The 113,153-nt window shown below is 57.5% G+C and carries 113 protein-coding genes and 1 tRNA gene (1 of these 114 cut by a window edge); 49 read left to right on the forward strand and 65 right to left on the reverse strand.

Going from position 1 to position 113,153, the window contains the following annotated elements; all coding sequences use genetic code 11:
- Window positions 1–17 precede the first annotated feature (17 nt).
- From SB725_RS17295 to SB725_RS17305, 3 genes are read right to left on the reverse strand one after another with little or no spacing between them, the layout of a single operon-like run.
- Window positions 18–1,346, reverse strand: coding sequence for a serine hydrolase domain-containing protein (locus tag SB725_RS17295; protein WP_410922334.1), 1,329 nt, complete (start codon window positions 1,344–1,346; stop codon window positions 18–20).
- A gap of 51 nt (window positions 1,347–1,397) precedes the next feature.
- Window positions 1,398–2,336, reverse strand: a complete 939-nt coding sequence (locus tag SB725_RS17300; RefSeq protein ID WP_027922525.1) for an AraC family transcriptional regulator — start codon at window positions 2,334–2,336, stop codon at window positions 1,398–1,400.
- A gap of 22 nt (window positions 2,337–2,358) precedes the next feature.
- Window positions 2,359–3,192, reverse strand: a complete 834-nt coding sequence (locus SB725_RS17305; RefSeq protein WP_027922524.1) for an oxidoreductase — start codon at window positions 3,190–3,192, stop codon at window positions 2,359–2,361.
- Between the two features lie 376 nt (window positions 3,193–3,568).
- On the opposite strand from SB725_RS17305, the gene SB725_RS17310 reads away from it, so the two are divergent.
- From SB725_RS17310 to SB725_RS17320, 3 genes are all read left to right on the forward strand, one after another.
- Window positions 3,569–5,047: a tyrosine-type recombinase/integrase gene (locus tag SB725_RS17310; protein ID WP_410922337.1), complete on the forward strand. Its 1,479-nt coding sequence runs from the start codon at window positions 3,569–3,571 to the stop codon at window positions 5,045–5,047.
- 253 nt (window positions 5,048–5,300) lie between these two features.
- Window positions 5,301–6,362 carry a hypothetical protein gene (locus SB725_RS17315; protein WP_410922339.1) on the forward strand — a complete coding sequence of 354 codons (1,062 nt, stop codon included), beginning with the start codon at window positions 5,301–5,303 and terminating at the stop codon, window positions 6,360–6,362.
- 59 nt (window positions 6,363–6,421) lie between these two features.
- Window positions 6,422–6,805 carry a Rap1a/Tai family immunity protein gene (locus SB725_RS17320; protein WP_410922341.1) on the forward strand — a complete coding sequence of 128 codons (384 nt, stop codon included), beginning with the start codon at window positions 6,422–6,424 and terminating at the stop codon, window positions 6,803–6,805.
- A 374-nt stretch (window positions 6,806–7,179) separates the two neighbouring features.
- Here the strand turns inward: SB725_RS17320 and SB725_RS17325 are convergent, their stop codons facing one another.
- The 4 genes from SB725_RS17325 to SB725_RS17340 form a co-directional block, all read right to left on the reverse strand.
- Window positions 7,180–7,758 carry a recombinase family protein gene (locus SB725_RS17325; protein WP_410922343.1) on the reverse strand — a complete coding sequence of 193 codons (579 nt, stop codon included), beginning with the start codon at window positions 7,756–7,758 and terminating at the stop codon, window positions 7,180–7,182.
- A gap of 177 nt (window positions 7,759–7,935) precedes the next feature.
- Window positions 7,936–8,103 (reverse strand): hypothetical protein, encoded by a 168-nt coding sequence (locus SB725_RS17330; protein ID WP_410922345.1) that lies wholly within the window; start codon window positions 8,101–8,103, stop codon window positions 7,936–7,938.
- 283 nt (window positions 8,104–8,386) lie between these two features.
- Entirely contained in the window at window positions 8,387–9,835 is a 1,449-nt protein-coding gene (locus SB725_RS17335; RefSeq protein ID WP_410922347.1) for a hypothetical protein, read from the reverse strand.
- A 146-nt stretch (window positions 9,836–9,981) separates the two neighbouring features.
- Window positions 9,982–10,578, reverse strand: a complete 597-nt coding sequence (locus SB725_RS17340; protein ID WP_410922349.1) for a hypothetical protein — start codon at window positions 10,576–10,578, stop codon at window positions 9,982–9,984.
- A 541-nt stretch (window positions 10,579–11,119) separates the two neighbouring features.
- Here SB725_RS17340 and SB725_RS17345 point away from each other — a divergent pair.
- Window positions 11,120–11,965: an AbiJ-NTD4 domain-containing protein gene (locus SB725_RS17345; protein WP_410922351.1), complete on the forward strand. Its 846-nt coding sequence runs from the start codon at window positions 11,120–11,122 to the stop codon at window positions 11,963–11,965.
- Between the two features lie 51 nt (window positions 11,966–12,016).
- Here SB725_RS17345 and SB725_RS17350 read toward each other — a convergent pair whose 3' ends face one another.
- Entirely contained in the window at window positions 12,017–12,655 is a 639-nt protein-coding gene (locus SB725_RS17350) for a helix-turn-helix domain-containing protein (protein ID WP_410922353.1), read from the reverse strand.
- A gap of 20 nt (window positions 12,656–12,675) precedes the next feature.
- Window positions 12,676–12,843 (reverse strand): hypothetical protein, encoded by a 168-nt coding sequence (locus SB725_RS17355; RefSeq protein WP_410922355.1) that lies wholly within the window; start codon window positions 12,841–12,843, stop codon window positions 12,676–12,678.
- An 807-nt stretch (window positions 12,844–13,650) separates the two neighbouring features.
- Here SB725_RS17355 and SB725_RS17360 point away from each other — a divergent pair.
- Both SB725_RS17360 and SB725_RS17365 read left to right on the forward strand, forming a co-directional pair.
- On the forward strand, window positions 13,651–14,025 hold the full coding sequence (locus SB725_RS17360; RefSeq protein WP_410922357.1) for a hypothetical protein: 375 nt from the start codon (window positions 13,651–13,653) through the stop codon (window positions 14,023–14,025).
- Between the two features lie 173 nt (window positions 14,026–14,198).
- Entirely contained in the window at window positions 14,199–14,825 is a 627-nt protein-coding gene (locus SB725_RS17365) for a hypothetical protein (RefSeq protein ID WP_410922359.1), read from the forward strand.
- Between the two features lie 72 nt (window positions 14,826–14,897).
- On the opposite strand, the gene SB725_RS17370 is transcribed toward SB725_RS17365, so the two are convergent.
- On the reverse strand, window positions 14,898–15,200 hold the full coding sequence (locus SB725_RS17370; protein WP_410922361.1) for a hypothetical protein: 303 nt from the start codon (window positions 15,198–15,200) through the stop codon (window positions 14,898–14,900).
- Window positions 15,201–16,052: 852 nt separating this feature from the next.
- Window positions 16,053–16,142: transfer RNA gene (locus SB725_RS17375), tRNA-Ser, on the reverse strand.
- A gap of 1,113 nt (window positions 16,143–17,255) precedes the next feature.
- On the opposite strand from SB725_RS17375, the gene SB725_RS17380 reads away from it, so the two are divergent.
- Together SB725_RS17380 and SB725_RS17385 are read left to right on the forward strand one after the other, a co-directional pair.
- The gene (locus tag SB725_RS17380; RefSeq protein ID WP_410922363.1) at window positions 17,256–17,969 is read left to right on the forward strand and encodes a cyclic nucleotide-binding domain-containing protein; all 714 of its coding nucleotides are present in this window, start codon (window positions 17,256–17,258) and stop codon (window positions 17,967–17,969) included.
- Between the two features lie 615 nt (window positions 17,970–18,584).
- Window positions 18,585–19,037: a hypothetical protein gene (locus SB725_RS17385; protein WP_410922365.1), complete on the forward strand. Its 453-nt coding sequence runs from the start codon at window positions 18,585–18,587 to the stop codon at window positions 19,035–19,037.
- Between the two features lie 850 nt (window positions 19,038–19,887).
- Here the strand turns inward: SB725_RS17385 and SB725_RS17390 are convergent.
- From SB725_RS17390 to SB725_RS17505, 24 genes are all read right to left on the reverse strand, one after another.
- On the reverse strand, window positions 19,888–24,288 hold the full coding sequence (locus SB725_RS17390; protein ID WP_410922367.1) for a response regulator: 4,401 nt from the start codon (window positions 24,286–24,288) through the stop codon (window positions 19,888–19,890).
- 56 nt (window positions 24,289–24,344) lie between these two features.
- A complete protein-coding gene (locus tag SB725_RS17395; RefSeq protein WP_410922369.1) occupies window positions 24,345–25,502 on the reverse strand; it encodes an HD-GYP domain-containing protein in 1,158 nt (385 codons plus the stop codon).
- 295 nt (window positions 25,503–25,797) lie between these two features.
- Window positions 25,798–26,751 (reverse strand): hypothetical protein, encoded by a 954-nt coding sequence (locus SB725_RS17400; protein WP_410922371.1) that lies wholly within the window; start codon window positions 26,749–26,751, stop codon window positions 25,798–25,800.
- Window positions 26,739–27,428 carry a hypothetical protein gene (locus tag SB725_RS17405; protein WP_410922373.1) on the reverse strand — a complete coding sequence of 230 codons (690 nt, stop codon included), beginning with the start codon at window positions 27,426–27,428 and terminating at the stop codon, window positions 26,739–26,741. Before SB725_RS17405 ends, SB725_RS17400 begins: the two co-directional genes overlap by 13 nt.
- A complete protein-coding gene (locus tag SB725_RS17410) occupies window positions 27,425–27,970 on the reverse strand; it encodes a DNA-binding protein (protein ID WP_410922375.1) in 546 nt (181 codons plus the stop codon). The genes SB725_RS17405 and SB725_RS17410 overlap by 4 nt, the downstream gene beginning before the upstream one ends.
- On the reverse strand, window positions 27,967–28,881 hold the full coding sequence (locus tag SB725_RS17415) for a hypothetical protein (RefSeq protein WP_410922377.1): 915 nt from the start codon (window positions 28,879–28,881) through the stop codon (window positions 27,967–27,969). Before SB725_RS17415 ends, SB725_RS17410 begins: the two co-directional genes overlap by 4 nt.
- On the reverse strand, window positions 28,878–29,366 hold the full coding sequence (locus SB725_RS17420; RefSeq protein WP_410922379.1) for a phage tail assembly chaperone: 489 nt from the start codon (window positions 29,364–29,366) through the stop codon (window positions 28,878–28,880). The genes SB725_RS17415 and SB725_RS17420 overlap by 4 nt, the downstream gene beginning before the upstream one ends.
- Window positions 29,366–31,297: a phage tail protein gene (locus tag SB725_RS17425; RefSeq protein WP_410922381.1), complete on the reverse strand. Its 1,932-nt coding sequence runs from the start codon at window positions 31,295–31,297 to the stop codon at window positions 29,366–29,368. Before SB725_RS17425 ends, SB725_RS17420 begins: the two co-directional genes overlap by 1 nt.
- Window positions 31,285–31,833 carry a phage tail protein gene (locus SB725_RS17430; RefSeq protein WP_410922383.1) on the reverse strand — a complete coding sequence of 183 codons (549 nt, stop codon included), beginning with the start codon at window positions 31,831–31,833 and terminating at the stop codon, window positions 31,285–31,287. The genes SB725_RS17425 and SB725_RS17430 overlap by 13 nt, the downstream gene beginning before the upstream one ends.
- A complete protein-coding gene (locus SB725_RS17435; protein WP_410922385.1) occupies window positions 31,826–33,001 on the reverse strand; it encodes a baseplate J/gp47 family protein in 1,176 nt (391 codons plus the stop codon). Before SB725_RS17435 ends, SB725_RS17430 begins: the two co-directional genes overlap by 8 nt.
- Window positions 32,998–33,315, reverse strand: coding sequence for a DUF2590 family protein (locus SB725_RS17440; RefSeq protein WP_102701202.1), 318 nt, complete (start codon window positions 33,313–33,315; stop codon window positions 32,998–33,000). Before SB725_RS17440 ends, SB725_RS17435 begins: the two co-directional genes overlap by 4 nt.
- On the reverse strand, window positions 33,312–35,381 hold the full coding sequence (locus SB725_RS17445) for a phage tail tape measure protein (protein WP_410922387.1): 2,070 nt from the start codon (window positions 35,379–35,381) through the stop codon (window positions 33,312–33,314). The genes SB725_RS17440 and SB725_RS17445 overlap by 4 nt, the downstream gene beginning before the upstream one ends.
- A 30-nt stretch (window positions 35,382–35,411) precedes the next feature.
- Window positions 35,412–35,555, reverse strand: a complete 144-nt coding sequence (locus SB725_RS17450; protein WP_410922435.1) for a DUF6890 family protein — start codon at window positions 35,553–35,555, stop codon at window positions 35,412–35,414.
- A gap of 20 nt (window positions 35,556–35,575) precedes the next feature.
- A complete protein-coding gene (locus tag SB725_RS17455; protein WP_410922389.1) occupies window positions 35,576–35,863 on the reverse strand; it encodes a putative phage tail assembly chaperone in 288 nt (95 codons plus the stop codon).
- 3 nt (window positions 35,864–35,866) lie between these two features.
- Window positions 35,867–36,118 carry a hypothetical protein gene (locus tag SB725_RS17460; protein ID WP_008048496.1) on the reverse strand — a complete coding sequence of 84 codons (252 nt, stop codon included), beginning with the start codon at window positions 36,116–36,118 and terminating at the stop codon, window positions 35,867–35,869.
- 46 nt (window positions 36,119–36,164) lie between these two features.
- Window positions 36,165–36,296, reverse strand: a complete 132-nt coding sequence (locus SB725_RS17465) for a hypothetical protein (protein ID WP_410922391.1) — start codon at window positions 36,294–36,296, stop codon at window positions 36,165–36,167.
- Complete coding sequence (locus tag SB725_RS17470; RefSeq protein WP_410922393.1) at window positions 36,293–36,748, reverse strand: phage protein; 456 nt, start codon at window positions 36,746–36,748, stop codon at window positions 36,293–36,295. The genes SB725_RS17465 and SB725_RS17470 overlap by 4 nt, the downstream gene beginning before the upstream one ends.
- Window positions 36,749–36,751: 3 nt before the next feature.
- Complete coding sequence (locus SB725_RS17475) at window positions 36,752–37,993, reverse strand: DUF2586 domain-containing protein (RefSeq protein ID WP_410922395.1); 1,242 nt, start codon at window positions 37,991–37,993, stop codon at window positions 36,752–36,754.
- 12 nt (window positions 37,994–38,005) lie between these two features.
- Complete coding sequence (locus tag SB725_RS17480) at window positions 38,006–38,698, reverse strand: phage virion morphogenesis protein (protein WP_410922397.1); 693 nt, start codon at window positions 38,696–38,698, stop codon at window positions 38,006–38,008.
- Entirely contained in the window at window positions 38,688–39,134 is a 447-nt protein-coding gene (locus SB725_RS17485; protein WP_410922398.1) for a phage tail protein, read from the reverse strand. The genes SB725_RS17480 and SB725_RS17485 overlap by 11 nt, the downstream gene beginning before the upstream one ends.
- Window positions 39,134–39,586 carry a head completion/stabilization protein gene (locus SB725_RS17490; RefSeq protein ID WP_410922399.1) on the reverse strand — a complete coding sequence of 151 codons (453 nt, stop codon included), beginning with the start codon at window positions 39,584–39,586 and terminating at the stop codon, window positions 39,134–39,136. The genes SB725_RS17485 and SB725_RS17490 overlap by 1 nt, the downstream gene beginning before the upstream one ends.
- A gap of 110 nt (window positions 39,587–39,696) precedes the next feature.
- Window positions 39,697–40,467 (reverse strand): phage terminase small subunit, encoded by a 771-nt coding sequence (gene gpM / locus SB725_RS17495; RefSeq protein WP_410922400.1) that lies wholly within the window; start codon window positions 40,465–40,467, stop codon window positions 39,697–39,699.
- On the reverse strand, window positions 40,464–41,507 hold the full coding sequence (locus tag SB725_RS17500) for a phage major capsid protein, P2 family (RefSeq protein WP_410922401.1): 1,044 nt from the start codon (window positions 41,505–41,507) through the stop codon (window positions 40,464–40,466). Before SB725_RS17500 ends, gpM begins: the two co-directional genes overlap by 4 nt.
- The gene (locus SB725_RS17505; protein WP_410922402.1) at window positions 41,507–42,376 is read right to left on the reverse strand and encodes a GPO family capsid scaffolding protein; all 870 of its coding nucleotides are present in this window, start codon (window positions 42,374–42,376) and stop codon (window positions 41,507–41,509) included. The genes SB725_RS17500 and SB725_RS17505 overlap by 1 nt, the downstream gene beginning before the upstream one ends.
- A gap of 161 nt (window positions 42,377–42,537) precedes the next feature.
- Here SB725_RS17505 and SB725_RS17510 point away from each other — a divergent pair, with 161 nt between their 5' ends.
- From SB725_RS17510 to SB725_RS17520, 3 genes are all read left to right on the forward strand, one after another.
- Window positions 42,538–44,577 carry a terminase large subunit domain-containing protein gene (locus SB725_RS17510; protein ID WP_410922403.1) on the forward strand — a complete coding sequence of 680 codons (2,040 nt, stop codon included), beginning with the start codon at window positions 42,538–42,540 and terminating at the stop codon, window positions 44,575–44,577.
- Window positions 44,504–45,346 carry a phage portal protein gene (locus SB725_RS17515; protein ID WP_410922404.1) on the forward strand — a complete coding sequence of 281 codons (843 nt, stop codon included), beginning with the start codon at window positions 44,504–44,506 and terminating at the stop codon, window positions 45,344–45,346. The genes SB725_RS17510 and SB725_RS17515 overlap by 74 nt, the downstream gene beginning before the upstream one ends.
- An 87-nt stretch (window positions 45,347–45,433) precedes the next feature.
- On the forward strand, window positions 45,434–45,691 hold the full coding sequence (locus tag SB725_RS17520) for an ogr/Delta-like zinc finger family protein (protein ID WP_410922405.1): 258 nt from the start codon (window positions 45,434–45,436) through the stop codon (window positions 45,689–45,691).
- Here SB725_RS17520 and SB725_RS17525 read toward each other — a convergent pair.
- From SB725_RS17525 to SB725_RS17555, 7 genes are all read right to left on the reverse strand, one after another.
- The gene (locus tag SB725_RS17525; protein ID WP_410922437.1) at window positions 45,667–45,885 is read right to left on the reverse strand and encodes a hypothetical protein; all 219 of its coding nucleotides are present in this window, start codon (window positions 45,883–45,885) and stop codon (window positions 45,667–45,669) included. The genes SB725_RS17520 and SB725_RS17525 overlap by 25 nt on opposite strands.
- Before the next feature lie 306 nt (window positions 45,886–46,191).
- Window positions 46,192–46,431, reverse strand: a complete 240-nt coding sequence (locus SB725_RS17530) for a hypothetical protein (protein ID WP_410922406.1) — start codon at window positions 46,429–46,431, stop codon at window positions 46,192–46,194.
- 72 nt (window positions 46,432–46,503) lie between these two features.
- Window positions 46,504–46,791 (reverse strand): hypothetical protein, encoded by a 288-nt coding sequence (locus SB725_RS17535; RefSeq protein WP_410922407.1) that lies wholly within the window; start codon window positions 46,789–46,791, stop codon window positions 46,504–46,506.
- Window positions 46,792–46,853: 62 nt separating this feature from the next.
- Complete coding sequence (locus SB725_RS17540; protein WP_410922408.1) at window positions 46,854–47,105, reverse strand: hypothetical protein; 252 nt, start codon at window positions 47,103–47,105, stop codon at window positions 46,854–46,856.
- Between the two features lie 14 nt (window positions 47,106–47,119).
- Window positions 47,120–47,413: a hypothetical protein gene (locus tag SB725_RS17545; RefSeq protein WP_410922409.1), complete on the reverse strand. Its 294-nt coding sequence runs from the start codon at window positions 47,411–47,413 to the stop codon at window positions 47,120–47,122.
- A gap of 471 nt (window positions 47,414–47,884) precedes the next feature.
- A complete protein-coding gene (locus tag SB725_RS17550) occupies window positions 47,885–50,539 on the reverse strand; it encodes a toprim domain-containing protein (RefSeq protein ID WP_410922410.1) in 2,655 nt (884 codons plus the stop codon).
- Window positions 50,540–50,550: 11 nt separating this feature from the next.
- Window positions 50,551–50,781, reverse strand: coding sequence for a hypothetical protein (locus SB725_RS17555; protein ID WP_410922411.1), 231 nt, complete (start codon window positions 50,779–50,781; stop codon window positions 50,551–50,553).
- 91 nt (window positions 50,782–50,872) lie between these two features.
- Here SB725_RS17555 and SB725_RS17560 point away from each other — a divergent pair, with 91 nt between their 5' ends.
- The 5 genes from SB725_RS17560 (at window position 50,873) to SB725_RS17580 (ending at window position 55,016) form a co-directional block, all read left to right on the forward strand.
- Window positions 50,873–51,112, forward strand: coding sequence for a helix-turn-helix domain-containing protein (locus SB725_RS17560; RefSeq protein ID WP_410922412.1), 240 nt, complete (start codon window positions 50,873–50,875; stop codon window positions 51,110–51,112).
- Window positions 51,113–51,115: 3 nt separating this feature from the next.
- Window positions 51,116–52,228, forward strand: coding sequence for a tyrosine-type recombinase/integrase (locus SB725_RS17565; RefSeq protein ID WP_410922413.1), 1,113 nt, complete (start codon window positions 51,116–51,118; stop codon window positions 52,226–52,228).
- A gap of 41 nt (window positions 52,229–52,269) precedes the next feature.
- Window positions 52,270–52,959 (forward strand): crotonase/enoyl-CoA hydratase family protein, encoded by a 690-nt coding sequence (locus SB725_RS17570; protein ID WP_410922414.1) that lies wholly within the window; start codon window positions 52,270–52,272, stop codon window positions 52,957–52,959.
- A 214-nt stretch (window positions 52,960–53,173) separates the two neighbouring features.
- The gene (locus tag SB725_RS17575; RefSeq protein WP_027922522.1) at window positions 53,174–53,896 is read left to right on the forward strand and encodes a 1-acylglycerol-3-phosphate O-acyltransferase; all 723 of its coding nucleotides are present in this window, start codon (window positions 53,174–53,176) and stop codon (window positions 53,894–53,896) included.
- A gap of 148 nt (window positions 53,897–54,044) precedes the next feature.
- The gene (locus SB725_RS17580) at window positions 54,045–55,016 is read left to right on the forward strand and encodes a magnesium and cobalt transport protein CorA (protein ID WP_027922521.1); all 972 of its coding nucleotides are present in this window, start codon (window positions 54,045–54,047) and stop codon (window positions 55,014–55,016) included.
- Window positions 55,017–55,101: 85 nt separating this feature from the next.
- Here SB725_RS17580 and SB725_RS17585 read toward each other — a convergent pair whose 3' ends face one another.
- The 3 genes from SB725_RS17585 to SB725_RS17595 form a co-directional block, all read right to left on the reverse strand.
- Window positions 55,102–55,824 (reverse strand): amidotransferase, encoded by a 723-nt coding sequence (locus SB725_RS17585; protein WP_027922520.1) that lies wholly within the window; start codon window positions 55,822–55,824, stop codon window positions 55,102–55,104.
- Between the two features lie 95 nt (window positions 55,825–55,919).
- A complete protein-coding gene (locus tag SB725_RS17590; protein ID WP_027922519.1) occupies window positions 55,920–58,064 on the reverse strand; it encodes a 3-hydroxyacyl-CoA dehydrogenase NAD-binding domain-containing protein in 2,145 nt (714 codons plus the stop codon).
- A 27-nt stretch (window positions 58,065–58,091) separates the two neighbouring features.
- On the reverse strand, window positions 58,092–59,297 hold the full coding sequence (locus tag SB725_RS17595; RefSeq protein ID WP_027922518.1) for an acetyl-CoA C-acetyltransferase: 1,206 nt from the start codon (window positions 59,295–59,297) through the stop codon (window positions 58,092–58,094).
- 594 nt (window positions 59,298–59,891) lie between these two features.
- Here SB725_RS17595 and SB725_RS17600 point away from each other — a divergent pair.
- On the forward strand, window positions 59,892–60,713 hold the full coding sequence (locus SB725_RS17600; RefSeq protein WP_410922436.1) for a c-type cytochrome: 822 nt from the start codon (window positions 59,892–59,894) through the stop codon (window positions 60,711–60,713).
- Between the two features lie 122 nt (window positions 60,714–60,835).
- Here SB725_RS17600 and SB725_RS17605 read toward each other — a convergent pair whose 3' ends face one another.
- The 10 genes from SB725_RS17605 to SB725_RS17650 all read right to left on the reverse strand — a co-directional run bounded on the left by SB725_RS17605 (window position 60,836) and on the right by SB725_RS17650 (window position 69,927).
- Entirely contained in the window at window positions 60,836–61,645 is an 810-nt protein-coding gene (locus SB725_RS17605; protein ID WP_410922415.1) for a transglutaminase family protein, read from the reverse strand.
- Window positions 61,642–62,592: an alpha-E domain-containing protein gene (locus tag SB725_RS17610; RefSeq protein ID WP_027922515.1), complete on the reverse strand. Its 951-nt coding sequence runs from the start codon at window positions 62,590–62,592 to the stop codon at window positions 61,642–61,644. The genes SB725_RS17605 and SB725_RS17610 overlap by 4 nt, the downstream gene beginning before the upstream one ends.
- Window positions 62,593–62,604: 12 nt before the next feature.
- Complete coding sequence (locus tag SB725_RS17615) at window positions 62,605–64,014, reverse strand: circularly permuted type 2 ATP-grasp protein (RefSeq protein WP_027922514.1); 1,410 nt, start codon at window positions 64,012–64,014, stop codon at window positions 62,605–62,607.
- A gap of 397 nt (window positions 64,015–64,411) precedes the next feature.
- Window positions 64,412–64,753 carry a ribonuclease E inhibitor RraB gene (locus SB725_RS17620; RefSeq protein WP_410922416.1) on the reverse strand — a complete coding sequence of 114 codons (342 nt, stop codon included), beginning with the start codon at window positions 64,751–64,753 and terminating at the stop codon, window positions 64,412–64,414.
- A gap of 215 nt (window positions 64,754–64,968) precedes the next feature.
- Window positions 64,969–65,202, reverse strand: coding sequence for a hypothetical protein (locus tag SB725_RS17625; RefSeq protein ID WP_059181336.1), 234 nt, complete (start codon window positions 65,200–65,202; stop codon window positions 64,969–64,971).
- Window positions 65,203–65,421: 219 nt separating this feature from the next.
- Complete coding sequence (gene speE, locus SB725_RS17630; RefSeq protein WP_027922511.1) at window positions 65,422–66,297, reverse strand: polyamine aminopropyltransferase; 876 nt, start codon at window positions 66,295–66,297, stop codon at window positions 65,422–65,424.
- 275 nt (window positions 66,298–66,572) lie between these two features.
- Complete coding sequence (locus SB725_RS17635; protein WP_027922510.1) at window positions 66,573–66,764, reverse strand: PLDc N-terminal domain-containing protein; 192 nt, start codon at window positions 66,762–66,764, stop codon at window positions 66,573–66,575.
- A 64-nt stretch (window positions 66,765–66,828) separates the two neighbouring features.
- Window positions 66,829–67,359, reverse strand: coding sequence for a hypothetical protein (locus SB725_RS17640; protein WP_059181337.1), 531 nt, complete (start codon window positions 67,357–67,359; stop codon window positions 66,829–66,831).
- A gap of 114 nt (window positions 67,360–67,473) precedes the next feature.
- Complete coding sequence (locus SB725_RS17645; protein ID WP_027922508.1) at window positions 67,474–67,992, reverse strand: ankyrin repeat domain-containing protein; 519 nt, start codon at window positions 67,990–67,992, stop codon at window positions 67,474–67,476.
- Window positions 67,993–68,088: 96 nt separating this feature from the next.
- The gene (locus SB725_RS17650) at window positions 68,089–69,927 is read right to left on the reverse strand and encodes a long-chain-acyl-CoA synthetase (protein ID WP_410922417.1); all 1,839 of its coding nucleotides are present in this window, start codon (window positions 69,925–69,927) and stop codon (window positions 68,089–68,091) included.
- A 341-nt stretch (window positions 69,928–70,268) separates the two neighbouring features.
- Between SB725_RS17650 and SB725_RS17655 the strand changes: the two genes are divergently transcribed.
- Window positions 70,269–70,547, forward strand: coding sequence for a DUF3509 domain-containing protein (locus tag SB725_RS17655; protein ID WP_027922506.1), 279 nt, complete (start codon window positions 70,269–70,271; stop codon window positions 70,545–70,547).
- A gap of 71 nt (window positions 70,548–70,618) precedes the next feature.
- On the opposite strand, the gene mtnC is transcribed toward SB725_RS17655, so the two are convergent.
- From mtnC to aroC, 5 genes are read right to left on the reverse strand one after another with little or no spacing between them, the layout of a single operon-like run.
- A complete protein-coding gene (mtnC, locus tag SB725_RS17660; RefSeq protein WP_410922418.1) occupies window positions 70,619–71,302 on the reverse strand; it encodes an acireductone synthase in 684 nt (227 codons plus the stop codon).
- Between the two features lie 4 nt (window positions 71,303–71,306).
- Window positions 71,307–71,852 carry a 1,2-dihydroxy-3-keto-5-methylthiopentene dioxygenase gene (locus SB725_RS17665; protein WP_027922504.1) on the reverse strand — a complete coding sequence of 182 codons (546 nt, stop codon included), beginning with the start codon at window positions 71,850–71,852 and terminating at the stop codon, window positions 71,307–71,309.
- Between the two features lie 20 nt (window positions 71,853–71,872).
- Complete coding sequence (locus SB725_RS17670) at window positions 71,873–72,499, reverse strand: methylthioribulose 1-phosphate dehydratase (protein WP_410922419.1); 627 nt, start codon at window positions 72,497–72,499, stop codon at window positions 71,873–71,875.
- On the reverse strand, window positions 72,496–73,641 hold the full coding sequence (locus SB725_RS17675; protein ID WP_410922420.1) for an MFS transporter: 1,146 nt from the start codon (window positions 73,639–73,641) through the stop codon (window positions 72,496–72,498). Before SB725_RS17675 ends, SB725_RS17670 begins: the two co-directional genes overlap by 4 nt.
- Before the next feature lie 34 nt (window positions 73,642–73,675).
- Entirely contained in the window at window positions 73,676–74,767 is a 1,092-nt protein-coding gene (aroC, locus tag SB725_RS17680) for a chorismate synthase (protein WP_007914036.1), read from the reverse strand.
- Window positions 74,768–74,896: 129 nt separating this feature from the next.
- Between aroC and SB725_RS17685 the strand changes: the two genes are divergently transcribed.
- Window positions 74,897–75,850 (forward strand): alpha/beta hydrolase, encoded by a 954-nt coding sequence (locus SB725_RS17685; RefSeq protein ID WP_027922501.1) that lies wholly within the window; start codon window positions 74,897–74,899, stop codon window positions 75,848–75,850.
- Window positions 75,851–75,945: 95 nt separating this feature from the next.
- Complete coding sequence (locus tag SB725_RS17690) at window positions 75,946–76,737, forward strand: hypothetical protein (protein WP_059181341.1); 792 nt, start codon at window positions 75,946–75,948, stop codon at window positions 76,735–76,737.
- 126 nt (window positions 76,738–76,863) lie between these two features.
- On the opposite strand, the gene prmB is transcribed toward SB725_RS17690, so the two are convergent.
- Entirely contained in the window at window positions 76,864–77,772 is a 909-nt protein-coding gene (gene prmB, locus SB725_RS17695) for a 50S ribosomal protein L3 N(5)-glutamine methyltransferase (protein WP_027922499.1), read from the reverse strand.
- A gap of 239 nt (window positions 77,773–78,011) precedes the next feature.
- On the opposite strand from prmB, the gene SB725_RS17700 reads away from it, so the two are divergent.
- The 9 genes from SB725_RS17700 (at window position 78,012) to SB725_RS17740 (ending at window position 89,302) form a co-directional block, all read left to right on the forward strand.
- Window positions 78,012–78,602 (forward strand): cysteine hydrolase family protein, encoded by a 591-nt coding sequence (locus tag SB725_RS17700; protein WP_027922498.1) that lies wholly within the window; start codon window positions 78,012–78,014, stop codon window positions 78,600–78,602.
- A gap of 131 nt (window positions 78,603–78,733) precedes the next feature.
- Entirely contained in the window at window positions 78,734–79,054 is a 321-nt protein-coding gene (locus SB725_RS17705) for a hypothetical protein (RefSeq protein WP_027922497.1), read from the forward strand.
- A gap of 85 nt (window positions 79,055–79,139) precedes the next feature.
- Window positions 79,140–79,697: a Smr/MutS family protein gene (locus SB725_RS17710; RefSeq protein WP_027922496.1), complete on the forward strand. Its 558-nt coding sequence runs from the start codon at window positions 79,140–79,142 to the stop codon at window positions 79,695–79,697.
- A gap of 77 nt (window positions 79,698–79,774) precedes the next feature.
- Window positions 79,775–80,320: a GTP cyclohydrolase I FolE gene (gene folE / locus SB725_RS17715; protein ID WP_003204506.1), complete on the forward strand. Its 546-nt coding sequence runs from the start codon at window positions 79,775–79,777 to the stop codon at window positions 80,318–80,320.
- Window positions 80,321–80,423: 103 nt separating this feature from the next.
- Window positions 80,424–80,795, forward strand: coding sequence for a glutathione S-transferase N-terminal domain-containing protein (locus SB725_RS17720; protein WP_027922495.1), 372 nt, complete (start codon window positions 80,424–80,426; stop codon window positions 80,793–80,795).
- Between the two features lie 463 nt (window positions 80,796–81,258).
- Entirely contained in the window at window positions 81,259–82,608 is a 1,350-nt protein-coding gene (locus tag SB725_RS17725; protein ID WP_027922494.1) for an NCS2 family permease, read from the forward strand.
- 79 nt (window positions 82,609–82,687) lie between these two features.
- Complete coding sequence (locus tag SB725_RS17730) at window positions 82,688–83,317, forward strand: LysE family translocator (protein WP_027922493.1); 630 nt, start codon at window positions 82,688–82,690, stop codon at window positions 83,315–83,317.
- 206 nt (window positions 83,318–83,523) lie between these two features.
- Complete coding sequence (locus SB725_RS17735) at window positions 83,524–87,123, forward strand: calcium-binding protein (protein ID WP_410922421.1); 3,600 nt, start codon at window positions 83,524–83,526, stop codon at window positions 87,121–87,123.
- Window positions 87,124–87,685: 562 nt separating this feature from the next.
- Entirely contained in the window at window positions 87,686–89,302 is a 1,617-nt protein-coding gene (locus tag SB725_RS17740) for a hypothetical protein (RefSeq protein ID WP_410922422.1), read from the forward strand.
- Window positions 89,303–89,458: 156 nt separating this feature from the next.
- On the opposite strand, the gene uraH is transcribed toward SB725_RS17740, so the two are convergent.
- Window positions 89,459–89,812, reverse strand: a complete 354-nt coding sequence (uraH, locus tag SB725_RS17745) for a hydroxyisourate hydrolase (protein WP_007944445.1) — start codon at window positions 89,810–89,812, stop codon at window positions 89,459–89,461.
- A 418-nt stretch (window positions 89,813–90,230) separates the two neighbouring features.
- Between uraH and puuE the strand changes: the two genes are divergently transcribed.
- The 7 genes from puuE (at window position 90,231) to SB725_RS17780 (ending at window position 97,556) form a co-directional block, all read left to right on the forward strand.
- Window positions 90,231–91,157: an allantoinase PuuE gene (gene puuE / locus SB725_RS17750; RefSeq protein WP_008031461.1), complete on the forward strand. Its 927-nt coding sequence runs from the start codon at window positions 90,231–90,233 to the stop codon at window positions 91,155–91,157.
- On the forward strand, window positions 91,154–91,669 hold the full coding sequence (gene uraD / locus SB725_RS17755) for a 2-oxo-4-hydroxy-4-carboxy-5-ureidoimidazoline decarboxylase (protein WP_027922490.1): 516 nt from the start codon (window positions 91,154–91,156) through the stop codon (window positions 91,667–91,669). The genes puuE and uraD overlap by 4 nt, the downstream gene beginning before the upstream one ends.
- A 99-nt stretch (window positions 91,670–91,768) precedes the next feature.
- Complete coding sequence (alc, locus tag SB725_RS17760) at window positions 91,769–92,764, forward strand: allantoicase (RefSeq protein ID WP_027922489.1); 996 nt, start codon at window positions 91,769–91,771, stop codon at window positions 92,762–92,764.
- A gap of 124 nt (window positions 92,765–92,888) precedes the next feature.
- On the forward strand, window positions 92,889–93,392 hold the full coding sequence (locus SB725_RS17765; RefSeq protein WP_008146154.1) for an ureidoglycolate lyase: 504 nt from the start codon (window positions 92,889–92,891) through the stop codon (window positions 93,390–93,392).
- 50 nt (window positions 93,393–93,442) lie between these two features.
- Window positions 93,443–94,744 (forward strand): urate hydroxylase PuuD, encoded by a 1,302-nt coding sequence (locus SB725_RS17770; protein ID WP_027922488.1) that lies wholly within the window; start codon window positions 93,443–93,445, stop codon window positions 94,742–94,744.
- A 167-nt stretch (window positions 94,745–94,911) separates the two neighbouring features.
- On the forward strand, window positions 94,912–96,270 hold the full coding sequence (locus SB725_RS17775) for a nucleobase:cation symporter-2 family protein (protein WP_027922487.1): 1,359 nt from the start codon (window positions 94,912–94,914) through the stop codon (window positions 96,268–96,270).
- A 500-nt stretch (window positions 96,271–96,770) separates the two neighbouring features.
- A complete protein-coding gene (locus tag SB725_RS17780; RefSeq protein WP_027922486.1) occupies window positions 96,771–97,556 on the forward strand; it encodes an outer membrane protein OmpK in 786 nt (261 codons plus the stop codon).
- Between the two features lie 140 nt (window positions 97,557–97,696).
- Here SB725_RS17780 and SB725_RS17785 read toward each other — a convergent pair whose 3' ends face one another.
- A complete protein-coding gene (locus SB725_RS17785) occupies window positions 97,697–98,869 on the reverse strand; it encodes a patatin-like phospholipase family protein (RefSeq protein ID WP_027922485.1) in 1,173 nt (390 codons plus the stop codon).
- Window positions 98,870–98,896: 27 nt separating this feature from the next.
- On the reverse strand, window positions 98,897–99,829 hold the full coding sequence (locus tag SB725_RS17790; RefSeq protein ID WP_027922484.1) for a lipid A biosynthesis lauroyl acyltransferase: 933 nt from the start codon (window positions 99,827–99,829) through the stop codon (window positions 98,897–98,899).
- A gap of 118 nt (window positions 99,830–99,947) precedes the next feature.
- On the opposite strand from SB725_RS17790, the gene minC reads away from it, so the two are divergent.
- The 7 genes from minC (at window position 99,948) to SB725_RS17825 (ending at window position 106,689) form a co-directional block, all read left to right on the forward strand.
- The gene (gene minC, locus SB725_RS17795; RefSeq protein WP_027922483.1) at window positions 99,948–100,685 is read left to right on the forward strand and encodes a septum site-determining protein MinC; all 738 of its coding nucleotides are present in this window, start codon (window positions 99,948–99,950) and stop codon (window positions 100,683–100,685) included.
- Between the two features lie 201 nt (window positions 100,686–100,886).
- Window positions 100,887–101,699 carry a septum site-determining protein MinD gene (gene minD, locus SB725_RS17800; RefSeq protein ID WP_027922482.1) on the forward strand — a complete coding sequence of 271 codons (813 nt, stop codon included), beginning with the start codon at window positions 100,887–100,889 and terminating at the stop codon, window positions 101,697–101,699.
- Window positions 101,699–101,953 (forward strand): cell division topological specificity factor MinE, encoded by a 255-nt coding sequence (gene minE / locus SB725_RS17805; RefSeq protein WP_007944431.1) that lies wholly within the window; start codon window positions 101,699–101,701, stop codon window positions 101,951–101,953. The genes minD and minE overlap by 1 nt, the downstream gene beginning before the upstream one ends.
- Before the next feature lie 90 nt (window positions 101,954–102,043).
- A complete protein-coding gene (locus SB725_RS17810) occupies window positions 102,044–102,679 on the forward strand; it encodes an RluA family pseudouridine synthase (RefSeq protein ID WP_027922481.1) in 636 nt (211 codons plus the stop codon).
- A gap of 149 nt (window positions 102,680–102,828) precedes the next feature.
- Window positions 102,829–104,118 carry a M18 family aminopeptidase gene (locus tag SB725_RS17815; protein WP_410922423.1) on the forward strand — a complete coding sequence of 430 codons (1,290 nt, stop codon included), beginning with the start codon at window positions 102,829–102,831 and terminating at the stop codon, window positions 104,116–104,118.
- Between the two features lie 157 nt (window positions 104,119–104,275).
- Window positions 104,276–104,452 carry a hypothetical protein gene (locus SB725_RS17820; RefSeq protein WP_172825912.1) on the forward strand — a complete coding sequence of 59 codons (177 nt, stop codon included), beginning with the start codon at window positions 104,276–104,278 and terminating at the stop codon, window positions 104,450–104,452.
- Between the two features lie 77 nt (window positions 104,453–104,529).
- Window positions 104,530–106,689, forward strand: a complete 2,160-nt coding sequence (locus tag SB725_RS17825; RefSeq protein WP_194939811.1) for a mechanosensitive ion channel family protein — start codon at window positions 104,530–104,532, stop codon at window positions 106,687–106,689.
- A 119-nt stretch (window positions 106,690–106,808) separates the two neighbouring features.
- Here SB725_RS17825 and SB725_RS17830 read toward each other — a convergent pair whose 3' ends face one another.
- Window positions 106,809–107,522 carry a UTRA domain-containing protein gene (locus tag SB725_RS17830; RefSeq protein ID WP_027922478.1) on the reverse strand — a complete coding sequence of 238 codons (714 nt, stop codon included), beginning with the start codon at window positions 107,520–107,522 and terminating at the stop codon, window positions 106,809–106,811.
- Between the two features lie 361 nt (window positions 107,523–107,883).
- Between SB725_RS17830 and SB725_RS17835 the strand changes: the two genes are divergently transcribed.
- From SB725_RS17835 to SB725_RS17860, 6 genes are all read left to right on the forward strand, one after another.
- Window positions 107,884–108,948 carry an ABC transporter substrate-binding protein gene (locus SB725_RS17835; protein WP_027922477.1) on the forward strand — a complete coding sequence of 355 codons (1,065 nt, stop codon included), beginning with the start codon at window positions 107,884–107,886 and terminating at the stop codon, window positions 108,946–108,948.
- A gap of 182 nt (window positions 108,949–109,130) precedes the next feature.
- Window positions 109,131–109,937: an alkaline phosphatase family protein gene (locus tag SB725_RS17840; RefSeq protein WP_027922476.1), complete on the forward strand. Its 807-nt coding sequence runs from the start codon at window positions 109,131–109,133 to the stop codon at window positions 109,935–109,937.
- Window positions 109,934–110,779, forward strand: coding sequence for an ABC transporter permease (locus SB725_RS17845; protein WP_027922475.1), 846 nt, complete (start codon window positions 109,934–109,936; stop codon window positions 110,777–110,779). Before SB725_RS17840 ends, SB725_RS17845 begins: the two co-directional genes overlap by 4 nt.
- A complete protein-coding gene (locus SB725_RS17850) occupies window positions 110,766–111,566 on the forward strand; it encodes an ABC transporter permease (protein WP_194939813.1) in 801 nt (266 codons plus the stop codon). Before SB725_RS17845 ends, SB725_RS17850 begins: the two co-directional genes overlap by 14 nt.
- A complete protein-coding gene (locus SB725_RS17855; protein WP_027922473.1) occupies window positions 111,563–112,552 on the forward strand; it encodes an ABC transporter ATP-binding protein in 990 nt (329 codons plus the stop codon). Before SB725_RS17850 ends, SB725_RS17855 begins: the two co-directional genes overlap by 4 nt.
- Before the next feature lie 34 nt (window positions 112,553–112,586).
- Window positions 112,587–113,153, forward strand: the 5' portion of a protein-coding gene (locus SB725_RS17860; protein WP_027922472.1) for an HAD family hydrolase. The gene runs 87 nt beyond the window's last position; 567 of the gene's 654 nt are visible here — the first part of the coding sequence; its start codon is at window positions 112,587–112,589; its stop codon lies beyond the right edge, outside the window.

The following is a 113,153-nucleotide window of genomic DNA, read 5'->3' on the forward strand; positions in this document are numbered from 1 at the left end:
TCTTTATAAACAGCGAATCAAGGCAACTTGGACAAAAACGCGGCCAACGCATCAAACGCCGGCAGCGTCACCGGATCATTCGCCGAGTTACTGGCAACCGGGTGCGAGGCATAACGAACAATCACCATCTCGGCTTTCGGATCGACATAGATGCGCTGGCCATGAACGCCGCGCGCCATGAATGCCCCGTCCTCCTTGCCCGTCACCCACCACATCGAGCGGTAACTCCAGCCCTTCAACAAGTCATAACCGGCCTTGGCGAAAACCTGTTTGTCGCCACCACGACGAATGTCATCCACGACGGCTTTGGGCACGATCTGCTGGCCGTTGAACTGGCCGTCATTGCGCAGCATCTCGCCAAACCGGGCGAGGTCTCGCAAGCCGGTGTTCAAGCCACCGCCAGCAAACGGCGTACCGATGGCGTCCACGGTGAAATAGGCATCCTGCTCGGCGCCCAAACGACTCCAGATGCGCTCCGATAATAACTGCGCAACGTTGCGGCCGGTCGCTCGGGCGATGATCCAGCCGAGGGCGTCGGTGTTGACGGTCTTGTAGCCAAACGCGCTGCCGTGTTCGCCTTGCAGTTGAACGGTCTGCAAAAACTCGTAGTAACTCCGCGGCCCGGTGTAGTCCTTGGGCTTGGGCAATGGACTGCCAGCCTTTGCGTGCGCCCAGACTTCGGCGTTCGGGTCGGCATAGTCTTCGCTGTATTTGAGTGCGGTGGTCATGTCGAGGACCTGACGTACCGTGGCGCTGCCGAACGCGGAGGCCGCCAGTTCGGGAACGTAATCGGCGACAGGCTTGTTCGCATCGATTCGCCCCTCAGCCACCAACATTGCACCCAGCGTGCCGACCACGGATTTGGTCACTGACATCGCCGCGTGCTGACCTTCGGGTTTCAGCACACCGAAGTAGCGCTCATAGACCACCTTGCCCCTGTGCATCACCACAATTCCGTCGGTGTAAGTGGCGGCGAGGGATTGATTCCAGGTCATCGCCTGCGTTGCGCCAAGCGGCGTGAAGCTGATGGCGTCGATATCGTTGCGCAGCGCAGAAGTCAGCGGGACCGGGGCGCCGAGGCCTCGTGAAACGTTGATTGTCGGCATGAGCTGCCGGAAGTTCGAAACGCTCCAGCGCATAGCCGGGAACTGGAAGTAACTGCCGTCCTCGAAGCGCACGGTGCGATCGGCAGGAGGTGGCGAACCGACCATCCAGCCCAGTTTGGCGGGGTCACTGGCGTCGGCGTCAGGGAATGTGGTTGCGGTGACGAGTGGTGACAGGGCGCATGTCAACACCGCAGTGATGGACCTGACAGTGCGGCGGCGAACAGCGCGAAGGTGAGGCATTGTGTCGATTCCATTCGAGGGGTTCGGCAGTCTAGCAGGCCCGACTTATCACTAATGCGACGAAACATAAAAGGATGGCGTGGACGGCGCAGGCAACGCATAGGTCGCCTTCATCCACTCAATCTCAGCCTGGGGCGTTCGGCCGAAGAAGCGTTTGAACTCGCGACTGAATTGTGAGGCGCTTTCGTAGCCCACATTGAACGCCGCAGCCGAAGCGGTCATCGCGTTGTGCAACATCAGCAATCGAGCCTGATGCAAGCGTGTCGACTTGAGGTATTGCATCGGAGACGAGTCCGTCACGCTACGAAAATGCAGGTGAAAGCTGGGCACGCTCATGCTTGCTTCCTGGGCAAGGGACTCCACATCCAGGTGCTCGTGGTAGCAACTGTGGATCTTGCGGATGGCCCGAGTGACCTTGCCAAAGTGCCCCTGGCGATTAAGCGCAGCGCGCATTGAGCCACCCTGCTCGCCCGTCAGGATGCGGTAGTAGACTTCCCGCATCAGCGACGGGCCGAGTATGTGCGCATCACCCGGTCGACTCATGGCGTCAAGGAAACGCAGCGTCGAGGTACGTAACAAGTCGTCCATTGGCGACGCGTACATGCCTTTGGGCTGGGCATCACTGGGTCCTAGTGCTTCATCGACTTGCAGCAGCAACTCGCTGGCCAGCTGGAAGTTCAGGCGCATGTAAACCGCCAGCATCGGCTCCGCTTCGCTGGCATCGGTCTCCATGGTGAACGGAACGGGGACGGAGACCACGAGATAATGCTGGGCGTCGTAAAGGTAGACATCATCGCCCAGATACCCGCGCTTGCGTCCTTGGCACAGGATCACGATGCCGGGGTCGTACAAAACCGGAGTGCGGGTCAGCGGGCGGTTTGAACGCAAAAAGCGCACGTCCTCCAGCGCGCTCAGGTTGTAGCCTTCAACCGGAGCGAGCTTTTCCATCAACTGCACCATGCGCGAGGTGCGTGAGTCGACCTGAGTCATTAATGCTCCCTGTACTTGCCGATCAGCCATCGGTTGAACGGGTCACCGCTTCCCATTGATCTATTTCACTGGCAGCGCTGGCAAGCTTGTCACGCACCAGGCTCAATGCATCGCTACCCAACAACACGTGCGCAGGCGGCGTCGGACTGGCAATGACCTGCAACATCGCTTGTGCTGCTTTTCGCGGGTCGCCCAGCTGTTTACCGCTCTTCTCTTCGCGTGCCTTACGTACCGGGTCGAAACTGGCGTCATAGTCGGCAATGCTTCGCGGCGTGCGTTGCATCGAACGTCCTGCCCAGTCAGTGCGAAACGAGCCAGGTGCCACCGCCGTGACGAAGATATTGAAAGGCCGTAGCTCTTTGCTGAGTGTGTCCGAGATACCTTCGAGAGCAAACTTGCTGGCGCAATAGTAGGCGATACCCGGCATTGTGATGGTGCCGCCCATGGACGTGATATTGAGAATGTGACCGGCCCGACGCTTGCGGAAATAAGGCAGGAAGGCCTTGATCACCGCTACCGCGCCGAAGACATTGACGTCGAACTGATGACGCATCTCATCCAGCGGCGACTCCTCGAGGATGCCCTCATGTCCGTAGCCGGCATTGTTGACCAATACATCGACCGGGCCGTGGTTTGCTTCAACCTCCGCTATGACGCTGTCGATGCGATCAAAGTCTGTTACATCCAGGATGACCCCATGAACACTGTCCGGGGAAAGAGCCTGAAAAGCTTGCAACGCGCTTTCACTGCGAACGGTGCCGATGACGCGATGGCCCGCTGCAAGCGCTTCTTGCGCCAGGGCGTTGCCGAAGCCGCTGCTGACCCCGGTGATGAAGAGGGTTTTTCTGCTGATCATGGCCATCTCCGACAAGTAGGTGTGGTGCCATGGTAGCTATCGCAAACCAGGCGACCTATGCCGATTTGTCTTCGAGCATTGCCTATTCGTATCAGGGCCAAGAGTGAGGTGGGCGCAGTTAGCCATTCGGCAGTTGTTTGTCGTGCGCTTTCGATGGGTCACTGGCCAGACTCTTTTTCAGCCCCCGGAAACCACAAAACCCCTGATTTCTCTCGAAATCAGGGGTTCTGGTTACATCGAATTTGGCGGTGAAGGAGAGATTCGAACTATTGGCACCTCCAGCCCTTGTAGCCCGGTATTACGGGGCTTTTAGCTTGAATAGTAGTACAAGTGAGTAATACACTCGACCGTACTACTCCCCTTCTACGGCCCCACTATGGCAGACCATCTGATCCAGAAAGCAGGCGAAAGTATGTGGTATGTGCGGTTGGCCGTGCCCGCTGATGTCCGTGCAGCTATGGGCGGTAAAACTGTACTCACTCGCTCACTGAAAACAGGGCTACGCGGCGTAGCTATGGAGCGGCGACACGCGGTAATTGCCGAGTGGAAGGCAGCATTTGATGCAGCAAGGGGAAAACTGGCAAACCGTGGCGACGCTTGGAGAGATCCAGTAGTGGCAGCGGCTCAAGACCTTGCACAGAGAGTACGCGACATGAAAATTGCGGCGGCTTTAGGTGAAGAAGATCAAAGCAGGCCCGCGCCTTTAAAACTCAATAGCGAGTTCGAATCCTTCACCAACCTCCCAGAGCTGGAAGCACGCCAAAACGAAGCTAACAGGATTTACGCCTTGCCGGGTGAAGACAGCGAGCTGGCTAAAGTCAGGTTCGCAAACGAAGTGGCTTCGGCAATCTTGGTTAGACGATTCGGCAAACTGCATGAGCTTTCTCCGGCAGAACAGGCAGAAGCTCAACAGATACTCAATGACCCCAAGGCACACAAGCCGAAGTCGCCAATCACTACAGCTCGGCTCAAAACCTACCGGGAATTCAGGGAAAGCCGTGGTGGCGCCGCTAAACACGTCGATCAGCAAGTGGGCAAAATGGAACGGCTGTCGGTCTTCCTCAAGAAAGAAGGATTGCCCATCAACTTCGACACGATTGATGCATGGTTGAAGTCGTTGGACCGGGCGCCCGCAACGTTAAGCCAGTATCTCATGGCTGGTACTGCTTTCTGGAAGTGGGCGGCGAAGTATGACGCGGCTTGGCGTGAAGAATACAAAGACAAAGTGAACCCGTTCCTTGGTCATGATTTGCCACAGGGTGGTGGATCGGAGACAGCCGGACAGGATCGAGAAATCTACACAAGTGCTGACGCCAGCAAGCTACACAAGGCCGCACTCGATAACGACGATAAGCCGCTCGCTGACCTGATCACGTTGGGCTGGTACACAGGGGCCAGGATCGAGGAATTGTGCCAGCTCAGCAAAGACAGCGTGATTACTGTTGATGGCATCAAGTGCTTCGACTTCCCCAAGTCCAAAAGCAAAGCAAGCAAGCGTGTAGTGCCGATTCATCCAAGCTTGCTATCCACTGTTGACCGTCTCACCAAAGACACCACAGACACCTTCCTCATCCCTACCGCGTCACATGACCACTATGGCAAACGGTCGCATGCAATATCGAAGGCGTTTGGCAGACTGCGTACAGCGGCGGGATTCAGTAGGCTCCACGTCTTCCACAGTTTCAGGCACACGGTTGTGACTGAGCTAATCAGGGCAGACGTTCCAGACGCCTTGGCGAAAGAGTTGGTCGGGCACGAGACCGGATCAGTGACCCACGACATTTATTCAAAAGGCGCTTCGACAAAACAGAAGCTCAAAGCCATATCGAAGCTCCCCACCCTTCCGACTGTTTAAACGTCAGCTCCGCTGACAACGTGAAGGGCAAAATCAAAGTCTCGGCTTCGCCTGTATATATTGCTGCGCTATTAGACCAAAGCATAACAACAGGCTTTATCTGCACTTTTTGATATATGTAGCGAGCTCAACGTGGGACGATGGTACGGTGCTGGCGTAGCGATCAGCGACTACCAACGCTGGATTTGCCCACGAGGTTTCACGGATTACACTGAGTGGCGATAACAACCAAAAGAATCAGGGAGGGGGATTTATGGAATGGCTATCGGTACGCGAGGTTCATATCAGTGGAGGCATCAGAGTTCTGAGCTATCACAGGTCGTCTAATTTTCTCTATCCGGGCGATATGACCGGCGAGAAGAAAACTATTGAAGTACAAAAATACAGCTCGCTATTCTCAGACATTAGGCACCTCGGATTGGAGGTTGTAGGTTGCGATTTCTTTAGCGGATCACACTCAGAAGCACCACCCGAATGGCGTTCAAAATCGTCCTCAGGCTGGCTAACATGGGAGCAAGGTAGGGATTGGTCCTTTATTGCAAATGGCGCCTTCAAAAAGGGCGATAGCAAACTTTACGATATAGCATCACGTATATCTCATCAGCTCAGGAGCTGTGAGTGGCGCGTCCGGCAGCTATCAGAGTCTTATATGGACCAGTTGAACGCCAAATTAAAATCGGGAGACTTCAAATCGGACCAACGTTTCCTAGATGGATTCACAGAACTCTGTTATTTGGCAGCCCAGACTTTTCTTATCGATGCTTGCACTCTCCGGGATTACCTGATCGAATTTTACTGGCATGTTAAGCCTACAGACACAAAAAACATTACAAGCATTGGACCACTACTTAATCATTGGAAAAAGACTCCACCGCTTGACCCGCACGGAGTCAAAATTCAAGAGATATGTTCTCAGGGAAACTGGCTAGACATCCTTGGCACGTATCGGAATTTGATAATTCATGCAGCGCCATTAGCAACAGCTGGCGCAACGCTCTTTGCCATTACGGGAACCGTTCAACTATCTAACTCGGAATATTTACCCTTCGTCAAGCTACCCTTACCGTCTGATCCCGGAAAGTTAAAAGAGGACCGTAGATCAGGCAAGCATTTTGATGATCCTTTGCTCCGTCGGGCGAGATTTCATAACATCATCGAAAGCACCGAAGCAGCCTCAGCCCCAGACTCATTAACTTACGCTAATTCATGTCTAGAAAAATTAAGTATTTGGGCTGCATCGCTCGCCGAACTCTCTCCAGTGGTGGGCGAAGTTCCAGTCATTATCCCTATTGCAGGCTCACTCAAAACCATATAGATAAACAATTTGATAGTAGGGATGATTAATTTGCAAACTCACTCACAAGGACTTCACCAATGAACGCATGGATTGGGGTGGCAGCACTGGTAGCAACAGCTACATGTTGCGCTGCTACAGCAACAGATGCGGACAATGGGAGTACTCTACTTCGGCAATGCCAACTGATGCTGGACACAAAGGAGCTAGTTAACGCAGGGCGACTAGAAGTGCTAGGAGCTGGGCAGTGTTTTGGCAAGATCGTGGGCGTTCGAAATACTCTCGTGTATCTGGCTGACGCCAAAAGCGCCCCCAAACTGATGTGTGCAGGGGGCGCCTTCATTACCAACGATCAGTCGTTACGAGTCGTGGTTAAGTACCTCACCGATCACCCCAAGGATCTTCACATGGAGCCATCCGCCCTAATCATGATGGCGCTGATGGATGCGTTCCCCTGCGATTAGCCAAGGCAATATTTCCAGATTCCATTTTTCCCGCTGGAAATTTCGACCACTACAGCAGGCGTCTTGGATTCATAGCTGGAAATATAATCTGTGACCGGGACCGACCTCAGAGGTATCAAGCCGCGTTGGAGGTCGCCTCTGGCAGTCTGGCTTGATTATGAAATAAGAACGACTCTCACTTGTCAGGATCACCCACAGAGCCTCTCAAAACCTCTCTGAGAGCTTGCAGCTACCCATTGCCATATACAGGATAGAACTCCTGCATCAGCCTCTCGGGAGCTTACAGAAGCCATTGCACATATCATCTGATGTGCTTATCAATTAAAGTCGCAACAATGCCCGCATGAGGTACGAGCACTGCTGCATCCAAATTGTTAAAGAGCATTGGTCTTGTTCCAGTGACGCTTCACCGTGGCAATACCGATTCCAAGATCAGCAGCCACTTGAGCCTGGGTCTTGTTGTATGACTTCTGTATCTGCACGCTTGTAGTAGTAACCGTAGCCTCAGGCCGACCCAGCTTCTTACCCTCGGCCTTTGCACGCATCAAACCCTGCTGGGTGCGCTCGATCAGCAAGTCACGCTCAAACTCCGCTACAGCACCCAACACCTGCATGGTCATCTTGCCTGCTGGCGATGTCAGGTCTACCCCACCTAACGCCAGACAGTGGACGCGGATACCGTTAGCCGCCAAGTGTTCGACAGTCTGGCGTACATCCATCGCGTTACGCCCCAGACGGTCAAGCTTGGTGACAATCAGCACGTCTCCGCTCTCCATACGATCCAACAGCTTTTGAAAGCCGGGGCGTTCCTTGGCTGCAACGCTACCCGATATTGTTTCCTCGATTACCCGGCTGGCTTGCACATCGAAGCCAGCAGCTTTGACCTCTTGGGTCTGGTTCTCGGTGAACTGCCCCGAGGTCGAGACTCGGGCATATAGGAACGTGCGGGACATGGTGGCTTTTCCTTGGTATCGCTTAACGTGGGATCACTGTACGACAGGATCACCAAATCAACAAAGCTATTTTGATGATACCAACTGAAAGCCCGACAGACGGTATCGTTTAACGGTCGTTTGATGATCCTTACGACTGGCGTATATGCAAAATGGCGTCTGTGACGGCCTGAGCATTCAGTCCAGCACTTGTAATGCAGCCAGAGCATTGTCAGCAGCAACAACGCCTCCGTGACTGGAAACCCATCCGATGATTTCCTCTAGCGCAGCAGCGATGCCGTGCTGGCTGTACAGCATCAGTGTTAATGCGTCAGCCATGGCTACAGCTTGATTCTGGGTGGTCATGGGCAATCATCCGTGATGGGGCTCAGCGCTGACCGTAGATCATCGGGAGAGCTGGGTCTAAGTGGTACTACTTATAGATATTGGCTCACAGGGGGACACGGGGGCGCTTACAACGATGCGCCACCGTCCAGCCACCCCCCCTTTTCCGCTTGCTATCCCTCAGCAAGACTGATGCCTCTGGCCTGGTACTCGTACAAAAATTGGCGTTCCTTGGCCTAGATATAGCCACGCGGTTTGGAGAGCGTCCTTTAATGTACGAGTATTAGCTAGTTTCGACGAAGGGTTACTCCTTGGTTTTATCTTCAGCTTTTTTATCGAGAATTTTTGTAACAGCCTTGCTTAGAACATCATAGAGCGGGTGGGTCGCAGCTTCGACAGGCTGTCCTTTGGAGGGGCTAGTCCGAATCTCCATAAACACTTCGGCTGTGATCTCCTCCTCGTATCTTGGGGCTTGACGCTTAAAACCATCAACTGACATAGCGAGCGCGGCCTTATGAGCGTACTCCCGCTCTAAGTGGAAAAGATCCGCGTAAGACTTGGTGAAAAACGCTGTGCACCATGTTGCAGGTAAAAGCAGCATTATTTTGCCTATAACCACATACGGGTTACTAGATGCTGAAGCATCTACTCCTAGGACCCAGCTACCAAAAAGCCCTGGAAGAAGCTGAGCAGCGAGTGGTATTGAAGATAAAACCAGTAATACGACGGCTACGTAAAAACCTCTTCTGGCGGAGTTCAATCGAATCTCATAACGGGCACGGGCATCCTCCATGCTTTTCGCCAGCCCAGCGGTTGTTGCACCGGAAATCATAAAATCTGCCAAATCCGTGAGACGAGCGATTTCTGCGCCTCTATCTTTTAATACTTTCTCAGTCTCAATTTTCTCATGCTGAAACTTTTTGAACTCCAAGTTACGATCATCTAACTGCTTCTGGAAAGCATCAAACTTACTCTGATAGTCTGATATGACGTTTTCTAGAGTCGCGGCGTTCGTACCGGTAGTCTTGATTTGCTCTACTAGACTAGTGACAGTGCCTATATCAGCATTTGCTTGGGTTTGCAGAGCTCTAAGCGTCGTGATGATGGTGTCGGTTTCGGTTTCGACATCTCTCACTTTTTTTTCGCTTGCGGCGGCACGTTCGGCGTTTTCCTGTGCAGCAGTCGCGAAGGACTGAGCTTGCGCTCTAAATGCTTCTACTTCGCGAATTAGTAATCCTATAGCCTCTGCACGCTTGAGAAGATCACTTGTGCCTTCCGCCTTCGACAAAGGTAGCATCGATGAAGTCATTGCAAGCAAACCATTGACCAGCTCATCTATTCGCTTGAAATTAGATGAAAGATCGAAGTTCGTATATCGAACACCCTCATCTGTCAAATACCAAGAAAAGTCGTTATCCGCCATAGCAATAATTGTATTGTCGTGCCAGCTCTGCCTCAACTGAGCCGTCACTGCCTGAACTTGTCCAAAATACTCTAAAACAGTATTTCTGATATTGCGAAGGGAGCTACCCACTACCACTATAGCAACTTCGTCGCTTTCGTTATCGGGAAGCAATCCTAGTAAGACTTCGAAAGCCAAGCGAGTTCGACGTGAGAGCACTGTAAAAGTCTGATCACCTAGAGAGGGACGCGGCTGAGAAAAATCGTATTTACCCCGACCGAGAAAAACAACTAAGGCTTCCCATTCCGTTTGAGCTGCAAGCAGTTCAGTTTGAAGTTCTTTTAAGCTCATAACGTCCCTACAATGAGATATTTTATGACATTACGATACAAGACACAGTGGGATTTTGATACAGACTGACGTAGAAATTTATCTCCTCTCGAGAGGCATTGCGTCGACCCCAAACGAGAAAATCGAATACGTAGCAGTGGCTAATGTCAGCCGGGTTTATCTACAGCAACTCCACAGCGATGGAGCCAGTCATAAGCAGCAGGATTACCGGTAATCAAGCACAACATCCTGCGGCTTATGAAGCCCCCTTCATCCGCCCTCTCGCGCGCGAGATCTTCCATTCCGCCCGGATATCCGACCTTATAGTTAATAACCCCCAGTTCTTCGTGAAAGTCGGCCAAGCTTCCAGCTGGAAAGTGCATGGTTATCACCTGTGCCTTAGATACTCCCGTGGTGCTTATTTTTTCCGGTTCAGCCGTAGGCCAGCCCCACATACCATGGATCAGCGCGTTTCGGGAGTCTTGCAGGTGGGTGATTCTGGCGAACTGCTGCTGCAACACTGCCGCACGCTCGCCCTCTGCCACATCGGCAACCCGAGCTTTCCACAACTCCACTACCTTGATGAAGTTGAGGTTGTTCATTGTCTTTGGCAACTCCTTGACGTCTCGCACGTCGAAAGTAGACAGTGTTTGTGTAAACACTTCGTACTCAAGCGCTCCCCATAGAGCGATAATCCTGCCAATGAGTATTCCCTCCTTGTCGGATAGGGGGACGTCATATATGTGGATCAGTTCATTGCTCATGGGACGGGGCCTCCACTGACGCAGTCGGCGGTGAGCTTAGACTCAGAACACAACTGACGCCTGAAAAAAAAGAGTGAGAAGGTAGCAAATAGCAAACTGAATGCTTTCCCTGCTCACCCCTAGTTGCTTCCCCCGTCTGCGCCGGACTGCCTATAGTGCTTGGTCTCTTAAGCTCAGCCTCTATCGGGTGAAGTGAGGACAGTCCGTAGGAGGTTCTCGCTTCTGACGAAGGCGAGTGATTCCAGGTCAAAAATTCACGCTCCGATGAAGAAACCGCAAGCTGAAGCGTCCTCAACACCTCGAGCTTAGTCAAATCACCCTCAGACAACGGAAAGACTGGCTTATAGCCGGCTGATCCAACCAATAGTGTGGCCATAACCGTCGACAGGAGCATGGTTTACACCGGGTTTAAGGTGGGTTTTGAGAGGATACGGCGAACCTTTAAACTAAGTACCAATGGCGAGCCGCCACCATGTACAATTGAGCTATTAGGATGCGACCTGCATTGGCCATGACAAGCGCTCACACTAACGAGGTGGCAATGGATTTCTCACAACGTATGGGTTTACTGCCAGCTTCTAAAGTTATACAAAGTGACTCAATAGATATTGATCTGCGTAATACTCTCTGGAATATATTGTCAGAATGCTACTGGAGCACCTTCTATCCAGACTACAGCACGCATAAAATTCTTTCAGGATCGAACTTCGAGGAATTCTCAAAGGCCCTGTATTCAAGATTTTACAAGACAACACTTGACACCCTGCCATGGGGATGGGACACAATTCTTGAACAACTGAAAAAAGAGATCGTATCGGGTGTCTGGCATCGAACTTACAGCTTACTTGAATTCATTATAGAAAATGGCCCCGGTGCATCTGATACCTGTGAGCGCTGCATGCTTCTTTGTAATGAAGCATTTGCTAGAGAAAACTCAGCATATAGATTTGTTGCAAGAAAGCTGACAGAAATCACCTCGCCTGAAGAAATTCATGAGATCGAAGTTGCGATATCTGGCACGTCTAATTACGCCGGAGTTACTACGCACCTCCAAACATCGCTGACTCTGCTAACCGATAGACAGAATCCTGATTACCGTAACTCTATAAAAGAAAGTATCAGCGCTGTTGAATCTCTCGCGAGGAAGCTTGTAGGTGATGATAAGGCGACACTAGGGCAGGCGCTCAAGATCCTTGAAACCAAGCACAATCTTCATGGAAGCTTGAAGTCAGCATTCCTCACTCTCTACGGCTATACCAGTGATGCAAGTGGTATCAGGCATGCACTCATAGACAACGCTACTGCTCCTACTAAAGCTGATGCTCGGTTCATGCTCATCTGCTGTTCAGCCTTCATCAATTTCGCTATCGACAGCGTAGAAGACTGATACACAGTGTTGGCCCTACACTGTAGGGCCAGGAACTGAAACAACCGATTATCATCCCCATAGATCTGGCTCGCTTGAGTGTTCAGCAAACCCGTTAGGCAATACAGGAACATCGAACTTAATCTCTTCATCCAATGTGTCGGCGAACCCACGCAATGTATGATGTACGATTACAGGCGCCTTTGGTGCCTTGTCGATATATGCCTCTAGCGGAACATCTTCAAAGACTGGCACTGGCTGCACTGCGACCTCTTGTGATGCGATTACAGCCCCGTCACCCTCAGGGACTACCATGGCACCACTTGGAGCCCTAACATCGCTAGAAGGTTGCACGGGAGCGCTTACAGATACGTGTTTATTATGTAGTTGTAGGGAAGTAACGATCTTGTAACTATTCGAGTGCACAAAGCCGCGTAGCTTCTTACGTTCAACTAACAGGTAACCGTGATCCACTAGCAACTTGATGAATCCCTTCACCGTGCTAACGTCGCATCCTGTATCTTTGGCAATGTCTTCTTGATCATCAAACCATTCCTTGCCTAGCGAGCGGAAAAACTCGTAGCGACTGGTCATGTGCACCCAGACGATTTTCTGTGTACCAGTGAGTTTGAAGCGTTGGCCGGTAACTTTACTGACCCAGTGTGTAGCATGCATAATTTCGTGTGTAAGCTTGCAAAATGTTTCGGTCATCGTATTCCTCGTATTTACTGTTATAGATTTTTCATTTGTTCTAGGAACTTGGATTCTTCCATTGCCCCAGTTCGGTAGAGGGCAATCATTTCAATCATCTGTGCAACACGAGCTGCTGCACTGGGACCACCATTGCCGTTACCGGCCTTTAGCCTGTCACGGCTGTGTTGACGAAACTGAATATTCATTTCTCCTTGCACGGTAAAATCTCACAGGGGTCAGAATGACCTGTGTGAACTCAATCTAACTTCTCTAGGGTGTGTGCACCGCGAATTGATGATCCTTGCACGATCAATCACCATTCCTTACACAGAACAAAAGCTCTTCTGTTTTGTAGGTGCAAGAAAACCCAGAGGGTGCACTCGGTGCAGCGAACGCAGTAAGCGAATTCACACACCGCATTCAATCTTACTACTTTCATTCTTGTTGTTATCAATCTTACTAGTAGGGGAATTTCCCCCGTGTACATGGTGGATTTTCCACCCTGTACGTAGTGGAATTCTCCCCCTGTGAGATATCCAGTGCACACGCCAGGGTCAAATCCCAGACGAACGAAAACCGACGCCTGACACCACACTAGGTGGGATCGAGATACGTTCGGTGCGAGTTGCTTGAGAAGGTGCGAATATACGCCTATTTCACCCTATTTGTCAAGTGGTATTTCATATAGGCAGATGCGACCAATCAAACTACCCGTACAAGCTCCTGTCGTGCGATCTGAGCGTCTTTCTCTATAAAGGCACTCCGTATTTAGTTGGCCTCGTACAGCACCTCCTGGAAACTTTAGGGGCGCCGTTGTTATTTCGAGCTTTATCAGCTTTCTGGTTGAGGCAGGAGCGGGGCATTGAGTAGCACTGCGGATAACCCCGTTTTCAGAATGGACCACCCCCCTCTTCACGGACGTGCTCATAAAAAATTCGGAGGCTGGGTGGAGCGCGTGAAAACGACTAGCCTCCTATGCGATCAAGGTTCGGCAACCTTCGGGAGCTAGTGCAATGCATAAGTTTATAACCTGTCTATTCGTGGTAAGGGCGTGCATCTGTATCACAGCCTTCACGATGCTTTTCTACAGTGCTGATTGGGGTATTCATGAGCGCGTGTTTTTAGGGTGCGCTCTCACGATTGTCTTGATGTTCTTTGATGGTTGGTACTTCGTAGCTGGCGAAACCCACAGGAGCACCTTGGAAGTTCTTGCATTGTCATTCTCAAATGCGGGCAACCAAGAAGGATTAAATTCAGCCATGGTGTCTTATATAAGACGAAGGGAGTTTGAGAACTCGTCTGATCTCCCGCTTCTGGCGATTATGCCTCTTGGTCAATACATCGCCTATGGGCTGCTGGCATGGGGGCTGCACGCGTTACTCACCTAGCCGCTTTGCCATCTGCGACATCACGAGGCCGAGTTTATTTTCTAGCTAGAAATCCTGAAACGCACTCGTGGTGCTAAGTCTGAAAATCGCGGGCCGAGAGATAGACGCTCTCAGTGTCACTCTGACATCATGATCGTGGTGCAGGAGCACCGGGACTATCGACGGGGGCAATCTTGAAAAACCTTTTAGCTATAGCGTCAATGGCAATGCTGCTGTCTGCATGTGGTGAAACGACAGAGCAGATTTGCCAGAAAACTGATCAGTTATTGAGCCAAGCAACAGGACAAGGGTTCGCTGATGTGGGCCGGATTGGATGCCTCAAGCAAACTGCGAGCGAAGCGCGGATATCGTATGAGGCACTGAACGAGCAGTTGAAATCCAAGCTAGCCGCATCACCCGAATTGATGTCACGTGATGAAATGACCGCGCTGGTCAAATCACAAGCCCCATTTGATGTTATTCATAGACTGGGAAAGCCTGATAGCGTGACTTTCATACCTTTTGATCGCAATGGAAAGACTATTCCAGTCCTTGCCGATGACGGAGTGACTATAACCAACATTGTTCGCATTGAATACTTCGCACACAGCAAGCTTGCAGCGGACAAAGATCCGAAAGCATGGCAAGACATTCAAGGGAGCTTGGCAACTAAAAAAGATGGTATATACAGTATCGCTTATGACCGCCCCTTAACCCACTGGTTATTTGGATTGAAGGACGAAAATATGTATATAACCTTTACCGTAAATAATGGGCAGGCCACACCAAACATTGACTTCCCAAAACACTTTTGGCAGTAGTGGTTTAGTTAAGTCGAATCTATAGCTGTGTATGTTCTGTCAGGTGCCAGCCATATAAGCATTGGCTGGCCTTCACTTAGACTCACTTCCAATCTTGAAGCCATCAGCAATCCAGACAATCAGTCGGATAACCCAATGAACGATTATCACGTACGCCACCGCCCCGACAAACCACGCCACTGTAAAGCCAATAGCATCATCTAAGTTTGGTCGCCTAGTTACAGCCACATATACCGAGATAGATAGGAAAAATACGCTAGTCGCCAAGAATGCAAATGTTAGCCCCAGCCTTAAAACCTGAGCCAGACGCCAGTAGCCTTCGCGCTTAAACCAATCAGGACGCTTGAACAGAAACGATTTCAGCATCACTTGCACGCAATCACCATGCTTCTGCTCATGACTGACCCACCGTAAAGCCCAAACTGATTAGCTGCGACAGTGCTGCCTTGATCGCCTGACTTTTCGAGCAAGTCATATCCCCGAGCCCCACACAAATCTCCAGCCTTTTCGTAGCACTTACCCCAGCTCAGTGCATTCCCAGAGCAATCAATGCTGAAGCCCTCACGCCCATCAGGGGTGTAGGTTTTGGATGACGTAGCACAGCCACTCAGAACCACAGCGACAGCACAACTCAGGACAATAAGGCTCAGTTTCATTTGAACTTCCTTGGCGCTCGACGTGAGTTAATCCGCAGATTGTAGTTGGTTCTCCGTGAACACGAACAGATCCACCCCAACCCCACCAAGGAGTGATTTATGAAATTCCTGATTGCAGGATTCGTCCTGCTTCTGGCCTGTACAGCGAACGCTGACAGCTTGATTCAAAACGCTGGGTGAAGTCCCCAGTGAGTGACGTAGCACGCGCCACATTGCTAACGATTCGCCATTGCACAGAAGACTATGGCTGTGCAGATACCCGACTAGATCGCATCTTCAAGAGTCTGCAAGCGTGCGATTCAGCCGGGAGGGATTCCATCGTGCATTTCCTGCTGTCTGATGCAGGAAAAGGCATCAAAGGCCACACGGTTTCTTACAGTTGCTTGTAACCCTGTATTTCGGATTAGCGGTAGCTAACGCTAGAACTAGGACCGGGATGAAGAAAATGCGACCAAGAAGGGATTGAGCCCTGAGCGACTGAAGGCGAGATTCAATGAGTAGTACAATTGAGTAGTACAACCCAGAATGCAAAACGCCCGTAACTCGTTGAAGTTACAGGCGTTTTTAAATGTGGCGGTGAAGGAGAGATTCGAACTCTCGATACAATTTCTTGTATACACACTTTCCAGGCGTGCTCCTTAAGCCACTCGGACACTTCACCGTATCTCGTCAAACAAGTTCTGTCTGTCGAGGCGCGCTAATGTAGTCGAAACCATTTCCGATGGCAAACTTTTTTTGCAGAATTTTCATGCGCTTAGCGTTTTAGTCGTTCCACCGGGTTTGGCGTCATGGCAAACCTGCCAATCTCCGGCTTCGCGCCTGCTTCTATATAGAAGGGAACGCGCCGCGGATGTGGCGGGCTACGCTTGTGCGGCGGGGAAAGGGTGACTGGCGGGTCAGTCACGGCGCTTTACCTGGCCTGTCGCGGTGGGTAACGTCTGCCCCAACTTTCATACAAGGAATAGCGTCATGAGTGAGTTGATTTCCTATCAACCTACCCTATCAACGATCACTCATCGAGCCCGGTAAAACCTCGATACCCTGTGATATTTTCAGCATTATTCTGAATAAATTGCCCGGCACCGTGGACACTATGTGGACACTCGATGCCACCACCATTCGATGATGGATTGGCCGTACTTGCGCTGCGAAACTGCACTCCCCTTGATCACCCGCTCGCATTCGACGTGACCAGTCATTTGCATTCGTTCCGACCATCGACTGCATCGAATCTGACCCCATGATCGGCAGAGAACGGCCAAAAGCACTCACTCGATCGGAATTTGTTTTGCCGTAACTATTGGAAGCGACTCAGCCCAATCTGGTATCAGGCAAAAACTACGAACCTAACCTGGTTGAAAAAAGATCTGGCCTAGACAGCAAGAACGTTGCAAGCATCTTTATCGCCATTACGTTGTACGTGGCGTTCGGTTTATGTCATCAACACATCGGAAAAGAAGGAAAGAACGCAGGCCAGTGAAGCCTCGAACGATGCCGCGAGGAGGTCGACAGCTACTCAGGTCCCGACGTTGGGAAAAACATATTGGCGGACGTATGCCGAAAACCTGAGGACGACCTCCAAAAGGGTTTGAGCCACGTCCCCTAGAAGAGCCACTTACGAGGCCCGCCATTGAGCGGGCTTTTCGCGTTTTGCATCGGGTAGCAATCGGCAAAAAATCTCCAATCACAACCATCATCCAATTGAACTACGCTTCGTGAACGTATGGGGGGGGCGTATATGACACATATCCTAGGTTCAGCGTCCGAGAGCCAGATGTTCAGATCCTATGTGACTAACGACAACGTGGTTGAGCTGTGCTTGACATTGGGGCTTTGCAGCGAAGGGATAACGCAGCTGAATAGCCTAATGACGCCTCGGAAGGGGGTAAAAAAAGGCGAATCGCTATTTAACCAAGGGGAACGTTTGGAGTCGCTCTACGCCATTCGATCAGGTTTTTTCAAAACGACAATGACTACGAAAGAGGGGAAGGAGCAGGTTTCGGGTTTCCAGATGATGGGGGAAATGCTGGGGATGGACGCGATCAGTACTGAGCACCACACCTCCAGCGCGATCGCGCTTGTTGACAGTGTTGTATATGGGGTGGATTTCTCTCAACTGCAGCAGCTCGGCCGAGAATTTCCAGCGTTACAGCGCAACTTCATGAAACTGATGAGCGACGAAATCGTTCATAGCCGCACTGTTTTGTTAATGATGGGCACAATGAACTCTGATGAACGCCTAGCGGCTTTTTTGTTGAACCTTTCTGGTCGCTTCGCATTACGTGGCTATTCGCCCATTTCTTTCATCCTGCGTATGCGACGAGAAGACATTGCCTCATATCTCGGATTGCGGATGGAAACAATATGTCGGGCAGTGACACGGTTACGTGAGATGTCGCTGGCAAACCTCTCTGGACGAGACGTAGAGATAGTAAATCTACCAGGGCTCAAGGATCACGTCGCGGGGTTCAGCCGACAAAGAGTCTGACCTGACTTGAAATACTTAAGCCACTCGGGCCGCCCTTTATCTGCTTTTGGTCTTCCCCAAAGCACGTTCTCCATAGACGAGGCTTGTTCAGGTACGCCGTTTTCGCAGGCACCGTTGAAGTATCCAGATTGTAACCGGACGTCAGAATCACAGACGTTGAGTGCCATTTAGCCCCTTTGCCCGTATGGGCTGGTTGCGCTCGTTTGCACTACATCCGCATTCGCACAACAAAGGGCACGTAGCAGGTCAGAGGGGTGATCAGTGCTTTTCCAGAAGTGTTGGTTAGCGTTTTTTTGCAGCTCGCATTTGACCTGCTCCATGACGGGTGAGAACGTTCCATACCGCTCTGTCGTGAAAGTCAGAATCCGGCCAATAGCTGCCTCTAGCCCTTATCCGTGCATACGCCGCCCGCTGCGTGATGCCCCCCTGCAGAGCGTGATAACAATCAGAGTTGATGGAGACGGTCGCGGCGCACATTCCGCCAATGCATCGCGGATAAATCCGCTCCTGCAACAGCGCCTGCGATTGCCGATAAGGCAGAGCACCTGTCTTGCGACTAGCTTTACCTCGAACACTAAAGTGTCCGTCCACAGCTCAACCAGGTAAAGGTTCGTTATGACTAAAAAAATCGATCTGACTATCACCCACGATTACCTCAATCCGTTTGCCTCGCCGGACAACCCCAAGCTAAGCCCCGAGCTGGTGGACTACCTGTCAGATAGCGCCTGGTACCACCCCGAGCTGAGCCTGCAGATTCGCTGCCCAGAAGATGAGCGAGAACGCCTTCAGCAAGCCATCAGCAACACCTTTGCGGAAAAGAGCGAGCTACTCAGAGGGGATATTCGCACCCAACGGCTTCTAGCGCTGACACTCCTGGGCTTGGCACTAGCCTTGGTGCTGGCAGGCACGGCTCTGGGCATTGAAGGCACCATCCCCGTGGGAGTCGTTACCGTCACCGCGTGGATGCTGCTCTGGCGCAGCGGAGAGATATTTTTTCTGGATATTCGCAGCATGAATCGGCAGCTGCGTAAGTACCAGCGCATCGCCAGTGCATCAAAGCAGTTTTGACAGAATCAACCCATTGTTGCCCTACATGAAGGGCAGCAATGGGTCGTTTTCTGCCGGTCATGGCCACGCAGTGTGATGGTCAAATCCGATGCAAATAATTGCTCAGGTCGAATGCAAATGGGTGGGCAAGTCCGTGCAATTACCCACGTTCGCCATCCAGTTAACGCTGGGTATTGGTTAACATTCTCCCCGCACTCGGGGATAGCGAAGTAGGCAAAAGGCTGTTTCGCGGAATGAAATCCATCAAACCCGCCATAGCCATCGCCAGCCTTGGCTTTCAGGAAACTCAGCCTCTGCCCGTACACGACCAATCCCCGCCTTGAAAAGTACGGGCACGTTTTTGAAAACACTCTGAAACCCATGTTTTAAAAGTTTTCGCCCATTGAAAGCTGGGGTCCAACGCAGCCCCCTTACGTGACCTCCCCGCCCGTCGATGTGCAAACACGCTGCATTTCCACTCAAAACTATGCACTTGGTGCAATGGCCGATCACCTGCGGAGCCCCACGGCACGCCTGGGCTGTAGGTTCGTTTGCACTACATTCGGATTTGCACAAAAAAAGGACGAGAAGCCCGTCGGCGGGAGGGGGAAAAGTGCGTTTCTTGCCTACGCTTTCTTGGTGGAAGTATTTATCTGACAGAACCGCACGCGGTTACCTGTCCTTGCTCTAAGTACGGGCCGCAATCGACCCACAACGGACGGCCACCCTCACACATTCCAAACGTTGCTGTATTCACAAATAAACGTAGCCATTTGATCCTCCGGCATCGACTTGGCAATCAGGTATCCCTGAAGAGGTTTAGGTAGAAGCGAGGCACCTTCGCCCCGACTCTCCGGTTCCTTTGGCTGAGTCAGGTCAGGTTCTCCAATAGCTCCAGGGCTTGGTCGAAATCGAAGCGCTCGGCGTGCTGGACGATCCGACGCAACTGCTCGGCCACCCTGGGGTCTGACGCCAGCCCCTGTAATTGGTGTAGGACTGCCAGCACTTGTGTATCACTTTCGGCCAGCAGGTCCCTGACTTGGGCCAACCGCTCCCGCAACTCGGCTTCAGAATGTGACGCAGGCACCGACTCGGTGGACTGCTGCGGTTCCGCTAGCCCCACCAACCCTTCCAGCACCAGATTCAGGCAACGCTCCACCGCCAACAGCCGGTCAACTACGATCTCCTCCTGGGCGCCGGCCAGGCAAGCCTGCTCCAAGGCGATGGCAGCGTCCGCGACGGCTTTGGCACCAATGTTTCCCGCAGTGCCACGCAGGGTATGGGCCAGTCGTGTTGCCGCCGTAGGATCTTCATCGCCTCGTGCGACCAAGAATTCGGCTCGGAAAGCACTCTGGCTGGAGCGGAACTTGCGGAGCAGGCGCAGGTAGAGTTCGACCTTGCCCATACTAGTGGCCAGGCCGGCAGCCAGATCAATACCTGCAAGTTCCACGGGCAGGCCCATGGAGGCGACCTCGGGGAGGGGGGAGACTTCGGTTGCGTGGGCGGTACGACCGGGCTTGGGGTGAATCCACTTGGCCAGAGTAACGAACATGCCTTCGACGTTCAGCGGTTTGGAGATATGGTCGTTCATGCCACAAGCCAGGGCTCGCTCACGGTCTCCCGCCATGGCGTCGGCAGTCATTGCGATAACGGGCAACCCCATCCAGCGTGACTGCTCGCGAATCCTGCGGGTAGCGGTGTAGCCGTCCATGACCGGCATCTGGCAGTCCATTAATACACCGTCGAAATCGTCGTCGCGCGCCAACAGGTCGAGTGCCTCTTCGCCATGGATGGCCACGCACAGTTCAATGCCAGCGCTGCCCAGCAGCTCGCAGGCCAGTTCGCGGTTCAGTTCATTATCTTCGACAAGCAGCAAGCGCGCTCCACGCAGGCTGGCCATGGCGCCGGCGTTTTGCCCGGATCGTTCGCCGGCCCGAGTATCGGCCTGGGGAGTCTTGCCAAGCACAGTGCCAATGGCCTCGAGCAGCGTCGAGGGGGTGACCGGTTTGGTCAGTACCACCGGCAACTGGATGCCGTGCCGGCTGGCCTCCTCGCGTGCCTCTTCGCGCCCGAATGCGGTGACCATGATGACCGAAGGTGTTTGTGCCAGATTGGCGGCGTGCATCTGACGCACCGTCTCCACGCCGTCCATGCCGGGCATCCGCCAATCCATCAACACCAAGTCATAGGGTAATGTATTTCGCTCCGCCTCGACCAACCTCCCCAATGCCACCCTCCCACTCTCTGCCACATCCACCTCGACGCCAAAACTGCGCGCCATGCTGGAGAGAATCTCGCGCGCGCTGGCGTTGTCGTCGACCACCAACACGCGAACGCCTAGTAGCTCATCGGCAGTAAACATTCGCCGCGGCTGAGCGTCGCGCTGCACGCCGAGGCTCACCTCGAAATGGAAGATGGAGCCACGACCGAGCTCGCTCTCCACCCAGATACGTCCCTCCATCAGCTCCACCAAGTGCTTGGAGATGGCCAGGCCCAGGCCGGTGCCACCGTATTTGCGCGTGATGGAGCTATCAGCCTGGCTAAACGGCTGGAACAGCCGACTGCATTGCTCGGGGCTCATGCCGATGCCGCTGTCGCGGACCCAAAAATGCAGCTGTGCCTGCTCCTCGCCGCCACCCATTCGCTCCACGCCCACCACGACCTCGCCTTGCTCGGTGAACTTTGCTGCATTGTTGCCAAGGTTGATCAGCACCTGGCCCAGGCGCAACGGATCGCCGATCAACGCAGTCGGCAGTCCCGCCGGGGTGCTGAACAGCAGCTCCAGGCCTTTGTCCTCGACCTTCAGGCCAATCATGCTGACGAAGCCGTCGAGCACGTCTTCCAAGTGGAAAGGAATGTACTCGAGGTGCATCCTGCCGGCCTCGATCTTGGAGAAATCCAGGATGTCGTTGATGATCCCCAGCAGACTCTCCGCCGAGCGGTGTACCTTCTCGATGTAGTTGCGCTGCCGATGGTCCAGGTCCGTGCGCAGGGCCAAGTGGCTCATGCCGATGATGGCGTTCATTGGCGTGCGGATTTCATGGCTCATGGTGGCCAGGAAATCGCTCTTGGCCCGGGTCGCTTCCTCGGCTATCTCCCGTGCCAGATGCACTTCGGCCTCGGCGGCCTTGCGGTCGGTAATGTCGAAGTACCAATTGGCGCGAATGATTTGCTCGCGCTGCTCCAGCGTCACCGCCGAGACCAACACATCGAAGCGCTTTCCCTCACTGCGCTGCAGAGTGGCCTCGAAGTTCAGCACCGCGCCCTGCTCCGCCGCCTCGACGAAGCGCTGGTGTGCCTGCTGATCGACCCAGAAACGGCTCGGTTCGATCCCTGCGAGTTGAACAATATCGACGCCGAACAGATGTTCGAACTGCGGATTGCAGTAGGTCGGACGGCCTTCAATGTCCCTGATCAGCATGGCCACCGGGCTGCTGTCGAGCACCGCGCGCAGTTGCGCTTCGCTGACTTTGAGCGCTGCCTGCAATTGACGACGCTCGCTGACGTCGCGCACCGAGGCGCACACGCATATACCGCGACCTTCCAGGCTCGGCAGACGTGACAGGCCGATCTCCACTGAAAACAGACTGCCGTCCTTGCGCACACCCTGCAGGTCGTCCAGACCGGCCCCCATCTGCCGGGTATCACCATGGGCTATGAAGCCATTGCGCAGCTCGACGTGGTGACCGCGACTCGCGACCGGCACAAGACGCTCGATCGCCTCGCCCACCAACTCGCCGGCGCTGTAGCCGAACAACCGATCCAATTGCTGGTTGGTCCGCAGGATGCGTCCGTCAGCGCCCACCACCAGCATGCCGTCCGGTGCCGCCTCGATAATCCCGCGATACCAGGCCTCGGTGGCACGCAGTGCCGATTGCTGGGCTTCTAGCTCCTGAGCCTGACGCTCCAACAGCAGCGTTTGCCCGGCCATTTCATCGGCTTGACGGCGGGTTTCTTCCAGCAATGCCTGGACGGCCTGGTTACGCTCCAGGATCGCCATCGCCGCAGCCAAGCGAGGGGTGGCTTCCTGAAGCAGTAATGATTGGTCATCATTCAAGGCTTCTAATCCGGCAAGTTCAAGCACGCCCAGCAGCCGCTCGCCACGCAGGATCGGTTGCAGCAGGAGGCAAGTGGCCGGAATCTCGCCGAGCTGCGAGTGCAGGCGCCAGTATCGTTCCGGCAGCGCCAGCATCTGACGGGCTTGGCGATCGACTGCGCATTGGCCCAGTAGGCCATCGCCGAACATGACTTGTGCCTGCGGTGGCCGCTCGGAATCGGTGGCATAGCCGCCCATCAACACCAGTCTGGTGGCGTCCGGGTGGGCGCTATAGAGAACGCCCTGACAAATGCCGAGCAAGTTCGCCATATGCTGCAGGAATACCTTCGTCAGTTCGACGGGCGCCTCTGCCTGCTGCAGATCGATCTGCAATTGGGCGATTTGCGCCTTGACCGACCGCTGGCGCTCCAGCTGTTGCGACTCGATTTGCAGTTTGGCGATGGCTCGCGCCAGGTCGCCTGTTTCATTGTTCAATTCCGTATGTGGAATCGGTTGGTCGAGCTTTCCCGCAGCCAACTGGTCCACGGCGGCTCGCACTCGATTGAGCGGGTTGCGGATCGACTGGCTGACCAGCCAGCAAAGCAGCAGCGCCAGCGACAATCCACCAAGCAGCAGAATGTAGGTCTGCGTCGTGCTGCGCTCGGCAAAGTCGGCAATGTCCTTGGCTGTATCACGGATCGAGGCTTCCTTGATCTGGGCTACCGCGTACAACAGGGCGTCCGCCTTCTGGTCGAGCTGTTGGAATTCACTGCTGTTGAGCAGCAGTAACGCCTGGCCTTGACGCCCCTCGTCAATTAGCTCGAAGGCCTGTTCGCTATCACGCTGGAGCTGTTGCAGCAGCACATCAAACTCCGCGAGACGCGCGAGATTCTCCGGACGCCTGAGGGTGGGTTTGGCCTGGGCAAGAGCCTGCTGTAGACGGCTTTGAATATCATGTAGCTGTTTCAGTGATTCGATGCGGATATCCGCACTGTTCGTCCCCACGGCCCGCTGCACCGTCTGCACCAAGTGCGGCAATTGCACCCGCGCCTCGTGCAAGTGCTCCATACCCACCAGTTCCTGGCGGTAGAGGTTCTGCATGTCCTGCTTCAGCGACTCCTGGGTGCGCAAGCTCTGTACGCCGAGTACCAGTACTAAAAGCAAGAGCGTGGCAAAGCCGAGGATCAGCTTGTGGCGAAGCGGAAGACGCTCAAGCAACGTGCGCAATCTGACCATGACATACCCCGATGACCACGATGAAAGAAACTGGCGAAGGCGATTGTAGGGCTCGCTCAAGGTTTCTGGGCGATACGCTCCAGAGCCGCCACTTGCTTGGCCATGTCTTGGTCGCTGTCGGCAAAACGTTGCGCTATGGCCTGGAACTGTTCGACGTTCGCCAGGAAGGTGTCGCAAATGTCAGGATCGAAATGTGAGCCCCGTCCCTGACGTATGATCTCGACAGCCTCCTCATGGGGCATCCCTTGCTTGTAGACCCGTCGACTGATCAAGGCGTCATAGACATCCGCTACCGCCATCAGCCGGGCGCTGATGGGAATCTCGTCGCCCGCCAACGCCTGGGGATACCCGCTACCGTCCCATTTCTCCTGGTGACTGTAAGCAATTTCCTTGGCCAGACTGAGGAAGTCCACCTGAATACAAAGTTGATCTTCTGCGCGCTGGATGGCATCACGCCCCAACGTGGTGTGTGTCTTCATGATCTCGAACTCCTCAGCGGTGAAACGCCCCGGCTTGAGGAGGATATGGTCAGGAATGCCGATCTTGCCGATGTCATGCAACGGCGCCGACTTGAACAGCAGGCGGATTGTCTCGTCGTTGAGAAAATGGTTGAAGCGAGGATGATCGCGCAACTGCTCAGCCAACACCTTCACGTAGTGTTGGGTCCGCCGGATGTGGTTGCCGGTCTCGTTGTCGCGCGTCTCCGCCAGGGAGGCCATGGCCTGAATGGTCACATCCTGGATGGCCATCACCTCGCGGGTGCGGCGCTCCACCTCCTTTTCCAGGTAGTCATTCTGATCGCGCAGGAAGTCCGCCGCGGCCTTGATCTTGAGCTGGGTATCCACTCGCGCCAGAACCAATGATGGATTGATCGGTTTAGTGATGTAGTCGACCGCGCCCAATTCCAGGCCATGAATCTCATCCTCGATTGCCGCCAGGGCGGTGAGGAAAATGATGGGAATATCGCGGGTTCGCGGATCGTGCTTGAGCTGGTCCGCAACTTCGTGGCCGGATAGTCCCGGCATCATGACATCAAGCAAAATCAAATCTGGTAGTGAGTCTCCCTGCAGCACCCGGAGAGCTTTCTCACCACTATTGGCAGCCTTGACACGGTAGCGATCCTTTAGCAGATCGGTCATCAGCATCAAGTTATCAGGTGTGTCGTCGACTACCAGTAACGTAGCCTGAGGGTGAGGACTCTGTTCGGCACTCATGGAGAACGGCTCCCTTGCCAGATGCTGATATCCCAAGGGTGACATTTTTCTGCCCCCTCAATGTAGGACAGCTTAGCTGTACTTCTCTGGGGCTGCCGTACCAGCTGCAGAGCTACGCTGGGAAGCGTAGAAGTATCAAAACGCGAATGTGGCCATGTAGCCTCACTGGCTACGATGCGTGATTGACCACCATTCAAAGGAAAGAGTCTCCGAGACTCCGGCACCTCTTGTATGAGTAGTAGCTTGGGTCGTACGCGAACGAAGACGAACGTCCCCTATTGGCCGTTGCTGCCCGTTACAGAGTAATGACTTTTAACTGATCGACCAGAGCTGTGGCCTGTGCTGCATTTTCGAGGAAGGCCCCCGCATCGCTCGGACTAGGGGTTGGCCCAGGTACATGCGTATGGCCGGCCAGCTGCGTGTTCATCGCCGTCACCAAATCGAGCAGGTCACACAGGATCTGCAACGCGTTCACCTCCTCCGACCCCAACCAGGTCTTTTCCGCCACACTGCGCCGTAGGCCGGTGATGCGCTCTTCCATATCACCACCCACCGAAGCATTGAGCTTCTGCCCCACGACCAGATTCAGGTCGCGCCCGGTGGCCTGATGCAGGTCGTCCACGGCCGCCAGGCTGGCGGAACCGCCCGAGAGCAGCTTGAGCGAGCCCAAGGCCTCAATCTTTTTGATTCCTCCCACTGACTCGATGCTGTGGTCATCTACGGTCACGCAGTGGCGCTGGTAGTGCTCAGTGTTCTCCAGGGCCTCCACACGGCGCTCGCTGGCCTGATCATGGATCTGGCCATCGGTCTGGCGCAGCCAGTTGCCATCTGCGTCGACGCGCTGCTGTACCGCTTCGCTGTGCTGCCAGACCTGATCGCCTTTGGGCAGGCTGGGCAGGCTCAATCCCTGGGGCAGGATGGCTAGGACAAAGGGGTTGTGCGGCAGGCCGTAGGCAAACGACACCACGACCATCGTGCCTTCATCGGGAAGGCCGTAGATCCCCATGGACTCGCCACCCATCGGCAACGGCAGCGGCACGCCCTGGAGCAGTGGCAATGCCGTATCGGGCTCGCCGTCAGGCCCCAGAACCTCAAGGTCTGCGGCGAAACGTGGGCGGAAGTCGTCACACAGCCCCGCGTTTGTGGGTGGGTCGGGGATGGCCACCACCCGGGCAAAGCGCGGCAGATGATAGCCACCGGTCAGTTCGGGATACTGGCGGTCAACAACGCGGCGGATTACGTCTTCCATTTGATGCTCATCTGGCTTTCGGTGAGGGTTACGGCGGTGATGCGTTCGCCCTGGTTAATCGGCGCACCAGGACGAATCCCAGGCAGTGCGGCAATCACGGCACTCTGGTTGCTGTTGTAGCTGTCAAAGAGTTCGCGGGGCAGTTGCAGCGGCTGGCGCTGGCCCCAAAAGCTGTCGGCCCAACTGCCTACGTAGATCTCGCCGTCACCCTGCTGCTGCCACATAAAATCAGGGATCGAAAATACTTTGCCGAGGCTGTCGATGGCTTGCACGCCATTGGCCAAGTTGAAGAAAAACGCGGTTTTGGTGTGGGCGTAGGCTTGGTCGGGAACCCGAAAGCGCAGGCCATTGCGCTCACTGATCGCGGCCAGGACGGCGTGCAAGTCCACATGACGCAGGTTCAGCGGCATGGGGATTTCCAGTGCGGCGGACAGTTCACGACAGAGCAGGACTTGTTGTTGGCTGTTGGCGGCAGTGCAACGCTCCACGTAGCCCAAAAAATGGCGCTGTAGTGGGCTGTCGTTGTAGCCGATGTCGAAGGTCACCAACCCGTGTACGGATTCGCTGGCGGTAATGGTGAAACTGGCGCGCCCGGGGGCGTGATGGTCCAGACGTGTTTCATCTTTGCAGAGGGGATAGGACACGCCGTCGACGGTCAACACTTTGTGCAAGTTCATGGCGTTACCGGCTTTAACCAGTCGTCAACGGACTTCAGGACTTTCTCAAATCCGTCCATCTCGACGGGTGCGCTGCCACCTTCTGCGCCGGATGTAACAGAGACGGGTTGTCCTGGTGCACTCTGCTGCACGACTGGATTACTCGGGCTGCGTTGTTCCACGCGCTCCGGTATCGACAGTTTTTCAATCAGGTTGAATTGCACGCGCCAGGCTCGCAGGCTGTCGTCTTCATTGGCGTTCACGTTGTCGCGGAACTGCACCTCGCGCACACCGAAGGCCGAGGCCGTGCGATTGACGATCCGATAGACCGTGAGCTGTCCGCCGCCGGCGGTTGAGCTGGCCTGGCGCATCAAGTTGCGCAGGTCGGACTCGTCGCGGTAGGGAATCATCAGCGTGACGCTGAGGGTTTTGGGTTTGAAGCCCTTGTGTGCCTGTGCCGTGTTGCTGGTCTGGCCTGACAGGTCTTCGCTTTCAATGGTCAGGGTGGCCATGACCTTGAGGCCCTTACCCTGAACTTTCTCGCCGTTGAGTAGCAACGTCATAGCCCGATCAGCTCCTGCACAAAGGTCAGGCTCTCTTTACTGCCGAGCAACAACAGGCCGGCACACAGCACCCATTCATAGCCAGGCGTGGGGCCTTCCAGCAGTTGCCGACGCAACTCAGCGGCATCCCCAGGGCCGATCATGCGTGCTTGCATCGTGGCATCGGGCACACCGTCGGCCAGCGCATCTTGCAGGTCTTTCAACTGTTGATCAGAGGCGGCCTGCTGCTCAGCCTTGCGGGTCGCCAAGGCACTCAGGTCAGCCATGGGGGAAGTGTCGGCAGCATAACTTTCGTAGATGGCCAGCTGACTGTTCAGCGTCTGCTGGGACACCCGGGTTACGGTGCAACGCTCCAGCGGTAACGCTCCCCAGCGCGGCAGCGTCTCGGCCGTGGGCAGCGTCCACTTCTCCGCTTCCAGCCGTGCGATGTTTGCGGCCCGACGTTCGGCGCGCTCCAGATCCGGAGTGGGGAGCAAGGAATTGAAGCGGTTCAGGGTGGCGGCGAACTGGTCGAAGCGTGTCGAGAGAAACAGCACGCACAAACCATACTGCTCGCCTTCGGGACGGCCGGCATCGGTGTCGGTGAGCTTGTTGGCCAGCGCCTCCAGCAGGTTGGGTGCCGAGAGAAACTTTTGATATCCCCGGCCCTGGCCCATGCCGCTTTGGAACGGCGTTACCACGAGGCTGGCCGGCGCGGTAGCCAGTTGCTCAGTCATAGCAGCGCGCCCGACGTCGATGGCTTCTTGCGCGGCGGAACCCACGGGGCCCGGGTTGGTGGTGGCCGTCATTCCGGCCAGGCGCTCTTCTGTCTTGGCGATCTCACTGCTGGCCAGGACTTTGGCCTCGTCCAGTCCTTCGACCCATTGGGTGGCCTCACTGGGCCATTGCATGGTCACCGATGACCAGGTCATAGCTGTTCCCTCGGCCTTACTGGACGCAGGGTGGAATCCGGGAAGTCTGGCGACTGGGGCCAGTTGCGAAGGTCCACGCGGTACTGCCGCCACTGGGCAGGTGTGCTCGCAGAAGCAGGATCAGCGTCTTCTGCTTTCAGCAGTTCCACGTCCGCAACTGTCAGCTCATGATCACGCCACGAACGCTCAGCATGTTCAGCATGGACAGCGATTGCAGGGCTTACTGGCAGGGCACCAACATCGACGCTGTATTCCTCAATATAATTGAATACCGCTACAGTGGCCGGGGCGTCATCACCTGGAACTGCCGTAAATGGAATCCAACCGTACACTTCGTGAAGAACTTCACAGTCAACAGCCCCATCCTTAAACTGCTTCAGGTTTTTGACTTCATAAACCCACGGTGCAGGTGGCTCAGGTGGCGGTGGTATATCCGGTGGAACAAACTCAGGAACAACTTGTGGTTCAATAGTTTGGCCAAGCATTAGGCGACTCTCTTACAAATAGTTGTTGAAAAGACATTCCCCGCAGAACTATTTGAAACGCCCCCGCATACCATCCAAGTGCCGCCGGGAGCCCCATAGTTCTCGCCACCCGCGTTTGACCAACCCAGATACCCCCCTTCCACTAATGTTCCCGGTGGTATTGCGCCCGTGTTTATATTCTTAACAACAATAAACATCCCATAGGTACCCACGCCGCCGATCGGTTGCGCCGCTATTTGGGACATCAAATTCCAGTAAGCGATATAGTTGGCAGCGAGCCAGCTACTTAAATAGCCGCCCCAAATTGGCCCGTAACTATTGCCATCAGTGCCAAACATGGCAACACCGGAGCCGGAATAACAACCGCCACCTGCGTAAAGTCCTGCGTTGGCTGTGATGTTGCCGTAGGACAACATGCCCGCAGCATAGGCCGTGCCTCCTATAGATATATCAGTGCCAACGTTTGCCGTGTTCAAGAGGTTGGCGTGACCAGAAACCTGTATGCCATTGACGAAAGCCGGGGCACTCAGTGCTGCGTACAAGGCAGGGTCAAAATTTGATGTATCCCAGACCGTTTTCCATTCGTCCCAAACACCGGCAATCAAGGCCCGGCGGTACAGGGTCTGGTCGTTAAACCCATATAGCTCCTGAAAGGCGTATTGCCCCGGTGTAATAACCGAGACGCGAACCCAACCCTCATAGAGCTCACCATCTGGCGCTCCCGTAGCACCACCGACGTAATAGAGGGCGGACACCGTGTTCAGGTCGCCAATATCTACAGCACCCGCCATATAGGCGGGCCCGCCCAAGCCGAACGCTCCGACCTTCATCAGCGCATCGGGCGTTTCATCGTATAGATCGGATTGAGCATCCAGGTACGCGGCTGAGCCAAGTGCAGCAAGGTCGGTTTCGATGCTCGACTTGACCGCATGCAACGCGGCGGTGGTCGCCAGAATCTCGCTGTCGTTCGAATTGGGATCGTCGCTTTTGGCGTTGGGCAAGTTGCCCAGATCGACATCCTCTTTGGTGGTGGCACGAGCCCGTAACTCCGGATAGTCACCGACGCGCGCCGCGAGATGCTGAATCAAAGCTCCGGTAATGGGCTCAACGGTGCTGCGCAGGTCGGTGATTGCGGTGGTGCTGAGGACCGTGGCCACCGGCACCAGGTAGTGCGCCACGCCATTACTGTCGGCGAAATCCACCAGGGCGTCGCCGTAGGTGGTGGCCAGCACCACTTTCACGTCGCTCAACTGACCTTGCAGCGAAATGTCGTACCACAAGGTAAAGGGGAACGCCGGTGGCGTGATGAGAGCGCCGGTTGGCTGATGGAGTGCCAGGCCTTCCACGTAGGCAATGCCTGGCTGGATGGTGAACTGCTCGTTCTGATAAACCAGGGCCAAGCTGTCGGCAAAGAAGCAGGCCCGCCCAAACATGTCGCGGTTGCTCATGCGCTCGCGCTCGTCCATGCCCGCCATGCGCACCGTGAAGTCTGCCTGCCAGGTGTCGGCGTTGATGGTCAGCTCAGTGACCGACTGCGCGCCGTCGAACACCAGCATCATGTTGCGGGTGATGTTGTTGCCGATCTGCTGGTTCGGGATGTTTTTGCGCTTCTGCTGCACCGGCGTGTAAGCCGCGGCTAACAGCACACCTTCGGCGGTTTCCAGGCCCAACCAGTTAAAGTCCCAGTCGCCGACATTGGAGCCGATCATGCTGCTGTAGACCACCTGATTGGGGTCCACATAGCCGCCTTTGGTGATGTCCGTTTCGTACATGATCTGCTCGGGCGGTGGCTTACCCGCATAGCGATCTACCGGAGTGGCCGGATCGAGTCCGGGCACCAGGGCGTAGAGAAACTTGCTCACTACCAGGACTTCTTGAGCGGCTTGCTTCTCGGCAATCAGGTTTTCACCGGCGATGGTTATTGCGGCCATGTGGCTTCCTCGTAACTGGCAATCAGGGTTTGCTGGTCGTCGTTGAACTCCACCGCGAACACCCGCAGGTTATCCAGCGGGGTGACGGTCAAAAATGCGTATCGGCGGCAGGTGCGTCCGTAACTGCGGAGCAGCACGCGCAGCAGGTCAGAGTGCAGCGCGCTCTGTTCATCGGTGATCTTCACGAACACCACGTCCCAGTCGCGGCCCTCCATGCGTTCCTGAATCTCGACGCGGCCGACGCCCAGGCGCATCAGGATCCTTTTCAGACCCGCCGTACTGCCCGCGTCCACGGCGTTGATGTAGGCGTGCTTGATGCGCAGGCGGTACAAACTTTCCGCCTCCCCGGGGAAGCGGGTGATGTCGCGTTGCCAGGCGAGCACGTCGAGCAAAGAGAGCGGGCAGATGTCAGGGTCGATCTGATGCAGCGGCCAATTCAGCCAGCCCTCGACGTTGCCCCACCACGCTTGTGCGGCACCTTTGAGCTTGGCCAACTCCGGGCCGTCGAGCCAAAACGGCAGTTTGAGGTTAAACACCGGCCACCACCTCCAACGTCTGGATGCGGGGAATATTCAGGTCCGACACGATGTCGAGGTTGTCGAAGTGCAGCGAGTCGAGTTCGGGAAATGTTTGATGTAGCTCCTCGCCCAGGCGGCTGAAGGAAAATCGCGACTGGGGATAGGTCAGCGTGGGCTGGTAGTCGGCCTGGGTGCTTTCCCGAAAGGCTGTGCGAATGAACATTTCTACGTCGGCAAACAGCTTGTCGGATTGCTCTTTGGGCAAGTTCAGCACCGGCCACAGCGAGATGCGGATGTCATGCAGGGTCTCGGGCATGGCCATGACCAGCATGTCGTCGCCGTGGCCATGGTTGCCCTGGTCGCGGATGTAGTCGTTGATTTCTTCCAGGTAGCTGTCCGCCGGCACGTTGGCCTCAAACAGCACAAAGGCATTGGCGCTGCCGGGGCCGCGTGGGGCTTCGTGTTCAAAGTACACGCCGTCCGGTTGTACGCCGGGAAAGGTGGTGATGAGCGCACGGTAAACCGCGTCAGTGTTCCACTGGTTGATGGCCGAGTACTGGTTGCGCGTGCGCAGTCGAAGGTCTTCGTCCGACTCCTTGTCAGTGCCCGGCACGGTCATCCAGCCGTCCAGGTTGACCACGTTGACAATGCCCGGTACCGGCTCCGGCAAAATGGCGTAGTAACCAGGTGCGAGGTTGTAACCACTGCCCGGTTCGGCGGCGATGGCCGGAATCAGGATCTGGGTGAGGCCGTCGGTAAAGGTGCCCGGCAGGCTGGTCAACAGCTCGTACACATGGCCGTTGATGGCGCCGGACTGGACGCGGGTGCCGGCGGCCACTTCCAGCGTGCCGACTGGGCTGGAACGGGTGAACAGCAGATTGCCTTCGGTTTTGGTGGCGCCCATGGGTTCCACCTGAACCGCCCAGGCGAGCATTTCCAGATACTCACCTTCGGCGGTTTTGACATAGGCGTTGGGCAACGAGACTTCGACCATAAAGTCGATGAACCACATCACCGGTTCGGTCACGATGGCCGTCACCACCCGCCAGAATGGCGACCAGGCGCTGGTGTTGCTCAAGCGACTGCCCTGTTCGGCGATCTCACTTTCCCACGCAGCCTGTAGCTCTTCCTGTGTGGTCGGAATGCCGGCGTCAGCCAATGCCTGACGAAAATCTACGTCGCTCAAAACGCCACCTCGATGCTGCCAAATTTAATGGTGTCGGCCTCGATCAAGTACTGGCCGTATCCCGGTTGAGTGATGCGCGCCGTGCCCGGCACCAGACGTTCGTCCGCTTCCACCATCAGCTCCAATTGCTGGATGCAATCGCGCTGACGCAGGCTGTTGCGCTCGGCGATCAGCGTCACCAGCAGGCCGCTTTCACGAATCATGTGAGCGATGTCCTGGGCGATGCTGGCGCGGTCCTCGATCTCCATAGGCTGGTTCGATGGGTCGAACACCAGGTCGTTGGCACTGATCAGCAAGTCGACGTATTCACTCATCCGGCGGCCATCTCCAGCATCTTGTCGAGTTCGTGTTGCGACAGCGGTTGGCTGGTGTGGATCTCGACCTTGCCAATCTGCGTACCCTTGTTCTGCGTGGTGTTGTTCTGGAACGACTGCATCAAGCCGCCGGCGGGCACCTCACTGGGGCCAGCAGGTAACAGGCTGGGAATGGCGCCGTTGATGGTTTGCTGCGCCTTGGTGGCCATGTTGGCCTGGTCGGCAGCCTGCATTGCCTCGGGTACGCCGGGCACCAGCGCACCGTGGAGTGCTTCGGGTGTGCCTGGACCTGTCGCGACGCCCAAGGCTTCAGCTGTGCCCGGGGCGGTCGGCGTCGCAAAGCGGGTTTCGATATTGATGCCAGGAATCTGATTCAGCAGCTCGATCAAGCCGTTGGCTGCGTCGCCCAACAGGTCGAACACCGACAGGTCACTCCAGGCGGTGGTGAACGCGCTCCAGGCTTCGCTGGCCAGCGTGCCGAACGAGGCAAGCCAGTTGCTCAGTGCTAGAAATTGCTCATTCAGCCAGGTGAACGCGGCACTGTTGAGCAGCGCCGCCGTCCATTCGTCCCAGTAGTAAATGGCTGCAATGACGACTGCGACCAAGGCCACGATGCCGGCAACGATCAGCAGGATGGGGTTGGCCCACATCGCCGCATTGACCAGCCAGATGATCCCTTGCCAAATCATCATCGCGGCACTGACGGTGCCCATGCCGATAGCCATGACGCCGAGCAACGCGACGTACAGGGCGCCCCAAAGAATATTGGACGCCACGGCGAGCACGGTCTGGAGCCAGCCCATCCGGAAAATCTTCTGAATGACAATGAAGCCCTTCATCACCACCTGGGCCATTCCCATGCCGAGGGTGAACAGCGACATGGCGGCGATCAGCGCAATGACGCTGAGGACGGTCATGCCAATCACTTTGGTCAGATGGGGGAACAGATTGGTCCACTTGAGAATCTTCGCGCCGCCCTCGGTGAGCATTTTCAGCAGGGGCGTCAGCGCGGGGCCGATCAACTGGCCGAACGCAATTTTTAGCACTTCGATCGTGCTCGCAAACTGCGCCCAAGGATCAACCATGGCCTCGGCCATGGTCTGGGCTTGTTCCATGCCCTTGACCTTGCCCAGGGCGTTCAGACTGTTGGCCAGGCCGTCGGTGTCGGCCATCAGCAGCTTGATCATGCTCACGGCCTCATCGGAACCGAAGGCTGCTTTCAAGGCGTCCGACTCGGCCACATCCAAGGTGTCGCCAAATTTTCCTTTGATTTTGTCGAGGATCTGTAGGACGGGCAGCATGGCGCCCTGGGCGTCGGTGAACTTCAAACCGAGCTTGCCCTGAGCGCTGCCGATACCGGCCAAAAAGGATTTGTACTTGGTGCCGGCCTCGCCCCCGCTCATGGTGGCTTGCAGCGTGCCGAGGATCGCCACTTGTTCGTTCAAGCCAATGCCGGCAGCGGTGGCGTTGGCACCGACGGCGGTGAAGGCATCACTCATCCCCTGACCGGTTGTTTTGAACATCTGCACAGCGGTCGCCGTAACGCCGGCCAAGTTCTCGACCCATTCGCCTTTGCCCATGGCGTCGGCTTGATCTTTGAAAATGCCGTACATGGTGCCGACGTAGTTGGTGATGGTGGCTGCATCGGCCTTGGTGGCTTTGGCCAACACGTTGGACGCATTGGTAAAGGTGGCCAGCTGGGTGCCTGTGAGCCCGGCGATGGCGCTCTGAATGTCGTAGGCCGAGCGGACGAAGGCCTGAGCGTTTTCGCCATAATTGATGGCGAATTCCAGGGACTTCTGGTTGAGCAGGTCCAGGCTCTCGGCGGCAACGCCGAGTGACTTCACTTCGCCCAACGCCCGCTGCTGATCAATCGCGGGGCCCATGGCGGCTTGCAACGCGTACCCGGTGGCGACCATGCCGGCCGCCCCCACGCCCATCTGGGTCAGACCCTTTTGCGCACCGCTGGCCAGCTCGGTAAAGCTGGCGTTCACCTTGCCCAGCGGGCCGGTGACCATGTCGGTGAGCGCGACGATGAAATTGAGCTTGGCGCTGTTGTCAGCCATGAAACTCTCCGTTGACCAGGTGCTGGCCGGTTACCCTTTGAACGCCCGGGAAATGCCGTTGGCGATGGCGATTTCCATGCGGCTCCAATACTGGTCGTCCAGCCACTTGGCCGTGCCCATGTTGTCCGTGGTCGGCTCTTCACCCGGTAGCCAGCGGTCGACCAGGGCCATCAGCTGGCCCAGGGCGTTTTCGTTTAAGCGCTCGGCGCGGGCGAGCGCTTTTTTACGTTGATCTCAATGTCCGGCGTGTATTCCTCCAATAGGGCGCCGGCCAGTTGCAGGGTAATCACCGGATTGGCCAGCAGCGGGCGCAGGCTGGCCAACTGTTCCTGCTTGACGGTTTGGGTCAGCAGATTGTTGGCCGGCGCGACCTTGTTGGTCGGCGTCAGGTGGTTGAAGTACTTGCTCACGTCCACCGGTTCCAGGGCGAAGGTGAATTCGTTGTCGCCGACTTCCAGGGTAATTTCGCGTCGTTCGCTCATTGCTCAGTTCCGTTTGTTTGAAGTGCTTAAAAGTGCGGTCAGACGCCGCTCCAGATTCTCTTCCAGCTTGCTCAGCGCCTTATCCAGGTGCTCATTGCGCACGTACTCTTCGGCGATCTTGATGCGGAACTCCAGGTGTTCACGGCGGGCGAAACTGATTTGCCGGAACAGGTACACCTGGAAACCCAACACGCCGGTCACCAGCAAGTCAGTGAGCAGCAGCATCACGCTGACGCTGGCGGGTGAAAGGTCCATCGACGTCTCCAGTCATCAGGGCCGCTCATGCGAGCAGCTCGCTGTCTTAGCCAAACGTGCAATTGGTCAGGCTGTAATTGAGTGCCAGGTCATAGACGCCATTGGCGAGCTGGACCAGCAAAACCAAAATGCAGTTGAGCAAGGTGCTACGAACCAACCACTTATCGACCTTGCTCATCCGAGCAGGCCTTCGATCTCGCTTGGGTCGAGATACGGCACACCGTTGATGCGAATAAAGTCCGGTGACGTGACGTCGAACGGCACTTTGTGCACGCTCTTTTCGCCACCCTTGGGGTCGATGTCGAGCAGGTTGGACACCTTCAGTTTCATGCCGAAGGCCTCCACTCGCAGCTCCTCGCTGGGGGTCTTGGCAAAGAACACGCTGTCGAAGGGTTCAAGGGCTCGAAAGCTGCCTGCCTGACGGGCCGCGTCGATCAGCAAAGAGAAGTTGCCGCTGTCCAGCTCCATCTCGCCGCTGGCCGACACGTCGCCGTCCACATGGCCGTCCGGAACGCCGCCGGTTTGGGCGACGGCGGTGTTGTCGGTGATGTCCAGGCTAATTTTTTCGACGTGGATTTGCAGATCGCCAATGTTCACGTCGAAGTTTTTGCCGCCAATGCGCGCACCCATGGGTTACTCCTCCTCGCCGTTGGACAGGTCCAGGGCGATGTATGCCGTCAGGTCTTTCGGGCAGTTGTAAGGGGTGACCGTGAAGTAGATTTCCACGGAGGTTTTGCTCTTCCAGAAGATGGTCACGTCGCCGTCTTTGGGCGACTCGATGTCGCCGGGCTGTACCTGGCCATTGACCGTGACGGAACGCGCCATCTCACGCAGTGGGGTCATGAATGCCTGCGTGGCGGTGGCCATGCTGTTGGGCGTGTTGTTCAACCGGCGATCCGCCACCCGCTGAATCAGCAGCACCTGGATACGGCGCGAGGCCTTGTCGACGATGCGCAGGTACTCGATCACCTGAAAGTCGGAGCCCGGCGCGTCCAGCGTGTTTCCGTCGGCCCAGAACACACCCGGGTAATCCGGGTAGGTTTGCGATACAGAAAAACGGGCCTTGTCCAGCTCGGATCGCACGCTACCTGGCAACGGTTTGCCGGCGGCGTCGACGGGCACTGGCCCTAGGCCCTGCAATGGGCCGGACGCAACCCGCATCGGGCTGTCGGCAACGCTGACGAGGGCATTGGCCAGGCGACCGGCCAGGACGCCCTGGTCGTTGCCGTGCAACTGCGGCACGACCATGACCCGTTGAGCCGCCACACCGGCGGTGATAGCGCGCTGGGCTGTCAGGTAGGTCGACCAGTCTTCGGGGATACGTGGCGCCGGTGTTTCCCCTTCGGTGGTTTGAGCCGCTTTGGGGGACGTGCGTGTGCCTTTCGCAACGGTGTCCGGATCCTTCGACGCAGCGGCTGTTTTCAACGGTGGCGCCGGATCCGAAATGTCGATGCCCCGGGACGCCGCCATGAAGAACACGCGACGCCCGTATACGCTGGTGATTTCCGTCGCCTTGTCTTGCATCGCCGTCAGCTCGGCACCGGTGGTCACAGGCGTAGTAATGATCACGCCTTCGACCGAGATGCCAGCCTGCTGGGCCTGGTCCAGGGCCTCGGCCCAGTCACCACCCGTTTCAATTGGGGCGGCCATGCAGGCCCAACGGTCACCGCCATTCAGCTGAGCGGCGGCAATCTGGGTTTTCAAATCGGAGACATCGACGCCCAACTCGACATCGAGGTCGCTCTGGGTGTTGAGCGCGACCAGCTTGCCGATGTTGGCGGATGCCGGACCGATGAACAGAAAATAACGCTCGATCTCCGTCACCGGGCCTTGACCGAGGTTTAGGTTGTTGACGCTTACTTTGCCAAGAGCCATGGGAAGGGGCCTCTATCGCGGTGAATTAAGGATTTGTGGAATGAGGTAGGTCACCAGCTCGTTGACCTCTTGCTGGCTGGCAATGCCGAAGAATTCACGGCCTGGGACATTGATGTCCCACCTGGTGGGGCCAGTGTCGTCGCCCTTAAGCAGACGGATCAGCAGGCCGGCCTGGTCGTAACTCAGGTTCGCTTCGATCCACGCCACGCCGGGTCGCATAAAGCGGGGTTTACGGCGTTTTTTGTCAGGGTTTTGAACGGCGCGTTTGTAGCCCAATACCCGCAGGCGTTTGGCCTGAAAGCGGGTGGCCATGAGGGTGTTTTTGCCCTTCTGCCGGCTCAGTTGGTCAGCACCGCCACGCAAGGACATACCAGCGTTATGAACGCTCGCGATCATCGCGGTTTTGGCGTTGCCCCAACCCACTTCAGCGGCGTTACCGACCAGGCGTCTGACGCCCATTCGCTTGGCCAGGCCGGTGAGCATGCGTTTCTTCTGCCCCTGCTTGCGAAACTTGCGGGGCTGGAATGGACTGTCGTGCAGGTCGCTTTGCTTGCGCACGCGTTGCCGCCATTGGCTACGCAGACGCAGGCCAACGCGGTTCATCAAGCGCGCTTGTAATTTGGGCGGCAGGCTCAGCATGGCCAGCTGGGTCTGTACATCCAGCATGCCCTCGACGGTCAGGCTGATGGCTTGTTTACGTGCCATACAGCACCTCCCCGCGCTCGGCAATCCACAGGTCAAACGGCACGAAGGCCCAAGTGGTACCAAAGGCTTCAAACTCGCCATCCGGCGATTCGGACAGGTGCAACGGCTCGATAAATTCGACCGTGATTTCGACATCCGCCAGATCCGGGTCCATCTGCTCAATATCAAAGGTTGGAGCCGGCAGTTCATCCAGGTGGCGGTCGGGATCGTTGTTCACCAGCCAGGTGCCGAGCAAGGCCATCAGCCGCCCCGGGTGGTCAGCAAAACGCTCAAGCACAATCACAGCGCGGTAGCGCATGTCGCCCATGTGCAAGCCGAGTTCTTCTGGCTTCCAAACCAGCGACAAGTTGACCTGTTCCGCCCAGCTTTCGAGCTGCTCGGCGACCACCACGCGATGGTCGATCAGGTACTTGGTCAGGGCGCGCAGTTTTTCCATCAGAGCAGTTCCGCGGTGACACGCCCACGGCCTTGCAGAACGCGCACGGACTGCTGGCTGTAGGAGAGAAAAAGCTCATGTCGTTCCGGGGCTTCTTTGCCCAGGTTCTCGGCGCTCTCGCGGCGGTTGACGGTGGCGAACTGCTGGAGCAAAAAGGATTTGGCGCGGCAGTACGCGGCACGCCGGTAGCTGGCCAGGTAGAAGGTTTCCAACTCCATGCCGGAGCCTTCCAGGGACTTGTATCCCATGTCCTGCCATTCGGTTTTACGCTTGGCCAGGTCCAGGTTGACTTCACCCATGGCGAGCGTCAGCCCCTCGACCATCATCTTCGGCAGGTATTCCGCCGGCAGTCGGTAGGACGCCTGAAATTCGGCCAACTCAAGGTCCGGCCAGAATCCGTCGTTGGGTATTGTGCAGTCCACCAGGGTGGTCGGCTTGCCGCCAAAACTCATGTGCTGACCTCCTCGGTGGGCTGTTACGGAATAGACGCGGGGGTGACTGCGTTAGGCGGTTGGCACAGGGCCTTCACCTCGGCAGGCCCCCGCTTGGGGGGGTTAGTCGTTTATTCGGTACCGGATTTGTCGCCGTCGGCTTCCTGCTTGCGCAGGGCCTTGCTGGCTTCATCCATGCGCGTCTTAACACCGATTTCGGGGTAAAGCTCATGGGCCCGGTAAAAGTGCGCGCAGGCTTTGGCCCAGCGCTTGTCTTCCATGGCGAGGATGCCCAGCAGCTTGTGGTAGCGCGCCGGGATCTTCTCGAACAGCTCCCACGAAGCGGCCGGTGGCGGCAGCTCGCGTGGGTCACCATCACGGGGATCGCGGTGGCCTGGCCACTGACCGTCCACACGCGACAACAGCTGCGACAGGTACGGTTCCGGGTTGCGCTGGGCTTTGTGCTGCGCCTCGGCCCACTCGACCACCGTGTCCCCCACGAAGGTGGGGATATCACGGCGGAAGCGCTCCGGCATGGCCTGACCCTGTTCGATGGCAAAGTCCGCCAGTTCCAGGGCCTGCTCGAACTGCTCTGTGTCGAACAGCCAGACTAGGACCTGCATCAGCACCAGGTTCGGGTGGTTCAGACCGGATTCGCGGTAGCGCTGCACGTACACCAGGTACTTGGGCAACAGCTCGTCACGCTTCAAGCGCTGGCGAGCCTCCAGCGAGTTCAGCTCCGACAGTCGACCGCAATCCTCGGCCAGCGCGGAGTTCATCAGCGCCAGGTGTTTTTGGGCGTTGGCCGGTCCCGCCAAGGCCGTGGCCGAGGTGTAGGGTTTTGGGTCGGCTATCGGCCCCTGCTCAAGCAGGCGCTTTTTGTGATTGAGGGCGAGGCTCATAGCACAGGTGGCTCAGGCGTGACCGTGACGAACTCGACGTTGGCCGCTTCGATGCCGGCGAACTTGCCCAGTTGCTCGACCACATAGCCCTCATTGCGCGCGTTGTAGTCTTCAACCTGCGAGCGTTTCGGGTTCTGGACGATCTGGCGGCGCCAGCTACTGTCCTGGAAATAGATCGACAGGTTGTCCCAACTGGTGACCACCACACCTTTGCTCGGAAAGTGCGGGCAGGTGAACGACGGCAGACCGCCATAGGTGGCGATCACCTGGGCCATCTCGATACGCTCTTTTTCGGTGGGCTTGTCGCCTTGAGCGGCGTACAGCTTGCCCTTGTCGTAAGCCAACAGGTCACGACCGATAATGGCAACCAGGTCGCCACCGTCGCGGAACTCTTCATCGATCATCAGCGAGACATCGAAGACCAGAGCGTCTAGGTTGGCGTAGTCACCACCGACACCGATCTGGATTTTTCCAACGGTCGCACCTTCGACCAGGATCTGTTGCGGCGCTTGCTCGCGAACGATCTGCATCCAGCCTTTGTTCACGTCCTGCAACAATGGATTGGCGACGCGGTCGGTGTTCGGAGCCACGCTGGTGCCGTTCCAGCCGATCATAATACGGTCGAGGCCGATCTGCTTTTGCACGGCAGCGGCGTACTTCTGCGCAAAGTCGGGGAACTTGGACCAGGCGTCGATGGTGGCGTATTTGAGCGCCACGTCGCTTTGGGTATCGAACAGCTCGTACCCGATGCCGTCGAGGCCCAGCACGTCACGGGCGACCCGGTCACTGGTGGCCGTATTGATACGGCCGGTGACGGTGCCGTTGACGCCGATCATGACCTTCTCGCCCTTGATCTCAGTCACTGCCAGCACGTTGATGCGTTGCAGGAAAGCCGAACTCAGGGTGATTTTTTCATTCAGCGTCTGCGCATGGGTCGGCTCGACGTTGAATTCTTCATGGACCGAGGCGACGGCATAAGTCGATGCAATCGCCAAAGCCAGGGTGCTGAATTTCAAGCGGGCAGCATTACTCAGATTCATCAGTAAATGGCCTCTGGCTGGTCAGTCACGGCGCCGGCGGTCTGAGGCAGATCCTGCCGCTTGCCGTGATTGAGCGCGGTGTTGAATTTTTCGGCGAGCGAATCCAGCGAACCTTTCAGACTGTTGAACTGCTCGACGGTAATACCGGTGGGCTGATCGCCCGTCTTGTCGGGGGTGAGCGCGGGGTCAGGCTCGTTCGGCTTCTGTGCGGCAAAGGTGACGGCGCTCGTTTCCAGGCTGGTGGCCACTGTGCCGAGTTTGTCCACCGCAGCGGCAAAGGCCTGCACGGTTGTTTGATCCATCGGGGGGGTCTCTTCTGTGGGGTGTGCGGGGGCTTCGATGCCGCCTTTGCCCAGGATGGCGGCGAACGCACGGGCGAAGAACGACAAGGCCATGGCCTCATCGCTGTGGCCGGTGATCAGGTCTTCCAGGGGCTCCAGGTTGGCAAAGTGGTTGCCGGCCTCGGCGCGACGACAAAAGTGCAACGCCTCGGTACCGAGACTGGCTGGGTCATCGGTCACCGCCATGCCGCGCAGATAGGGTTTGCCGGTGTCGGCGAAATTCGGCTGAATTTCCACACTGGTGAACAGCTTCTGGCCGTCTTTGTTCAGGCTCAACAGGCGGTCGTTAGGTTGGAGCTTGGCGAACAGGGCCACTTTGCCGCCGCTGATGTCTTCGGCTTTCACCTCGGCGACAGTACCCAGGCTGCCAAAGTAGCGAATGTGTTCGTACCAGATGGTCGCGGTGTAAGTGGCCGGATCGTAAGCGCTGGCCATGTCGCGCAGATCCTGGGCTTCGATGGTTCGGCCATCAACGGTTTTGCCGCTGGTGGCGACACGTTTCCAGTCAGAAACAAGGGTGCGGGGCATGGGGCAAAGTCGCTCGAATCGGTGCAGTGGCCGCCACGATAGGCAGCTGCGCCGGCCCAAACAAACGGTTCCATTGCGCAAAAATCCTAGATTCAGGAAATAGGATTGAGCAGGAATTTAAGGGCGGGTTTGTGGGGTGGGAGCTGCATAAACTGCGGCTCATGCCCTACTTACCTGAAGTCAAAGACGCGGCCCGAAAGCTCTACTTGCGCCGCTACAAACCCCGCGAGATCCAGGCGCAACTCAAGCTGCCTAACATCCGGATTGTGTACTACTGGATTGCCAAAGGCAGTTGGGACGAACTGCTGACGGATGAGGAACCACTGACGGCGGTCAGTCGGCGCATCACCTTGATTCTGGAGAAGGTCGAGACGCTGGAAAAAAAAGAGCTGGACGAACTCGACCGGCTGCTCAGCGTGCGTGAGCGCTTGCAAAAGCAGGCGGTCAAACCGGCTCCCGGCGCATCTGCGGATCTGCCCGCCGGCGGCGATGGTGAGCGGCGAGCGCCTGGGGGTAAGTCCAACCGACGCGACCCTGACAACCAGAGCAAGAAGAAACCCAAAGCGCCAAAGAACGACATCAGCCACCTGACCGAGGTGGACTTTCTCGACAAATTCACCAGCAAGCTGTTCGGCTATCAAAAAGAGTTGTTCGAGGCCAAGCAGAACCCGCTGACACGGCGCATCCGCAACGTGCTGAAGGCGCGCCAGACCGGACTGACCTATTACTTTGCCGGCGAAGCGTTCATGGATGCGGTGCTGACCGGTGACAACCAGATGTTCCTGTCTGCCAGTCGCGCCCAGTCAGAGATTTTCCGCAACTACATCATCAAGTTTGCCCGCGAGTGGTTTGGCCTGGAGCTGACCGGTAATCCGATCATCCTCAGCAACGGTGCCGAGCTGCGTTTTCTCAGCACCAACAGCAGCACCGCCCAGGGTCACCATGGCCACGTCTACGTCGATGAATATTTCTGGATTCGTGACTTCGACAAACTCAACACGCTGTCGGGGGCCATGGCCACCCACAAGAAGTGGCGCAAAACCTACTTTTCCACGCCCAGCGCGGTCAGCCATCAGGCGTACCCGTTCTGGACCGGTGATGCCTTCAAACGCGGCAAACACAAGAAGGCCAGCCTGCCGTTCCCCAGCGAAGCCGAGTTACGCCAGGGCGCGCTGTGTCCGGATGGCCAGTGGCGCAAGATCATCACCATCCACGATGCCATTGCCGGCGGCTGCGATCTGTTCGACCTGGAACAGCTGCAACTGGAAAACTCCGACGATCAGTTTGACCAGCTCTACCTGTGCAAATTTATCGACAGCACCCAGAGTGCTTTCGCCCTGGCGGATCTGGAGCGTTGTTATTCGGATCGCCAGCTGTGGACCGATTACGACGCGGACCCGAAGGCGTTACGGCCCTTCGCCAACAGCCCGGTGTGGGTTGGCTACGACCCCAGCCGTACCCGCGACGATGCCACCTGCGTGGTGGTCGCTCCGCCCCTGGAGCAAGGCGGCAAGTTCCGCATCTTGGAGAAGTACTCCTGGCGCGGGCACTCGTTCACCTACCAGGCATCGCAGGTCAAGAAGATCACCGAGCGCTTCAACGTCCAACACATCGGCATCGACATCACCGGTGTGGGCTACGGCGTGTTCGACCTGGTGCGCGATTTCTTCCCACGCGTGACGCCGATCCATTACAGCCTGGAAACCAAAAACACCCTGGTCCTCAAAGCCCAGGACACCATTCAAGGGCGACGGATCGAATGGGACGCCGACTGGAACGACATCGCCTCGGCCTTCCTGACGATCAAGCGCGGTGCGACCAACAGTGGCCAGATCACCTACAGCGCCTCGCGCACCGACGCCACCGGTCATGCCGACATCGCCTGGGCGGTGATGCACGCACTGGCAAACGAACCTCTCAACGTCAATAAAAAGCGGCGCAGCCGCTGGTCAACCCTAGAAGGCAGCCATGAACGAACTCGAACAGCCCAATCCCCAGCCTCACAAAGTGCAGGCGTTCAGCTTCGGCGCGCCAGAGTCGGTGCTGACCAACAACGTCGGCGAATACTTGGGCGTGTTCTCGACCAGCGACGGGCGGGTGTACGTGCCGCCGGTGTCGCGCACCGGGTTGGCCAAGCTGCTACGGGCCAATGCCCACCACGGCACCATTCCGCGCTTCAAACGCAACATGCTGCTGCGTGACTTCATCCCCTCGGCTGGGTGCAGCCGGCAGACCATGGGGCGCGCAGGGTTGGATTTCATGGTGTTTGGCGATGCGTTTTTCCTGCGTATCCGCAACGTCATCGGCCAGGTGATTGAGTTGCAGCACTTACCGGCGATCAACATGCGGCGCAAAGTCGGAGGCGGATTCATGATGCTGTTGCCCAATGCCAAGGAATTGCACTTTGAAGAGGAGGAAGTGGAGCACGTCATGGATTACGACGTGGAGCAGAATATTTATGGTGTGCCGGACTACCTGGGCGGCATGCATGCTTTGCTCTTGAACGAATCGGCTACCTTGTTCCGTCGTCGCTATTACAACAACGGTGCCCATGCAGGATTTATCTTTTATACCAATGACCCTGACTTGTCCGAAGAGGACGAGGCAAACTTGAAGTCCCAGATTCAAAGCGCCAAGGGTGTAGGTAACTTTCGTTCGATGTTCGTCAACATCCCCGGCGGCGCGGAAAAAGCCATTCAGATTATTCCGATTGGGGATGTGGCCACTAAAGACGAGTTCGAGCGGATCAAGAACATCACGCGCAATGACGTGATTGCTGCTTGGCGAATGCACCCGGCCTTGGCGGGTGTAATACCGGAGAACGCGGGAGGATTTGGGGATATAGAAAAGATCGACAAGGTTTACACCAACAACGAAATTCGGCCGATTTGCCAGCTCTTTCTTCAGGTCAATGAGTGTTTGAGGGCCGACCGTCATATTGCCTGGGCTGAACCCGCGCCTGTGACCTAATTTTCCCACAGTTAGTATCGGAAGAGTCACACAACCACCAGATGTTGTGTGGCAAAATAGCCCTCTGTGAATACGGTGGGTGGGGCTATGCGAATTTACTGTAAGGAATGTCGCGGGAAAGGTCGGATTGCTTCGCGTGAAGAGTTGTCACTGGAATTTGCCAGGCTCTATTGCCAGTGCCTGTCTGCCAGTTGTGGCCACACCTGGGTGGCCACGCTGACGTTCTCCCACACGTTGAGCCCTTCAGCGCAAGTCGCAGACCGTCTTATCTTCGACCGGTTACGTGCGATGCCCAGGGCTGAGCAGCGAGACTTGTTCGATCAGTTGGGAGCACTTGCGAGTTGATCTATTACACCGGCCAGCTCTTGGGAGCATTCGCAAAGCCTTTCTCCAGACCATTGAAGAATTGACAACACACCATCCATTTCTTTCGTTTGCAATGGACCTGCGGTAACGGCTACACCGATGCAGCTTAGTACCCTGTCAATGTCTTCTACCATGTCTCTCGCGGTAATTAGACTTTTTGTTTTTGCATCCATTTACGTCATTCCACTTGGTTGGATTGTCCAACGATGCGAGCGTTTTATAGCGCCAAAGTACTGACGTCAAGTTAAGCGACTTATCGTTTCTGATGTGAGATATTTTTACTCTTTATATGAAATTTCGTGCGGCACAATTTGTGCGAGCTTTAAAGAGCCAATACTTATTGAGGCGGTGCAAGTCACACTTTTTGATCTGAGCTTGCCGCAATGGAATGTGATTATATTTTTTGTAACGCAGCAGAAACATCAAAGGCGCCGAAGCGCCTTTGAGGATATCGCACTAATAGGATAGTGCGACAACCCTTAGATACTCAGCTGTTTATTTATGTCCACGACCCCGTAGCGACGATGTCCATTAAGATTCTCATAGGCTGCCACCAGGAAACCCCGAGGCAATGGAATCTGGACCCAACCCGATCCGGTGTTGTGGTGAAGCAACTGGGTGGCTTCGACCAGAAAAAAGTCAGCGGGCAATTCCAATTGCTCACGACCGGAACGGCCTTGCTCATCGCTGATGGCAACAATTCGACCGTCGATCAACATGGTGCATTCTCCACGACGGCCTTATAGCCTTTCCAATTGTCGCTAGCCTTGTACCGTTTGAGGGTGGTTTGTTCAGACATGGTGCTCTCCCATTGAGGTGTTCCGTGTGAAGGGCTTGGCAAGTAAGTCAGCGATCACCCCTGCGTCGTGTTCACTCAGGTCGCCCATGCTTTTGGCCAGACAGGCCATGCTTTCCAAGCGTTGACGAGCGTGCGGGGTTTTGTGCACTAGGTAGCCGATCAGGGCCGCGCCGATCACGGCGGTGGCCAGTAGAGGCCGAGGCGGCTTGAAGGCCTTCCCCGGGTGGTCTGGCTCGGTGGTATCCTTCAGGCCGCTGCTGCTTGGGTGCTGTGCTTGCATGGTGTTGCTCCTCTTGCGGTGGTTGGTGTCGGGGAGGTGCGAACTCCTCGACACCGTCTCTCTCACGCTTGCCGCAATCGGCTCGCAGTGAATACTGGGCGCTGCTCACAGCGCACCTCAAACAGCCCCAAGTCATGACCATCGACGTCCTGCATGTGCACGATGGTGATGAACGTCGGGGCGTCTTTTGGGTGATCCCTCCAATGTGCAGCGGCCGCGAGTTCGGCCAGATCCTCAGCTGTGCGCTGATCCACATAATCGGACGGCAGCGGTAATTGGCCGGGCAAAGTGTTCGCTCGGTAGCGAATAATCATTGCGACTTCCCCCGTCAGGCCTTGCGCACCAGGTGCACCACAAAATCAGACGGAATCCCCGCGTGAATGCCCCGTGCTTTCAGCTGCATGACGGCCTGGATCTGAAACTGGGTGCAGTCGTCGGCCAGAAACTGCTTGTCACCGGCCATGGCCAGGCTAGCGATCTGGTTGATGAAAAACGGTGTAGTGCAGTCTTTGCCCACCATGATTGGCGCCTTGATCCCTTGGCTTTTCAATTTGGCTTGGATGCCGCGCAGGCGGGTAGTTTTGCCAGTGCATTGGTCGCCGGTGATGACTTCTACTTGCATGGTGTCGCTCCTTTTTTGCTGGTTGCATCAAGCTCCGCGCCTGAAATAAAGCCGCGTGTGCCCGGGTGTACCCCGGAACATCCGGAACGGCTAAAAGGTTGAAGGCCGGTAGCCCACGGTTTACGGGGCTTTCAGGTCGATAGGTACTTGGAAGCGCGAGCCGGAACATGGCAGAACGGGATTTTCTAAAGGTTCGCTGTAGGCCTTTATTTACAAGGGCTGGTGAGGTGTTCCAGCAAATGCCGTTGGTGGAACACTTGCAGAACAGAGAACGGAAAGATGTTCCGGCGCGATCCAGCCTATTCCGGTCAAGGGTGATGGCGGGTTGTTGTTTATCTATCTGTTTTATATAGATATTTTTCTTAAAGATATTAATGTTCCAGATGTTCCACCCATTCAGCGGCAACACACGCATTACCTCAAAAACACCCGATTGCCCCTGTACACGCTGTTTTATCCCCAAGACGTTCATCAGGATTTACTCCCCTTCCGGAACAACCAGCAGTTGAGCGAGCGCTTCTCGATGACCGAGCGGACTTTGCGAGTCTCGACAAACGTGTGTGAGGTGCTGAGGGGCAGTGCGCGATGCAGCTGCGTCGCGTGAATGACTTCCTGGCCAGCGAGACGGCAGGCGTTATGGAAGTGCTCAATATTGATGGCGATCAGGTCTTTGTCAGCGCTGTGGTTGAGAGTTTCCTGAGTGACTTCGCGATTGCCCGCGTCATCGCTGATCGAAACCACTCTTTCGTTGAGGTAGTGATAGATCTGCCAGAAGCGCCCGGCTGTTGGGTTTTCGGTGCTGACACGCTGCTGCCGATCTATGGCGCGGCGCTCAATGTGCTTGATGACTTGCTCCAGGTTGTCGTCGCTCCAGTCCGGAAACAGTGCTTGGGTAGCTTTTGCGGCTGCCATCATCTGCGCATGACAAAGCACGATCCGTTGGTGCTGAAGAACAGGGTTTGCTTGAAGACGTTGCTCGTATTCCGGAAACGCATCGAAGTAGCGCTGGAGCCAGGCTGACTCCTGCCCGATGCAGTGCCCCAGGTAACCGGCCAATTGCTCCACGGGTAGGCCATTCAAACGAATGGCCAGCACCTTCAAGGCAGGGGTGTGGTGCGCCCTGGTCGCATGGAAATGACTGATGCGGGTCAAGATCGCCTCGGAGCCTTCAACGCTGGCGTTCTGAGCCATGCACAGTGCTGCCAGGAAAATCAGGCTGTCGGTGTCGTTGCTCGAGGACTTCACGCCCACCGTTCGCAGTGTGGCGTTGTGGTCAAACAGCGCTTTCCACTTTTCCCAGTTGTATTGACTGACTACCGTGCGGCCCTGGGCGTCGACGGTCTGGCTGTCAGATTCAATAAGCACCACAGGAAGATTGCTTACCTGAGACAGTGCACGGGTCAGGCCAATCGCGCTTGCACCTTCGCTGTTGGGCTTGATGCCTTCGAAGTTGGAGCGACCGAGTAAACGCCACAGAAAACGCAGCAAGCTGGACTTGCCGGCGCCGGCGTCACCGGTCAGCTCTAGAAACGGCCAGGACTCTTGTTTGCTGCGGATCTGCTGCACGAACAGCGTGGCTGTCCACCACGACAACGCTGCGAGTCCATTCAGGTGATGCACTGCAAAGAAGTCGGAAAACCAGCTTGGATCGAAGCCAGAACCGCGGACGATCGTCAGGCTATTGAGCGAGGTTTTCAGTCCTGTTTTCCCGACTTCAAGGTAGCCGTGGTCGTTGGCCAGGTACTCACGTCCCTTGTGGTAACCGAACTTCTGGAAGCAGTAAGTCTTGCTCGATGCGTCATAGCCGACAAAAGGCAGTGATCGGACGGTCAGGGCGTTGTCCAGCCATTTGCTGCGCAGCATGGCCAGCACTTTTTCCCCACCTTCAAAGTTGCCGCCAGGTGTGCGCTCCAGCAGCGATTTGGCGAAGCTTCGCGGATCGCCGATTGAGTTCGGCGCCAAGGGCTCCTTGCAGTTTTGCGCCGCGTTGGGGAAGTTGAATTGGAAGAAGAACTGCTGGTCCCCGCTGATCGCATCACGTTGGATATATTCAAAGCGCGGCACGCAGTTGGCCACTTGCTTGATGTCGCAGTATTTGTAGAAAAGCTGCTCGCGAGCGACCGCTGCTTCGTCTTCCTGTGTTTTGTTCAGCTCATCGGAATTCACCTTGGCGGAATACAGGCGTTCGCCGAAGTCCAGCAGGAAGAAATTGAGCGGCTTCTTTTTGTGTAACAGGTAGGCCTTTTTCGCAGGGCTCTCGGCGATGAAGATTCGCCCCTGGTAGTTGGCCTCCTGCATGAATTCATCATTGAGTTGCCCGTCGCGGTACACGTCGTCCCAATCGCGGTCGATACCAGCAAGGGCCACCCATGCCAGTTCATCGCGGGCAAGCAATTGGCTGCGGTACTTCGGAATCACTGAGTGGCCGGCCTTATCGTCGTCCAAGGCGATGATCCAGCGTACTTTCAGACCCTTGTGCGCCTCTACGATGTCCCAGGGAAAGTTGTTGGCTGAGATGGACGCGATTGCCTTGTAGCCGGCGAGGAACAATGCGATTGCATGGAAAATGCCCTCTACAACGTAGACTGTGTCCCCTTGCTCGATGGCCATACCAGGCGGAACCCAAGCGCCACCCTTGTAGGACATTTTGTATTTGATGCCGGCTTTGTCCCCGCCATTGGCCGTGACCATCGTCGCGTCAATGATTCGTTCCCAGTAGCCGTCGCAGAGCGGGAAACGGACAGTGTCCGCCCACTGGTCATCCTTCATTTTGCGTCGGCTTTGCTCGTACCAGCCTTTCATCTTGCTGATATCGAAACCGCGATTACGTTGCAGGTAAGCGTCGGCCGTGGCATTCGGGTTTATATCGGTACGCGGAAAACGCTCGCTGAGGTTTTCAAAAAGGTAGCTGTAACGCTCCCGGGTCTTTTCCTCGTACTGACACTGGATTAGGCGGTTGCACTTGAGTTGGAAGGGTTGTTTGCGAGCGATATATAGCGTGCGCTCGCTACAACCTGGGCAGATACCCTTTTGGAGGTATGTGCTGCCAATGTCTTTGAAGTCCAGGTCGTGGTCATGCTCCAGAGCCTCGACCACCTCCAGACGGTAAATATCGTCGAATTGCATGCGCCGGCCCCTTATCTATCACCGGCTTTGTTCTTGGACCCCAACACGCGCTCGGCCTGTTCAGCAGCCTCGATTGCCATCTGAACCATGTTCACAAAAACGGTGCCCTTCTCTCCCGACTGCTTTTCCCGAACCAAAATAATTCCCTGGTCTATTTTGTGACGGACAGAGCGCTCTGAGATGCCAACTCGACGGGCATACTCGGCTGGAGTCACGTAGGGCGTGTCGATAACGATCTTCATTTGGTAAGCTCCTTGGTAACGATTTCTGAAATGGTCCCATTTGGGACCTAAAATATAGGTCCCAAATGGGACCTTCGTCAAGGGGCTATTAATGGAACTTCCTGCTAAGTTGAGAGCATTACGGCTTGAGGAAGGACTAACCCAATCGGAGTTCAGTGATCTGCTCGGATTGAGTTACAGCACCTACAAAAAGCATGAACTCGCTTTGAGAGCGGAGATGAGTTCAGCGGTGCTACTCAAAATCACGAACCATCCTCGCTTCAAAAAATATGCTTTGTGGTTGGTGACTGGAGAGACCTGTGGGGAGTGCGGGCAGATCAGCCCGGTCTAAGGCATGTCGATCAAAAAAATTGATTCCGGCGAATGGCTCGTGGACTGTCGACCGGATGGACGCGCGGGCGCGCGCGTTCGGAAAAAATTCCGAACCAAAAACGAAGCGATGGTTTACGAGCGCCGCTTGATGGGGGACGGTGCCAAAGGCGAGTTTGAAAAGAAGCCAAAACAAGACGAACGCCGGCTTTCAGACCTCGTTTCTCTATGGTTCAAACTCCACGGCTGTCACCTCAAGAGAGGTGAGAAATGCCTAGCCTTCCTTGAGCGCATGGTCAAAAACTTGGGCGATCCTCGGGCTTCCGACTTCACCGCGAGTAGCTTCACCCAGTACCGATCAGATCGACTTGCCGGTAAATGGGGCCGCGCAAAGGTAGACGAATCTGGCAAACGGAACGGAGCCACTGCGCCGATCACAGCGAACACGGCAAATCATGAACTGAGCTACCTACGTGCCGTGTTCAACGAACTAGAACGCTTGGGGGAGTGGCTAGGTGAAAACCCATTGTCCAAGGTCCGGGCCTTGAAGTTCGATCAAAGCGAGATGGCCTATCTATCCAGCGAACAAATTTCGCAGCTGCTGTCGCGACTGGACGAAGAAGAATCAGACGTCAGTGCCATCGCACGCGTCTGCCTTTCTACTGGCGCACGATGGGCAGAAGCGGCGAATCTGGAGCTAGGGCAAGTGAGGGACGGTCGTATTCACTTCACTCGAACGAAGTCAGCCAAGAACCGCACAGTTCCGATCGCGCCGGGGCTAGAGAAATCGCTTACAGAATCTATGCCGTTCAAGTCGTCATACAGGCAAACCTGGTACACCTTTGCCGACGTCGTAAACGAATTAGACCTTGGCTTACCGAAGGGCCAGGTCACGCATGTCCTGCGTCATACCTTTGCCAGTCACTACATGATGAACGGCGGGGACATCCTCACATTGCAGCGGGTGCTTGGACATTCGACACTGGAAATGACTATCCGCTATGCCCACTTCAGCCCCGGCCACCTTGCGGAGGTGGTCAATTTGAACCCCCTCGCCGGTAACCGTGGACACTTTGTGGACACTACGCAAATAAAAGCGGAACAACCTCAACACGATCAAATCAATAAGGCCCTTTAAATTAAAGGGTTTCATCTAACAAAAAATTAAAGGAGCACAACATGAGTGACTTGATTTCCTACCATCTCGAAGACGGTATCGCGACCCTGACCCTGAGCAATGGCAAGGTCAATGCCATCTCGCCCGACGTGATTGCCGCGTTTAACGCTGCGCTGGATCAGGCAGTGACTGATCGTGCGGTGGTGATCATTACCGGTACGCCGGGGATTCTGTCCGGTGGTTATGACTTGAAGGTGATGACGTCCGGTCCGAAAGAAGCCGTGGCATTGGTCACTGCCGGTTCGACGCTGGCCCGTCGCCTGCTGTCGCACCCGTTCCCGGTGATCGTGGCGTGCCCTGGGCATGCCGTGGCCAAGGGTGCGTTCCTGCTGTTGTCGGCGGATTACCGCATTGGGGTTGATGGCCCGTTCAGCATTGGTCTGAACGAAGTGCAGATCGGCATGACCATGCACCACGCCGGTATCGAGATTGCCCGTGATCGCCTGAGCAAGGCTGCGCTGCATCGCTCGGTGATCAATGGCGAGATGTTCACTCCGAAGAGCGCCGTAGACGCAGGTTTCCTCGACGTGGTGGTCTCGGCCGAAGAGCTGGAGGGCGCCGCGCTGGCAGCCGCTCGTCAATTGAAGAAGATCAACATGACCGCGCACAAGAACACCAAGTTGAAAGTACGCAAGGCGCTGCTGGAGACGCTGGATAACGCAATCATCCTCGATCAGCAACACTTGGGTTAAGCCCAGACTCGCAGCGTTGAAAAGCCCGACCGTCGTGTCGGGCTTTTTCTTACCCATGATGTTGAAAAGTCTGTAACCGCTCTAGAACGCGTCTGACCCACAAGTCGGAAACATGCGCACAAACATCGCCTATCTCCCTCCTCTATAGCGGCAATTGCCGAAAACAGTGCACATCCGTACACTGCGCCACCTTTTGTCCCGGTGGGGCCTGTAAATGCTGTTTGTGTTTCGTATGTTCTTGATGGGCCTGCACTTTATTCTGGCCGGTGTGCTTGGGGTGATTCTGGGCCTGTGTCGCCCGTTCAACCCGGACAACAGCCGTTTGTGCGCACGTCTCTATGCGTGGCCGGCGATGTGTATTTTGCGTTTACGGGTGAAGGCCGATGTCGGGCCGTTGATGAACAAGCCTGACAGCTGCGTGATCATCGCCAATCACCAATCCAACTACGACCTGTTTGTATTCGGCAACGTGGTGCCCCGCCGTACCGTGTGCATCGGCAAAAAGAGCCTGAAGTGGGTGCCGCTGTTCGGGCAGTTGTTCTGGCTGGCCGGCAACGTGTTGATCGATCGCGGCAATGCGCACAAGGCGCGCCAGTCGATGTTGACCACCACGCACACCTTGCAGCATGAAGACACGTCGATCTGGGTCTTTCCGGAAGGCACGCGCAACCTGGGCGAAGAGTTGCTGCCGTTCAAGAAAGGCGCGTTCCAAATGGCGATTGCTGCCGGCGTACCAATCGTGCCCGTGTGCGTCAGCAGTTACGTCAAACACATGCGATTGAACCGCTGGCGCAGTGGGAAAATTCTGATTCGCTCGCTGCCGGCGATTCCGACAGCAGGATTGAGTCTGGACGACATGCCCCTGCTGATGGCCCAGTGCCGCGAACAGATGCGCGAGTGCATCGCTTCGATGGATCGGCAACTGCAAGCCGCTTAAAAAAGAAACCCGCCTGGTGCGGGTTTTCTTTTGCCTTCGAACTTTCACCTTCGAACTCTGCAGAGTTCGCTCACTCTGAAGCATCAGACAAGGCTAAGCTGAAGATTGCCTGCCACTGCCACCTGCTAATAAGAAGTGAACCTGAATCATGGGTAGAGTTGTTGCTGCTGCGGTTTACAGCGCCGGTAAGAAAGTCACCAACATCACCCTCGACGAGGGCGCAGCCTGGGCCGCAAAACCCGGCCACTTTGTCTGGATCGGCCTCGAAGAGCCGGACGCCCAGGAGCTGGCCAACCTGCAACGCCAGTTCAACCTGCACGAACTGGCCATCGAAGATGCCCTGGAAAAACACAGCCGGCCGAAACTCGAAACCTTTGGCGACGCATTGTTTATCGTCACGTATTCGCCCATTCGTAATGAAGGCAAACTGCAGTTCATCGAGACGCATATCTTTGCCGGTAACGGCTACATCATCACTGCACGCAATGGTCATTCGGCGTCCTATGCCTATGTCCGGCAACGCTGTGAGGCGCGCCCATTGTTGCTTGAACACGGGGAGGACTTCGTTCTCTATGCCCTCCTCGACTTTGTGATCGAAAACTACCAGCCCGTGGGCGAAGCGATCCACGCCGAGATCGATGAGCTGGAGCGCAACGTGTTGTGCAGTGCGTTGAATGAACATGACATCCAGAAACTGCACGGCCTGCGCCGGGACGTATTGCGCCTGCGTCGTTATGCGGCGCCGATGGTGGAGATTGGTGAGGAATTGCAGAAACTGAGCTTCCCGTTCATCGACAAGAACATGCGCCCGTACTTCCGGGATGTGCAGATTCACGTGACGCGGCAGATGGAAGACCTGACGACCCTGGCCGACATTGCCAGCCAGACGATTGAGGTGGGGGTGTTGCTGGAGGCTTCACGCCAGAGCGTGGTGCAGCGCAAATTTGCCGCGTGGGCGGCGATTTTGGCGTTTCCGACGGCGGTGGCCGGGATTTACGGGATGAACTTTCAAAACATGCCGGAGCTGGCGTGGCACTACGGGTACTTCGGGGTGTTGGGGTTTATTGCGGTGGGATGCACAAGTTTGTGGGCGAGTTTCAAGAAGTCGGGGTGGTTGTAGCCACTACCCAGGTGTCAGTGACAATCGCGAGCAAGCTCGCTCCCACAAGGGTATCTCCATTGTGGGTGCGAGCTTGAATCAGGTTTTAAACCGTTTCTGGCTTGTGCGCCACAAACCGCATCATCCACTCCGCTACCGTAGCGCCATGATGCTCATGCTCAAGGCTCTTCACGCCTTTGGAGTAGATCTGCTCGCCCAGCGCTTCCTGACGAATGTCCAGCAGCGCTCGCGAATAGTCGTGAATGAATTCCGGATGACCCTGGAAGCACAGCACTTGATCATTGATGTGATAAGCCGCGAACGGGCAGAAATCGCTGGAGGCGATGACCGTGGCGTTTTCCGGTAGCGACGTCACCTGGTCCTGGTGGCTGATCAACAAGGTCAACTCTTCCCTGACCGGGCTCATCCACGGCGCCTTGGCCGCGAGTTTGTAACTGTGGGTGCCGACACCCCAGCCTTGGGTGGCACGTTCGCTTTTGCCGCCCAGCAACAACGCCAGCAACTGATGGCCGAAACACACGCCCAAGAGTTTGTCGCCGCGTTCGTAGCGGGTCAGCAGGTATTTCCTGAGGGTTTCGATCCACGGGTCGGTGCCGAAGGAATCGGCCTTGCTGCCGGTGACCAGATAAGCGTCGAAGGTCAGGTCATCGCTTGGGTATTCGCCCTGCATCACGTTGTAGACCGTGAACTCGGCCGCGATAGGTTGCTGCGAAAACAGGTGCTTGAACATCTGCCCGTAGCCCTGATATTGGTCGACCAATTCTGGACGCAGGATGTCGGTTTCCAGAATGCAGATGCGTAACGACATAAAAAATACCTGACACGTGATGGGAATAATGCACACCCCAGAGCCTGCCTCGAAACACCGTTCCAAGGCAAGCCCCGCGAAGCGTCACCGGTCCCTTAAAACGTCTCCCCTTTGGCGGCTTTTTCCAGCAACAACGCTGGCGGATTGAAGCGTTCGCCATACTGCGCGGCCAGGTATTGGGCGCGGGCGACGAAGTCTTGCACGCCGTACTGATTGATGAATTGCAGTGCACCGCCGGTCCAGGCCGCGAAACCGATGCCGAAGATCGAACCGACGTTGGCGTCCGCCGTCGACGTCAGCACACCCTCCTCCACACAGCGCACGGTTTCGATGGCTTGCACGAACAGCAGGCGATCACGCACATCCTTGGGCGAAATCTGCCCGTCAGGCTTTTCGAAACGGCTTTTCAGCTCTGGCCACAGATGCTTCTGGCCAGCGGCCGGGTATTCGTAAAAACCGCCTCCTGCCGCTTTACCGGGGCGTTTGTATTCGTTGAGCAGCAAGTCGATCACCGCAAAGGCCGGATGCTCTGTCAGCGGTTTCCCTTCGGCTTGCAGGTCTTTGGCCGTTTGCTGACGGATATGGCTCATGAGACTGAGGGAAACTTCATCAGAAATCGCCAGCGGCCCGATGGGCATGCCGGCCTTGCGTGCTTCGGTCTCGATCATCGGCGCGCTGACGCCTTCGCCGAGCATGGCGATGCCTTCGTTGGTGAAGGTGCCAAACACCCGCGAGGTAAAGAAGCCGCGACTGTCGTTGACCACGATCGGGGTTTTCTTGATTTGCAGGACGAAATCGAAGCCTCGAGCCAGGGTTTCGTCGCTGGTATTGGCGCCTTTGATGATTTCCACCAGCGGCATTTTTTCCACGGGACTGAAGAAGTGCAGGCCGATGAATTTGCTCTGGTCCGGCACCGCGGTGGCCAGGCCGCTGATCGGCAACGTCGAGGTGTTGGAAGCGATCACCGCATCCGGCCCGACGACTGTTTGCGCAGCCGATGAGACCCTGGCTTTGAGCTCGCGATCTTCGAACACCGCTTCGATGATCAGGTCGCAACCCGCCAGATCGGCATCGTTTTCCGTGGTACGGATCCGCGCCAGAATCGCCTCACGCTGCTCGGCAATCATCTGGCCGCGCGCGACTTTCTTGTCCAGCAACGCTGCCGAATGGGCCTTGCCCTTCTCCGCCGCCGCCAGCGTGATGTCCTTGAGCACCACCTCGATGCCTGCCGATGCGCTGACAAACGCGATGCCCGCGCCCATCATCCCGGCGCCGAGTACCCCGACTTTTTGCGTCACACAAGGCGCAAAACCTTGCGGCCGCGAACCGCCGGCATTGATCTCGTTGAGTTGGAACCAGAAAGTGCCAATCAGGTTTTTCGAGACCTGGCCCGTGGTCAGCTCAGTGAAGTAGCGGGTTTCGATCAGGTGCGCAGTGTCGAAATCCACCTGGGCGCCCTCAACCGCCGCGCAGAGGATTTTCTCCGGCGCAGGCATGCAGCCTTGGGTCTTGCTGCGCAGGATCGATGGCGCGATGGCGAGCATCTGCGCGACTTTCGGGCTGGACGGGGTGCCGCCGGGGATCTGATAACCCTTCACGTCCCAACGTTGTACCGCCGTCGGATTGGCCAGAATCCAGGCCCGCGCCTTGCTCAGCAGTTCATCAGGATCCTTCGCCAACTCGTCAATCAACCCGGCCTGCAACGCCTGTTGTGGCCGGACTTTTTTGCCTTCGAGCAGATACGGCAAGGCTTTCTCGATGCCCAGCATCCGCACCATGCGCACCACCCCGCCGCCGCCCGGCAGCAAGCCGAGGGTGACTTCCGGCAGGCCGAGTTGCACGGATGGATTGTCCAGCGCCACGCGATGATGACACGCCAGGCAGATTTCCCAACCACCGCCCAATGCGGCGCCGTTGATCGCGGCCACCACCGGTTTGCCGAGGGTTTCCAGGGTGCGCAATTGACCTTTTAGGGTCAGCACCATGTCGTAGAACGCTTTGGCCTCTGGCTTGCCGACCTTGATCAGTTCATTGAGGTCGCCGCCAGCGAAGAACGTCTTCTTCGCCGAGGTGATGATCACCCCGGCGATGCTGTCTTTTTCAGCGACCAGACGGGCGACGCAGGCGGCCATGGCTTCGCGGTAGACCGCGTTCATGGTGTTGGCACTCTGGCCCGGCATGTCGATGGTCAGGACAACGATCCGGTCCTGACCTTTTTCGTAACGAATGGCTTCAGTCATGAACATGTTTCCTTGGAAGTCGGGGGCTCAGAGGCGTTCGATGATGGTGGCAATGCCCATGCCGCCACCGACACACAACGTCGCCAGGCCATAGCGCAGGCGTCGGGTTTCCAGCTCATCGAGCAGCGTGCCGAGAATCGCGCAGCCCGTGGCGCCCAGCGGATGACCCATGGCGATGGAGCCGCCGTTGACGTTGACCTTGTCCGGATCGATGGCCATGTCCTTGATGAATTTGAGCACCACCGAGGCGAACGCTTCGTTGACCTCGAACAGGTCGATGTCTTCCACCCGCAGCCCGGCCTTGGCCAGCGCTTTACGGGTAGCCGGCGCCGGGCCGGTGAGCATGATGGTCGGATCGGTGCTGGTGACCGCCGTGGCAACGATCCGCGCCCGAGGCTGCAGGCCAAGCGCCCGGCCCTTGGCTTCGGAACCAATCAGCATCAGCGCCGCACCATCGACGATCCCTGAGCTGTTGCCCGGCGTGTGCACGTGATTGATCCGTTCGACATGGCTGTAGACGCGCAACGCCGTGGCGTCGAAGCCCATTTGCCCCATCATCTCGAAACTCGGCTTGAGCTTGCCCAAGCCTTCCAGGGTGGAGTCGGCGCGAATGAACTCATCGTGATCGAGCAAGATGATGCCGTTCTGATCCTGCACCGGCACCAGCGACTTGTTGAACGAACCGTTCGCCCGTGCCCGCGCCGCTTTCTGTTGCGAGTGCAGCGCGTAGGCATCCACGTCCTGACGGCTGAACCCTTCGAGGGTGGCAATCAGGTCGGCGCCCACGCCTTGCGGTGTGAAATGGCTGTGCAGATTGGTTTCCGGGTCCAGCGCCCAAGCCCCACCGTCGCTGCCCATGGGCACGCGAGACATCGACTCGACACCGCCGACCACCACCAGGTCTTCGAAACCGGAGCGCACCTTCATCGCGCCGAGGTTCACCGCTTCAAGCCCCGAAGCGCAGAAGCGGTTGATCTGCACGCCCGAGACGCTGACGTCCCAATCCGCCACTTGGGTCGCGGTTTTGGCGATATCGGAGCCTTGATCACCAATCGGCGTCACGCAGCCGAGCACCACGTCATCGACCTGGCTGGTATCGAGCGACGTGCGCTGTTGCAGCGCCGTGAGCAAGCCGGCCACCAGATTGACCGGTTTGACGCTGTGCAAGGCGCCATCGGCCTTGCCTTTGCCACGGGGCGTGCGTAACGCGTCGAAAATCAAAGCTTGGGTCATGACGTCCTCGAACCTGGGCGGTGAGTAAATACTGAGTGCTCACTCTTATGCCGGGCCGCCGCGGATTCAATGACCGCAGTGCTCACTGACGTTGACTGACGTGCTCAGACGGACGGTAGTGAGCGATGGGATTAACCGATTCAGGACACGGAGCTGTCTAGCAAAAGGGCGCCCAAGAAGCTGGCAATAGGCCTCATGCCTTTTTAAGAGCATTTGTCGATAGTTCCATACGAAATGGATCTAAGTCACGAGTGACGCGGGCTCTAAGGTGAAGTGTACGAAGTTGTCGTCGGGTTTTGCCGAGGCACTCGTCTGACAGGAAGTGCAACGCTCTGCCGTCATGGAGATATGCAGGCAGGCATCAGGAAATAACAAAAAAGGCGGTCAAGCCATGTTCAAACATTCGAAAGTACGTCAAGCCGGGCTCATTCTTTTCGCCACCACGCTGTTGTTGATTTTGCCGAATCTGACCAAGGTGATTGGCTAGTCGGTAAAAGAAAACGGTGTCAGGTATTTATATCGTCATTCTAAAAATGTGACTGGCCCGCTACCCGGGCCAGCGTGGGTGTGCCAACCTTTGGGCACTTCCACGACATGGACGGCGATCTATTGAAAACGCTCATTCTGTTCGGGGCCTTGCTGCTCAGCACGCCTCTGTTTGCCGCACAGCTGAACCTCGAGCTGGGCGCGACCACTCGCACCTGGCAGACCGAAGAACTGCTCAAGCACCCGCAAGTCCAGACCCTCCATATTGCCGACGACGTTTCCTACAAACGGGACATGAGTTATCAAGCGGTGCCGCTGGCGGCGCTGTTGACCGGCATCAAGCCCGATGACCATTTGCAAGCCGTGGCGCTGGACGGATTTGCCGCCGAGTTGGCCGCAGCGCCTTTGCTCAACACTCAAGGTGCGCGGGCGTGGCTGGCGATTGAAGACCCGGCCAAACCTTGGCCGGCATTGTCAGAAGGCAAGCCGGGGGCCGGGCCGTTTTATCTGGTCTGGACGGATCCGCAGGCCGGCAATATCAGCCCGGAGCAATGGCCGTTTCAGCTGTCCAGCATCAAGCGCCTGGCGCCGGTCGCTGCGCGCTTCCCTGCCCTGCTGCCTGATCCGGCGTTGAAGGCGGGCGATCCGGTGAATCAAGGCTTTGCGTTGTTTCAGAAGAACTGCCTGGCTTGCCATCGATTGAACGGTGCCGGGGATGCGCAGTTCGGGCCGGATTTGAATATTCCGTTTAGTCCGACCGAGTATTTCGGGGCGGAGTTCTTGAAGCGCTATATCCGTGATCCGCAGAGCTTGCGCCAGTGGCCGCAGGCGAAGATGCCGGGGTTTACGGCGCAGGTATTGCCAGATGCGGATCTGGACATGCTGGTGGGGTATTTGAAGCACATGGCCGGGCGCAAAATTAAGCCCTGATACCCATCCCCCACTGTAGGAGTGCCTGCTCGCGATAGCGGTGCGTCAGTTACAGATTTGCTGACTGGCAGACCGCTATCGCGAGCAGGCTCACTCCTACAAGGGATTTGTAAGGCGCCTGATTATTGTTGCTGGACGGAGATAACCGGCATCGGCGTCGGCGACACAAACACCTTCGCATGCATCTGCTCACACCCACCGCCCCGGCGCATTCCGCGTACCGGACAGGCGTCCAGATAATCCAGGCCCACGGCAAGCTTCAAATGGCGCTCGGGCCGGGCCAATTCATTGGTCACATCAAAGCTGTACCACGCATCATCGAGCCAGGCTTCCGCCCAGGCGTGACTGGCCACGTGTTCGCTGTTCTCGCTGTACAGATAACCCGACACATAACGCGACGGAATGCCCAGGCTTCGCGCACAGGCGAGAAACGCATGGGTATGGTCCTGACAGACGCCGGAACGTCCGGCAAAGGCCTGGGCCGCGCTGGTGTCGACTTCGGTCGAGCCTGGCGTGTAGGTCATGTGCTGGTTCAGGCCATGCATCAAGTCGATCAGTGCGGTGCGATCCCGACGGGTCTTGCATTCCTTTTGCGCGAACGCTCGCAAGGCTTCGTCGGCTTCGGTCAGCCGGGTGAAACGCAGGAACGGCAGCGCCGACTGGCTCTCATGTTCGGCTTCGCGCAGTTCATCGATATCCACCTGACCACGGGCGCCAATGATGATCGCCTCGTGCGGCTCGTCCATGGTCAGTACATGCAGGATGTTGCCGAACGGATCGAGTTGCGCGCGCACCGGGCGCGGCAGGTCGAGTTGCCAACTGAGCACGTGCTGGCGCTCGCTGTCATGGGGTGTCAGTCGCAAATACTGGATGCTCGCCCGCACCTGATCTTCATAGTGATAGGTGGTTTCGTGGCTTATGGAAAGTCTCATGCAGCCTCCAGGTAAGAACTGTGAATGGCGTTGCCCAACTGGCGCACCAGCGGGATGAATTCGGTCAGCCAGGCATGCAGGCCTTCGTCGAGAATTTCGTTGATGCCGGTGTAGCGCAGGCGTGCGTCGATCTCGGCGGCCAGGCGCTGCGCGGGGCGGCCGTTGGCCCCCGGCAGGCTGGCGAGAATCTGGTCGATTTCTTCGGTGCACGCGCGCAAGGAACGCGGTACATCCGCGCGCAGCAACAGCAACTCGGCCACATGCCGGGCACCGGGGGCGTCGCGGTAAATCTCGGTGTACGCCTCGAACGACGACAGCGCTCGCAACAAGGCGCTCCACTGGTAATAGGCGTGCGCCGTGCTGTCACTGACCGCTTCGGCTTGATCGCCGGCCATTTCGTAGCGTGCATCGAGCAGGCGCAGCGTGTTGTCGGCCCTTTCGATAAACGTCCCCAGACGAATGAAGCGGAACGCATCGTTACGCATGATGGTGCCGTAGGACGCGCCCCGGAACAGGTGGGAACGTTCCTTGATCCACTCGCAAAAACGGCTCATGCCATAGCGGCTCAAGCCCTGTTCGGCGATCCCGCGAATTTCCAGCCAGGTGGCGTTTATGTTTTCCCACATGTCGGCGGTGATTCGCCCACGCACCGCATGGGCACTGGCTCGCGCCGAACCGAGGCAGCTGTAGATGCTCGCCGGGTTGGCCGCATCGAGGGCGAAGAAATGCAACAGCCGTTCGGCATGCAACTCGCCGTGGCGCTCCAGGTAATCGTCCAGGGTGCCGGTGATCAGCAGCGGCATGGCGAGTTCGTGCAGCCCGTTGCCGCGACCATCCTGCGGCATCAGCGACAGCGAATAACTGATGTCGAGCATCCGTGCGAGGTTTTCCGCCCGCTCCAGGTAACGCGACATCCAATACAAATCCGAGGCAGTTCTACTTAACATGGCAGGCTTCCTTCAATCCTCGACCACCCAGGTGTCCTTGGTTCCGCCACCCTGGGAGGAATTCACCACCAGAGAGCCTTCACGCAAAGCAACACGGGTCAAACCGCCGGGCACGACCCGGGTTTCGCGGCCAGACAATACAAACGGACGCAGGTCGATGTGGCGTGGCGCAATGCCGTTTTCGACAAAGGTCGGACAGGTCGACAGGGACAACGTCGGTTGCGCGATGTACGCGTGGGGCTTGGCTTTGATCCGTGCACGGAACGATTCGATTTCCGCCGCCGTCGCCGCCGGCCCCACCAGCATTCCGTAACCGCCAGAGCCCTGGGTTTCCTTGACCACCAGATCCGGAAGATTGGCCAGCACGTGGGACAGTTCGGAGGGATTGCGACACTGGAACGTCGGCACGTTCTTCAGGATCGGCTCCTCGTCGAGGTAGAAACGGATCATGTCGGTGACAAACGGGTACACCGACTTGTCGTCCGCCACCCCGGTGCCGATGGCATTCGCCAGCACGACGTTGCCGGAACGGTACGACGACAGCAGCCCCGGAACGCCCAGCATTGAATCCGGATTGAACGCCAGCGGATCGAGGAACGCATCGTCGAGGCGACGGTAGATCACGTCGACAGCTTTCGGCCCGTCCGTGGTGCGCATGAACACCTTGTCATCGCGCACGAACAGGTCCGCGCCCTCCACCAGTTCAACCCCCATTTCCCGAGCCAGAAAGGCATGCTCGAAAAATGCGCTGTTGAAGCGACCCGGCGTCAACACCACCACGCTCGGGTTATCGATCGGGCTGGAGCTTTTCAGGGTATCCAGAAGCAAATTCGGATAGTGATCGATAGGCGCAATGCGTTGCGCCGCAAACAGTTCGGGGAACAGGCGCATCATCATCTTGCGGTCTTCGAGCATGTAGCTGACGCCGCTCGGTGTACGCAGGTTGTCTTCGAGCACGTAGTACGTGCCGTCGCCGTCGCGCACCAGATCGACACCTGAGATGTGCGAATAGATGTCCCGGTGCAGATCCAGCCCTTGCATCGCCAACTGGTATTGCTCGTTGGCCAGCACTTGCTCGGCCGGGATGATGCCGGCCTTGATGATGCGCTGCTCGTGATAGAGGTCGGCAAGGAACATGTTCAGTGCCTTGACCCGCTGAATGCAGCCGCGCTCGACGACCCGCCATTCGCTGGCAGGAATGCTGCGGGGGATGGTGTCGAAGGGAATCAGGCGCTCTGTCCCCTGCTCGTCCCCGTAGAGCGTGAAGGTTATCCCGGCGCGATGAAATAACAGATCGGCCTCGCGTCGCCGTTGTGCCAGAAGCTCGTCAGGCGTTTCGGCCAGCCAACGGGCAAACTCCCGATAATGCGGGCGGACCTGGCCGCCGGCATCGTACATTTCATCAAAATAGGTGCGGATCATGCCGTACTCCTTGTCACCCGGACATCTAGGCTTCGCAAGGCCCGTGCCAGCGGCAGAAACGCTTTGATATCAATCGGTTGGATAATCGCTCCGTTTTCACCGCACCATTCCTGTGCAGCAAACGCCCCAACCTGACAGCCCCCGCTTCATTGCAAGGCGACGTTGTCGCCTATCACCAGCATAGTCAGAGTTGATTTCACTGCCCGGCCGCCGGCGGGGATAATCCGCGCATTCGCTGGATAAACAGCCCGAACTTCCCTTTAGCCGCCTGCTCAGGCGGCTTTTTTTTGCGCCGGATTCTTGTTTCAGGGTTTTGCCGGACGTGTTTTACGACCCTCCGCAAACTAAAACGGCCAACCCGAAGGTCAGCCGTTAGTGCGTGTCACTGTTCATAGGATTATGCGAGTAGCCCTCGTACCTCCTGCTTGACGCCCCATCCTTCGATGATGCCGCCCAGAGGCTCGACCACCGCCTCGAAGCCTTGCTCGAAATCGCCGATGTCATCGTAAGTGGCGTACATGACTTTGCTCAGTTCGAGCGCCCATGCCCCGTCGTCGCGCACACTGATTTGCGCATTCAGGGATTCGCCACGGTAATGACCTGCTGCTCTGCGGGCCCGCTCCTCGTCGGGAAAAATGGCGTAGAACTCGATGGGGTGGAATCTTGAAAAGTCGAAACCGCCTTCTTTCAGGCGGCGCAGCACTGAGCTGCTGATGTCTTCTTGATAGGCTGTGCTCATGAAACGTCCCCCTCATATAGTGATGGATAGACTTTCCGTATTCCCGGCACGCGCAACCGAGTGGTGCGCGCGATGCGGCAACCTCGTTGCCGGTGGGAAGCAAGCATGTAGCTGACAAGACCAGACCTTAGCGATCCGTTCGCTGATCTCGATTGCAGAGTAGCCTCAAGAGAGAGCCGCTGCCAAGGCCTGAATGAGAATGAGACAGGAGAGGTTCAGATTGGCGTGATGCCGAGGATTTGTATGCTGTTCTGGGCTTTGAGACTTTTGACGCTCGCATCAGCGGTTCGCCCTTCCAGATCATTCAGATCCAGTTTGGCAGCGACGGGAAGAAGTCGGGCCTTGATGAGTTTGGCGGCGTGCTCGTTATCCGGACACTCGTTGCACTCAAAGACTTCATCGACTGTTTCACCGTGATCATCCACGAAAGTGATTTTCCACTTTTGCATCAGTGCCTCCTCGATAAAGCCCATGGATGGGCCTACATGCATCTGGACTTTTGCGCTGACTGATCGTTCAAACGAATTGCGATGTTCTGACAGGAAACCGGTTGCCGTTTTTGTAGGAGTGAGCCTGCTCGCGATAGCAATCTGTCAGTCAATAATCATGTGACTGACACACCGCTATCGCGAGCAGGCTCACTCCTACACAGGGGGTGTGTACAACCCTTAGTCGTTGCTTGGCTTGTTCACCGCTTGCAGCACGTATTGCGGCAAGGCGAAGGCGCCGATGTGGATCTCTGGATTGTAGTAGCGGGTGATGATGCCGCTGCCGGCGAAACGCTGTTGCAGGGTTTCACGGGACAATTTGCGATAAGCGGTATCGGTCGCGCCCCAGGCAAATGTCATCGAGCCACCGATGTAGGTCGGCACGGCCGCCTGATAGAAGTGCCAGTCCGGGAACAGGCTGCGCAGACGCCCGGCGGTGGTTTTGACTTCTTCGATCTGCATGAACGGGGTGCCGTTCTGGGTGACCAGGATACCGCCTTCGTTCAGGCAGCGACGGCAGGCCTGGTAGAAGTTTTCCGAGAACAGCACTTCACCCGGACCGATCGGGTCGGTGGAATCAGAAATGATCACGTCGAACTTTTCAGTCGTGGTGGCGACGAAACGCATGCCGTCGTCGATCACCAGGTTCAGACGAGGATCTTCGAACGCACCTTTGGAGTGGTTTGGCAGGAATTCCTTGCACATGTCGACCACGGTGCCATCGATCTCGACCATGGTGATGTGTTCGATGCTGCGGTGCTTGGCCACTTCACGCAGCATGCCGCCGTCGCCGCCACCGATGATCAGCACGCGCTTGGCGCTGCCGTGCGCCAGGATCGGCACGTGGGTGAGCATTTCGTGATAGATGAATTCGTCGGCTTCGGTGGTCTGGATCACGCCGTCCAGCGCCATCACTCGACCCATGCGCGGGTTTTCGAAGATGACCAGGTGCTGGTGTTCGGTGCGCACTTCGTGCAGCAGTTTTTCCATGCGAAAACGCTGGCCATAGCCTTCGTAGAGGGTTTCCAGGTATTCGCTGGCAGGGGTAGTGCTCATGGGAAGTGCTCCGATGAATGCGGGTGGCAACGGACGGTTACCCGCCCATGATGGCCAATCGAGCAGCTCGATTAACCGGGAAAGGCGCGCATTCTACGTCGCGGAAGATGACAGGTCGAACCTCACTTGATAAGTCGACACATTCCTCTGTGGGAGCGGCGGTGCGACGTCTCGACTTGCCTGCGATGCGGACGGCTCGGTCCAGGTAGACCGCAGCGATTCCATCGCAGGCAAGCCGCGCTCCCACTGGTTCAGTGTCGGTTGTGAGGACGCACTCAGATGCGGACGTTGCCCCGTGGCCCGGCGATGGCCCAGATGATCAGGCCCAATACCGGCAGGAACGCGATCAACAGCACCCAGAGGATTTTCATCCCGGTGGTGGCGCCACTTTTTATCACGTTGATGATGGCCCAGATATCCAGCACGAAAATGATCAAGGCGACCAGGCTGTTGAACGTAGAACCCATGGTGACGCTCCCTAAGAGTGATATGCACCCTTAGGATAGCCGGGCCTTGCGAGGGTTCCGCTTTTTAAACGTGAATCGCGATCTTCAGCGCTTCCAGCGACGGCGCAGCGGCGATGCCGACTTTGGCACACAGCTCAAGCACACGCGGCACATCGTTGCCGTAGACCAGCACCACTTGCAGCTCGTCGTCGAGCAGCTGGCTGAAGTTCATCAGCGTGTAACCACCGTTTTCCTTATTCATGCTACCCATTTGCACCTGAATGCGATTGAGTGCGGTCAGGGCTTCGGTCTTGGCCAGCTGCTTGGGTTTGATATTGAAATCAACGCCAGGGCCGAACGAGGCGACGATCTGGGCGAACAGGTCCATGTAGGTGTCAGCCTGGAACAGCACCGTCTCCGGCAGACTGCCGACCACCACCCATTCACCCAACGGGATCGGGAAGGTGTCGTCGTAGTTGATATCCGGGTTGGCCGTGAGAAAAGCCTGCGGATCGGCGTAGGCTTGAGCCGCTTCGTCAGCAACTTTCAGGATTTCGTCATCGCTCATGCACCCGGAGCTGATTTTGCTGATGAGTTCGACGAGTGCGGCTTTCATGAGGCGGATCCTGTAGCGAGTGAATTTTGAGGGCGCGAAGGATAGCGCATTCGCAGAAAGTTACCGAGCGTGAGGAGACCTGTGGCGAGGGAGCATGCCCCTCACCACAAAGCATCATCCCAGCAGTTTTTCCAGCTGCGCGGTGGTGTCGACGGCGCCCATCGTTTTAGCGGCATCGAGGGCCGACACGCCGTTGGCGTCCTTGGCTTTCGGATCGGCCCCTTTGCTGATCAGGTAGTCGACGATGGCGACGCGGTTGAACATCGCCGCCATCATCAACGCGGTACGGCCATCAAACGATGAACCTTCCACTTGCGCGCCGCCCTCGACCAAGGCCGTGACCACCGCCAGGTCGCCCTTGAACGCGGCACCGGCAATCGGGCTTTGGCCGTTGTCGTTGCGGATTTCCGGGTCGGCCTTGTGTTCGAGCAGGACTTTCACGGTGTCCACGTGGCCGTGGTAGGCGGCCAGCATCAGCAAGGTGTCGCCCTTGTGGTTACGCAGGTTGGGCGGCAGGCCTTTGGTCAACAGCGCTGCCATCATGGCCGCATCGCCCTCGCGCGCCTTGTTGAATACCTGTTCGGCAAATTCAGCGGCTTCTTCGGGGGTCATCTGGCGGCTTTGATCTGACATCGGGGGCTCCCTGTTCGGTTATTCGTAAAGCCGACAGTTTCCCGAGCAGCCCCCGCGCTGTCACTTGTTTTTTCTCAAGGGCCGCCATAGGCACATTCAATAGCGGTACTTGCCGCTGTGAATATCCGCCAGCACCTGCTCGGTAACCTGCACATAAGTCTGGGTGCCGGGCAACCAGGCGTAGATCGGGTCATCGCCGGTCTTGCCAGGGTCGAAGGCTTCGTCCTTGAGCCGGGTCTTCTGGTATTTGAAGGTCCCGGTGGTCTCCATTTTCACTTTCACCCGCAAAAACAGCGGCACCGCATAGGTCGGCATTTGCTGGCGAGCAAACTCCAGCAGTTCGCTGAAGTCCAGGGTGGCCAGGGATTCGGCCGGAGTAATCGCCGCCATGCCGGCACGCCCGTTGGTGTTGTGGACTTCCACGCCATACGCCACGGCTTCCGCGATGTGCGGGTGTTGCAGGAGGATGTTTTCCACTTCCGTGGTCGAGACGTTCTCGCCCTTCCAGCGGTAGGTGTCGCCCAAGCGGTCGACGAACTGTGCATGGCCAAAACCAATGTTGCGCAGCAAGTCACCGGTGTTGAAGTACCGATCGCCCTTCTTGAACACGTCATGCAGCACGACTTTTTCGGTCTTTTGCGGATCGGTGTAGCCGTCCAGCGGCGCCTTGTCGTCGATTCTCGCCAGCAACAAACCCTGCACGCCCTTGGGCACTTTGTTCATGAAACCCTTGGCGTTGCGAATCGGCTGGCCGCTGTCGTGGTCGTAGGCCACCAGCTCCCAGGCCATCAGCGAGAAACCGATGGTGTGGTCAAAATTGAGAATGTTGGTGAAGCCGATGTTGCCGTCGCTGGCCGCATACAGTTCACAGATATGCTCGACGCCGAAGCGGGTCTTGAAGGTGTCCCACGCGCCGGGGCGCAAACCGTTGCCGATCATCTTCGTCACGCCGTGCTGGCTGTCTTCGGCGCTGGTAGGTTGATCCACCAGATAGCGGCACAACTCGCCCACGTAACCGAGGGTGGTCGCGTGGTATTTGCGTACGTCATTCCAGAACTGGCTGGCGCTGAATTTGCGGCGGATGGCAAAGCCCGAAGCACCGTTGATAGCCGAGCCCCAGCACACGCAGAGCCCGGTGGCGTGATACAGCGGCAAGGTGCAATAGACGATGTCGTGCGGCTGCATGTCCAGGGCGATCAGGCCGAAACTGGCGGAGCTGCGCATCCAGCGTCCGTGCTTGAAGACGCCGGCCTTGGGCAATCCGGTGGTGCCCGAGGTGTAGATATAGAAACAAGGATCGTCGAAAAAAACCTGCTGGCTGCTGACAGGGTTTTCCTCGGACGCGTCGGCACTCGCCGCCATCAGGTTGATGAAACCGTCGGGGGCAACGCCCGGATGGTTGCAGGTGTCTTGATCGGCGACGAACCAGGTTCGCGCCGGCGCGATGGACACCCGCTCGCGGACCTGGGAAAACGGCGGGACCAGTTCGCCGCCGACAATGATCGCCACGGGGGCTACCAAATTCAGGCTGTGCGCGAGGGTATCGCGGGTTTGCGAGGTGTTGAGCAACGCGCTGATCGCGCCGACCTTGGCCACGGCCAGAATCGTCACCAGCAGTTCCGGACGGTTCTCGATGAAGACCGCGACCACGTCACCCTTGCCGATGCCTTGGGCAATCAGATGATGAGCAATGCGATTCGCCCACTGGTTGACCTGCGTATAGGTCAGCGTCACGTCGCCCTGCAGTAACGCGGGGCCATCGGGATTGCGCAACGTCGCCTGTTCGAAACACCAGCCCAGGCCACACGGTTGGGTCGGATCCTTGACGTTGGCGACTTTCAGGCCCTTCACCACACGGGGAATGGTTCTGGCGATCGTCGGCAGTTTGCGGAGCATCATGCCCCAGGTAATCGTGTCGTTTGGCCTGCGTTTCATCTGTGCTCCCGCTGATTTTTTTATTGTCGGGCGGCGTTCCATGAGCTCGAAAATACGTCAGCGGTTCTTGGCCTGTACACGCGGATTTTGCAATGTTTTGTATCCGCAACCCGGATAAACGAACGATGAACCTCGAGGTGCGGATTGGTTCCATCGAAGCAGCAACAATCTTTCAAAATGCAGGATGCACGATGGCCATTCATGCAGATTGCACGAAAGCGAAAACCCGACCTAAAATTAACTTATTGATTTATAAGAATTTTATTAAATTCAAATACTGGCACAATCGCTGCAACTACCTCTCCATGCTTGCCAATCTCGTGCAAACGGAGCTGATAGACATGAGCCTGATCCAAGAAAAATTTACCTCCCTGTTCTCCAACTTCGAAGTCACCACCCAAGCGCGTCCTGACGGCGGAATTTTGCTGACCTTGCGCAGCAGCGAAGGCCGTGTGTTCAAGCGTTCGATTTCCTACCAGCAATTGCACGCGGGTGATCAGTTGACCTGGGTGATCAGTGCGATTCGCCGTGACCTTGCCGAACAGGCGAGTGAACTGCCGCAGATCTCCATGCTGCAAAGCCAGCAACGATTTGCCTTGCCGACTTATCACACGGCGTAAATCGTTGCAGTGCTGAAAACAAACAGGCCGTGAGCTTTCGCTTCACGGCCTGCGTTGTTATGTGGTGTGCTTTATAAGGTGGAGGGGTTGATTCGCGCGAAGCTGTCGACGGTCAGATGGCCTGCCAACTCCCCACCCTCTCGCGCCAGCCCGCAGGTCGCCATCCCGGCCGTGCGTGCAGCGTCCAGCTCTTCGACGATGTCGGACAGAAACAGAATCTGCGCAGGCTCAAGCCCGATGGCCTGAGTGATGCGTTGGTAAGACTGCGCTTCCCGCTTGGGCCCCGACGTGGTGTCGAAATAGCCGCTGAACAGTGGCGACAAATCCCCAGCCTCGGAACAACCGAAGATCAGTTTTTGCGCCTGGATCGAGCCCGAGGAGTACACAAACAGTTGATAGCCTTCCTGATGCCAGCGCTTGAGCGCTTCAACGGCGTCCGGGTAAACGTGGCCCTTCAACTGCCCGGCCTGATAACCCTGTTCCCAGACCATGCCTTGCAACGCCTTGAGCGGCGTGGCTTTGCGGTCTTCGGCGATCCAGCTCAGCAGAATGGCGATCACCCGCTCAACGTCGGCATCCGGCTCGGCGCTGTCGCGACGCACGGCCGACAGTTGCTCCGCCACATCGGCGCGCGCGGCGTGCTGACGGACAAACTCCGGCAGGTGTTTCGCGGCGTAGGGAAACAGCACGTCGAACACAAAACTCACCGCGCTGGTGGTGCCTTCGATGTCGGTGAGAATCGCTTTGATCGGCATCGGTTCAGTCCTCAAGACGCGGGAAGCGGCTGGCGATGTCTTCGCCGGTGAAATTGGCCACCCAGCCTTCAGGGTTGTTGAACAGGCGGATCGCGACGAAATGCGGATGCTCGCCCATGTCAAACCAGTGCGGCGTGCCGGCCGGGACCGAGATCAGGTCGTTCTTTTCGCACAGCACCGCGTAGACGTAATCGTCGATGTGCAGGGTAAACAGGCCACGACCCGCCACGAAAAATCGCACTTCATCTTCGCCATGACGGTGTTCGTCGAGGAACTTGGCGCGCAGTTCGGCTTTTTGCGGGTGATCGCTGTTCAGGCTGATGACGTCGACCGTGATGTAACCGCGCTCGGTCATCAGCTTGTCGATCTGCTCCTGATACGCGGCGATCACTTCTTCCTGACTGGCGCCGGGCTGGATCTTCGCCGCCGCTTGCCAGCGGTCGAAACGCACGCCCTGTTCGGCCAGGGTCGAGGCGATGTCTTCAAAATGGGTCAGCACCTTGTTCGGCAGTTCAGGGCTTGAGACGTGGTAAACGGACAGGCTGCTCATCAGGGCAACTCCTTAACGGTTCATGCGTTACGGTTGAAGAGCGCGCGCGTCTTCAACTCGCACTCGAACAAAAATTCAAAGGCCTCGATCTGCCGCAGCGCATCACTCATGCGCGCGCCCCAGGTGTAGAGGCCATGGCCGCGAATCAAGTAGCCGACGCAATCGGGATGGGCGTCCAGCCAAGGCTGAACCTTGGCGGCGAGGCGCGCAATATCCTGATCGTTGTCGAAAATCGGCACGCGCACCCGGGATTCGTGGGTCGATACGCCACTGAAGGCTTTTTGCAGTTCGTAGTCTTCGAACTCGATGAAATCTTCCGGGGTCAGGCGCGACAGCACCGTGGCGTTCACCGAATGGGTGTGCAGCACCGCGCCGATGTCCGCGCGCCAGCTGTAGAGCTGGGTGTGCAGCAGGGTTTCGGCGGACGGCTTTTTATCCGGTTCCAGGCTGTTGCCCGACAAATCGGTGGCGAGCACATCGTCGAGCCCCAACTGACCTTTGTGCTTGCCGGACACCGTCAGCAGCGCTTCGCTCGGCGACAGACGCGTCGAGTAGTTGCTGCTGGTGGCCGGTGACCAGCCGCGGCCATACAGAAAACGCCCGGCGTCGATGATTTCCTGGGCGAGGTGTTCACGGGTAAGGCTCATGGCCTGTCCTCTTGCAGTCGTGTGGCAATGATAACGGCAGCCGCCAGGGCTGCGAGGCTTGCAATACTAAAGGTCAACGGTGCGCCGAGGGCATTCCAGCTGTAACCGGAATACAACGCGCCCAATGCGCCGCCGGTGCCGGCCAGCGCGGCGTAAAGCGCCTGGCCCTGCCCTTGCTGGCGTGCGCCGAAACTACGTTGCACGAACTGGATGGCAGCCGCGTGAAAGCTGCCGAACGTGGCGGCGTGCAGCACCTGGGCAAACAGCAACACCCAGAGAAATTCGGCAAACGAACCAAGCAGCACCCAACGCAGGGCGGCCAACAGGAAACTCGCCAGCAGCACCCGGCGCACCGAGAAGCGCGCGAGGATTTTGCTCATGGCCAAAAACATCAGCACTTCAGCAACCACGCCGACCGCCCAGAGCATGCCGATGACGCCGCGGCTGTAGCCCAACCGTTCAAGGTGCAAGGTCAAAAACGTGTAATACGGGCCATGGCTCATCTGCATCAGCGCCACGCAGCCATAAAACGCCAATACACCGGGGCTGCGCAATTGCTTGAGAAACCCGTCCCCCGCTTCACGAAGGCCCTGAACTGGTTGGGCATTCGGCACCCACAGGCTGCTGACGACGATACCGGCCATGATCAACACCAACGCCACCGGATAGATGTCGAGGCTGAGCCATTCGAACAATCGGCCCAGTAACACCACGGTGATGATGAAACCGATGGAGCCCCAAAGGCGAATCTGACTGTAGCGCGAGGTCTGGCCTTTCAAGTGCGCCAGGGTTATGACTTCGAACTGCGGCAATACCGCGTGCCAGAAGAACGCGTGCAACGCCATGACCATCGCCAGCCAGGCGTAGGTCTTACTGATAAAAATCAGCGAGAACGTCAGCAGCGTACACACCGCGCCGAAGCGCACGATGGCCAGGCGCCGGCCGGTGTAATCCCCCAGCCAGCCCCAGATGTTCGGCGCGACGCAGCGCATCAGCATCGGGATTGCCACCAGTTCGCCGATGCGCGCACTGGAAAACCCCAGGTGATCGAAGTACAGCGCCAGAAACGGCGCCGTCGAACCGAGCAAGGCGAAATAGAACAGATAGAAACTGGAGAGCCGCCAGTACGGGAGCGCCGCCACGCTCGTCAGACCGCAGCGGCGTTAAGGTCAGCCATTAAAGCTGACCCAGCACCGGTGTGCTCACGCGCACATCGGCGTTCTGACCACGGTGACGCAACAGGTGATCCATCAACACGATGGCCATCATCGCTTCAGCGATGGGCGTAGCGCGGATGCCGACGCATGGGTCGTGACGGCCCTTGGTGATGACATCCACCGGGTTGCCATGAATGTCGATGGAACGGCCCGGCGTGGTGATACTCGACGTTGGCTTCAGCGCCAGGTGCGCGACGATCGGCTGGCCGGACGAAATACCACCGAGAATGCCGCCGGCATTGTTGCTGAGGAAACCTTCCGGGGTCATTTCATCGCGGTGTTCAGTGCCGCGCTGGGCAACACTGGCGAAACCGGCGCCGATTTCCACGCCTTTCACCGCGTTGATGCTCATCAGCGCATGGGCCAGCTCGGCATCGAGGCGGTCGAAAATCGGCTCGCCGAGGCCAGGCATCACGCCTTCAGCCACCACCGTGATCTTCGCGCCGACCGAATCCTGGTCGCGACGCAACTGGTCCATATAGGCTTCCAGCTCCGGGACTTTGTCCGGGTCAGGACTGAAGAAAGCGTTCTCTTCCACCGAATCCCAGGTCTTGAACGGAATTTCAATCGGGCCGAGCTGGCTCATGTAGCCGCGAATGACGATGCCCTGGGTGGCCAGGTATTTCTTGGCAATTGCACCAGCCGCTACGCGCATCGCGGTTTCCCGGGCCGAGCTGCGACCGCCGCCACGGTAATCACGCTCACCGTATTTATGGTGGTAGGTGTAGTCGGCGTGGGCCGGGCGGAACAGATCCTTGATCGCCGAGTAGTCCTTGGACTTCTGGTCGGTGTTGCGGATCAGCAGACCAATGGAGCACCCGGTGGTGCGACCTTCGAACACGCCAGAGAGGATTTCGACTTCGTCGGCTTCCTGGCGTTGCGTGGTGTGACGGCTGGTGCCCGGCTTGCGGCGATCCAGGTCACGCTGCAAATCCTCCAGAGAAATCTCCAGCCCCGGCGGGCAGCCGTCGACAATGGCGACCAACGCCGGACCATGGCTTTCGCCCGCGGTGGTGACAGTGAACAGCTTGCCGTAGGTATTGCCGGACATGCAGGACGCTCCGTGAAATAGAACCTGAATACGAATGCGCGCCAGTATACGCAGGCTACCCAAGTAGTTCATCCTCGAACCTTATGGGTGCCCGCGAGTCCAACCGGCACCTTTGTGAATGATGGCGTGATGATGCTGCGAGTTTTAGCCTTGAGCCTGACCTTGTTTACCGGCTACGTGCAGGCCACCGTCCTGCAACGACCTATTACGCTGGATACCGGCACCGGTGAGCTTTTCGGCTCGCTGTTGCTGCCAAAATCCGACAATCCTGTGCCAGTCGTCCTGATCATTTCCGGCTCCGGTCCTACAGATCGTGACGGCAATAACACCGACGGCGGACGCAATGACAGCCTAAAACGGCTCGCCTGGGTGCTGGCCAAACACAACATCGCCAGCGTGCGTTACGACAAACGCGGTGTGGCAGCGAGCCTTGCCGCCACGCCGGATGAACGCAATCTGTCGGTAGAGGCCTATGTGGCCGATGCCGAAGCCTGGGGCCAGAAGCTGAAAAGTGATCCGCGTTTCGGCCCGCTGATTCTGCTCGGCCACAGCGAAGGCGCCTTGATCGCCACCCTGGCGGCGCCAAGTGTAAACGCCGCGGCGGTCATCTCGCTGTCCGGCAGCGCTCGCCCGGTTGATCAGGTGTTGCGTCAACAGTTGAGCAATCAACTGCCACCGGCGCTGATGCTGCGCAGCAATGAGCTGCTCGACAGCCTCAAGGCCGGTCACACCGACGACAACGTGCCGCCGCAGCTTCAGACGATTTTCCGTCCGAGTGTGCAGCCATACCTGATTTCTCTGTTCCGGCAGGACCCGGCGGCAGCGTTCGCCAGGTTGAAGATGCCGGCGTTGATCATTCAGGGCAGCAACGACATTCAGGTTGGAGTCGGTGACGCCAGGCTGCTGAAGGCCGCCAAACCGGACGCCGAGCTGGCGCTGATCGAAGGCATGAACCACGTCATGCGCATTGTGCCCAACGACGTCAAACGGCAATTGGCCTCTTATAAAGACCCCCAATTGCCACTGGCGGCCGAGCTTGGCACCCGCATCCTCGGGTTTATTGACGGACTTCGCCCCAGTTAAGCGCTGTTGGCCCTCCAGTCCTGTCAAAAACGGCCGATAAGCCTTTGTCGCCAGCGCAATGGCTGGCGGCAGGGCTTGGACAGGATCTCGCCGTTATGACTGATACCCAGACTTCACCCGACACCACCGCTGAAAAAGACGCACCGCCAGCGGTTGAGCTGCCGTGGGCGGACGTCCACGTCGAGCACCACAAGATGCTCCGTCTGGCGCCGCTGAAAACCGACCGCAACACCGGCGGGCGACCGCTGCGCTTTGTCGAATTCGGCTATGCCGAACGCAACAGCAAGGAGCAGAGCCTGATGCGCATGAGCATCACCCTGCCCGGTCAGCGCGTGCGCAAAGAACAGAATCACCTCGACGTGTGGGTCGATCACACCACCAAGCGTGTGCATTTCGGCCCCGACAGCGGCTTGCAGATTGAACCGATGAACCGTGGCATCGGCCGCTTCATGGCCGCTCAAGGCATCACGTGGGCGAAGAAGCGCTGGTCCGGTTACACCGTCGACGGCACGGACCTGAACAATAAAGATGCGCTGAACGAAGACACCCGCCTGCGCCGCGATCACTTCCTCAAGGCCCATGGTTTTGAGGTGGTGTATGCCGATGCCCAGCATTTGAAGGGCAGCGTCAAAGACGTGCAGGTCGGTGACCTGTCGGGCGAGTGGAACACTGAAAAGCTGCAACTGGTGGAAATTCTCGAAGCGGCGCAGATGCTTCAGCAGGCCGAGCAGAACCTGGCCGAGCAAGAAGTAAAGCTGAAGACGCACGAAGAAAAAGTCAGCAAGTACAAGCGGGAAGACGCCGGGCTGCGCTTTACCATTACGTGTCTGGTGGCGTTTGCGATGTTTCAGGCGGGGTTGTTGATCTGGATTGCTACGCATCGGTAAACGTCTGAGACCGACGTGCGGCCATCGCGGGCAAGCCACGCTCCCACAGGTTCTGTGTCGTACCCGAATGGTGCGACACATTCTGAACCTGTAGGAGCGAGGCTTGCCCGCGATGGCTTTCTAAAGTCAGACGCGAGAAGCGAACAGTGCCTGATGATCGCGGCACTGTTCAGCCGTCAACATGAACACCCCATGCCCGCCGCGCTCAAAATCGAGCCACGCAAAATCGACTTCCGGGTACAGTGCGTCGACGTGAACCTGGCTGTTGCCCACTTCGACAATCAGCAAGCCCTTCTCGGTCAGATGATCCGCCGCTTCCGCCAGCATGCGGCGCACCAGGTTCAAACCGTCATCGCCACAGGCCAGGCCCAGCTCCGGCTCGTGCTGATACTCGTCCGGCATATCGGCGAAATCTTCCGCATCGACGTAGGGCGGGTTCGACACGATCAGGTCGAAACGTTGACCCGGTAAACCATCAAAGCCATCGCCCTGAACCGTGTACACCCGTTCATCGACACCGTGACGCTCGATGTTCTGGTTGGCCACTTCCAGCGCTTCAAACGACAGATCGGCCAGCACTACTTCGGCGTTCTGGAACTCGTAGGCGCAGGCGATACCGATGCAACCGGAACCGGTGCACAGGTCGAGAATGCGCGCTGGCTCGGCCCCCAACCATGGCTCGAAGCGTTTTTCAATCAGTTCGCCAATCGGTGAACGCGGGATCAGCACGCGCTCGTCGACGATGAAGGACATGCCGCAAAACCACGCTTCGCCCAACAGGTAAGCGGTCGGAATGCGTTCTTCGATGCGGCGCTTGAGCAAGCGCTGCAGATTGACCAGCTCATCATCTTCCAGCGCACAGTCGAGGTAGCTGTCGGCGATTTCCCACGGCAAGTGCAAGGCACCCAACACCAGTTGACGGGCTTCGTCCCAGGCGTTGTCGGTCCCATGGCCGAAAAACAGATCCTCCCCATGGAAGCGGCTGACGGCCCAACGGATATGGTCACGCAGGGTACGAAGGCGGGAAGTGATCACGACGGCAAACTCCAGAAAAAACGACTGGCGATTCTAACAGCCAAAACGCGCCACGACGACGCAGGAAAAACACCGGGCCGAATGTAGGATCGATCCCTTTTTGCCGCTGGCTATTGAACAAAACCCGCAACTTGACAAGGCTGAGAGCCAGTAATGACGGCGTCTACGATAGTAGCGATTCACAGAACCGCTCAGCCAGAGGACAATGTCGCAAAAGCCCCACTCCAAGGAGCCCCAGAATGTCCGTTCCAAAAACGATGTTTCAACTCAGCGGCCGCGGTTACGCAGCAGCCAATCTGAGCCATGCGACCCTCGTCATCATCGATGCCCAGAAGGAATACCTCAGCGGTCCGCTGGCCCTGAGCGGCATGGACGCTGCCGTCGCGAACATCAAGCAATTGCTGGCGGCTGCCCGTGCGGCCGGCCGCCCCATCGTGCATGTACGCCACCTCGGTACGGTCGGCGGGCTGTTCGACCCACAAGGCGAGCGCGGTGAGTTCATCCCCGGCCTTGAACCACAGGCCGACGAAACCATCCTCGGCAAATTGCTGCCAAGTGCGTTCCACGGCACCGAACTGGCCAAACGCCTGGAAGACCTCGGCGCCCTTGACCTGATCGTCTGCGGCTTCATGAGCCACTCCAGCGTCAGCACCACAGTGCGTGCCGCCAAGAACCTGGGTTTCCGTTGCACGCTGGTGGAAGACGCCTGCGCCACGCGCGACTTGCCTTACAAGGGCGGCGTACTGAGTGCCGAGCACGTTCAGCAGACCGAAATGGCGATCATGGCGGACAACTTCGCCACCCTCGCGCTCACTCACGATCTGATTTGATCGGCCCGTGATGAGCGGCCAATAGCGCCGCTCATCTGCAAAAGCCTCTCGTTTGCCGCAATTGTCTTAGCCTCAGGAACATCCCGGTCAACTCCCGGTCGAAGGGCCGATACCCATTGAGGAAGGTCGGAATGAAGTTATCCGATGGTTTTGACGCTCGCCGCTTGCGGCCCAAAGGCCAACGCAACTGGCGTTTTCGTATTGGCGCGGCGTTTGCCGCGTTGCTGGCAACGTGCGGTGTATTGCTCGCCATGGCCGCTGCCGCCAGCCTGCTCGGCCACGCACCTGCGCTGGGCGAACTGAATACCAGCCGCACCGGTGCGGCAGTGGTCCTGGCGGTCGGCCTGTTCGTGCTGTACCTCGGCGTGTGGCTGTGGCGTCGCTGCCGACGCCGGTCGCGTCAGTCGCGTGAGCTGAACATGTCCCCGCACCTGATGAAAAAACACGATTGAACCGAGGCCTGGCATCTGCCGGGCCTCAATTGTTATGGATAGCGCCTCGACTTGGGTAAACTGGCCGACCTTCGCGGAGGCTGACATGCAAGACGACGATTTTTCCCTGTTCAAAAGTGCGATCCAAGGCGTCAAGCCGATCAAGCACGATCGCGCCGAAACCGGCAAACCCAAGGCCGACCGCGCGCAAATCGCCAAGCTGCGTCAAGCCGCAACCATTCGTACCGATGCCACCACCGTGGATGGGCTGTCCGATCAGTTCGTCATCGATGTCGGCCCGGAAGACGAATTGATGTGGGCCCGTGACGGTGTCCAGGAAAGCCAGATGCGCAAGCTCAAGATCGGGCAGATTCCGTTCGAGGGCAGCCTCGACCTGCACGGCATGAGCGTGGAAAAGGCCCGGGAAACCCTCTGGGCGTTTCTGGCCGAAGCGACCAGGTTCGAAATTCGCTGCGTGCGCGTCACTCACGGCAAAGCCGTGCGTCTGGACGGCAAGCGGCCGATGATCAAGAGTCACGTCAACACGTGGTTGCGCCAGCATTCACAGGTGCTCGGCTTCACCTCGTGCCAGGCTAAACATGGCGGCGCCGGGGCGGTTTATGTGATGCTCAAACGCACCATGATGGAAGGTCGCGACGAGTAAAGCTGTCGCGTCATGCTTGCAGCGCCGTGTTTGCCACCGTACCCTTGCCCTTTGCGAAAATCCCCACAGGTAGTTTCATGTCCCTGGAACAGAATTACACCGCGATTCTCGGCCAACTGGGCGAGGACGTCTCCCGCGAGGGCCTGCTCGACACGCCAAAACGTGCCGCCAAAGCCATGCAGTACCTCTGCCGCGGTTATGAACAGACGCTCGAAGAAGTCACCAACGGTGCCTTGTTCAGCTCCGACAACAGCGAAATGGTGCTGGTCAAGGACATCGAGTTGTACTCGTTGTGCGAACACCACCTGCTTCCGTTCATCGGCAAGGCACACGTCGCTTACATCCCGAGCGGCAAAGTATTGGGCCTGTCGAAAGTGGCGCGAATCGTCGACATGTACGCTCGCCGCCTGCAGATCCAGGAAAACCTCAGCCGCCAGATCGCCGATGCGGTCCAGCAAGTCACCGGCGCCCTGGGCGTTGCGGTGGTGATCGAGGCCAAGCACATGTGCATGATGATGCGCGGTGTGGAGAAACAGAATTCGTCGATGATCACTTCGGTGATGCTCGGTGAGTTCCGCGAAAACGCCGCCACCCGCAGCGAGTTTCTCAGCCTGATCAAGTAACGTGCGGCACGAAGAAAACCGGCATTCATCGCCGGTTTTTTTTCGTCTGAAAAAATCAGGTAAGCTGCGCGCCCTTCTTCATTCGCACCGTGAGGCTTTCAACGTGTTCGTAAAAGCGCTTCGTGTCGGCCTTGGCCAACTGATCATCTTCATCGACTTCATCACCCGTCCGGGCAAGAAGCAGCGCCCCGCCGAGGCTCAGGCCAAGGTCAACTCCGCTGCCAAGGACTTGACCCTGTACCAATTCCACGCCTGCCCGTTCTGCGTGAAAACCCGCCGCAGCCTGCGTCGCCTGAATGTGCCGGTGACACTGCGTGATGCAAAGAACAACGAACAGGATCGCCAGGCCCTGCTGGAGCAAGGTGGCAAGATCAAGGTGCCGTGCCTGCGCATTGAAGAAAATGGCCAGACCACTTGGATGTATGAGTCCAAGGTGATCATTGATTATCTGGACAAGCGGTTTGCGGCTGCTTGATGGCTTTGTGGTGAGCTGACTGACGCCATCGCGAGCAGGCTCGCGATGACGCCGATACAGTCACCACAACCCCCAGTCAAAAATAAACCGGCCCTTGCGCCGGTTTATTTGTTTCTGCCCTCCCCTCAGACCGCTTCAGCCGCCCACTTTTAGTGGCGGGTCTGGCCCCTTCGCGAGCAGGCTCGCTCCCACAGGTGACCGAGTTCTTTCAGGGAAATGCAATTAACTGTGAGAGCGAGCCTGCTCGCGAAGGGGTCCGCACAGGCGATATATCCCTATCGCCAACATTTTCGTAAACAAAATCAAAAACATTATTTGCTTTCTTTGTATACAAAAGCATAATCCACTTCGTGCGAGTTCCTGACCAGCCGGTCAACATATTCGCAAGTGCCTCAAAGGTCCGCTGCCACCCTCATGGGTCCGGTCCTGGAAATAACAATAAAACTCTTGAGGAGTACTCGCTGTGGAAAGCCGCAAATCCGAAGCATCGACGCTGGAACTCTCGCCGCCGTTACGCAATGGCTTGCTTGAGCGCATCTTCAAACTCACCTTGCATGGCACCACGGTGAAGACCGAGCTGATTGCCGGTCTGACAACCTTCATCACCATGGCTTACATCATCTTCGTCAACCCTAACATCATGGCCGACGCCGGGATCGATCACGGCGCCGCATTTGTGGCGACCTGCATCGCCGCCGCACTGGGTTGCCTGTTGATGGGCCTCTACGCCAACTGGCCCGTCGGCCTGGCACCAGGCATGGGCCTGAACGCTTTCTTTACCTACACCGTGGTCGGCACCATGGGCTACAACTGGGAAACCGCCCTCGGCGCGGTGTTTGTCTCCGGTGTGTTGTTCATGATCCTGACCTTTTCCAGGATTCGCGAATGGCTGCTGAATAGCATTCCCGTGAGCCTGCGCTTCGCCATGGGCGCCGGCGTCGGTTTGTTCCTGGGGCTGATCGGCCTGAAGACTGCGGGCATCGTCGTCGATAGCCCGGCCACCCTGATCAAACTCGGCTCCCTGCGCGAACCCGGCCCGTTGCTCGCCGCCATCTGCTTCCTGATGATCGCCATTCTCAGCTACCACAAAGTGTTCGGCGCGATCCTCATCAGCATCATCACCGTGACCCTGGCCGGTTGGGGCCTGGGCCTGGTGCACTACGAGGGCATCATGTCGGCCCCGCCGAGCCTGGCCCCGACCTGGATGGCGATGAACCTGGCCGGCGTGTTCAACGTCAGCATGATCAGCGTGGTCCTGGCGTTCCTCTTCGTGCACATGTTCGACACTGCCGGCACCCTGATGGGCGTAGCCCAGCGCGCCAACCTGGTCGGCGCCGACGGGCGGATCGAAAACCTCTCCCGCGCCATGAAAGCCGACAGTGCATCCAGCGTCTTTGGTGCGATTGTGGGTGTTCCGCCGGTCACCAGTTATGTTGAAAGTGCCGCGGGTGTTGCCGCGGGTGGTCGGACAGGTCTTACCGCCGTGACCGTGGGTGTGCTATTTATTGCGGCGATGTTCTTCGCACCACTGGCCGGCATGATTCCCGCCTATGCCACCGCCGGCGCGCTGATTTATGTGGCGATGCTGATGATGGGCGGTATGAAGCACATCGAATGGGACGAAGCAACCGACAGCATTCCGGCCATCGTGACCGCGATCATGATGCCGCTGACCTTCTCGGTCGCTGACGGTATTGCGCTGGGTTTCATCACCTACGTGGCGTTGAAGGCCGGCACCGGTAAGTACAAGGAAATCTCCGTCAGCTTGTGGGTGCTTTGCGCGATCTTCATCGCCAAGTTCATTTTCTTGTAAGCCGCCTACGTTTCACAAACAGTGTTTCAAAGCAGCCTCACCCCACCGGGTGGGGCTTTTGCACAAATGGAGGAAAGTGATGAGTCTGGAAACCTGGCTGCTGTTCAGCGGCGCTGCGCTGGTGGTAATCCTGATCCCTGGGCCCCTGTCATTGCTAATGATCAGCAACAGTCTGAATTACGGTTTGCGCCGTTCTTACCCAGCATTTCTCGGTGGCGTGATTGCTTCGATCTGCTTGCTCAGTGCTTCCGCGCTGGGTCTGGGCGCCTTGCTGCTGGCGTCGGAACAGTTGTTCAGCGCGTTGAAAATCGTCGGCGCGCTCTACCTGTTCTACCTCGCCTGGCAGAGCTGGCAACAATCGCGTCAGCCATCGGTGGGTGCCGAAGTGCCTCAGGCGGCGCCGGTGCCACGTTTTCGTGCGCTGTTCGGCCGAGCGTTTGTGCTGGGTGCGAGCAATCCGAAAGACATTCTGTTTTTTGCCGCTTTCTTACCGCAGTTTTTGAACGCGGAACAAGCGTTTTTGCCGCAGTTGCTGGTGATGATTGCGACCTGGACCGTGCTCGATCTGTTGTGCAAATTGGCTTATGGGCTGGGCGCTCATGGTGCAGCCAGGTATTTACGCAGTGGCAAAGGACAAAGTTGGTTTAACCGGGTGAGCGCAGGACTTTTCAGTGGAGCGGGCGCGGCCTCCTTATTAAGCAACCACTGATCGGATCGTATTAACCCGGCGATTCAACTCAACAGGCGATTATTAACACCACCGCACTAAGAATTGATTGCCAAGGATGGCAACACTTCAACCACGCCCCGCAACAAACCGCAACACGCGATATACATATATATCGTTGTCTTTTCAGAACTCCTCCTACCATAGCACTGCGATTTTGCACACAACGCCAGGAAAAGGAAGTTCCTATGGCAATGGTTTTCCAATCCCCCGATCCCGATCACTACAATGCTGTCGAAGTGACGGATATTAACCTGCAGGCCAATGAGCACTCCCCAACCACTATTGATTTCGACAAAGTAAGCATCGCCTCCGCCCCGCAACAAACAAACGCCAATAAAAGCCAGCTACGCGTCATTGATGAGTTGTTCGGCCCTATAAAAATAGGCGCCCATTCGATCACCCGGTGCGCACTGGATGCACTGGGCGCGACCTCAAATGGTCAGGGATTGAACGGTCAAAACACGTTCTTTCGGCACCCCAAGCGGTCTTTTATCAACGCCTTGCAATTTGACCCTGTGTTTATTGAAGCGCGTATGCGTTTCACCGGCGCCAGGGATGATTACGCCCTGCCTTCCTTGCTGTTTGAAATGGCGTCTCAACGCCCACTAACGGCTCCGCCCCTGTTAAGAGAATTACCTGATCTACTTGCCGATCCTGAACAGTACCGCCAGAAACTGGACAAGCTGCTGAACGCGGCGCAGAGGCTTGATATACGCCACGCGCACTTGTCCAAAACCACACCTCCCTGGGTGAATCGGATCAAAAGTAGCAGCATGGTCAGCATGGGGACCGGGCTTCAGGCCTTCGGCATTTACAGCGGTCTGCGCGGCCTGCAAGACGCCATTGCAAGAAAAGATCATGGCGAAGTCGTATTCAACAGCCTCAGCACTTCAGCGGAAGTCACTTCATTAGCCGTCGAAGTGGCGGTCACCAAGCAAGCAAAATACATGATCGACGCTGGGCAAAAAGCCTACGGGGATTTTGCCAAAACCAGCTTCGGCGTTCGACTGGGGCGTAGCGCGGGTCTGATCGCGAGCGCACTGACATTGCCCTTCGATGTCATGTCCGCCATCAAATCCTTTAATAGCGCCGCGGCAACCACAGGCAAAGAAGCCATTGATCACTATGTCGCCGCTGGCTTGAGCGTGACCAGCGCGGCCATGACGTTGATTCTGGGTGCTGCCGCATTGGCAGGCTTCTCCTTTATCGGCCCGGTGGGGCTGACGGCCGGACTTCTGCTGGTGGCAGGTTCTCAGGTCTATGCGGCGGTACGCGTTGTCGACGATATCGATGATTACATTGAACTTACTACCCATGAGCGCCTGCGCACGGGCTGGTTCGCCTTTTGGGGAATCACCCCGGACGACAACATACAAACCCGCCATGCAATTGCCAAATCAACCGTTGAGCATTCGAGACTGTTACAAGCGACCGCTCGAAAACTACTGGAAGGAAAATTAAAAGACAGTACAGAAGTCATTGTAAACGGCAAGTTCAAGGTCGAGTTAAAGCCGACACAGGTGCCTAGCTTCGATTGGGAGGCGCAACAGTACCTATATAAAACCGTACAAAAACCGCACGTCATTGATAGTAACGACACGATTGATGCTCGGGACGGTGTGACTGACGACATGCCCGGCGCCGAGTTCGGAACGCCAGGAGAAAACAAAGGTGCGGTGTGGTTTATGGGGGGCGGCGACGACACCATCGTGGGTGTTGAAAAGAAGCCAAACAGATTCTATTACGGCGCAGGCATCAAGCAACTGACCGGGGGTGAGAAAGACGATGAGTTCATCTTCGAAGGCGCCGCCGAACTTCTCAAAAACGGTCCAAAAGACCCTCTGCCCACGCTTCTGAAAGGTGGTTTGGGCAGCGATACGCTAGTCGTTACCGGAAGCTACCTTGAGGGCAACCGGCAAAGATTCGGGTATTTCATCGATCTGAACGATGGACGACTGTCCATCATTACCCGTGACCAGGCCAACGAGGGCCATTTCAACTATCGGCACACGCTTCTGGAGAGCATCGAGAACGTTGAAACCCTGGCCGGTGCGCAAAACAGGGTCATCGGTACAGGCGGTCCGAATGTCATCAAATCGCGCGGGCGCGACACCATTGAGGCGGGCGCCGGGGATGACAAAATCTATCTCCTGAACAATGAAGGTAGTGCCTCTGGTGGTCCCGGAAAGGATCACTACACGGTGTCCCATAAGTCCGGCAACGTATTCATTACTGAAGATGGCGTGGACGAGAGCGTCATTGCACTTGACTGGAGAATGGACCTGATAAAAAGCTGGAAAATCGACAATCACGAACTGGTCATCACTTCAGGCTTTGATCTCGACGATCTTAAAGAGAGGGATGTCTACATCAAGGGCGTCTATAAAACAGCCAACAATCGACGGCAACTGCAGAACAGGAAACTGACGTTCGTTACAAAGGACGGGTTTCATTTGATGCCTGAACTCCCCGAAACCATCGAGACTGCTGGCTCCCTCGAAATTGAAACAGTCATTACCCAGCAGGGAAAAACTCAAAACCCGGTGATACTTTACAACCGCGAATACACGATCGCACATGACAAGAACACGAGTTATTTTGTTTCGCGACTCAATAACCATACGGTCCTGACAGTAAAACAACGAAGCATAAATACGCTGGCAACCCTTTATCTGGAATATGCCAGCCATGAACTGACGCGGGTCGAGGCTTACTTCAAGGTAGACCTGATACGCCAACGTGACTTTGATCGCATCCTGTATAAAGAATGCGCTGTGACCTTTCACTTTGACAGTCAGCGATTGACTATCAACAACCTCGCCAGTTCTATCGGGGGCGGCGACCAGAGAATCACAAGCCGACTGACGCGCCCCACCAACGTGTTGAACCAACCTGTTCTTCTGATCATGAATGACGGTGTTTCGTATAGAGTCGCCCCCCCCTCCCTGCCCGATTCGGTTTTTTCCAACGATCAGTTCGAGATAAACGGTCCAATGGAGCGCACCCGCCAAGTGCCACTGCCACTGGCGGCCAGAGATGGAACGTCTATTTATTGTCAGCCCCTGGACAACGAAGCCCATCAGCTGGGCGACCGAGAGAAGTGCGTCAAACTGGTCGCTTACCCTGAACAAACAACCATCGAACATCTGGAGGGTGGCGGCTCGACGTACCTTGTCCACCTCAGCTCCGAAATGACGCTAGGCATTTCAACGCCAGGTGCTCGAGCGAACGCCATCCTCAAATCGCCTTCGGCGTCTACCTGGGAATTCGATGCAACGAGCCTCGCTTACACCAGAATCAAACGGGTGGAAGACTGTTTGCTGATCGGACATACCGTTATCCACCTTCCGCGCTACAACGACCCACAAGATTTGATCGATCAGATACGGGTCATCACGCCCGATGGCGTTGTCTATAAAATCGATCTGGATTTCGACGAGGTCTACATTGACTCACTGGATGGCCGGTACTTCAAAGGTGACGTTCTGAACGAAGGCGCCCTATTGGCAGAACTGAGGGCCTTGGAAATGGAAGACCTCATCGTTCGAAACATAGCCCTGAGAGACGGTACTGCCGGCAGTCTGTCTTACAACATGACGGACCGTCGCTGGATACTTGATACAGACAAGTCCCGCACGATCCTTTACGCCGACCTGGTGCCTTTACACCGGTGCGCCCACCAACTCGCACACTGTTATGAGTTGATAGAGTTAGGCACCCGTTCCACCCCTCCGGTAAGCGCCGCCGATCTGCGGATACTTTTAGACAACTGCAAACGTTTATAGCACTAGCACAAGACATCAAACCTCAGGATCAGGCGGACGTCTTTTGTAGCAAATACCGCCACACCCTATACATATCTATAGCCTCTCGACGGCTGATCCAATCAAAACTAACCACCGTGTTTTCCGGGGCCGTGCCTTCTCAAGAGAGAAAATCCCCAGCCCCAATACGCCTGGCACTTCATCGTCCTCCCCCAGACGCGCTCCTGAGGATGATGTGGCCAGGGTCGGCCGGCCCCCATTATCAAACGCCCGTTATCGGGCCTCCGATACTTATTGTTTAAACATTACCCACTTATATAAACATCCAGGAATACGTCCGATGGCCAAACCGCCAAAAAGAGTTTCAACGTCCAATACACCTGACTCCTCGACAACACTTCCAAGGTCTTCGTCAGAAGACAGCCGGGTACGAGGAGGCAATCACGCCGCAACGGTTGGCACATCGCGGGGAGGCGCCAACCCCGTTTCCGACGTCAACGTGCCAGGTTCGTCGCACAGTACCTTGCCTCGTCAGCCTGTCGTCGTTCACGACATGCCGGCTAACGCTACAAGCGATGCCGAGATGGCTACCCGCATGATTTCCTGGCCTCGGAACAAGGTCGACGAACTATTCAACATCGCCGACACCGGGCTTTTCATGAGCCGCCAGCAACAGCTTTACGCCGATATTGGAGAGGAAGGCATTTTTCTGATCAGGGCAAACGCGAGGGGCGACTACCAGGTGCCCCTTCCATTTGCCCCGGGCCAACCCGGCCCGGTCCTCACGAAGGTGCCTGGCCAGCCACAGTGGAGAATCACTCGCGAGGGCATGGTCCTTCCCATCGCAAGCGTACCCGCGAGGTCGGAAACGCTGGAGATCATTCCTCGGCACCTGGCCGACAAACTGACGCAGCCCGACGCCAAAGGCCTTCGTTACGACAAGCTGAAAAGAACCTATGTCGACGTGACGGAAGAAGGCGCGGTCATGGTCCGCAAAAATACGGACGGCCACTATCAGGCCTCCTCGACGAGCGAATTGATCCCTTCGGGCCCGTTACTCGAAAATATTGAAGGGATGACACTTTGGCAACGCAAGGCAACCAACACCCCAGCCTCAGACGCCGAAGATTCAGGCCCCATGCCAGGCAAGCGTCCTCGCCTGGGCGAACAGGTCGAGGCGGCCAATCCCGTGGCCGATAACAACCCTCCTGCTGCCACCTTGAATGACAACCCGTATTTATGGGCCTCCTGGGGGAAAATAACCAAGCCTGATTCGGTGGAATCCATAATGATCGGCCAACTGCATTATCCGATCGTGCCAAAGGGGCCGATGGCCGATCAGCTCCCCCTCGTTTTCATTCAACACCCGGGATTTGCGCCCTCGCGCTTCGAGGCCTTCGAGCGCATGTTGCAGGAAGCACCTTCGTTGCAACCCGTCGCCACCAGCTACCACGCCGGTACAAATACCCGGAAAGTCGACGGTGCTGCTCGGCTCTTCGAAAAAACACTGACGCAACAGGTTGCGGATGTTTACAAAGGCTTCACCGAGCCGACATCCCGCGCTGTCGCCAAGCGACTATTCGAGCTATCCAGCGAGTCGGCGGAGTTCAACGGCAGCGGTTTGGCCCGAATAAAGCAGACCTTTCGCTACTGGGAGGGCAACTCGACACTGGGCGTGCCGCGGCTCGGCGACCCTTTGGACATGTTGCCTGTTGCGTCCGGCAATGATGGCGCCAGACGAATCGTCGAATTACACGCTCCGGATTCCGTGACGCCCTTACAGCAGTTGAACTTCAACCCCGAGGGCACTCATGCCTGGCAGTTCTACGTCGAGTTGCCCAACGCGCCGGGGCGACTTTCGTTGTTGCTCGCTTCGATACTGGGCCACAGCGGTTACAAGGTCTTTCTTCCCGCACACGTAGAGAGTGTTCAGCTCACGCCCCCAACACTGGTATTTAAAAGGCCTAATCACGACAAGGTGTACTTTTTGAAACTGGGACGTGTGGAGACCGATGCGATTGAAATCCTGCCGCCGTCCATTCCAGAGCTTGACGACCCTCTGCTGAAGACGCGAGTCGGCGCCGAAGCCCACCAGTCGCTGGTTGCCGCCGATGCGAAGGGTGATGTGGTATGGCTCATAGGCGGTGTCCAGCACCTGCTCGCTGGACGTCCTTCGGTGTTTATCATCAAGGAACGCTGATAGCGAAACGTGCGCACCTCGCCTTCCGACAGCGGGATGCAGCCCAAAGGTATCCGTGCCGAACACAAGATAAAAAAAGCCCGCAGTGTGAGCGGGCGAAAGACCAAAGAAGCTATATGCGCAGTCGCTTCCAGGTTGAGGCAGCTGCTTGGGGGATCAGCTGCCGCGATACGTGGAATAGCTGTATGGCGAAATCAGCAGCGGCACATGGTAGTGATCCTGTTCCGCAGAGATGCCGAAACGCAGCACCACTACATCGAGAAACGCCGGCTCCGGCAACTGAACGCCACGGGCGCGATAGTAATCGCCCGCATGGAACTGAACCTGATAGACCCCGGTGCGGTAGTCATCGCCTTGCAGCAGCGGTGCATCGACACGGCCATCGCTGTTGGTTGTCGCGCTGGCGACCAATTCCAGGTGCGAACCTTCAACGCGGTACAGCTCGACCTTGATCGAGCTGCCCGGGCAACCGTGTGCAGCGTCTAAAACGTGTGTAGTCAAACGTCCCATTGATTCTGCGCGCCTGCCTGCGTGGAGCAGTCAGGCCTCGCGCCTCCCGAAGTCAGTTGAAAAGGAGACCGCACCGATTCGGAGCACGAATCACTGCGGCGAGCGACTGATTAAGACACTTTTCAAAAAAATTGTACACAATAAAAACGACATATTTCCCGCCATGCCCGCCAGTCGGGAATCTGCGGCAAATTTATGGCCACGCCATACGATCAGCGGAGCTTCTATCCTATAGCTGACCAGTCAGGCAGGTTTCTTGCAATACCAGCTATTCATGACAGTTCGCGAAAAATGCAGAAATTCAGGCTTACAAATCGAATATAAAGTTGTATACAATCAGCCCATCGCTGTGACGCCAGCCTGTCATTTCACCGCCAGGCGCCACACAACCTGTCAACGAACAAGAAGGAAGACTGCAGTGAGCGCTGACTACCCACGCGACCTGATCGGTTACGGCAGTAACCCTCCTCACCCACACTGGCCGGGCAATGCCCGCATCGCTCTGTCTTTCGTGCTCAATTACGAGGAAGGTGGCGAACGCAATATCCTGCACGGCGACAAAGAATCTGAAGCCTTCCTCTCCGAGATGGTTTCGGCGCAGCCGCTGCAAGGCGCGCGCAACATGAGCATGGAATCCCTTTACGAGTATGGCAGCCGTGCCGGCGTCTGGCGGATTCTGAAACTGTTCAAGGAATTCGATATTCCGCTGACCATCTTCGCCGTCGCCATGGCCGCCCAGCGCCACCCGGACGTGATCCGCGCGATGGTCGATGCCGGCCATGAAATCTGCAGCCACGGTTACCGCTGGATCGACTACCAGTACATGGACGAAGCGCAGGAACGCGAGCACATGCTTGAAGCGATCCGCGTCCTGACCGAAATCACCGGTGAACGCCCGCTGGGCTGGTACACCGGCCGCACCGGCCCGAACACCCGTCGCCTGGTGATGGAAGAAGGCGGTTTCCTCTACGACTGCGACACCTACGACGACGACCTGCCCTACTGGGAACCCAATAATCCGACCGGCAAACCGCACCTGGTGATCCCGTACACGCTGGACACCAACGACATGCGTTTTACCCAGGTTCAGGGTTTCAACAAGGGCGACGACTTTTTTGAATACCTCAAGGACGCCTTTGACGTCCTGTACGCCGAAGGCGCCGAAGCACCGAAGATGCTGTCGATCGGCCTGCACTGCCGCCTGATCGGCCGTCCGGCGCGTCTGGCTTCGCTCAAGCGCTTTATCGAATACGCTAAAAGTCATGAACAGGTGTGGTTCAGCCGTCGCGTCGACATCGCTCGCCACTGGCACGAAACCCACCCGTACCAAGGGGCTGCCCAATGAGCACCTTTCAAACGCTGAAGCCATCGAGCCTGAGCCGCGATGCATTCGTCGCCGCCTTCGCCGACATCTACGAACATTCGCCATGGGTGGCCGAAAAGGCCTTCGACCTGGGCCAGGACGCCTCGATCGACGAAATCGAAACCCTGCACCAGCGCATGAGCGACATCCTGTTGAGCGCCGATCATCAAAGCCAACTGGCCTTGATCAACGCTCACCCGGACCTGGCCGGCAAAGCCGCCGTCCAGGGCCAACTGACCGAAGCCAGCACCAACGAACAGGCTGGCGCCGGTATTCACCAATGCACGGCCGAAGAGTTCCAGCGCTTCACCGAGCTGAACGACGCCTACAAAGCCAAGTTCAAGTTTCCCTTCATCATGGCGGTAAAAGGCAGCAACCGGCATCAGATCCTCGCGGCGTTCGAAACGCGCATTCACAACTCGGCAGAGACCGAATTCAAATGCGCGCTGGCAGAGATCAACAAGATTGCGTTGTTCCGTTTACTGACCCTATAGCGAGCAGCCCTTGTAAAAAGCCCGGGCGAAATTGAACGCAGCAATCGCCCAAGGCGCTGCAAGCATCCCAAGCCAACTTATTAAAGGCAGACAAGAAGAATGAAAGCTTACGCCGTACCTTTCGAGAAGTTCGTCAACCTGGCCGACGCCCGCCTGGGCACCAAAATCATCTCGGTCACCGATGACTGGTTCGCTGATGCCAACCGCCTGTTCCAGCCGACCCCGGCTGTGTGGAAAGAAGGCGTGTTCGATGACAACGGCAAGTGGATGGACGGCTGGGAGTCGCGCCGCAAGCGCTTCGAAGGCTACGACAGCGCCGTGATTCGCCTCGGTGTACCGGGCTCGATCAAAGGCGTGGACATCGACACTTCATTCTTCACCGGCAACTTCCCGCCGTCGGCCTCCCTGGAAGCCTGTTTCCTGGCTGAAGGCGAGCCGACTGAAAACACCCAGTGGGTTGAAGTGCTGTCGGCCGTCGAGCTGCAAGGCAACAGCCACCACTTCCACGAAATCAACAACGATCAGGCGTTCAGCCACCTGCGTTTCAACATCTACCCGGATGGCGGCGTGGCCCGTCTGCGCGTGTACGGCGTGCCGCACCGCGACTGGTCCGCGGTGGGCGACAATGAGCAAATCGACCTGGCCGCTGCCCTGAATGGTGGCCGCGCCCTCGCCTGCTCCGACGAACACTTCGGTCGCATGAGCAACATCCTCAACCCTGGCCGTGGCATCAACATGGGCGACGGCTGGGAAACCGCGCGTCGTCGTACCCCGGGCAATGACTGGGTGATTGTCGCATTGGGCCATGCCGGTGAAGTCGAGAAAGTCATCGTCGACACCCTGCACTTCAAGGGCAACTACCCGGACACCTGCTCGATCCAGGGCGCATTCGTCAAAGGCGGCACCGACAGCCAGATCGAAACCCAATCGTTGTTCTGGCGCGAACTGCTGCCAGCGCAGAAACTGGAAATGCACGCCGAACACACCTTCGCCGAGCAGATCAAGGCGCTGGGCCCGATCACCCACATTCGCCTGAACGTGTTCCCGGATGGGGGTGTGAGCCGCCTGCGTATTCTCGGCAAGGTCGCTAAATAAGCGCCGCCTCTAATCGCGGGCAAGCCCGTTCCCACAAGGAGTTGTGGTGTACACACAACCTGTGGGAGCTGGCTTGCCAGCGATGACGATAGAACCAACAACACAGAATTCGGATAAGAACAGCATGCGCACACTGACGATTGAACCGCTGACCAAAGAAGCCTTCGCCCCTTTCGGTGACGTGATCGAAACCGACGGCAGCGATCACTTCATGATCAACAACGGTTCGACCATGCGCTTCCATAAACTGGCCACGGTGGAAACCGCGAAACCAGAGGACAACGCGATCATCAGCATCTTCCGCGCCGACGCGCAGGACATGCCGCTGACCGTCAGCATGCTGGAGCGTCACCCGCTGGGCAGCCAGGCGTTTATTCCGCTGCTCGGCAACCCTTTTCTGATCGTGGTCGCGCCACTTGGCGATGAACCTGTATCAGGCTTGGTCCGCGCCTTCGTCACCAACGGCAGGCAGGGCATTAATTACCATCGCGGCGTCTGGCACCACCCGGTGCTGACGATCGAAAAGCGGGATGACTTCCTGGTGGTTGATCGCAGTGGCACAGGCAATAACTGCGATGAGCATTTTTTCAAAGAGGATGAGCGTTTGATCCTCGCCCCCCACCAATAAGAGAAGGTCTGATCACTCGACAACAGAGTGACAGGCGAGAGGTAAAGACTGTGGAAGCACATCTGTTGGAATGGCTGAACCTGAGCGTGCGCTGGGTTCACATGATTACTGGCGTGGCCTGGATCGGTGCGTCGTTCTATTTCGTCTGGCTGGAAAACAACCTCAATCGGGTCAACCCGAAAAGTGGTCTGGCGGGCGATCTGTGGGCGATCCACGGCGGCGGTATCTATCACCTGGAAAAATACAAACTGGCTCCACCGACCATGCCGGACAACCTGCACTGGTTCAAATGGGAAGCCTACTTCACCTGGATGTCAGGCATCGCGCTGCTGTGTGTGGTGTTCTACTCCAACCCGACGCTGTACCTGCTGGCACCGGGCAGCAGCCTGACCGGCCCTGAAGGGGTCCTGCTGGGTATCGGTTCGTTGTTCGCCGGCTGGTTCATTTACTCCTTCCTGTGCGACTCGGCCCTGGGCAAACGCCCTGCCCTGCTAGGCGCAATCCTGTTCGTGCTGATCATCGGTGCGGCCTACGGCTTCAGCAAAGTGTTCAGCGGTCGTGGCGCGTACCTGCACGTCGGCGCGATCATCGGCACCATCATGGTCGGCAACGTGTTCCGCATCATCATGCCGGCGCAACGCGCACTGGTCGCGGCGATTGCCGAGAACCGCACGCCGGATCCGGCACTGCCAGCCAAAGGCTTGCTGCGTTCGCGTCACAACAACTACTTCACCTTGCCGGTGCTGTTCATCATGATCAGCAACCACTTCCCGAGCACCTACGGCAGCCAATACAACTGGCTGATCCTGGCCGGGATCGCAGTGCTGGCGGTGTTGGTGCGTCACTACTTCAACACCCGCCACGACAGCCACAAATTTGCCTGGACCTTGCCCGTGGCAGCGGTCGGCATGATCAGCCTGGCTTACGTCACCGGCCCTGCGCCGATGACCAGCCCGGACGTGGCCAAGGCGCCTGCGAAGATCGAATACCAACCGCTGCCGGAAACGGCTGTGGGCGGTGGCTTGAAACCCGCTGAAGCCAAACCCGCAGAAGCACCCGCCGCGGCACCGGCTCAGGCCTCTAACGCCGGCCCTGGTTTCGACAAGGTCCACAGTGTGATTCAGGAGCGTTGCGCGGTTTGCCACTCGGCCAAACCGACCAGCCCGCTGTTCAGTGCCGCCCCTGCCGGTGTGATGTTCGATACCCCCGAGCAGATCCGCCAGAACGCGCCGCGCATCCAGGCGCAGGCTGTCACCAGCCAGATCATGCCACTGGGCAACATCACGCAGATGACCCAGCAGGAACGTGACCTGATCGGTGCGTGGATTGTGCAGGGAGCCCAGACCAATTAATCGTTGAAAAGCTTTGCGAGCAGGCTCGCTTCCACATGGGTAGTGCAATACCTGTGGGAGCGAGCCTGCTCGCGAATAGCCGCAACGCGGTTTCCCTGATGCAAAAACAGCTGTGAGCAACCCGGCAGCTGTTCAATCACAAGAATAAAAAAGATCCGAGGTGTTGCATGTCCGAGCTATCCGAAGCGCGCATCCCAGACGCACCCGCCATTCAGCGTTTGCCCCTTTTGCAGCTGATCCTGGTCGGTCTGCAACATGTTTTGCTGATGTACGGCGGCGCCATCGCGGTGCCGCTGATCATCGGACAGGCCGCAGGCCTGAGTCGTGAAGAAATCGCCTTTCTGATTAACGCCGACTTGCTGGTGGCCGGGATCGCGACCATCGTGCAATCGCTGGGAATCGGCCCGATGGGCATCCGCATGCCGGTGATGATGGGCGCCAGTTTCGCCGCCGTCGGCAGTATGGTTGCCATGGCCGGCATGCCCGGGATCGGTCTGCAAGGGATCTTCGGCGCGACCATCGCCGCCGGGTTCTTCGGCATGATCATCGCGCCGTTCATGTCCAAAGTCGTGCGCTTCTTCCCGCCTCTGGTGACCGGCACGGTCATCACCTCCATCGGTTTGTCGCTGTTCCCCGTGGCCGTCAATTGGGCTGGTGGCGGTGCGGGCGCCACACAATTCGGTTCACCTATTTACCTGACCATTGCCGCGCTGGTGCTGGGCACCATTTTGCTGGTGCACCGTTTCATGCGCGGGTTCTGGGTCAATATTTCAGTGCTGATCGGCATGTGCCTGGGCTACGTGCTCTGCGGCCTGATCGGCATGGTCGACCTCAGCGGCATGGCGCAAGCGCCGTGGCTGCAATTCGTCACCCCGCTGCATTTCGGCATGCCCAGGTTTGAACTCGCGCCGATTTTGTCGATGTGCCTGGTGGTGGTGATCATCTTTGTCGAGTCCACCGGGATGTTCCTCGCCCTTGGCAAGATTACCGGCCAGGAAGTCTGCCCACGGATGCTGCGTCGCGGCTTGCTGTGTGATGCCGGCGCCTCGTTCTTCGCCGGGTTCTTCAACACCTTCACCCACTCCTCTTTCGCGCAGAACATCGGCCTGGTGCAGATGACCGGCGTGCGCTGCCGTTCGGTGACCATCGTCGCCGGTGGCTTGTTGATCGTCTTGAGCCTGCTGCCCAAAGCCGCCTTCCTGGTGGCGTCGATTCCGCCAGCGGTCCTCGGCGGTGCGGCGATTGCGATGTTCGGCATGGTTGCCGCGACCGGGATCAAGATTCTTCAGGAAGCCGACATCGGTGACCGGCGGAATCAACTGTTGGTGGCCGTCAGCATCGGCATGGGGTTGATCCCGGTGGTGCGCCCCGAGTTCTTTGCCCACCTGCCGGTATGGATGAGCCCGATTACCCACAGCGGTATCGCCATGGCCACGATCAGCGCCCTGACGCTGAACCTGCTGTTCAACATTCTGGGTGGCGCCGAGCGCGCGGCCATGAACGACTGCACCGCACACACGCACTGATCAACCCCCATGAACAGGGCTGCCTTCTGGCAGCCCATGGCTGCCTGCGCCTCAACAATAAAAACAAGAGGAAGCAACAGATGGTTTCTAACGACTCAAGCCGCTCGTTTTGCGACGAGCGACCAACCTCCGCCAACCGTGCCCCACACCTGTCGTCGGTGCGCTGTTGCGGGGCACTTGAGACCTGGCCGAGTAGTCAGTATTCTCCGCGGCCGCCTGAATCCGCTTTAAAAAAAAGCCCGGATTTAATTCCTGACCAGAAAGCCAGTTTATCCCGGCTCTGGACGGTACCAAGGCACTCCACACCCCCTCTCAATCGACTGTTTTTGAGCAGCCGAGCGGGCGTTTTTTTGCTTTTTGAAAGCCTTGGCGCAGCTCTTGCTAACAGCATTAAAGCTGACCGATTGGATGATTTTTTACCGCTACAGAAACAGGCGCCACACCAGAGCGCCGATCTTAAAAAAATAACGTGGAACCACCTACTTTTTGGGAGCAACCGAATGAAACGTACGTGCACCAGCCTGATGCTCGCGGGATCTTTACTGGCCGGCGGCCAGGCCATGGCCGGCGACCTGCTGCAATGGCAGACCAACAGCCTGACTTACCTGTACGGTAAGGATTTCCAGGTCAACCCGAACATCCAGCAGACAGTGACCTTCGAGCACGCCGATGGCTGGAAGTACGGCGACAACTTCTTCTTCATCGACAAAATCTTCTACAACGGCAAGGAAGACGCCTTCGCGGGGAAGAACACCCACTACGGTGAATTCAGCCCGCGTTTGTCGTTCGGCAAGATTTTCGACCAGAAGCTGGAGTTCGGCCCGATCAAGGACGTCCTGCTGGCGATGACCTATGAGTTCGGCGAAGACGACACCGAGTCGTACCTGATCGGTCCGGGTTTCGACCTGTCCATCCCGGGCTTCGACTACTTCCAGTTGAACTTCTACAACCGTCACACCGAAGGCGGCCGCGCGGGTGACAACGTCTGGCAGATCACTCCGGTCTGGTCCTACACCATCCCGATGGGCAGCTCGGACGTCGTGATCGACGGGTTCATGGACTGGGTGGTCGACAACGACGTGAACAAGGAAGGTCAGTACCACGCCAACCTGCACTTCAACCCACAGATCAAATATGACCTGGGCAAGGCACTGAAGCTGGGCGAGAAGCAGTTGTACGTCGGCGTCGAGTATGACTACTGGAAAAACAAATACGGTATCGAAGACAGCCAGGGCTTCAAGACCGATCAGAGCGCGACCAGCTTGCTGGTCAAGGTTCACTTCTGATCCGGCTGTAAGTGGCGTCTGCAAGGACGCCATCGCGGGCAAGCCACGCTCCCACAGGGTTTCAGGTCGTTCTCAAATCATGTAAACGACACAAAACCCTGTGGGAGCGTGGCTTGCCCGCGATAGCCGCACCGCCAATCTCAAGCTGTAACCACAGACTCCGCCAACCCGAGAAACCGGCAAAGCTCTTCACGCTTGGCCAACGCATCCCGCCGCCCCAGATCGATCAATTCGCTGCAATACCCCGCCTCGAACAGCAGGTAACTCAACACCCCCGCCCCGCTCGTCTTCGTTGCCCCCGGCCCACGCAGAAACAGGCGCAACGCTGCCGGCAATTCCTGCCGATGCCGCGCCGCAATCTCATCGATCGGCTGACTCGGCGAAATCACCAACACCTCCACCGGCGCCACGCCCAGCGCACGGGTCGGCGTACCCGCGGGCATCAAGTGGCTGAACTGGTTCAGACGCTGCAACAACTCGATATCGCTTTCCAGGCTGTCAATGAATGTACTGTTGAGCAGGTGCCCACCGATCTGCGCCAGCGTCGGCTGTTGCCCGGTGTAGGCGCGTTGCAGCGGCTGCTGCGGGTCGACACCACGCGGGTTGCCGCTGACACCCACCACCAGCACGCGACTGGCGCCCAGGTGCAGGGCCGGGCTGATCGGCGCGGATTGGCGCACCGCACCGTCGCCGAAGTATTCCTCGCCAATTTTCACCGGGGCGAACAACAACGGAATGGCCGAACTGGCCAGCAAATGCTCGACGCTCAATTGAGTCGGAACGCCGATGCGGCGATGGCGCAGCCACGAATCGATGGTGCCGCCGCCCTGATAGAAAGTGACCGCCTGACCGGACTCGTAGCCGAACGCCGTCACCGCGACCGCCTGTAATTGCTTGTGGGCAATGGATTCGGCAATGCCGGCCATGTTCAGTTTGTCATTGAGTAAACCGCGCAGCGGCGAACTGTTGAGCAACGCCACCGGCACATGAGCGCCCAGCCCGAGCAAACTGTGACTGACAAACCGGCTGGCCTGATGGATGACGCCGGGCCAGTCACTGCGCAACACCAGATGGCTGCGAAAGCCCTGCCAGAACGCGGTCAAACGCTCGATGGCGCCACGAAAATCCATCGCGCCACTGGCGAGGCTGACCGCGTTGATCGCCCCGGCCGAAGTACCGACGATCACGGGAAACGGGTTCGCCGCGCCCATCGGCAGCAACTCGGCAATCGCCGCCAGCACGCCCACCTGATACGCCGCTCGAGCCCCGCCGCCGGAAAGAATCAACCCTGTAACCGGTTCAGCAGGACTCATCGCAACACTCCATGGCGCTTAAAGGGGTCAACCGCGTTTTTTGTACAATTTGGGCTCGCCGGGTGGCCGGCTCTTGAAGCGGCGATGGGCCCAGAGGTATTGCTCCGGACATTCACGCAAGGCACCTTCGACCCACTGATTGATGCGGATGCAATCGGCCTCTTCGGTCTCGCCGGGGAAACCTTCGAGCGGTGCATGGATCACCAGTCGATAGCCACTGCCGTCCGCCAGGCGCTCCTGAGTGAACGGCACCACCAACGCCTTGCCCAGCCGCGCAAATTTGCTGGTAGCGGTCACGGTAGCCGCCTGAATGCCGAACAGCGGCACGAAAATACTTTGCTTGGCGCCGTAGTCCTGATCCGGTGCGTACCAGATCGCGCGGCCGGCGCGCAGCAGCTTGAGCATGCCGCGCACATCGTCGCGCTCGACCGCCAGCGAATCGAGGTTGTGCCGTTCGCGCCCCCGGCGCTGGACGTAGTCGAACAGCGGGTTCTTGTGCTCACGGTACATGCCGTCGATGGTGTGCTGCTGCCCCAACAGTGCCGCGCCGATTTCCAGCGTAGTGAAATGCAACGCCATCAGGATCACGCCCTTGCCGTCGTGCTGGGCCTTTTTCAGGTGTTCCAGGCCTTCGACATGGGCCAGTCTGGCCAGGCGCTGACGCGACCACCACCAGCTCATGGCCATTTCGAAGAAGGCGATGCCGGTGGAGGCAAAGTTTTCCTTGAGCAAGCGCTTGCGCTCGGCAGCCGACTTTTCAGGGAAACACAGCTCAAGGTTGCGTTTGGCGATGCGCCGTCGGTCGCCGGCCACCCGATACATCAAGGCACCGAGCAGGCGACCGATGAACAGCAACGCCGGATACGGCAACTGAACAATCAGCCACAACAGCCCCAAGCCACACCACAGCGGCCAGAAACGCGGCATTAGAAATGTTTTTCGAAAACGCGGGCGATCCATTAAAGGTTCCGGAAAGACAATGGCCGCGCATTCTACATCGTTCGACCCGGCTTGCGGCTTGCGGGCGTTCTCGTTATAAGTCTCGGCACTTTTAGTGACAAGCCGTTGTATGCCGACCATGAGCCAAACCGAACCGCAAGACCAGGATCCCGTGTTCCAGTTGAAGGGCAGCATGCTCGCCATTACGGTGCTGGAACTGGCCCGCAACGACCTCGAGAACCTTGATCGGCAATTGGCCGCCAAGGTCGCACAGGCGCCTAACTTTTTCAGCAATGCCCCGCTGGTGCTGGCCCTGGACAAGCTCCCGGCCAGCGAAGGCTCGGTGGATTTGCCGGGGCTGATGCGCGTCTGTCGCCAGCATGGCTTGCGCACCCTGGCCATCCGCGCCAGCCGCATCGAAGACATCGCGGCCGCCATTGCCGTCGATCTGCCGGTGCTGCCGCCGTCCGGCGCCCGTGAGCGTGCGCTGGATCCTCTCGAAGGCCAGGTGAAGAAAAAACCGGAAAAACCGCCGGAACCGACCATCAAACCGACGAAAATCATTACGTCGCCAGTACGGGGTGGCCAGCAGATTTATGCCCAGGGTTGCGATTTGGTGGTGATCTCCTCGGTCAGCCCGGGCGCGGAACTTCTCGCCGATGGGAACATCCATGTATACGGCCCGATGCGCGGTCGAGTGCTGGCCGGCGTCAAGGGCGACACGAAAGCCAGGATTTTCTGTCAGCAAATGAGCGCTGAACTGGTGTCCATCGCAGGCCACTACAAGGTCTCCGAGGATCTGCGTCGCGACCCGTTGTGGGGCGCGGGTGTACAAGTCAGCCTGTCCGGCGACGTGTTGAACATCATTCGGCTTTAACGGATACTGCCGCATTTTCCAAGCATCTCTAAAACGTAGCGAAAACGGCTCAAACGAAGTAGGAAAACGGCCAAAAGCAGTGTTTACCGGAGGTAAGCCCCGCCCAGGACCGGATTCCAGCCAAGGCTGTCCGACTGCAGTAGTTTTTCAAGAGATGTTTTTCAGGGGCTAAAAGTCCTTTTTCCTTAGGGGTGAAACACCTTGGCCAAGATTCTCGTGGTTACATCCGGCAAGGGTGGTGTGGGTAAGACCACCACCAGCGCCGCTATCGGTACCGGCCTCGCTCTGCGTGGTCACAAAACAGTGATCGTCGACTTCGACGTCGGCCTGCGTAACCTCGACCTGATCATGGGTTGCGAGCGTCGCGTGGTGTATGACTTCGTCAACGTGGTAAACGGCGAAGCCAACCTGCAACAGGCCCTGATCAAAGACAAGCGCCTGGAAAACCTCTACGTCCTGGCCGCCAGCCAGACCCGCGACAAAGACGCGCTGACGGTGGAAGGCGTGGAAAGAGTCCTGATGGCGTTGAAAGAAGACTTCGAATTCGTGGTCTGCGACTCTCCGGCCGGCATCGAGAAAGGCGCCCACCTGGCCATGTACTTCGCTGATGAAGCGATTGTCGTGACCAACCCGGAAGTGTCCTCGGTACGTGACTCGGACCGTATGCTGGGCCTGCTGGCCAGCAAATCCCGTCGCGCCGAACGTGGCGAAGAGCAGATCAAGGAACACCTGCTGATTACCCGCTACCACCCGGAGCGGGTCGAGAAAGGCGAGATGCTCAGCGTTGAAGACGTCAAGGAAATCCTCTCGATCAAATTGCTCGGCGTGATCCCGGAATCCCAGGCGGTCCTCAAAGCCTCCAACCAGGGTGTGCCAGTGATTCTCGACGACCAAAGCGACGCGGGCCAGGCCTATAGCGATACGGTTGATCGCCTCCTGGGCAAAGAAAAGGAACATCGTTTCCTCGATGTCACGAAGAAGGGATTCTTCGAGCGCCTGTTTGGAGGTAGGTAATGAACATTTTTGACTTCTTTCGTGCCAACAAGAAGCCAAGTACCGCATCGGTAGCGAAAGAGCGTCTACAGATCATCGTGGCGCATGAACGCGGCCAACGCAGTACGCCGGACTACCTGCCAGCCTTGCAGAAGGAACTGGTTGAAGTGATCCGCAAGTACGTCAATATCGGGTCCGATGACGTGCACGTCGCTCTGGAAAACCAGGGCAGCTGCTCGATTCTGGAACTCAATATCACCCTGCCGGATCGTTAATCGATCCGGTCGGAGCCACGGCGGCTCAGGGCCCTTCTAACACTGGAAGGGACTTGAGCCGCCGTTGGCGTTTGTTACGAGGCTGTTTTAATGCCGTTGTCCAATGTCCACATCCTTCATCAGGACGCCGCCGTACTGGTGGTGAACAAACCGACCCTGTTGCTCTCCGTCCCTGGCCGGGCCGATGACAACAAGGACTGCCTGATTACCCGCCTGCAAGAAAACGGCTACCCGGAAGCGCGAATCGTCCATCGCCTGGACTGGGAAACCTCCGGCATCATTCTTCTCGCCCGAGACCCGGACACTCATCGTGAGTTATCTCGGCAATTTCACGACCGCGAAACCGAAAAAGCCTACACAGCGCTGTGCTGGGGTCAGCCGGAACTGGACAGCGGCAGCATCGACCTGCCCTTGCGCTATGACCCGCCGACCAAGCCACGCCATGTGGTCGACCACGAATTCGGCAAGCATGCCCTGACGTTCTGGCGTGTGCTGGAACGCTGTGGCGACTGGTGCCGTGTCGAGCTGACGCCGATCACCGGCCGCTCGCACCAACTGCGCGTGCACATGCTTTCCATCGGCCACCCGCTGCTGGGTGACGGGCTCTACGCCCACGAGCAGGCCCTGGCCGCCTGGCCGCGCCTGTGTCTGCACGCCAGCATGCTCAGCTTCACCCACCCGCAAACCGGTGAACGCTTGCGTTTCGAGTGCCCGGCACCGTTCTAAGTGATTGAGCGCAAACCCTGTGGGAGCGGGCAAGCCCGCTCCCACAGGGTTCTCCGACAAATCCAATATCGGAGCCTACCCCAACATCAGTCACCGCCAATTCTCCGACCAATACGTTAAACTGGCGCCATTGCTGTCTGGAGCTTCTTATGCGCGAAGAGTTGAACCAAGGCCTGATCGACTTCCTCAAGGCCTCCCCTACCCCGTTCCATGCCACTGCCAGCCTCGTCCAGCGCCTGGAAGCGGCCGGTTTCGTGCGACTCGATGAGCGCGAGCCCTGGACCACCGAAGCCAATGGCCGTTACTACGTCACCCGTAACGACTCCTCCATCGTCGCGTTCAAGATGGGCCGTCATTCGCCGCTGCATGGCGGTATTCGCCTGGTGGGCGCGCACACCGACAGCCCGTGCCTGCGGGTCAAGCCCCAGCCTGAACTGCAGCGCCAGGGTTTCTGGCAATTGGGCGTCGAAGTCTACGGCGGTGCATTGCTGGCGCCGTGGTTCGACCGTGACTTGTCCCTCGCCGGCCGCGTGACCTTCCGCCGAGATGGCAAGGTCGAGAGCCAGTTGATCGACTTCAAGGCGCCCATCGCGACCATTCCCAACCTGGCGATTCACCTTAACCGTGAAGCCAACATGGGCTGGGCGATCAACGCACAGACCGAATTGCCGCCGATCCTCGCGCAATTCGCCGGTGACGAGCGCGTGGATTTCCGCGCTGTGCTCACCAACCAGTTGGCGCTGGAACATGGTTTGAACGCCGACGTCGTGCTGGATTACGAACTGAGTTTCTACGACACCCAAAGCGCTGCGATCATCGGCCTGCACGGTGATTTCATCGCCGGTGCGCGCCTCGACAACCTGCTGTCGTGCTACGCCGGCCTGCAAGCGTTGCTGACCGCAGAAACCGACGAAACCTGCGTGCTGGTGTGCAACGACCACGAAGAAGTCGGCTCCTGTTCGGCATGCGGCGCTGATGGCCCGATGCTCGAGCAGACGCTGCGCCGCCTGTTGCCTGAAGGTGACGAGTTCGTGCGCACCATCCAGAAATCCCTGTTGGTTTCCGCCGACAACGCCCACGGCGTGCACCCCAACTACGCGGAAAAGCATGACGCCAACCACGGCCCGAAACTCAACGCCGGCCCGGTGATCAAGGTCAACAGCAACCAGCGCTACGCCACCAACAGCGAAACCGCCGGTTTCTTCCGTCATCTGTGCATGGCCGAAGAAGTGCCCGTGCAAAGCTTTGTGGTGCGCAGCGACATGGGCTGTGGCTCGACCATCGGTCCGATCACCGCCAGCCACCTGGGCGTGCGCACCGTGGACATCGGCCTGCCGACGTTCGCCATGCACTCGATCCGTGAACTGTGCGGCAGCCACGACCTGGCGCACCTGGTCAAAGTGCTGAGCGCGTTCTACGCCTGCCAGGAATTGCCGTAATTCCCGACAGCTTCGCGAGCAGGCTCGCTCCTACAGTTGGAACGCATTTCAATTGTAGGAGTGAGCCTGCTCGCGAAGTACTTTGCTTGATTCACATCACTCTCGGTCACCCAAAGCCATCTAAACTTTAATTATTCCTTTAGACAAGGCAGTCTCCATGATCTCGATGTCTTCGTTTCACGCCATGCTGATCCCGATCCTCGTCGGGATGATCATGCTGGCCATCGGCTTCAACTTTCGCGACAAAAACGCCGGTGTATTCGCCATGTGGATTGGCATGCTGATCATTTTCGGCACCGTGGTTTTCAAGATCCTCGCCAAACTCAACGAATAAATCCGACCTCCGACTCGCATTGATTTAGACGGGCTCGTACACTCGGTCGATCCGCTCATCCCGAGGTTGACCGCCTAGTGCTCGCTCGTCTGTTCGCCCTGCCGTGTTTCTTCCTTGTCTGCCTCATGACGTTGCTGCCGATGGCGCCTGCCCAGGCAGTCGGTTTGCCAAGCTTGCTCAGCGGCTCGACGAAAGCCCAGCCAGAGGCGCAAGAACCGTTGGGGCAATCGCTGGACGAAGTGATCAAGTCGCTGGAAAACGACCAGCAGCGCAGCAAACTGCTGGCCGACCTGAAGAAGCTGCGCGACGCCACCAAAAAGGCTCAGCCGGCCGCCGAAGAAGGCGTGCTCGGCTTGATCGGCGGCACGCTGGCCTCGTTCGAAAAACAATTCTCCGGGGCCGACAGCCCGATCAATCGCTGGTCTGAAGAGTTTGGACTGGCGAGAGACGAACTGTCAGCCTTGATCATGCCGGCCAGCGAGTGGCTGCCGATCATCTTCGCGTTCGCCATGATCCTGATGGTCTGGAGCCTGCTGGCAGCGGCGCTGATTTGGGTCGGTCATCGGGTGCGCATGCGCTTTGGCCTGACCGAAGAACTTCCGCAACACCCCAAGGCCGTGGACATGTTGCGCTTCGCCCTGCGCAAGCTCGGGCCCTGGCTGATCGCCCTGGTAATCACGGTCTATATGAGCTACGCCCTGCCCTCGTCGCTGGGCAAAAGCCTGGCGATGGTGCTGGCTTACGCGCTGGTGGTCGGCACGTGCTTCTCGGCGATCTGCGTGATCGCGTTCTCCCTGCTCGATGGTCCGCATCGTCACCGCGCCTTGTATATCCTGCGCCACCAGGCGTTTCGGCCGTTGTGGCTGATCGGCAGTTTCGCCGCGTTTGGTGAAGCGCTGAGCGATCCGCGACTGGTCGCCGGGCTTGGCAGCCACCTGGCGCATACGGCGGCGACGGCGGCCAATGTGCTGGCGGCGATTTCTACCGGGTTGTTCATCCTGCGGTTCCGCCGGCCGATCGCACACTTGATCCGCAATCAGCCGTTGTCCCGGCGCCTGACCCGCCGCGCCCTCAGCGACACCATCGAAATTCTCGGCACCTATTGGTACCTCCCGGCACTGGTGCTGGTGGGCGTCTCGCTGTTCGCCACGTTCGTTTCGGCCGGCGACACCAGCACTGCCCTGCGACAGTCGCTGATCTGCACCGTGTTGCTGGTGTTGTGCATGGTCATCAACGGACTGGTCCGCCGTCACGCCCTTAAACCGCAACGCGGTGTGAAGCGCCATGCGCTGTACTCGGAACGCTTGAAAAACTTTTTCTACACCCTCGCTCACTTGCTGGTGTGGCTGGCGTTCATTGAGCTCGGTCTGCGCGTCTGGGGCATGTCGCTGATCACGTTCACCGAAGGTGAAGGCCATGAGGTCAGCGTCAAACTGTTCAGCCTTGCCGGCACGCTGATTTTCGCCTGGCTGATCTGGATCCTCAGCGACACCGCCGTGCACCACGCACTCACCCGCTCACGCAAAGGCCTGGCCAATGCCCGTGCGCAGACGATGATGCCGCTGATCCGCAACGTGCTGTTCGTGGCGATTTTCATTGTCGCGCTGATCGTCGCGCTGGCGAACATGGGCATGAACGTCACGCCACTGCTGGCCGGTGCGGGTGTAATCGGTCTGGCCATCGGTTTCGGTGCGCAGTCATTGGTCGCGGACTTGATCACCGGTTTGTTCATCATCATCGAAGACTCCCTGGCCATCGACGACTACGTGGACGTCGGCGGCCACCTGGGCACCGTCGAAGGGTTGACCATCCGCACCGTGCGCCTGCGGGACATCGACGGCATCGTCCACACTATTCCGTTCAGCGAAATCAAAAGCATCAAGAACTACTCCCGGGAATTCGGCTACGCGATCTTCCGGGTGGCGGTGCCGTCCGACATGGACATTGATAGCGCGATCAAACTGATGCGCGAAGTCGGTCAGAAGATGCGCACCGACCCGCTGCAACGGCGCAATATCTGGTCGCCGCTGGAGTTCCAGGGGGTCGAGAGTTTCGAGTCGGGTAATGCGATCCTGCGCGCGCGGTTCAAGACTGCACCGATCAAGCAGTGGGAGGTTTCGCGGGCGTTCAACCTGTCGCTGAAGCGGCATCTGGATGAGGCGGGGCTGGATCTGGCGATGCCACGCATGAGTGTTCAGGTGGCTACGGCGGCGGGTGACGCGCAGAAGGAAAAATAGCCCCGAGAGAATGGGGGTTTGTAAGGCCGCCATCGCGGGCAAGCCCGCTCCCACAAGGAAGTCATTGAACTCTGTGGGATCGGGCTTGCCCGCGATAGGATCGAAGCGGTTTCAGCGAGCTAAACCACATCCACCCCGACATGAATCGCATCATGCCGCCAAAACTCCAGGTCACAATCGATCAGCCGTTCATGCTGATCATAATTGACCCGCGCAATCCGCAACCCCGGGCTACCCACCGACACCCGCAGCGCCGCTGCCGCATCCACCGACAGCGACGTCGGCACAATTTCGAACCGCACCCGCCCGTAATGCAAATCGTAATGCCGTGCATACAACTCGGTAATCGACTGATTCAAATCAAACTCGAGAATCCCCGGAAAATACTGCGGATTCAAATAGTGCTCCACGTACAACACCAGCCGCTCATCAATGCGCCGCGCGCGGCAGATCTGGATCACGCTCGACAGCGCCGGCAATTGCAACCACGCGCACACCGCCGCCGAGGCGGGTTGCAACCGCGCTGAAATCACCTCGGTCGACGGCACCCGCCCCTGCGCGCTGACCATCGCGTGAAAATGGCTGCGCTGCATCAAGTTGTAGGCCAGGCGCGGTGGCGAAACGAACCAGCCGCGGCGCTCTTCGCGATAAATCTGCCCTTGCGCCTCCAACTGTAACAACGCCTCGCGCACGGTAATCCGTGTGGTCCCGAACAACTCACTGAGCTTGCGCTCGGCCGGTAGCTTGCTGCCGGGCGCCAACAGGCCGTGGTCGAGCTGTTCCTGCAGGACCTGACCGATGGCTGTCACCGCTTTCGTTGCCTCATCACGCATCAACGTTACCTATCTGGACTAGACCAGCACTGTTTCGGGGCAGAACCGCGCTGAAAGCCGGCTCTTTTTTCATCCTGCAAGCGTAGGCAGTGCAGATGACTGATAGATGACAAAGCTACCCAACGGTCATCCGATCGTTCGCCTCAAACCCTACAATACATCGGCCAAGTCCCTTGTGTGCCGGGCCTTTGCCCATGGTCTACGCTTACCGGGCACCTGCCAATACCGGACAAATAATTGTGCTGCCGGGCGACGACCGACATGAAAGTGTCATCGAGCCCGCCTAAATTGGCTCAGGTATTGCTGACCTAGACCAACACAACCGCAATCGCAGCGTTGAAAACGCCCAAAGGAGCTTCGGATGAAAAAGCTTTTCCTGGCATCACTGTTAGGCTCGACCATCGCCATGTGCACCGCCGCCATGGCGGCTGATGATTTGAAAACCCTCGAAGCCGCTGCGAAAGCGGAAGGCGCAGTCAACAGCGTCGGCATGCCCGATGACTGGGCCAACTGGAAAGGCACCTGGGAAGACCTGGCTAAAACCTACGGCCTCAAGCACATCGACACCGACATGAGCTCGGCCCAGGAAATCGCCAAATTCGCCGCTGAAAAAGACAACGCCAGCGCTGACATCGGCGACGTCGGCGCAGCCTTCGGCCCGATCGCGGTCAAGCAAGGCGTGGTGCAACCGTACAAGCCGACGACCTGGGCACAGGTGCCAGACTGGGCTAAAGACAAGGACGGCAACTGGGCTTTGGCCTACACCGGCACCATCGCGTTTATCGTCAACAAAAAGCTGCTGCACGGTTCGGAAGCCCCCACCAAGTGGGCCGACCTCAAGACCGGTAAATACAAGGTGTCCATCGGTGACGTGAGCACCGCGGCCCAGGCGGCCAACGGCGTACTGGCGGCGGCCCTGGCCAATGGCGGCGACGAGAAAAACCTGCAACCGGCCCTGCTGCTGTTCGCAGACATCGCCAAACAGGGTCGCCTGTCCATGGCCAACCCGACGATTGCCACCATGGAAAAGGGTGAAATCGAAGTCGGCGTGGTCTGGGACTTCAACGGTCTGAGCTACAAAGCGAAGATGGCCAATCCGGATGACTACGTCGTGCTGATTCCATCCGATGGTTCGGTGATCTCCGGCTACACCACCATCATCAACAAGTACGCGAAAAACCCGAACGCCGCCAAGCTGACCCGCGAATACATCTTCAGCGACGCCGGCCAGATCAACCTGGCAAAAGGCAACGCGCGCCCGATCCGTGCAGAGCACATCAAACTGCCAGAAGACGTGAAGGCCAAGCTGCTGCCTAACGAGCAGTACAAAAAAGTCACGCCGATCAAAGACGCCGATGCATGGGAAAAGACCTCCAAAGCCCTTCCTCAGAAGTGGAACGAAGAAGTCATCGTCAACATGCAGTAACCCGGTAGATCCCTACATTGGATAACCCAACGGAAATCCAATGCAGGAGTGAGCCTGCTCGCGATAGCGGTTGAGCATTCAGCATCAATGTTGACTGGCCCACCGCTATCGCGAGCAGGCTCACTCCTAAAAGGGGAAATGGGTTTGTATTTGAAATAACTGTTCGCGGAGTTTTTGCCCCTATGAAGCACAACGTCATCCTTGTCGTGCTCGACGGCCTCAACTACGAGGTCGCGCGCCACACCATGGGGCACCTGCAGGCCTACGTCGGCGCAGGACGCGCGGCACTCTACAAACTGGAGTGCGAACTGCCGTCCCTGTCCCGTCCCCTTTATGAATGCATTCTCACCGGCGTCCCGCCCATCGAGAGCGGCATCGTTCACAACAACGTCTCGCGTCTGTCCAATCAGCGCAGCATTTATCACTACGCCACGGACGCCGGTCTGAAAACCGCTGCGGCGGCGTATCACTGGGTCAGCGAGCTGTACAACCGCTCACCGTTCGTGGCGGCCCGGGATCGTCACACCGACGATGAAGCCTTGCCGATCCAGCACGGTCACTTCTACTGGAACGACCACTACCCGGATTCACACCTGTTCGCCGACGCCGAAAGCCTGCGCCTGCGGCATGCGCCGAATTTTCTGTTGATCCACCCGATGAACATCGACGACGCCGGGCACAAGCACGGTCTCGACACCCCGCAATACCGCAACAGTGCGCGCTCGGCCGATATCATCCTTGCCGATTACCTGCGCACCTGGCTCGACGCCGGTTATCAGGTGCTGGTGACTGCCGACCACGGCATGAACAACGACCGCTCCCACAACGGCTTGTTGTCGGAAGAACGCGAAGTGCCGTTGTTTGTCCTCGGTGACGCGTTCAGCTTCAACGCCAGTGCTGCGCCGAAACAGATTGAAATCTGCGGCACGGTCTGCGAATTGCTGGGCGTGGCCCACGACAAACCTGTGTGCCGGGAGCTGCTCAAGTGAATGCCAATACCCGTAGCAAGTGGCTGGCAGCCTTGTGCCTCGTACCGTTCGCCCTGTTCTTTATCGTGTTCGAAATCGCCCCGCTGGTCTGGGTGATGATCAACAGCCTGCAATCGGAAGAGTTCGGCTGGGGGTTAGCCAACTTCACCAAAATCTTCAATTCGAAGTTCTACTTGCAGGCGATCCAGTACAGCCTCGAGATCAGTTTCTGGTCCAGTGTATTCGGGATCATTATTGCGGTGCTCGGCGCTTACTCCTTGCGCCGGGTCGACTCGAAACTGCGCAACTTCGTCAACGCCTTCGCCAACATGACCAGCAACTTTGCCGGCGTGCCCCTGGCCTTCGCCTTCATCATCCTGCTGGGCTTCAACGGCAGCTTCACCATCATGCTCAAGCAGGCCGGGATCATTCAGGATTTCAATCTGTACTCGAAGACCGGGCTGATCATTCTCTATACGTACTTCCAGATTCCACTTGGCGTGTTGCTGCTCTACCCCGCCTTCGACGCCCTGCGCGAAGACTGGCGCGAGTCTGCCGAGCTGCTCGGTGCCAACGGCTGGCAGTTCTGGCGGCACATCGGTTTGCCGGTGCTGACACCGGCGCTGCTCGGTACGTTCGTGATCCTGCTGGCCAACGCCCTTGGCGCCTACGCGACGGTGTATGCGTTGACCACCGGCAACTTCAACGTGCTGCCGATCCGCATCGCGGCGATGGTGTCCGGTGATATTTCCCTCGACCCGAACCTCGCCAGTGCCCTGGCCGTGGTGCTGGTGGCGTTGATGACCCTGGTGACCATCGTGCATCAGTTGCTGTTGAAGAGGAGCTACCATGTCTCGCGCTGAACTGGGCCCCGCCGGTGTCTACCACCGCGTCGTGGTGTACCTGCTGTTTGCCATTCTGTTGTTGCCGCTGCTCGGGACGTTGATCTACTCGATTGCCAGCAGTTGGTCGGCGACCATCCTGCCCAGCGGCTTTACCTTCAAGTGGTACATCCAGCTGTGGAGCGATCCGCGCTTTCTCAACGCATTTGGCCAGTCACTGCTGGTCTGCGTCGGCGCATTGATTTTGTCGGTGGTGCTGATTCTGCCGCTGCTGTTCGTGGTGCATTACCACTTCCCGAAACTCGATGCGCTGATGAATATCCTGATCTTGCTGCCCTTTGCGGTGCCGCCGGTGGTGTCGTCGGTGGGGCTGTTGCAGCTCTACGGTTCCGGGCCGTTCGCGATGGTCGGCACGCCGTGGATTCTGATTGGTTGCTACTTCACCATTGCGCTGCCGTTCATGTACCGGGCAATCACCAACAACCTGCAAGCGATCAACCTGCGCGACCTGATGGACGCCGCCCAACTGCTCGGCGCCAGCACCTTTCAAGCGGCGTTCCTGGTGGTGCTGCCGAACCTGCGCAAGGGCTTGATGGTGGCGCTGCTGCTGTCGTTCTCGTTCCTGTTCGGGGAGTTCGTGTTCGCCAACATCCTCGTCGGCACCCGCTACGAAACCCTGCAGGTCTACCTCAACAACATGCGTAACAGCAGCGGCCACTTCACCAGTGCGCTGGTGATTTCCTATTTCTTCTTTGTGCTGGTTCTGACCTGGGCGGCCAATATCTTGAACAAGGACAAAAGCGAATGAGCTATGTCAGCGTCCAACATCTGCAAAAAAATTACGCGGGTACAACAGTATTCAGCGACATCAACTGCGAGATCCAGAAGGGCGAATTCGTCACCCTGCTCGGTCCGTCCGGTTGCGGTAAATCCACGCTGCTGCGCTGCATTGCCGGCCTGACCTCGGTCGATGGCGGCAAGATCCTGCTGGAGGGTGTCGACCTGGTGCCAATGAGCCCGCAAAAGCGCGGCATCGGCATGGTGTTCCAGAGCTACGCACTGTTCCCCAACATGACCGTGGAGCAGAACATCGCCTTCGGATTGCGCATGCAAAAGGTCAACGCCGACGACAGTCACAAACGTGTCGCCGAAGTGTTGAAACTGGTGGAGCTGAACGACTTCGCCTCCCGTTATCCGCATCAACTCTCTGGCGGCCAATGCCAGCGTGTAGCCCTCGCCCGTTCACTGGTCACCCGGCCACGGCTATTATTGCTGGACGAACCGCTGTCGGCCCTGGACGCGCGGATTCGCAAGCACTTGCGCGAACAGATCCGTGCGATCCAGCGTGAACTGGGCCTGACCACAATCTTCGTCACACACGATCAGGAAGAAGCGCTGACCATGTCTGACCGAATTTTCCTGATGAATCAGGGAAAAATCGTACAGAGTGGCGACGCCGAAACCCTGTACACCGCGCCAGTCGACGTGTTTGCCGCCGGTTTTATCGGCAACTACAACCTGCTGGACGCCGACAGCGCTTCGAAGCTGCTGCAACGGCCGATCAGCCACCGCATCGCGATTCGCCCGGAAGCCATCGAGCTGAGCCTCAACGGGCAACTCGACGCGCAAATCCGCAGTCACAGCCTGCTGGGTAATGTGATTCGCTACCGGGTCGAAGCCCGCGGCGTGGAATTGGTGGTGGATGTGCTCAACCGCTCGGCGGCCGACCTGCACCCCGATGGTCAGCGTTTGGCGCTTTCCATCGATCCGACGGCCCTCTGTGAGGTAGCCTGATGCCTTTGCTGATGTTGAAGAGAGAACTGCACTGATGGCCCTGGCAATTTTTGATCTGGACGAAACCCTGATCCACGGCGACTGCGCCACCCTCTGGAGCGAGCAAATGGGCCGCCTGGGCTGGGTCGACCCTGAGTCGTTCATGCGTCAGAACAACGAACTGATGGACGCCTACAGTCACGGCAAGCTGCGGATGGAGGAGTACATGACCTTCAGCCTGGAGCCGATGATCGGGCGCACACCGGAAGAGATCGAGCATTTGGTCGGGCCCTGGGTGGAAGATTTCATCGAGCCGATCATCTTCAGTGACGCCACCAAAGCCATCGCCGCCCATCGCAAGGCCGGAGACAGGATTCTGGTGATCTCGGCCTCGGGCACGCACCTGGTCAAGCCGATTGCCGACCGTCTGGGCATCGACGAGATTCTCGGCATCGAACTGGAAGTGATGCACGGCGTTTATAGCGGTCAGACCGTCGGCACCCTGACCTACCGCGAAGGCAAGATTGCCCGGTTGCTGGAATGGCTGGATGCGGAAGAGGAAAACCTCGAAGGCGCGAGTTTTTATTCCGACTCACGCAATGATCTGCCGTTGTTGCTGAAG

It is taken from the genome of Pseudomonas sp. SIMBA_041 (assembly GCF_046535095.1).
Taxonomy (GTDB): Bacteria; Pseudomonadota; Gammaproteobacteria; order Pseudomonadales; family Pseudomonadaceae; genus Aquipseudomonas; species Aquipseudomonas mucoides.

What these genes read in the sequence shown, in the direction of transcription:
- SB725_RS17295 (WP_410922334.1), bottom strand. Translation starts at nt 1,346, where the DNA reads ATGCCTCACCTTCGCGCTGTTCGCCGCCGCACTGTCAGGTCCATCACT.
- SB725_RS17300 (WP_027922525.1), bottom strand. Translation starts at nt 2,336, where the DNA reads ATGACTCAGGTCGACTCACGCACCTCGCGCATGGTGCAGTTGATGGAA.
- SB725_RS17305 (WP_027922524.1), bottom strand. Translation starts at nt 3,192, where the DNA reads ATGATCAGCAGAAAAACCCTCTTCATCACCGGGGTCAGCAGCGGCTTC.
- SB725_RS17310 (WP_410922337.1), top strand. Translation starts at nt 3,569, where the DNA reads ATGGCAGACCATCTGATCCAGAAAGCAGGCGAAAGTATGTGGTATGTG.
- SB725_RS17315 (WP_410922339.1), top strand. Translation starts at nt 5,301, where the DNA reads ATGGAATGGCTATCGGTACGCGAGGTTCATATCAGTGGAGGCATCAGA.
- SB725_RS17320 (WP_410922341.1), top strand. Translation starts at nt 6,422, where the DNA reads ATGAACGCATGGATTGGGGTGGCAGCACTGGTAGCAACAGCTACATGT.
- SB725_RS17325 (WP_410922343.1), bottom strand. Translation starts at nt 7,758, where the DNA reads ATGTCCCGCACGTTCCTATATGCCCGAGTCTCGACCTCGGGGCAGTTC.
- SB725_RS17330 (WP_410922345.1), bottom strand. Translation starts at nt 8,103, where the DNA reads ATGACCACCCAGAATCAAGCTGTAGCCATGGCTGACGCATTAACACTG.
- SB725_RS17335 (WP_410922347.1), bottom strand. Translation starts at nt 9,835, where the DNA reads ATGAGCTTAAAAGAACTTCAAACTGAACTGCTTGCAGCTCAAACGGAA.
- SB725_RS17340 (WP_410922349.1), bottom strand. Translation starts at nt 10,578, where the DNA reads ATGAGCAATGAACTGATCCACATATATGACGTCCCCCTATCCGACAAG.
- SB725_RS17345 (WP_410922351.1), top strand. Translation starts at nt 11,120, where the DNA reads ATGGATTTCTCACAACGTATGGGTTTACTGCCAGCTTCTAAAGTTATA.
- SB725_RS17350 (WP_410922353.1), bottom strand. Translation starts at nt 12,655, where the DNA reads ATGACCGAAACATTTTGCAAGCTTACACACGAAATTATGCATGCTACA.
- SB725_RS17355 (WP_410922355.1), bottom strand. Translation starts at nt 12,843, where the DNA reads ATGAATATTCAGTTTCGTCAACACAGCCGTGACAGGCTAAAGGCCGGT.
- SB725_RS17360 (WP_410922357.1), top strand. Translation starts at nt 13,651, where the DNA reads ATGCATAAGTTTATAACCTGTCTATTCGTGGTAAGGGCGTGCATCTGT.
- SB725_RS17380 (WP_410922363.1), top strand. Translation starts at nt 17,256, where the DNA reads ATGTTCAGATCCTATGTGACTAACGACAACGTGGTTGAGCTGTGCTTG.
- SB725_RS17385 (WP_410922365.1), top strand. Translation starts at nt 18,585, where the DNA reads ATGACTAAAAAAATCGATCTGACTATCACCCACGATTACCTCAATCCG.
- SB725_RS17390 (WP_410922367.1), bottom strand. Translation starts at nt 24,288, where the DNA reads ATGGTCAGATTGCGCACGTTGCTTGAGCGTCTTCCGCTTCGCCACAAG.
- SB725_RS17395 (WP_410922369.1), bottom strand. Translation starts at nt 25,502, where the DNA reads ATGAGTGCCGAACAGAGTCCTCACCCTCAGGCTACGTTACTGGTAGTC.
- SB725_RS17400 (WP_410922371.1), bottom strand. Translation starts at nt 26,751, where the DNA reads ATGGAAGACGTAATCCGCCGCGTTGTTGACCGCCAGTATCCCGAACTG.
- SB725_RS17405 (WP_410922373.1), bottom strand. Translation starts at nt 27,428, where the DNA reads ATGAACTTGCACAAAGTGTTGACCGTCGACGGCGTGTCCTATCCCCTC.
- SB725_RS17410 (WP_410922375.1), bottom strand. Translation starts at nt 27,970, where the DNA reads ATGACGTTGCTACTCAACGGCGAGAAAGTTCAGGGTAAGGGCCTCAAG.
- SB725_RS17415 (WP_410922377.1), bottom strand. Translation starts at nt 28,881, where the DNA reads ATGACCTGGTCATCGGTGACCATGCAATGGCCCAGTGAGGCCACCCAA.
- SB725_RS17420 (WP_410922379.1), bottom strand. Translation starts at nt 29,366, where the DNA reads ATGCTTGGCCAAACTATTGAACCACAAGTTGTTCCTGAGTTTGTTCCA.
- SB725_RS17425 (WP_410922381.1), bottom strand. Translation starts at nt 31,297, where the DNA reads ATGGCCGCAATAACCATCGCCGGTGAAAACCTGATTGCCGAGAAGCAA.
- SB725_RS17440 (WP_102701202.1), bottom strand. Translation starts at nt 33,315, where the DNA reads ATGAGTGAATACGTCGACTTGCTGATCAGTGCCAACGACCTGGTGTTC.
- SB725_RS17445 (WP_410922387.1), bottom strand. Translation starts at nt 35,381, where the DNA reads ATGGCTGACAACAGCGCCAAGCTCAATTTCATCGTCGCGCTCACCGAC.
- SB725_RS17455 (WP_410922389.1), bottom strand. Translation starts at nt 35,863, where the DNA reads ATGAGCGAACGACGCGAAATTACCCTGGAAGTCGGCGACAACGAATTC.
- SB725_RS17460 (WP_008048496.1), bottom strand. Translation starts at nt 36,118, where the DNA reads ATGGACCTTTCACCCGCCAGCGTCAGCGTGATGCTGCTGCTCACTGAC.
- SB725_RS17465 (WP_410922391.1), bottom strand. Translation starts at nt 36,296, where the DNA reads ATGAGCAAGGTCGATAAGTGGTTGGTTCGTAGCACCTTGCTCAACTGC.
- SB725_RS17470 (WP_410922393.1), bottom strand. Translation starts at nt 36,748, where the DNA reads ATGGGTGCGCGCATTGGCGGCAAAAACTTCGACGTGAACATTGGCGAT.
- SB725_RS17475 (WP_410922395.1), bottom strand. Translation starts at nt 37,993, where the DNA reads ATGGCTCTTGGCAAAGTAAGCGTCAACAACCTAAACCTCGGTCAAGGC.
- SB725_RS17480 (WP_410922397.1), bottom strand. Translation starts at nt 38,698, where the DNA reads ATGGCACGTAAACAAGCCATCAGCCTGACCGTCGAGGGCATGCTGGAT.
- SB725_RS17485 (WP_410922398.1), bottom strand. Translation starts at nt 39,134, where the DNA reads ATGGAAAAACTGCGCGCCCTGACCAAGTACCTGATCGACCATCGCGTG.
- SB725_RS17490 (WP_410922399.1), bottom strand. Translation starts at nt 39,586, where the DNA reads ATGAGTTTTGGCGGCAAGCCGACCACCCTGGTGGACTGCACAATACCC.
- gpM (WP_410922400.1), bottom strand. Translation starts at nt 40,467, where the DNA reads ATGAGCCTCGCCCTCAATCACAAAAAGCGCCTGCTTGAGCAGGGGCCG.
- SB725_RS17500 (WP_410922401.1), bottom strand. Translation starts at nt 41,507, where the DNA reads ATGAATCTGAGTAATGCTGCCCGCTTGAAATTCAGCACCCTGGCTTTG.
- SB725_RS17505 (WP_410922402.1), bottom strand. Translation starts at nt 42,376, where the DNA reads ATGCCCCGCACCCTTGTTTCTGACTGGAAACGTGTCGCCACCAGCGGC.
- SB725_RS17510 (WP_410922403.1), top strand. Translation starts at nt 42,538, where the DNA reads ATGCCCTACTTACCTGAAGTCAAAGACGCGGCCCGAAAGCTCTACTTG.
- SB725_RS17520 (WP_410922405.1), top strand. Translation starts at nt 45,434, where the DNA reads ATGCGAATTTACTGTAAGGAATGTCGCGGGAAAGGTCGGATTGCTTCG.
- SB725_RS17525 (WP_410922437.1), bottom strand. Translation starts at nt 45,885, where the DNA reads ATGGATGCAAAAACAAAAAGTCTAATTACCGCGAGAGACATGGTAGAA.
- SB725_RS17530 (WP_410922406.1), bottom strand. Translation starts at nt 46,431, where the DNA reads ATGTTGATCGACGGTCGAATTGTTGCCATCAGCGATGAGCAAGGCCGT.
- SB725_RS17535 (WP_410922407.1), bottom strand. Translation starts at nt 46,791, where the DNA reads ATGCAAGCACAGCACCCAAGCAGCAGCGGCCTGAAGGATACCACCGAG.
- SB725_RS17540 (WP_410922408.1), bottom strand. Translation starts at nt 47,105, where the DNA reads ATGATTATTCGCTACCGAGCGAACACTTTGCCCGGCCAATTACCGCTG.
- SB725_RS17545 (WP_410922409.1), bottom strand. Translation starts at nt 47,413, where the DNA reads ATGCAAGTAGAAGTCATCACCGGCGACCAATGCACTGGCAAAACTACC.
- SB725_RS17550 (WP_410922410.1), bottom strand. Translation starts at nt 50,539, where the DNA reads ATGCAATTCGACGATATTTACCGTCTGGAGGTGGTCGAGGCTCTGGAG.
- SB725_RS17555 (WP_410922411.1), bottom strand. Translation starts at nt 50,781, where the DNA reads ATGAAGATCGTTATCGACACGCCCTACGTGACTCCAGCCGAGTATGCC.
- SB725_RS17560 (WP_410922412.1), top strand. Translation starts at nt 50,873, where the DNA reads ATGGAACTTCCTGCTAAGTTGAGAGCATTACGGCTTGAGGAAGGACTA.
- SB725_RS17565 (WP_410922413.1), top strand. Translation starts at nt 51,116, where the DNA reads ATGTCGATCAAAAAAATTGATTCCGGCGAATGGCTCGTGGACTGTCGA.
- SB725_RS17570 (WP_410922414.1), top strand. Translation starts at nt 52,270, where the DNA reads ATGAGTGACTTGATTTCCTACCATCTCGAAGACGGTATCGCGACCCTG.
- SB725_RS17575 (WP_027922522.1), top strand. Translation starts at nt 53,174, where the DNA reads ATGCTGTTTGTGTTTCGTATGTTCTTGATGGGCCTGCACTTTATTCTG.
- SB725_RS17580 (WP_027922521.1), top strand. Translation starts at nt 54,045, where the DNA reads ATGGGTAGAGTTGTTGCTGCTGCGGTTTACAGCGCCGGTAAGAAAGTC.
- SB725_RS17585 (WP_027922520.1), bottom strand. Translation starts at nt 55,824, where the DNA reads ATGTCGTTACGCATCTGCATTCTGGAAACCGACATCCTGCGTCCAGAA.
- SB725_RS17590 (WP_027922519.1), bottom strand. Translation starts at nt 58,064, where the DNA reads ATGACTGAAGCCATTCGTTACGAAAAAGGTCAGGACCGGATCGTTGTC.
- SB725_RS17595 (WP_027922518.1), bottom strand. Translation starts at nt 59,297, where the DNA reads ATGACCCAAGCTTTGATTTTCGACGCGTTACGCACGCCCCGTGGCAAA.
- SB725_RS17600 (WP_410922436.1), top strand. Translation starts at nt 59,892, where the DNA reads ATGGACGGCGATCTATTGAAAACGCTCATTCTGTTCGGGGCCTTGCTG.
- SB725_RS17605 (WP_410922415.1), bottom strand. Translation starts at nt 61,645, where the DNA reads ATGAGACTTTCCATAAGCCACGAAACCACCTATCACTATGAAGATCAG.
- SB725_RS17610 (WP_027922515.1), bottom strand. Translation starts at nt 62,592, where the DNA reads ATGTTAAGTAGAACTGCCTCGGATTTGTATTGGATGTCGCGTTACCTG.
- SB725_RS17615 (WP_027922514.1), bottom strand. Translation starts at nt 64,014, where the DNA reads ATGATCCGCACCTATTTTGATGAAATGTACGATGCCGGCGGCCAGGTC.
- SB725_RS17620 (WP_410922416.1), bottom strand. Translation starts at nt 64,753, where the DNA reads ATGAGCACAGCCTATCAAGAAGACATCAGCAGCTCAGTGCTGCGCCGC.
- SB725_RS17625 (WP_059181336.1), bottom strand. Translation starts at nt 65,202, where the DNA reads ATGCAAAAGTGGAAAATCACTTTCGTGGATGATCACGGTGAAACAGTC.
- speE (WP_027922511.1), bottom strand. Translation starts at nt 66,297, where the DNA reads ATGAGCACTACCCCTGCCAGCGAATACCTGGAAACCCTCTACGAAGGC.
- SB725_RS17635 (WP_027922510.1), bottom strand. Translation starts at nt 66,764, where the DNA reads ATGGGTTCTACGTTCAACAGCCTGGTCGCCTTGATCATTTTCGTGCTG.
- SB725_RS17640 (WP_059181337.1), bottom strand. Translation starts at nt 67,359, where the DNA reads ATGAAAGCCGCACTCGTCGAACTCATCAGCAAAATCAGCTCCGGGTGC.
- SB725_RS17645 (WP_027922508.1), bottom strand. Translation starts at nt 67,992, where the DNA reads ATGTCAGATCAAAGCCGCCAGATGACCCCCGAAGAAGCCGCTGAATTT.
- SB725_RS17650 (WP_410922417.1), bottom strand. Translation starts at nt 69,927, where the DNA reads ATGAAACGCAGGCCAAACGACACGATTACCTGGGGCATGATGCTCCGC.
- SB725_RS17655 (WP_027922506.1), top strand. Translation starts at nt 70,269, where the DNA reads ATGAGCCTGATCCAAGAAAAATTTACCTCCCTGTTCTCCAACTTCGAA.
- mtnC (WP_410922418.1), bottom strand. Translation starts at nt 71,302, where the DNA reads ATGCCGATCAAAGCGATTCTCACCGACATCGAAGGCACCACCAGCGCG.
- SB725_RS17665 (WP_027922504.1), bottom strand. Translation starts at nt 71,852, where the DNA reads ATGAGCAGCCTGTCCGTTTACCACGTCTCAAGCCCTGAACTGCCGAAC.
- SB725_RS17670 (WP_410922419.1), bottom strand. Translation starts at nt 72,499, where the DNA reads ATGAGCCTTACCCGTGAACACCTCGCCCAGGAAATCATCGACGCCGGG.
- aroC (WP_007914036.1), bottom strand. Translation starts at nt 74,767, where the DNA reads ATGTCCGGCAATACCTACGGCAAGCTGTTCACTGTCACCACCGCGGGC.
- SB725_RS17685 (WP_027922501.1), top strand. Translation starts at nt 74,897, where the DNA reads ATGATGCTGCGAGTTTTAGCCTTGAGCCTGACCTTGTTTACCGGCTAC.
- SB725_RS17690 (WP_059181341.1), top strand. Translation starts at nt 75,946, where the DNA reads ATGACTGATACCCAGACTTCACCCGACACCACCGCTGAAAAAGACGCA.
- SB725_RS17700 (WP_027922498.1), top strand. Translation starts at nt 78,012, where the DNA reads ATGTCCGTTCCAAAAACGATGTTTCAACTCAGCGGCCGCGGTTACGCA.
- SB725_RS17705 (WP_027922497.1), top strand. Translation starts at nt 78,734, where the DNA reads ATGAAGTTATCCGATGGTTTTGACGCTCGCCGCTTGCGGCCCAAAGGC.
- SB725_RS17710 (WP_027922496.1), top strand. Translation starts at nt 79,140, where the DNA reads ATGCAAGACGACGATTTTTCCCTGTTCAAAAGTGCGATCCAAGGCGTC.
- folE (WP_003204506.1), top strand. Translation starts at nt 79,775, where the DNA reads ATGTCCCTGGAACAGAATTACACCGCGATTCTCGGCCAACTGGGCGAG.
- SB725_RS17730 (WP_027922493.1), top strand. Translation starts at nt 82,688, where the DNA reads ATGAGTCTGGAAACCTGGCTGCTGTTCAGCGGCGCTGCGCTGGTGGTA.
- SB725_RS17735 (WP_410922421.1), top strand. Translation starts at nt 83,524, where the DNA reads ATGGCAATGGTTTTCCAATCCCCCGATCCCGATCACTACAATGCTGTC.
- SB725_RS17740 (WP_410922422.1), top strand. Translation starts at nt 87,686, where the DNA reads ATGGCTACCCGCATGATTTCCTGGCCTCGGAACAAGGTCGACGAACTA.
- uraH (WP_007944445.1), bottom strand. Translation starts at nt 89,812, where the DNA reads ATGGGACGTTTGACTACACACGTTTTAGACGCTGCACACGGTTGCCCG.
- uraD (WP_027922490.1), top strand. Translation starts at nt 91,154, where the DNA reads ATGAGCACCTTTCAAACGCTGAAGCCATCGAGCCTGAGCCGCGATGCA.
- alc (WP_027922489.1), top strand. Translation starts at nt 91,769, where the DNA reads ATGAAAGCTTACGCCGTACCTTTCGAGAAGTTCGTCAACCTGGCCGAC.
- SB725_RS17765 (WP_008146154.1), top strand. Translation starts at nt 92,889, where the DNA reads ATGCGCACACTGACGATTGAACCGCTGACCAAAGAAGCCTTCGCCCCT.
- SB725_RS17775 (WP_027922487.1), top strand. Translation starts at nt 94,912, where the DNA reads ATGTCCGAGCTATCCGAAGCGCGCATCCCAGACGCACCCGCCATTCAG.
- SB725_RS17780 (WP_027922486.1), top strand. Translation starts at nt 96,771, where the DNA reads ATGAAACGTACGTGCACCAGCCTGATGCTCGCGGGATCTTTACTGGCC.
- SB725_RS17785 (WP_027922485.1), bottom strand. Translation starts at nt 98,869, where the DNA reads ATGAGTCCTGCTGAACCGGTTACAGGGTTGATTCTTTCCGGCGGCGGG.
- SB725_RS17790 (WP_027922484.1), bottom strand. Translation starts at nt 99,829, where the DNA reads ATGGATCGCCCGCGTTTTCGAAAAACATTTCTAATGCCGCGTTTCTGG.
- minC (WP_027922483.1), top strand. Translation starts at nt 99,948, where the DNA reads ATGAGCCAAACCGAACCGCAAGACCAGGATCCCGTGTTCCAGTTGAAG.
- minE (WP_007944431.1), top strand. Translation starts at nt 101,699, where the DNA reads ATGAACATTTTTGACTTCTTTCGTGCCAACAAGAAGCCAAGTACCGCA.
- SB725_RS17810 (WP_027922481.1), top strand. Translation starts at nt 102,044, where the DNA reads ATGCCGTTGTCCAATGTCCACATCCTTCATCAGGACGCCGCCGTACTG.
- SB725_RS17815 (WP_410922423.1), top strand. Translation starts at nt 102,829, where the DNA reads ATGCGCGAAGAGTTGAACCAAGGCCTGATCGACTTCCTCAAGGCCTCC.
- SB725_RS17820 (WP_172825912.1), top strand. Translation starts at nt 104,276, where the DNA reads ATGATCTCGATGTCTTCGTTTCACGCCATGCTGATCCCGATCCTCGTC.
- SB725_RS17830 (WP_027922478.1), bottom strand. Translation starts at nt 107,522, where the DNA reads ATGCGTGATGAGGCAACGAAAGCGGTGACAGCCATCGGTCAGGTCCTG.
- SB725_RS17835 (WP_027922477.1), top strand. Translation starts at nt 107,884, where the DNA reads ATGAAAAAGCTTTTCCTGGCATCACTGTTAGGCTCGACCATCGCCATG.
- SB725_RS17840 (WP_027922476.1), top strand. Translation starts at nt 109,131, where the DNA reads ATGAAGCACAACGTCATCCTTGTCGTGCTCGACGGCCTCAACTACGAG.
- SB725_RS17850 (WP_194939813.1), top strand. Translation starts at nt 110,766, where the DNA reads ATGTCTCGCGCTGAACTGGGCCCCGCCGGTGTCTACCACCGCGTCGTG.
- SB725_RS17855 (WP_027922473.1), top strand. Translation starts at nt 111,563, where the DNA reads ATGAGCTATGTCAGCGTCCAACATCTGCAAAAAAATTACGCGGGTACA.